We start from the raw sequence: 115,343 nt of genomic DNA on the forward strand, positions 1-115,343 counted from the left end.
TTATAGGAAGTCCGAAGCTAGTTAGACCTTGTCCATATGGGGTTGAAGTACCTTCGGAATCAGATCTAATAGCTGCGAATTTAAAGGATGAGGACATAGCAAAAGTTATAGGTGCAGACTCTATACATTGGCTTAGTATAGATGGTCTCTTTAGATCTATAGGGAATAAAGACCTTTGTTACGGTTGTATGGGAGGCATATATCCAGGGTGATATAGATGCAGAGAGTTCTTTTAATTGGTGATGGAGCAAGGGAAAACGCATTTGCCTCAGCCTTAAGTTATCTAAGATTATACGCGTTGTCCTCATTTATTAATCCAGGAATAAAGAAAATAGTTGACTCTTCTGGAGGAAAATATTACATTGGGGACATAAATTCACAAGAATTCGTAAAGAAAGTTAAGGACGATGTTAATCCAGACTTTGCTATTATAGGGCCTGAAGATCCACTATTTCACGGGATTTCTGATGTATTTTATCAAGAAGGAATTCCAGTTATAGGGGCAAGTAGTAAAAATTCAATGATAGAGAAGTCTAAGACCTGGATGAGGCAATTGATGTGGAAGTACGGAATTCCAGGTAGGCTTAGATTTAAGGCATTCTCTAGCATTGAAGATGCAGCGAAGTTTATTATGGAATATGGGGGTTCAGTTGCTGTAAAGCCCTCTGAACAAGTAGGAGGTAAAGGAGTAAAGGTTGTGGCTGATTTACAGGCTTATCTTTCTCAAGAAAAAAGGCTAGCGCTAAGTAAGAGCGTTGATAAAATAGGTGAATTAGTTTCAGATAAAGTAAAAGTAATAGTCGAGGAAAGAGTCGATGGCCCAGAATATACACAGCACGTGTTAACTGATGGGCAGTCTTATTTACCATTGCCTCTAGCTCAAGACTATAAGCACGCATATCAAGACGGTATTGGTCCAGAGACTGGAGGAATGGGTTCGATATCAGGTCCAAGTTCGCTATTACCTTTCATTACTGAAGAGGAATATGAGGATACATTTGATATAGTTAGACAGACAGCCAAAGCAGTAGAGAGAGAAACTGGTGAAAAATACAAAGGTTTCATTTCTGGACAAATGATGCTTACTGATCTATGGGGTCCAACAGTCATAGAGTACTATTCAAGGATGGGGGATCCAGAGACATCGGCTATAATACCTAGGATAAAAAATTTTGGCGAAGTTCTAATACGGGCAGCTGAAGGTCATTTAAACAAAGTTAAGCCAGAAGTGGTAGAGACATCATCAGTAGTCTGGGTTGTATCGCCTTTAGGTTATCCGCTAGATAGAACAATAGCTAGGGGAAAAAGAATTTTTGTAGACGTTAAAAAAATAGAAGATTTCGGTTGTCAAGTGTTCTTTGGTTCAACGTCTTTAGAAGGAGGGCAGATAATAACTCAGGGATCTAGGGCATTAGAACTAGTTGCCCTGGGAGATTATAATGAGGCAGTTAAGAAGCTGGAGCGATGTGTATCATTTGTAGGTTCTGAGACTAGGCTAATATATAGGACTGATATAGGTAAGTCAATTGATGACATGATAGAAAAAGCCGAAATAATAAGGTATTCATATAAGAAAAGGAAGTCTAAGGGAACTCTAGGCATCTCTGCCGATTGGTCGCCAAACGGTGGTATGTGGTGAGCGAATACTCAAGATCTGGTGTAGATCTAGATAAGGTTAAACGTATTCATGACGAGATATCTAAAACAATATCCTCAACCTATACCAGGACAGTTCTGGGAGCAGGTCATTACTCTGGAGTAATTGAGGTAAATGGCATTAAGTTGGCCCTTCATACGGACGGCGTTGGAACCAAGACTATATTAGCCTTAAGATCGGGTATTCTAGAACCTGTCGGTCAAGATTGTGTAGCTATGAATGTAAATGATTTGATATGTATTGGTTCAATTCCTTTAGCTTTAGTTGACTACATCGCGTTAGATAAGCCTTCAACTGATCTAGTATCAAAGGTAATGAGCGGTCTAATTAAAGCCTCAAAGGAGTCTGGCGTTGATATAGTGGGTGGGGAAACTGCTATAATGCCTGGTGTAATAAATGGGTTTGATCTATCTTGCACTGCATTAGGCATAGTTAACGAATTAAAAACTGGTAAAGATATAAGGCCGGGAGATGTAGTAATAGGTTTGAAAAGTAATGGAGTCCATTCAAATGGGTTTTCTCTCATTAGGAGGTTAATAGAGGAAGGCAAAATTGCCTTTGACTCTTGGAAAGACGAACTCATGAAACCCACAGCTCTATATGTGAAACCAATACTTGAAGTCCTTCCATACATAAAGGGCGCTGCACATATAACTGGAGGTTCATTCTCTAAAATACGAAGATTAACCGGGCTAAAGGTTGAACTTTTAGATATGCCTGAACCGCAAGAAGTTTTTAAGGAAATTGAAAAGTCCGGTGTTCCACACGAAGAAATGTACAAAGTGTTTAACATGGGTATTGGTATGACCCTTTTCCTTTCAAAAGAGAATGTCGATGAAGTAATGAAAACTGTTCAAAAATATGTTGACGCTTTTAAAATAGGAGAAGTTAAAGAAGGAGAAGGAATAATAATCAGGACATATAAAAATCAAGTTCTCTCAATATAGAATTTAATGAATATCTTTTAAACTCTAAATCATAAAGCTGATTCTAGTGGTTAATATGAAACCCGTAGATATGAACTCTTTAATAAATTACGTATCTCTAAAAATACTAGGAGGAAGCGATTATTTACTAGACGCTCTAGAGGAATATCTAGTGAATGGCGAAGGACCAGCTATTGTTGCTCATAAATATAACATATCAAAACATCAACTTAGAGGCTACGCACAAAGAATAATCGAAAAAAGTGGGAATGAGGTTAGAGCCAAGAAAGTTATTCCGATTCTTAAGGAGATGGCCTCAGGGATTAAACCGGTTGTGATTAGAGATGAGAACGGCGTATATCAATGCTCACTTTGTGAGACAGTTGTTGCTAGAGAGGATTCTGAGGAACACGTAAGAAAATATCATAAGGATGTCCTTACTTTGTCCATAAAAAATATGATGGAAAAATTGGAAGAGATAAGAGCTAAAAGATCTAAGCCCGTAATATTTACTTCAGCAAGTTAATATTTTTTAGGAGGAAAAAGGCTGTTTAAGCCTTATTATTGCTCTAAAATAGAAAAGGCTCTTTTATATTTGGTAATACGTATGATACCTATATGCGAAAGGTTATTAGCGTGAGGCTGAGAGAAGATATTGTAAAAGAAATTGACTCAAAATGCAAAGAGATGGGATTAAATAGAACTGAATTTATAAAGAAGGCATTAGAGTTTTACATCGATAATAAGAATAACGGTAAAAAGGCTAATTAGTTAAGGTAATCCTTCAGCTTTCTACTTATAGAGAACTACGTAAAAATGATTATTCTCTTAACTTTTAAATCTGTTTTTGTTGCGTTTTCTTGAACATGAAAATAATCCTTGCATATTCAGGTGGTTTAGATACTACTGTATCAATAAGATGGTTAAAGGAAAAGTATCAGGCCGACGTTATAACTGTCACTGTCGACGTAGGTCAAGTGGACGACTTCAAAAAGCTTGAAGAGAGAGCGTATTCAGCTGGGGCAAGCAAACACTATATGATAGACGCAAAGGAGGAGTTTGTAAAAGGTTTCGTAACATATGATATAATTATGAATGGCCTTTATGAGGATGTATACCCACTCTCAACAGCCTTAGCAAGGCCTTTAATAGCAGAAAAGATAGTTGAGGTAGCTAAAAAAGAAGGAACAGAATTCGTCGCCCACGGATCTACTTCAAAAGGTAATGATCAAGTAAGATTTGATCTTGCTGTAATGTCTAAAATGCCTAACGCCAAAATCATAGCCCCAGCAAGGATATGGGGAATGACTAGGCAGGATGAGGTAAAGTTTGCAGAAGAAAGGGGAATTCAAATTAAGTTGGAAAGTAGTAAGTACAGTATAGATGAAAATTTATGGGGAAGAAGTATTGAGGGAGATGTAATTTCTGATCCCTCCGTGGAGGTTCCAGAGGATGCGTTTGAACTTACAAAAAGGACTTCAGACAAATCCAGAATGGTCATAGAGTTCGACAAAGGGATTCCCGTATCCATAAATGGAAAGGATTTGGATTTAGTTACTTTAATTAAAGAAGTTAATAGGATTGCTGGTTCCACTGGCTTTGGTAGGGTAGACCATATAGAGAATAGGGTAGTTGGATTTAAATCAAGGGAAGTCTATGAAGTTCCAGCAGCTTTAGTCCTGATCGCAGCTCATAAGGACTTAGAAAAGATGATTTACACTCCTTTGGAGTTTAGGTTCAAGAAGTATGTGGATAGTCAATGGTCTGACTTGGTTTATCAAGGGTTATGGTATGAGCCATTGAGGGAAACCCTTCAAAGTACTGGTGAGGGAATGAACAAGTGGATCATGGGAAAGGTTGAGGTAGAAGTTCAAGGAGACGGTATGAGAATTATCGGAAGAGAATCGATAAATTCTCCGTACTCTGACAAGGTAGCCAGTTACAATAAGGGATGGTATCCCTCTGATGAGATGGCAAGAGGTTTTATAGAGATGTGGGGTATGCATTCGTTGTTAGCGAGAAAGGTGAGGTCAGATGCTTTATAGAAAATGGGGTTCTTCGGAGGATGAGGTAGTAAAGTATACTTCGTCTGTGCTTTCTGATAAAGAAATAATGGATGAAGTTAAGCTCACAATGAAAGTTCATGTGATAGAGCTTTACCTAGATAAGGTAATAAGTAAAGAGACATGTAAGAACGTAATTTCTGTAATAAATTCCTTTAAGGAGATAGGAGAAGAATATGAAGACGTTCATGAAGCTTTAGAGGATTACATAATAAAAAAAGTGGGGAAGGACGGTGACTGGATTGGTCTAGGGAGAAGTAGGAATGACCATGTAGCTACAGCTTTGAGGGTGAAGGCAAGAAACGAACTACTTGACCTTTTGGATGAAATAAATAAGGCGAGAGAAAAGATTCTCGAAGTAGCTGAGTCATCTACTGATATAATATTTCCGACTTTTACTCATCTACAACCTGCACAACCTTCCACTTTAGCTCACTATCTATTATATCTCGAGGAAGAGCTGAGCTCGAGGTGGAAGTCAATATTTAGTTCTTTGAAATTAGTCAATAGATCTCCATTAGGAAGTGGGGCAATTGTTGGAACGAACTTTAAGCTAAATAGGGAAAGAGAAGCGGAACTTTTAGGATTTGATGAGGTAATAGTTAACACAATATCAGCCACATCCTCAAGAGGAGATCTTATAAGCGCAGTTCTCGAAGTATGTAATCTTGATCTTGCTCTTAGTAGATTTGCTGAAGATATGGTTTTTCTTTCCTCCAAATTTGTCGACTTACTTGAGCTTCCAGATTCCCACGTTAGCACGAGTAGCCTAATGCCGCAGAAGAGAAATCCAGTTACTATGGAGATATTGAGGGCAAAGGCTGGCGAATGCTTAGGTAACGTTATATCCCTATCAACTATTTATAAGGGGTTGCCATCAGGTTATGATTTAGACATACAAGAGATGAATCCGCATTATTGGATTCCAATAATTGAAGCAAAAAGGAATATTGAAGTTATTCATTCCTTAATTCAAGGTCTTAAAGTAAAGAGCTCTATTAAGGATGAAACTGTATTAGCTACTGATGAAGCCGAGTTACTGTCGATGAAAGGAGTTCCCTATAGAGAGGCATACTTTGATATCTCTACTCGAGTAAGACAAGGTTCATTTAAACCTTCTGAGAACTTCGAAAGTTCTATACGAAACAAAGCTGTAATAGGTTCACCCAATCCAGAAATCCTTAAGCGAGACTTGAAAGATTATCGTGAGAGGTTAGAAAGGGACAAAAGAATATTAAAGGAATATAAAGACGAGATATTCTCGAAATTAGCTCAACTGAGGGCGTTAGAAGATGATATGCAAGAGGGATAAGAAAGGGTATATTTACTTAGAAGACGGTACGCTAATTGAGGGCTGTGGATTTGGAAAGTCTGGGATTAGGTCTGGTGAAGTAGTATTTACAACTTCTATGAATGGTTATCCAGAATCGTTAACCGATCCGTCATATAAGGGTCAAATTTTGGTAATTACTCATCCATTAGTAGGAAATTACGGAGTCCCAAAAAAACAGGACATATCAGGAATATTGAAGAACTTTGAGTCTGATAGGATACAGGTAGAGGGTTTAGTTGTAGTTGAAGAGACAGATCCACATAAGTGGAATTCTGATATGAGTCTAAATGAGTGGTTAACCTCTGAAGGTGTTCCTGGCGTTTCAGATGTCGATACTAGAATGATAGTAAAGAAAGTCAGAAGCTATGGAGTTATGATGGGAGTTATATCATCTGGAGTTAAGATTGACGAACCTGAGAAATATCTAGAGAGAAAATATGACGAAATAGATTTTACTGAATTTACTTCTCCTAAAGTTCCAATAATTCATCAAGGGAAAGGAAAGGACTTAATTGTTTTGGTTGACTGTGGTATAAAACACGGGATTCTACAAGAACTATACTTAAGAGGATTTACTATTGTTAGGGTTCCATGTAAGTTTTCAGCTGACAAAATTATGGATTATATGCCTAAAGGCGTTGTATTTGGTAATGGTCCAGGAAATCCAAATTTATTTTCATCTCTGGTCAAAAATTATAAAGATCTAGTGGAGTATGGTATACCAATAATGGGAATTTGTTTAGGTCACCAGATCACAACTTTAGCCTTTGGAGGAAAAGTTAAGAAAATGAAGTACGGTCATAGAGCCATAAATAAGCCTGTAATAGACGTTACTGACAATAAGTGTTATATAACAACTCATAATCACGGTTACGGAGTATTTAAGGAAGATGTTCCTCAAGACATGAAGGTTTGGTTCTATAATCCAGATGACATGATAGTTGAGGGTTTAGTTCACCAAAAGTTACCCATTATAACTGTTCAGTTTCATCCAGAGGCTAGACCAGGACCATGGGATGTAACTTGGATCTTCGATAAATTTAGGGTGATGTTAAATGGACATTAGGAAAGTAATTGTAGTAGGTTCAGGTCCCATAAAAGTAGCAGAGGCAGCTGAATTTGACTATAGTGGAAGTCAAGCGCTAAAGGCATTGAAGGAAGAAGGGATCTCAACTGTCCTTGTTAACTCTAATGTAGCTACTGTACAAACAAGCTATAGAATGGCTGATAAGATATACATGTTGCCTATAACTTGGTGGGCTGTAGAGAAGGTTATAGAACAAGAAAGACCAGATGGAATTCTGATAGGATTTGGAGGACAGTCTGCTCTTAATGTAGGTGTAGATTTATATAAAAATGGAATATTACAGAAATATGGAGTTAAGGTTCTTGGAACTCCAATAGAGGGCATAGAAAGAGCTTTGAGTAGGGAGAAATTTAGGGAAACAATGATTAACGTTAACATTCCAGTACCTCCTAGTTTGTCAGCTAAAAACGAAGAAGAAGCGTTAGAGAGGGCAAGAGAAATTGGATACCCCGTGATGGTTAGGGTTAGCTTTAACTTAGGGGGTAGAGGTTCTATAGTAGCTTGGAAGGAAAACGATCTGAAAAAGGAGATAGGTAGAGCATTTTCTCAAAGCTATATTCATGAGGTTCTAATAGAGAAATATTTACATCATTGGAAGGAACTAGAATATGAGGTAGTAAGGGATAATAAGGGAAACAGTGCGGTAATAGCTTGCATTGAAAACCTAGATCCAATGGGAGTTCATACAGGAGAATCTACAGTTATTGCTCCCTGTCAGACGCTTGACAATATGGAATATCAGGATATGAGAAGGTATTCTGAGATGGTAGCCAAGTCTATAGATTTAACTGGGGAATGTAACGTACAGTTCGCCATAAGTCCAAATAGTTATTCCTTTTATGTAATTGAGACCAATCCAAGGATGTCTAGATCTAGCGCTCTTGCAAGTAAGGCCACAGGATATCCTCTAGCTTATGTTTCTGCAAAGCTTGCGTTAGGCTATTCCCTCCATGAAATCATAAACAAAGTCTCTGGTTCAACATGTGCATGTTTTGAGCCAAGTCTTGATTACGTAGTGATAAAAATACCCAGATGGGATCTTCAAAAGTTTGAAAACGCTGATCAATCTCTAGCTACCGAGATGAAGAGCATTGGAGAAGTGATGAGTATAGGTAGGAACTTTGAGGAAGCTATACAAAAAGCTATCAGAATGTTAGATCTTGATGAACCAGGAATAGTCGGAGGAAAAACGTTCTTCTCGGCTATGAGTAAGGATGAAGCAATTTCTAAGCTTACATCAAGGAGTCCGTATTGGTTCCTTTACGCTGCTAAGGCATTTAAAGAAGGTGCAACGGTTGACGAAATATATGAAGCAACAGGCGTAGATAGGTTCTTTCTCAAAAAAATTAAGGATCTCGTTTACTTCTATAACGGTTTAAAGGAAAGGAAAAGCTTAACAAGGGAAACTATTGAATACGCAAAGAAATTAGGATTCAGTGATAAACAGCTTGCCTCAGCGTTAGGTTACGAAGAAGGAAGCGTAAGAAAAATGAGGAATGAAAACGGAATTAGCCCTGTAATAAAGCAAATAGATACTTTAGCAGGAGAATGGCCAGCAGTAACCAATTACCTTTACGTTACATACAACGGTAGAGAAGACGATATTGAGACTACAAGGGGTGGGAATAAACTGTTAATTCTAGGTTCTGGAGTTTTTAGAATTGGGGTATCTGTTGAATTTGATTGGGGTGTTATATCCTTACTCGATGCAGCCTCAAAGTACTTTGATGAGGTTGCGATTCTAAACTATAACCCAGAGACAGTTTCAACTGATTGGGACGTAGCAAGAAAATTGTACTTTGATGAAATTTCTACAGAGAGAATACTAGACATTGTAAGAAAGGATAACTTTAGATATGTTGCGACCTTTGTGGCTGGACAAATTGGCAATAATCTGGCTAAAGATCTTGAGGACAATGGCGTTAGGCTTTTTGGTACGTCTGGGCGCGCCGTTGATGTAGCTGAGGATAGGAATAAATTCTCTTCTCTCTTAGATAAACTGGGATTAAAGCAACCTGAATGGATATCAGCCATTAGCATAGAAGAGGTCAAGAAGTTCGTTGATAGAGTTGGTCTTCCAGTAATAGTAAGGCCTAGTTATGTCCTAAGTGGTTCCTCAATGAGGATAGTGAAAACTACAGAAGAGTTAATACGCACTATTGATGACATTAAGGTCTCATCTAAGTTCCCTGCAGTAATCTCTAAATTCCTGGATGGTGCAATTGAGGCTGAAATAGATGCTGTATCAGATGGAAAAGGCGTAGTTGGAGTTGTATTGGAACACGTAGAAGAGGCAGGTGTTCATAGCGGAGATGCAACAATAACTATCCCAGAAAGACAACTGAATTATGCGATAAAACAACAAATGAAAGAAGCTGGGCTTAGAATAGCTAGAGAAATAGAGATAAAAGGGCCTTTCAATTTACAGTTTATAGTTAAGGATGGTGAACCTTACATAATTGAACTTAACTTAAGGGCTAGTAGGTCTATGCCTTTTAGTAGTAAGGCTAAAGGGATAAATCTCATTCACCTCGGAGTAGACGGGATATTAAATGGGCTTAGGACTGATGAGTTTGAGGAACCTGAGTCGAGAAGTTGGGCAGTAAAGTCTCCTCAATTCTCATGGGCTCAAATAAAGGGGGCTTATCCATTCTTAGGACCTGAGATGAAGAGCACTGGTGAGGCTGCATCGTTTGGTGTAGACTTTTATGATGCACTGATAAAGAGTTGGCTTTCCTCTCCTCCTAATAGGATTCCAGAAAAGGGGAAGTATGCGATAATTTATGGAAAGAGCAATATAGAGTCCCTTAAAGAAGCTGCAGAAAACCTAAGTAAGTATGGAATGGAAGTTGTTTCGTTACAGGGGTCTAGCGTTTGGGAAGAAGAATTAGAAAGTAGCGCTGCCTTAGCCTTAATAGTTAATGGTAAAGTTGGACTTCTAATAACTGATGGTTATCTGAAGCCAATAGATTACGCTATTAGGAGAGAGGCAGTAGACTATAACGTGCCCGTTATTCTAAACGGCAGATTAGGAAAGGAGATAACTAAAGCACTATTTAAGACGAACATAACTTATTATGAAAAAAGTTATTACGGTGTCAAATCATGAGGATAGCACTAGTAGTTGATATAATAAGACAAGAAGAGAAATTAATAGTTAAGGCATTAAATGACCACGGTATAGATTACGACGTAATTAATGTAGCCCAAGAACCAATACCTTTTAACAAAGCCCTAGGCAGGTACGATGTTGGGATCATAAGGGCTATAAGCATGTATAGATCGCTTTACTCAGCTGCAGTTCTTGAAGGTGCAGGAGTTCACACAATAAATTCCAGTGATGTTATAACAGTGGCAGGGGATAAGATCCTCACATATTCGAAGCTCTTTAGAGCAGGTATTCCTATACCAGATTCTGTAATAGCTATGTCTCCAGATAGTGCGCTCAAGGCATATGAACAAGTCGGATTTCCACTAATAGACAAACCTCCAATAGGAAGCTGGGGTAGATTAGTGTCGCTTGTAAGAGATATATTTGAGGGTAAAACAATTACAGAGCATAGAGAAATGATAGGCAATTCGGCGCTTAAGATACACATCATCCAGGAGTATATTAAAGAAAAAAATAGAGATATTCGCTGCATTGTTCTTAGCAAGGATGAACTTCTTGGTTGTTACGCGAGAAATATACCTCCAAATGAATGGAGAGCTAATGTAGCTCTTGGAGGAAATCCAAGTTCCTTACAAATTGATGAAAAACTAAAGGAGATCGTGCTTAAGGCCTCTAACGTAATAAATGGCGAATTTGTCTCTGTTGATATACTTGAGCATCCATCTAAAGGATATGTAATAAATGAGTTTAATGATACACCTGAATTTAAGGGCTTCATGTTAGCTACGGGTATAAATGTTCCCGAGAAACTCATAAGCTATATTGAAAGGGGTTTTTCATGATATCTTCAGCCGTAGTTAGCAGTTTCGCTTAAATTATGACATCTTAGTATGTAGCGATTTTTCCTTCTTCCAAAAACTTATGTATCTTTAAATGAAGATTAATTTAAGTCCTAATTGAAGTGAGTATATCCGAAATTAGATCAAAGAAAGTCTTTGAATGCATATGCGCGTGTTAAAAATTGGCTGACTAATAAACGCTAGTGTAAATATCTTCCTAAAGATGTGCTGGTTTCCCACAATTCTGAGGCCTTTGACAAGGCTTTCAAGAATTTTGCAGATGGGGTTACCTCGTTAATAGGTGAATCGTTATGATGAATGTTTACCTAGAACGTGCTGAAATCCAAGGCTTTACGGATAAGGAAAAAATGTCCGTAAAACTAAACCCCTCAATGAGGTAAGAGTTAGCGTAGGTAAGGCATAAGGTGAGCTTGGACTTTGCTTTAAAGGATTCGTGTCTAGTGAATTTAGTATGATAAAAGGAAATTTGAAATCATACAGTTTTACTGTAGGGATCTTTATATTTATCTTCACTGAATTAAGGGGAGGGAAGATTACAGTGAGGGAGAGGGAAGATCACCTTATTCCCAAAAAATTATAAAGTTTATTGTAAATAGTAATCAGATGGTCAATAAACCTATTTGTTACAACTGAAAGCCTCGCTCTTCAGAGCGGGGAGGAGGTCAGATCTTGAAAGGATCTGAAAGTTATAGTATAGTGTTATTTGCGCTCTGTCTAAACTTAAATAGTTGCTAAGAATAGGTCATGTCTTGTCTCCTCTACTATTCTTCTTAAAGCGTCTATTTTTTGCCTCAAACCCGGAACAAGTGACTTTGGATACTCCAGTTTCCATATGGATTCGTATAGGATATCCATCTTTTCCATAGTCTTTTCTGCATCTTCTTTTTTATCCTTCCGTAAGAATTCTAAGATAGCCCTTCGCATTTCTCCTATAGCATCTGCAATTCCATCAATAAAGTATGTATCAGGAATTCCTAATTCGTTCGGTAACATTACGTCAAGGTTAAAGTAAAAGCTTAACACTATATCTGCTTCCGCGAGTTCCTGAAATGAAACTCCAACGTCTCCGTAAAGTAGTTCTGGATAGTCACTTACAATTTTTTGAATCTCTTTAGCTTTTTCTATCGCCTTATGGAACTTCTCTTTCGCCTCACTTTCCTTTCCTCTATGACATAGAGAAATTGTTTCTCCAGATACCCTAATGAGTTCCCTAGAAAGTAAGAGGAGTTTTTCTTTATTATCAAATCTATCCATTAGTTTTTTCTCAACATTCTCGAGATATTCTACGAGCTTATCCGTATTCATTTGGCTTTAATTGTTATCTTTAGCTTATAAGTTAGTCTCTATCTTTATGTATAGAAATATACTCTTATATTACTTATACATGTTTAAACTTATGATAAAACGCATAGCAGTGGTTGGAGCGGGACTAATAGGCTCTGGATGGGCTACCCTTTTTGCAACTAAGGGATATGATGTATCCATGTATAGCGAAAAGTCGGAAACTCTTGATAAAGGCATGCAAAAAGTGCGAGGATATCTAAACGTAATGAAGGAAGTCGGAATGATTTCTGAAAATCCGGAGAGTATATACTCTAGAGTTAAACCTACTACTAGCTTGGATGAAGTGATCACTGGTGCAGACTTCGTAATAGAGGCTGTAAAAGAGGACTACGACGTTAAAAAGAGGATCTTAGGTTATATAGATGACAAACTTGATAAAGGGATAGTAATTGCAAGTAGTACTTCTGGCTTACTTATGACAGAAATGCAGAAAGGCATGAAGAAATATCCTGAGAGAGGAGTCATTGCACATCCTTGGAATCCTCCTCATCTTCTGCCATTGGTCGAAATAGTTCCAGGCGAGAAAACCTCAAGGGAAACTCTAGACATTACCAAGGATCTTATGGAAAAAGTTGATAGGGTTGTAGTAATGCTCAAGAAAGAGGTACCTGGATTTATTGGTAATAGATTAGCGTTCGCATTATTTAGGGAGGCCGTTTACCTAGTAGATGAAGGCATAGCCACTGTTGAGGATATAGATAAAGCAATGACTGCTGCCATAGGCTTAAGGTGGGCTTTCATGGGACCTTTTCTAACATATCACTTAGGAGGAGGTGAAGGCGGACTAGAGTACTTCTTTAGTCAAGGATTTGGATATGGTGCAAATGAGTGGATGAACACGCTTGCAAAATATGATAAGTTTCCCTATACTGGTGTCGTTAAGGCTGTACAGCAAGTAAAGGATTATTCCTTCACTAAAGGTAAAACATTTCAAGACTTATCTAAGTGGAGAGATAAAAAACTCCTAGAAGTATATAAAGTCGTATATGAAAAAGATGGAAAATAGTTTTTTCCTATTCCTTAAATTCTAGAATACCCATATTTTCTAAAAGAGGCGAGTCAGTTACGTCAAATAAAACTGCTTCCTCACTCCCTGTGTTTATATGACTATGAACAGCGTTAGCGGGTATGACGAAAATATCTCCCTGTTCCCAGTAATATTTTTCTCCGTCAATTACTGAATATCCTATACCTTTTACCACGAGGTAAATAGACGCCATGTTATGAGAATGTGGTTTGGTTTCTGTTTTAGGTTCTATATATTGAAGTCCAGCCATCATAGTGGGCGTAAGTCCTTTAGATCTTCCCGTACTTGGAGAGTAAAACATAATCTTAGCAACTCCTTTCTGAACTTTTCCTTCTGCAGCTATCGCTTTTAGAAGGTGTAACGTTCTCTTAAATCTTATAACCTTCGGCTTCACATCTGCAGGTGGGGTAGTGTCTTCCATGAAAGCTATAACTTTTAGATCATCCTCTTCTATTTCTTTTATGAGTGATTTGATATCCTTCAAGTACTCTTCCTGCTTATCCTCTCTTTCTAAAGTTTTTGTCATTGGTTTAAATTGTTTAAATTGTTTAAAAAGGTGTCGATAAATGATGGAGTGTTACGTAAAGGAAGAGGATCAAGAACTGTGTGTTGTTATATGCGGTAAGGTTATATGTGATGAAGAAACCGTTAAAAGTTATGGCAAGTTATGTGAGAAATGCGAGAAAGGGGACAAGAAGGCTTGTGTAGAACTCCTCTCAAGATATGGTTGTTGGAGTTCAAGCGGTTGGTGGTTATAAGTTAAGGTATGTAGAAGAGAATCAAAGCTTATCCATTCTAATGGATGTAGAGAAAAATTATGTATTAAGAATTACAGTTATTACAGCGGTTATTACACCAGCTATTAAAATTAATAAACCTGATAGTACTTTTTCCTTAAAACTACCTTCATATGAAAGCCCAAGCAAGAAAAGAACTATCATTGAAATTCCAATAATTATCCCTAAATTCCTAGAATAGTCGTAACTCAAAAGAAGAATAATTCCTAAGAATGGAGAAGAACCGTGAGTGATTGTTGATAAGAATATAGTGGCTTTTGTACCATAATCATATATTGTCCCCTTTAAACTTCTCATCATTTGTCTTTGAAGCTCATTGTATTCCTCTATTTTCTCCTTAGCCTCTACAACAAGGGAATTCCACGCTGAGGATATTGCAACTGCGGTTATTCCGCTTATTGTAGCAAGATTAGTATCTCTTACACTGAGATTTGTAGCTAGCGCAGATACAACAATCCCCATGGTTAACAATATTCCATCAAAAGAGCCTAGGATAAGATACCTTCTCAAAATAGATTTCTCATATTTTAGCGAATACTTGAAAGCCTCCAATACTTTTTCCAACATATGTTGATTCAACTTAAATATCAGAGGTTATATTAGACTTTTATCATGAATAAGAGATTGCTCTTGGTTTTAGGGATAGTAATACTTGTAATAACAATCGCCGGTGTATTTTTGGCATCAAATTATAAAACGAGGGTTTACGTGAGTGCAGTTCCAGGAGTTTCAGTTAATGGAAAATATCCTCTCACAGTTAAAGTTATAATGAACTATGGACCTTTTGGAGGTCAATCTCCGCTTTCAGATGCTGTAGTCCAGATATATGCTGGTGGTCATTTCTTAGAGGAGAACTTTACTAACTCTAGCGGAGAAATAACATTTTATCTTCCTAAAGGAAGCTATGAAGTTATTGTAACGCAGCTACACTATAGCGTAAATGTAAATCTCAATACTGGAAAAGTGATAGAAGTTAACTACGCTTATCTAAAATCATGATCAGAGTTTTTATAAAAATAATATGAAGTTAGTGTTTTTAAAACTTGAACACAATTTATGATTTTCTTCTAAACTAATTTATTTTTTTTAAACATCATTAACAGTTACTAATGTTTCCCAACTTAAGAAGCACATATTAGTAACTTCTTAGCAAACTTACATGAATACCTATGCCTGAGGTAAAAATTGACGTGGTAACTATAGATATACCTGAAGGCACTAACGTAATCGTCGGTCAATCGCACTTTATAAAAACTGTTGAGGATATGTATGAAACTTTGGCTTCATCATCCCCCTCTTTAAAATTTGGTTTTGCGTTCTGTGAGGCTAGTGGAAAAAGATTAATTAGATATGATGGTAACGACCAGGATCTGGTCAAGATAGCGATTGAAAATGCAAAAAAGATTGGTTCCGGTCATTCATTTGTTCTATATTTAAAGAATGGTTTTCCAATAAACGTATTGAATAGGATTAAGAGTCTTGACGAGGTCATAACGATCTTTGCTGCAACAGCTAACCCACTGCAAGTAATAGTGGCTGAAACGAATCAGGGAAGGGGAATTCTTGGAGTAGTAGATGGATTTAGTCCGCTGGGTGTAGAAGGAGATGAGGATATAAAGGAAAGAAAAGAACTTCTTAGGAAGTTTGGTTATAAAAAATAAATTTTCTTTTTAATCTTTCTAATTTAAAGAATTGATATGTTAGGTTTATATTCTCTAAATCTGAGACTTCAGTAATGAAAGAGGCAGTACTTTACCATAAAGAAAGCAATAAGATCAGATGTACGGCATGTGCTAGGAAATGTTTGATAGGAGAAGGGCAAATAGGATTTTGTGGAGTTAGATACGTTAGTGACGGGAAACTTTATTTAGGAGTATATGGAAAAGTGGCAGCGGCACATGTAGATCCTATTGAGAAAAAACCTTTGGTTCACTTTTATCCAGGTTCAAGAGTTTTTTCATTTTCTACATATGGTTGTAATTGGATGTGTGCGTATTGTCAAAATTATGACTTAAGCCAAAGGAGAAGAATGGAGGGGACTGAATTATCTGTTAATGAGATAATTGAAATGGCAAGGTCTTATGAATCCGAGGGAATAACATACACCTATAATGAGCCATCAATTTTTATTGAGTTTGCTCATGATGTAGGGGTATTAGCGCATAAGTACGGATTATTCAATACAATGGTAACTAATGGTTACTGGACTGATGAAACGGTTGAATATTCGAAAAAATTTCTAGACGCTGTAACGGTAGACTTTAAGGGAAATGGCGAAGAGAAGTTCATGAAAAGATATATTAGTGCTTCTGGACCTGAACCAATATTAGAAACTATTGCTAGTTTAAACAAACTTGGAGTGCATGTTGAAGTAACTGACTTGATAATTCCAGAAATAGGAGATAATTTAGAAGTAGCTAAGAAACTTTTATCTAAAATCATGGATATTTTAGGTCCAGATGTTCCAATACACTTTCTCAGGTTTCATCCTGACTATAAACTTGATACCTTACCTTATACACCCGTAGAGATCCTGGAGAAACATTATAGGTTGGCAAAAGAAATGGGATTTAATTTTGCTTATGTTGGAAACGTTCCAGGCCATCCTCTAGAAAATACGTATTGTCCTTCATGCGGGAATCTAGTGATCGGCAGATATGGATTCAGGATAACTCAATGGAATTTAACTCAGGATATGAGATGTAAGTATTGTGGGCATAAGTTACCAATTAAAGGTAAATTATCAAAAAATGCATTTGAGGATAGATTTGAGCCAGTTTTCATTTAACTTCCCTTAAACTGTGGTTTTCTCTTTTGTAGGAATGCTGATACACCCTCATTTTTATCTTGGGTTGAGAATGCCGTAGACCATCCAAGACTTTCCATACTTAGGCCAGAAAGTATAGGTGAGTCATTTCCCCTTAAGACAACCTCCTTAAGTAATGCTAAAATAACAGGAGACTTCTCCGCTAACTTTAAGGCAAGGTTTCTAGTTTCCTCTTCCAAGGAAGAAAGAGGAACAACCTTATTTACTAACCCCATTTTCTCAGCGTCAGAAGCAGTTATTCTATCTCCTGTCATCATAATTTCTAAAGCCTTTGATTTTCCCACGAGTCTAGTCAATCTTTGAGTTCCTCCAAAACCAGGGTAAATTCCCAAGTTTATTTCTGGTAATCCTAGCTGAGCTTCTATTGCCGCTACTCTTAAATCGCAAGATAACGCAAGTTCAAGTCCTCCTCCTAGTGCGTAGCCATTTATCATTGCGATAGTCGGCTTACTCAAATTCTCTATTTTATCCATAAGCCCTCTACCTTTCTTTGCGAATTTCCATGCGTCAATGGGGCTTAATTTTGTGAACTCGGTAATATCAGCTCCTGCTGAAAAAGCTTTTCCTGAACCAGTAAAAATGAGTACTCTTGTCTCACTATCTTCTTCATATTGTTCAACACTTTCCCATATTTCTTCAATTAGTTTACTATCTAATGCGTTAAGTTTTTCGGCTTTATTTAATATTATCCAAGCTAAATTCCCTTCTTTTTTTGTTAAAACAAATTGCATGGTGTATCTCTTCATTAAAAATTATTAAACAATGCTTTAATCTTTGTTTTACATAAACTGAGTATATGAGACTAGACAAGCGAGAGCTATACTTTTTGCCGATTTCAGCTATACCATTTGCTGGGGGAGTAGTTTACCCTATTGTAGTTGTAAGAAGGCTTAGGGACTTTGTTGAAACATTGGTTTATGTCTCCATGGCCATACCACTATTTACTGCATCAGATGTTCTACTCTCCTTATTTTACTTTAGGAGTCTTATTTACGTTTTGATTGGATACTCGATCGCAGCTCCAATTGTTTCGTCCTATGCTCTTTATAGGTTATACGAGAATGTTAACGTTAGTGTAAACGAATACTATATAGAGGTTAATTTGAAAATACCAATTAATAATGCTGAACTTTACGACATGAATGCCCTGTTCGAGAAAGTGTTTAATAAGGCCCTTAAGAAGCTTAAGAACCCTTACTACTACTACAAGCTTAAGGCGTTATCTAACTGCTCTAATCTTAAGGTTACTTTATCTGAGAATAAGATAACATTGAGAAAAAGATGTGGAGATATAGTCGTAGAAGTTAATATAAGTAATAACACCGAGGCTCAGATGAAGGTATCTATCTCATATTAAAATTGGACTTGATCTTATTAAAATTGGACTTGATCTTACTCATTAAGGAGTGTTTATTAACAGTGAGCAGGTAATCTTTTTGAAAGATAGTTTTCAAATTAAATAATAGCAAAGAACTTTATTATTATAACTGTTATTAAAAGTATAGCTAGATATGGGGCAGATACTTTAAATGAAGTCCATGCTTCTTTTCCAGTAGGATTTCTTAATAATCTTATTGTAAAGTAAAACAAGATGGCAGACATAATTGTTGTAACTATAGCGTATGGTATTCCCACAAATGGAAATATAGATAAAGCAAAAGGTATCATAAGCGCGTTGGATATTGCTATATACCTCGCTGCGTCTCTCTCAGGAAGTAAAACAGGTAGCATTGGAATTCCTGCTTTATCGTAATCATCTTTATACCTTAATGCCAATGACCAGAAATGACCAGGCGTCCACATGAATATTAACATACCTAGTAAAAGAGAAGAAAGAGTGAAATTATCACTCATTGCTGCATATCCTGCCCAGGCGGCTGCACTTCCTGCAAAACCTCCTATTACAATGTTTAATGGACTTCTTGGTTTTAACCAAACAGTATATACAAAAATGTATATAAGTCCACCAAGCAGAATAAAGAAGGAAGTTAGAGGATTCGCAAATAATCCTATAGCCGTTCCAATTGCAAGTAATGCCGCTCCTACAGTTATAGCTTCCTTTTTTGATATATATCCCATAACTGTAGGTCTTTTAGACGTCCTTTTCATAACTTTATCCTTATCTATCTCAACCCCTTCATTTACTATCATTGAACCTCCTGAAGCTAATGTACCTCCTAAAAGAACAGCTATTAATGGTAATACACTTATTTTTCCAACAAGGAACGCACCAGCTAATGCTGCAAGGTCAAGTAACCAAATAATCCTAGGTTTACTCAGTTTAGCGTAGTATATTAGCCTTGTTTGAATTGAAGTAGACAATCTTAATGCACCTATTTAAACATCTATCCTTGGACTTAAAAGCTTAAATATTTACGGTTTTTTAATATTGTAAAATGTATTCAACAATATTTTTCTTTTAATGAATAGATTTTTACTTATATTCCAAGTATATTAGTAATTATAGTTACGTCTAGATTTTATTGTAGTTTGGATTTTACGGACATTTATTGCCAGTAAAATCCTTGGGCTTCACATCGTTCTGAACAAAGATCATCATTACTAACCATTAGCGGAAAACCCCACCTAGACCACGACTCGGAATGTGGGGGAAATCCGCACACTTTAGTTCCTCTTACCCTTAACCCATTTACAGTCCCTTCTTCGGATCTACACACCCGCATCTGGGACAAAATAAATATTGTTTTTAAAATATGACCATCTTGAAAAGGGAAAAATCATGAAATATGTGAAATTTCACAATTTAAGCGAAACTGTTTTTAACGGCTCAGTTTTTACTTTCTAGACCTAACAACTCTTTATCCTAAATAGTGTTAAACGAGCAGAAGAATTCATAAGGAGATTGTGAATAGCTAATCTCTTTGTAGAAAATATATAAACTATTTTATAGATATTCTAAGATATATTTATCTTTTCTAAAAAATTGCTATAACATCATTTTCCCTCTGAAAATATGCAGATCACTTAAAGCTCCATAAGCAGCATTCTTTGGTCCAGCTCCTGGTCCAATGATTGTTATGTTCTGAATTTCCGATATAATCTCCAATGCGTTTGTGACATAATCCACAGAGTAAAGAGGCTCATTTTCGTTAATCTCAGAGAGCGTTACACTTACGTCTTTTCCGTTTGACTTAGCAACAAGCTTCATTTTTATCCCTTTTTCTTTTTTCTCCTTTATGAGAGAAGAATTAATTCCTTTTATTCCTTCAAATTTAACGTCTTTAATCGTCTTACTTGTGTTGAAGAAAACGTTAGTAAGTATAGTGATCTTTGCTGCAGCGTCAAATCCATTAACGTCCAATTCCGGATCTCTTTCCGCATATCCTTTCTCTTGAGCCTCTCTTAGCGCATTGTCATAATCTAATCCCTCATACATTCTTGTAAGAATGTAATTCGTAGTCCCATTTAATATCCCTTTAATTTGGGAAATTTGTCCTGGCATAATTCTTCTCAAGTTTATTGATGGAGTACCACTCATTACTGTCCCTTGAAATCCTAAGAAAGCGTTATGCTTTTTTGAAGCGTTAACAATTTCTGAATAGTGAAGCGATAATGGTGCCTTATTTACTGTTATTACGGCAGTACCTTCATTGAGTGCTGAGAGATAAAGAGAATATGAGGGCTCTCCATCCTTATAGTTAGCTGACATTGTATCTACTATTATATCTGGCTTAATTTCATGGAAAGCTTCTAGGACTGAGACTTCTCTATGTGTTTTGAACTCTCTGTTTTTTCCCAACATCAGTCCCTTTCTAGTTACAACTCCAGAAAGGGTAATATCTGGGAAGCTCTCAATCATTTCTGCAAAAGCTCTCCCAACATTTCCAAACCCACAAAGCAAAGCTTTTATCATGAAATCACTATCTCATGTACTTGTTTTCCGCCTAATTTAAGTATTAACGACGTAGTAACTTCTACAGCGTTTTTAATTATTTCTTTATCTACTCCAGGTACACCTGCACCCACAATAAGGACATCCCTTGTACTTTCTTCTACGCTAGTTATCCTTGAATCCCTGTGAGGATATATATGCATCACTTTCTCCTCATCAATCATTATAGGTATTCCAGCTCTTAACGTCTCTGGTTTATCCTTACCTATTGGATAGAAGATCTCTCCTCCCTTAGATAGGACAATGGAAGGTTCACCCTTAACTTTGGCTATATCATAAATTCCAATAGGAATAAGGGTAGAGGAGCTCGCTATATTTCCAGCATCTACAATATCGTTTATTCGAGGTAATTTTCCATTTCTTTCTATCCTTCTCCTTAAGGCTTCACCCGCAGGCCTAGTCTTAGTGGGATCTATTCCAATCCTCCAGTAGAAATCCCTATACGCTCTGACTACAGGATTTTCCTTAAGTCTTTCTGGGTCTTCTGAAGAAAAACGTTCCTCAACTAGTCTTAAGTCATCTTCAAGCACGCCATGTCCATTATTTGTCCCAAGAACTTCAGTATGAGCTACAAAAATTCCTAGTTTAGCGCAACTATCGCATATAGTTATCTTCATTTTCGTTCAGGTAATATGTTGTAAGTCTTACCTTTTTAACTCCTCTAATTGAGGAAATATGAGAGGAAAGTTTTACAACTTCATCTTTTTTCCCTTTAACTGCTATTGCTTCCATACAGTCTTCTTCGTTAATGTGGATATGCATTGTTGAAATTACAGAAATTAAATCCTTATGCTGAGCTTCAGTAATATCTAAAGTTGCTTGAGCATTATATATAACGCTTAGAATACCTATTACTTCTCGATTCTCAACCGAATTCTCATCTAAGAAATTTCTAATAGCCATTTGAAATACTTTTGATCTGTCTCTAATCTGGCAGTTCTTCATGTAGTTTTCTAAGTCTTTTGAAAGCTCAATCGGTAAAGATACGCTAATCTTTTCAACATTCATATGGATATTTTGTAGAGGGGATTAATATTGCTGAACCTTCTTAGAAGAGCTGAGGAACTCGGTTCAGTGTTTGCTGACTTGAGATCCTTCTATGTTGATGATCTTTCGCTAAACGTAAGCGAATCCAGAGAATACGTTCAAACAAATGGCATTGAATCAGGTCACTCTCTTAGGGTTCTTTATAACGGTAATTGGGGATATTCTAGCTTTGTAAATCCTGGAAGCGAGGAAGTTAAGAGAGCAATTGATTCCGCTTATGGTGACGAAAAGGTTAACATAGTTTACCTTCCTCCTAAGCACGACGAAGTGAAAATACGCCCAAAAAAAGAAGTTAACAAGGGCATAGAGGAGATCAGAGACGATTTAAGAAAAATAAAGGAAAAAGTGATGCAAGACAGTAGAGTAAAGGCGATTAGTGTAAGGTACTTTAATCAGAAGGTAAGGAAAGAATATTATAGTACAGAGGATAGAGAAATCCTACAAGAATATTCTTTGAGTGGCGTGTACTTATCAGCAGTCGCTTTTGATTCTGGAGTTATGGCTTCTGCGTATTACGGGGTAGCTACTTATGAGGGATATCCATTGGAGGTATTTGATGAAAATTCTATGGTTGATATAATTTTAAAAAGAATTAATAATCAATTGAAGGGTAAAGTTCCAACAGCGGGTGAATCGGAGGTTATTTTATCCCCTGATGTCGTGGGAGTTTTCTCTCATGAAGCATTGGGACATTTAGCTGAGGCAGACCTAGCAGTAAATGGTATTCTTTATCCTCTAAGAGGAAAAAAGATCGCTCCAGATTTCGTTACGATAGTTGATTCCCCAAGACATGATCTTCCTATGAGCATAGGTATTACTCCGTATGACGATGAGGGTGTAGAAGGGAGGGAGATAAAGATACTGGATAACGGAATCGTTTCAGAGTTTTTAGTTGATAGGTACTTTGCGGTTTTTCTAGGTCAGAGACCTTCGGGTAATGCGAGAGCGGAGGACTTTAGAAGTCCAGTACTAATAAGGATGAGAAATACATATATGTATCCTGGAAAGTGGAGCGTGGAAGAGATGATAAGCGAGATAAAAGACGGATATTTGGTTGTCTCCCCATTGGGAGGCCAAACTAGTCCTGATGGCACTTTTCAGTTCGGCATTCAAGAGGGCTATAGAATAGAGAAGGGTGAGGTAAAGGAACCATTACGAAACTTTGGTATAGCAGGTTATACTCTCGAGACTTTGGGAAGAATTGAGGCAGTGTCGAAGAACTTCGATATGTGGCCTGGGTTCTGCGGAAAGGGAGGGCAATCCGTTCCAGTTGGTACTGGCGGTCCTCATGTAAAGGTTAAAGTAAAGGTGGGAGGAAATGCTTGACGTAACTTCAATCTTAGATAAGGCAAAGAATCTAGGACTATCTGCTGAAATCTACTATGTGGAAAGAAAGGAGTATGAGATAACTAGGGAGAAGCAAACTTTCTCAAAGAGTTTAAATGAAAGTGGTTATGGATTAAGGGTTTTTAAGGATGGAAGAGTTGGTTTTGCATATTCGACCAAACTTGAAGAATCCCTTCTACAAAGGTCAATGGATACAATGAAAGTTTCAGAGAAGGATGAAGCGAATTACCTTCCAGAAATTAAACCAGTAAATTCTCTTCCATTATTTTATAAAGTAGATCCATTTGAGATTTGTAAGACATATATAGAGGAATTAAGCGACTTAAGGGGAAAGATTAACGTAATCTCAATTACTTCCTCCGCATATGAAGTAAAAGTTGGTTTGGAAAACACAGAAGGTGAAAAAGTTGAGGAAACTAGATCTGGAATATATGCTGGAGTCATTGCTAATTATGTCGATGGATCTTATGTTGGTCCAGAAATTTATGAGTACTCGACATTTAGGTATCCAAAAAAAGATCTGACAACAATCAAAGATACAATAATATCCAAGGTACAGTCTACTGCTAAAAGAATAAAGCTCGACTTTGTTCCAAAATCAGTAATCTTTACACCAAAAGCTATGTCAGAGCTCTTTGTACCTTTATTTTCAAGAGCGATATCAGAGGAATATGCGTATAGAAGAAGGACACCTTTAAGGTCAAATGATATCATAAAGGAGGGTCTTAAGATAGTTGATGATCCTACAATAGGAGACTCAATATATAGCAGATCCTTTGATGGAGAAGGGATAGAATCAAAGTTAAACGTAATTTTAGATGGTCAAATTAAGACATATTTGTCTAATACTTATTGGGCGAGAAAAGCTCATGTAGAGAATACTGCTTCAGCATATAGAAACTATTCCTCACAGCCAGTTATCTCACCTACAAATCTTTTAGTTCGTTATGCAGAACACTCTGTAGAGGAAAACAGTAAAGTTGTAGTTGATAGTGTTCAAGGAGTTCATACCAGTAATTTCGACACAGGAGAATTTAGCGTAGTTTCCCCTGTAGCGTGGTTGATTAAAGATGGGAAAAGAATAGGTTTGAGGGAATTGACTGTTACTGGCGATCTGCTCCAATTAATTAGGGGAATTCTTGCTATATCTAAAGCCGAAGAAACTTACGGAAATTTGACAATAGGTAACGTTGAAGTAGAAGGTATATCGATAGCTTAATTCTTTATTTTTTTACTAACCTAAAAATGAAAAACGTTTAGTTCTTTTCAAAGAATTTTTATTAAGACGTTTAAGTTTAGTTTAATTATGAAAGTCGTTATAGCATATGATGGTTCAGATTACGCTAAAAAAGCTGTACTTTTTTCAATGAATATGCTAAAGAAGGACGATGAAATACATATAGTAACAGTTGTTAAAGAAGCACCAAAAAGTCCAGAACAAAAAATAATAGAAAGTGAAGATAAAGGTAAGAAAGTTTTAGACGAGATAGCATCTGAGACTACAGGACTCCCTGTTAAAACAAAAGTGCTTGAAAGCGTGGATGTTTCAGATGCGATTGTACAATATTGTAAAGAAATAGGTTGCGAGCTTATTATTACAGGAAGCAGAGGTTTAACAGGATTGAAGAAAATCGTTATGGGAAGTGTTTCAAGTAGTTTGGTTAGCAAATCTGATGTTCCAGTGCTAGTAGTAAAGTAATCTAAAATTCTTTCTCTAATAAGCTTTAACCTTTTTTAGCCTTTTTATATATTCATCTATTGTAATCAATTCGTTATTTTCATCTACAACTAGGCTACCAGGTTTACCCTTTCTTCCTTTGAACATGTATAAGGAAACCATTATTCCTGCGACCACTATAATTGTAAGTACTTGGCTTAACATAACTCCTTGTAGAGATGTAATAACTCCCCATATTTGTATTCCAGCAGTTATAATGGGTATTACCAATGAACTTAACGCTAGTTTTCCTACTAATCTGTATGTCATTACAGGCACTCCAAGGGCATCGACTATTCTACCTGTGAGCCAAAATATCCCCGTTATGAAGCTAGTGTAGACTAATGCGTTCTGAACTCCAACTAGTGTTACTGAAAGTCCTGTTACTACCGCAGTTATAAGCCCTATAGTAATAGTTGCAAGTATTGGTTCACCATCCTTGTTAACCTTTGATAGAAAGGCTGGGGCAGATTTTTCTCTCGATAAGTTAAACAATATTCTAGCTGAGCCCAATGTGGTTCCAACGTTAGACGAGTAAAGGCTATTTAAACTAAGGATTAATGCAATAGCCATTGCTGGGATACCAAATGAGAACATCTCTGACATTAAGGGCTGAGGGGAATTAGATAGCGCAGATAAAGGACCTGACCAAAGTGAGACTAAAGCATAAGTTCCTAAAAGCATCGAAAATCCTCCTATAGACAACGCCATCCACATTCCGTTTGTAACGTTTTTCGTAGGTTTCTTAGTCTCCTCGCCTAGATACGTTGAAGCTCCAGCTCCAGATATACTAACTACAGTAAGCACGAAGGCTGCAGCTAGGTTAGAAAACGAGATATGTCCAGGTGTAAGGTAACTTAAGTGAAAGCCTTTAGTTAGGGAAATTATGAAAAGAGAGACTAAGAGTACTGCTTCAGCTGTAGCGCTTACTACTATTACTTTACCTAATACAAACCTTATATGTGTAAGGGAGATGAGCGTAGGATAAAGGACTCCTAACACGACAATTAGTCCACCAATAATTGGATTAAGCGTTATATTAACCATCGAAAGACCTACCTGCAATATCAGATAGGCAGCAATTACATTAACAGAGTTTAGAAAGGAGTAGGCAAAGGCTTCCATTAAAGCCTCAAAGAACGCTACCTCCTTATTTCTCCACGCAGAAAAGCCAAATGTATAAAATCCACCAGCTGAAGCAATCCTTGATGTATATCTTGTTAGTGTATATATCCACAATGCGCTAGCTAAAAGGGCTAAAAAAGTAGCAAATACAACTGAATATCCGGCTAACGCAACTGCGGCTGTAGTAGTTGAAACTACGCTTCCTAAAGGTGCAGTTACTGCCATAGCTTGACCGTAGTTCTCCTTTAATGATATGACGCCCTTGCTGAGCCTCATAATCTCCCTTTAAGCTTTTCGATCTTAAGAAGTTAAAAAATTTCCCTAATCTGTTCCCCTTAGTTTCATAAAAGCTTAAAGGAATATTCCGTTGAAAATTATTAACCGAGCTTATAGGGAGACTAAAAACTTTTTATTAATTTTCATAAAAATAATTAAAGAAATAACGTTTTATGAGGATCCTTGATCTCTTTTTTCTAATACTTCTTTTATTGCTCTTTTAAGCTCCTCAAATCGTATTTTCATTTCCGGGGGGAAGGGCTTCTTTGGTTTTATTGACTCAAGAAGAGAGAGGGCCTCCTTAAGTTTTTCAATAATTTGATCTTCATTGCTTCTATTGAGGTAATAGGATTCACGCACTAGTGCCTTAGCTTTATTGAAATTTTCTATATCTTCTTGTGAGATATATCCTTCCTTCAGTAGATAAGTAGAGAAGTCTATTTCTACTAAAGGTAATTGAAGGTCGTAAATAGTCCATAATCCTGATTCTAGACTCATTGTAAGCAAGTTTAACTTTGTAAAATATAGGTTTAACGTATTAGGTTATTTTCTTATGGTTTAGGTTTTACGGACATTTATTGTCTTGTTCATAAACCCTTGGGTTCACCACGTTCTGAGCAGAGAACATCATCACGATCCATTAGCGGGCTAATCCAACCTACACTACCGAAGCGTGTGGGAAAATCCGCACATCTTAGTTTCTAATCTTCGCTCTTTTGTAATCCCTTCTTTGAGTCTATACACCCACATTTGGGGCAAGTTAATTTGTGTTTTTAAAAATAAGCATTTTAATAGAAAAAATCTTGAAATGTGTAAAAATGTCACGATTTAAGTGAAACTGCTTTCAATGGCGAGAAAGTCTTACTTTCTGTTATATTTTCTAGTACCTTTATGGACTCTTAATTTTCTTCTCTAATTAGAATCTTTTTCTGGTAAAAGTCGATATTAAAAAAAGATATATTGTTCTTTGCTGATGATACTATGAATGTATGAATCATTGTTTTTGACGTTACTTGTTACTATATCATTTATTTATTTCAGTGTGAACTCTTTTCTAGCGTTTCATGATAAACCTAAGCTTCAAGGTAATAGAAGTGGAAGTTTCACAATCTCTGATTTAACTGTAGTAATACCTGTATACAGGGAAGACGTTAATGTATTTGAAAGAGTTGTCAAATCTTTAAGCTCATATAAAATAAATTTTCTAGTCATTGGAGATGGACAAGATAAACCATATAGCGATATAGTAAAAAGATATGGAGGTCAGTTTATTCTGGTACCTCATGGCGGGAAGAGAAATGCTCTAGCTGAAGGAATTAGAAGAGTAAAAACAAAGCTAGTAATGTTTTTAGATAGCGACACAATTATCGAACTTAATGATATTAAGCATATGATCTCATTATTCGCTGATAAAGTAGGAGGGGTAAATGCAAACATAAAGATTTTTCCAGAAAATAGTATTAGATATTATTATGCCGAGTTTTTTGAAAGATTTAAGGAGTTAGTAAGTAGGGCTGTGTCCAGGAGTGAACGTACAATAGTTCTTAATGGGGAATGCGCTATGTATAGAACAGATATCATAAAGAGTTTCGTAATGTCAAAAGCTTACATAGAACCGAGATTATTCGGGAGAAAAATTGTAGTAGGTGATGATAGACAACTTACAAATTATATTATAAATATGGGTTATAAGGCTATATTCGATTTTAACGCGTTTGCTTATACGAAACCTCCTAAAGATATTAAGGAATTTGTTAAACAGATGATTAGATGGACAAGATCAAATTACCTTTTTTTCTTCAAAGAGCTGTTTGACGGCACATTATTTAGAAAGGGCGGAATATATACATTTAACTCTATTTACAATAATTTGCTTCCTATAATAGGTATAGTGACACTGTTTGGTATTTCCAACTTATCCTACACTAATCCATTAGTTTATATCTCGATTCTTCACGGTATAATACACCATGTATATTATGTTTTATTTATGCCAATACATAATTTTCACATTCCTTTTAGGCTAAGTCATTATGGTAGTAGTGATTATAGTTCGCTAAGAATACTGAAGCAGTTTTCCATTAGTATCTTTATGCCCGTTCGTTTCTTACAACACGAAGTTATCAGAGAACCTATATTAAAGATAGCCTTACTTCACTTAATGTATTATATGTCAGCTTCTCCATACGCTGTCGCTTTAGGTAAATTAATAGGGAAGGAGAGAGTAAAGACAATAGCTTACGGGTCTATAGGTCTCATATTCCAACTTTTTGTGGCATATTACGCCATACTGACGTTTTGGAAACAAGAGTGGATAACTCGTTGAACTATATCTAAATTGAATTTATAATCAATTATTTATTCCACTATTAGTTTTTAATTCTATATTATGTCCTCTACTTAGCTGAAAATTATTTAATATCTATTATTTTTCCATCTCTAATGAAAATTTTTCTTTGTGCGATATTAGCTACATCCATATCATGTGTAACAAGAATTACCGTAGTGCCAAAGTCCTTGTTTGCCTGTTTGAACGTTTCAAGAACAATCTCACCAGACTTTGAATCTAAGTTTGCTGTGGGCTCATCTGCAAGTATTATCTTTGGGTTTTGAGCTAAAGCTCTTGCAATAGCGACCCTTTGTTGCTGACCTCCAGATAGCTCGTTTGGTTTTCTGTAGATCAAATCTTTGAGTCCTAATTTTTCTAAAATTTCAATAGAAATTCTTTTTCTTTCACTCTCTCCAACGCCTCTGGCTATTAATGGAAGTTCTACGTTTTTTAGTACTGTCAGTCGTTCAATAAGATTATAGCTTTGGAATACAAATCCAATGTAATTGTTTCTTATCTTAGAAATCTCCTTTTGTGGTATAGATGTGACATCCTTACCATAAATGTATACCTTTCCCTTTGTTGGTAAAGCTAATGTACCCATAATTGTTAACAGAGTAGTTTTTCCTGAACCAGAGGGGCCTTGAATCGCAATTAGTTCTCCATCTTCAATCTCTAGGTTTATGTCCGATAGTGCTACAACGGGGATTTTGCCATTATAGATCTTCGTAACATGTTCTAACTTAAGTACATTCTCTTTTGGCATATCTGACTATGGGCATTAAACTAAATTATCTTTTTTATCTTAAGAGGGTAGGGGTAAACAGATACTTGGGTTGGAGGTTAACATACTCTTAAAGACGTGTAGTTTTCAGATATTCTATTGATCCTATACTGAAGGTAGCTGTACTACCAATGAATGTAAGGGAGAGGAAAAAGTCCTTAAAGGACTAAAACACACTAAAATGCCTAAAGCTGTTATCAGCAGTTTCGCTTAAATCGTGATATTTTTATACATTTCATGATTTTCCTTCTTAAAAATGTCTATATTTTAACAAAGAAACAATATTAATTTGTTCAAATCTGGGTAAGTAGATCCGAAGAAGGGACAAAAAAGGGTGAGGGAGGAACTAAGGATGTGTGGTTTTCCCTACACCCTAGTAGGTGAGATTATCCCGCTAATGGTTAGTAATGATGATCTTTGTTCAGAACGTAGTGAACCAAAGGGTTTCACGAACAAGACAATAAGTGTCAAAAAGCCTTTATCACTTTGTTAGTCTTTACTCACCATGACTATTCCGGTTGACCATAGAGGGGATTGGGGGTTTGGGTTTTACGGACATTTATTGTCATGTCCTTAAAGCCCTTGGGCTTCACCACGTTCTGAGCCGAAGCTCATCATCACGATCCGCCCCATTAGCGGGATAACCCCACCCACACCACCGAAGACCGGGTTGTGGGGAAACCCGCACATGCTTAGTTCATCCTTCTCCCTTTTTTTGTCCCTTCTTCGGGTCTACACACCCACATTTGGGACGATATAAGATTGATTTTAGAATATATATATATAAGTATTTTGGTTTGAAGTGAAAATCATGAAATGTATATAAATGTCACGATCTAAGCTAAACTGCTGACAACGGCTAGAACTATATATAGCAGTAATTATCTTAAAGCTTGAATCTATTTTAGTTTAATACTACTAGAAACTAATCTTTGAATATAAAAAATAAAAATTTAATAGTTAAAATATTAAGAGTGAAATTATATTTTCATTAAATAAAGTGAATAATAAAGAATAGCAGTATAAAAGACTGTTTTAGAAGAAAAATACTGTCTTTATCCATTCTCACTCCGATAATACTTAAATATCCGATATCGGAAACTGAGTTTCAGTGGAAATATGGTAATAAAAAACAATCGAACTTTCTTGTTCTCATTACTTTTCCTTCTTAGTCTCTTTATATCAATAATTGCGCCAGGTATGTTATCATTTTCTAAAAGTAATGTGGTATATCCTATCGTTTCTCTTCAATGGGGTACGTCAACTTCAGTTCAGCAGGCCTTTGTAGGTGAAGGACTAGTCCCTTTGACGTTAATAGCATATAATCCATCATCAAGTGAAATATTGAATACTACTTATAATGTATCTTTACCTAAAGGTGTCCTTTCACAGTCTGGAAAGACTAACGTTACCTTTATCATCCCTGGAATAGAGCCAGGTTCAGCAGAGACAAGTACTGAATACGTTAATATTCTACAAAACGCATCACCTGGTAGTTATACACTACCAGTAAACGTAACCGTATTTTACAACGGTAATTCCTACAAGACTCAAGAAAATGTAACCCTAGTAATATACAATTATAATTTTCTCAATATAACTACAAATAAAGCAGTAGGATCTGTTGGAGGCGAAGTTTCATTTCTCCTTAATTTCTCTGCCTCTCAACAAGTAGACTTAATCTCCATAACACCGCAAACTCAACTCTCTCTAGTTAGATCCAATTTCACTCCAACCTATTTCCACGGAAATAGAACGTATAATTTTACCTTTTACATTCAACCGAACACTCAACCTGGGATTTACCCAGTTACTTTTACTATAACCTATGAATCCTTAGGTCAGCAGTTCACCAGAATCCTTCAAAGTTTTGTTAACGTTTATATCAACGCTAGTCCCAGGATCGTTTCCCTTCAATGGGGTACGTCAACTTCAGTTCAGCAGGCCTTTGTAGGTGAAGGACTAGTCCCGTTAACTATCACCCTTTTTAATCCAACAGAGGTAACGATGAGCAATATTACCTTGCAACTATCTTTACCTAAAGGTGTCCTTTCACAGTCTGGAAAGACTAACGTTACCTTTATCATCCCTGGAATAGAGCCAGGTTCAGCAGAGACAAGTACTGAATACGTTAATATTCTACAAAACGCATCACCTGGTAGTTATACACTACCAGTAAACGTAACCGTATTTTACAACGGTAATTCCTACAAGACTCAAGAAAATGTAACCCTAGTAATATATCCCTCAACTATTCTCGACGTGACTGCAGATGATGTAAGTACAACTGTAAATCATCCAGCCTCTATTCTCCTTAATTTCTCTGCCTCTCAACAAGTAGACTTAATCTCCATAACACCGCAAACTCAACTCTCTCTAGTTAGATCCAATTTCACTCCAACCTATTTCCACGGAAATAGAACGTATAATTTTACCTTTTACATTCAACCAAACACTCAACCTGGGATTTACCCAGTTACTTTTACTATAACCTATGAATCCTTAGGTCAGCAGTTCACCAGAATTATAACAGTCTATATAGACGTTAGTTATTTTAATGTTAGTCCTGAAATAATTTCAGTTCAATGGGGTAATCCACAAGAAAGCGTAATAGCCTATCCTGGAGTTGGTTATGTTCCTTTAACGCTAACAATACTTAATCCATATCCATACGCTATTGAAAACGTGAAAATTTTTCTTACCCTTCCCACTGGAATTAATACTACCCAAAACGTCGAAGATTTTGCTCAAATACAACCGGAGTCATCCTTAACTTTCACTATAAATGTAGATGTAACGCCTTCTGTTAGTTCCGGATATCAAAACCTGAGTTTTTTCATAACGTATTTATCTGCATATGGGAAATTCAACAGTTCGGGAAGTTATGCCTTATACGTTTTTCCTCCAAAGCAGATTTTAGTTAGTTTTTCTAATCCTGAAGCTTTTCAAGGTCAAGAGTTTCCTCTTTACGTGAATGTGACAGATACTGGTGAATCGCCATTAACTGCGGTTTCAGCTACAGTTTCTTCTCAAGAGATCTCTCTAGTAGGTTCAAATAACCAGACAATAAACTACATTAAACCTCACTCTACAGTAACGTTCATCTTTAATCTTTACGTTCCAAGTAATTTACCCACTAATGTATATCCAGTTAATGTGGAGATATCATACGTATATGAAGGAGAACAAGGTAGCTACTCTTACACGCTACCAGTTCCGGTACATCAATCTAAGTCTCCAGTAAAGTTAAACCTCTCAACATTTACGATATACTATCAGACAATTAATTATGTTAACTTAACTATAGAAAATAATTTGACCTCGACCTTAAATAACGTTAAAGTCAACGTTTACGTACCTTCGACTGAAGTAAGTCTAACTCAAAGTACATTTAATCTCGGGAATATACCGAGCGGGTTAAAGAGGAGCATAGAGTTGCAACTCTTACCGCTAGAATCTCAAACTTTGAGTATACCAATAGGAATATCTATCACTTATGTAGGAGAAGACGGAGAGCAACTAACCTATGGCTTTAACTATACCTTATCAGCAATAGGACTTATACAGGTAGAGGTAACTCAACCATCAGTTTCTATCTCTAATGGTTCCATAACTCTAAGTGGGGTTTTACTAAACACTGGAAATCTAGAGGCCCAGAATCTTATAATCTATGGTCCTTATGGAGTTCAAGACTATATAGGCCAATTACCTACTGGCACTCCAACTCCTTTCTCTATTACTATACCTGAAAGTTCTAGTGTGGCGAAGTTAGTGAATACAACCTCAAATGACTCTCAAAGTTACACTATAACAATAAGCTATCAAAATTCCCTTTATCAATTTAAGAATATAACTTATACCTTTACTTTCTCACCTTCTAGTGTTGAAACAACTTCTGTTCCAATTCATACCTCTGAGTTCCATAGACCTAGCCCCTTATTACGCGCTATTCCTTACATAATTATCTTAGTTTTAATTATTCTAATTGCAATACTATTGATAAGAGGTAGGAAAAAATGAAGATCAAGGATTTACTAATTATGGCGTGGAGTTCGTTAGGAGATAGAAAGTTAAGGGCTATACTGACAATTGTGGGAATTTTAATAGGACCGGCAATAGTTGTTGGACTAACAGGGATGACGGAGGGTTTTGCTCACGGAATAACATCATCCCTTTATAGTTCTTTATCTCCTGAAGACCTATACGTAACTCCTGCACATGGTCATCCTCTTTCCCTCTATGAAATCCAGGAGTTATCAACCTTAAAAGGCGTAAGGACTGTAGTGCCATTTTATCTTATACCGGGAGAAATAGAAACTACTTCAGGTACTTTAGCGACTGAGATCTTATCGGTAAACATACCCTTGGCAGAAAAGGCCTTACCCGGTATAAGCTTAGAGTCAGGAGAGTACCCAACTCCTTCCTCGACTTATCAAGTTGCAGTAGGTTATTATATCTCACATCCAGAGTACCCTGGTCAACCTACTTTCACTGTAGGGCACACCTTAACTGTAAAGATCAGCGTTAATGGTCAGCAGGAGGTCAGATCGTTCATAGTCTCAGGTCAATTAAACGAATTCGCAGGGGTAGGTCTTGCAGACGTAGATCAGTCACTTATTATTCCGCTTTCCTTCGGTTCTTCATTAATGGGAGACAGTTATAGCGGAGCGATAGTTGTTGCGTCTAATGTGAACCAAGTAAGCCAAGTCGATAGCGAAATAAAGAACCTATTTGGAAATAGCGTTGAAGTAATTTCAGTCCAGGAATTTGCACAGCTTGTTAATTCAATAGTTGGTGATATAAATGGTCTCCTAGTAGTTGCTGGCGCTTCTGCTTTTGTTGTAGCCTTTGTTGGAATTCTCTCTACAATGTTTACTTCAGTTGTGGAGAGGACTAGAGAAATCGGACTTTTAGGAGCTCTTGGATTTGGGAGAGGGCAAATAATGTCCATGTTTTTAGGAGAAGCTGCGATTATGGGCATTATAGGGGGATTAGCCGGTATTGGTACTGGGATAGGAATGTCTTATCTTTTATTATCGGCTATTTCACTTAATGGAGGATCTGGTTCTTCGTCATCTAGTGGAGGTGGTGGGGGATCTTTTGGAGGTTCTACGTTCGGATATAATCTTCATGTTTCACCTGTATTTCCACCGCAGTTTATTGGGGAAGTTTTCCTAGCAGTGATATTAATCTCTTTATTTGCTGGAATAATACCCGCATATAGAGCTTCGAGAATAGAGCCAGCTAAAGCCTTAAGATACGAAGTATAAAATGAAGGGGAGTGGATTTTTTTTAAGTGGTTTACATTTTTATGCATTTCACGATTTTCACTTCCAACCAAAATACTTATATATATTCTAAAAAGCAATATTATTACGTCCCAGATGTGGGTAATGTAGACCTGAAAAAGGGACTTAAAAGAGTAAAGGATGGTGGAATTAAGGATGTGCGGTTTTCCCACAGCTTCGGTGGTGTAAGTTGGATTAACTCGCTAATGGATCGCGATGATCAGCCTCGTTCACAACGTAGTGAAGCCCAAGGGTTATAGGGAAATAAGTGTCCGTAAAACCCAAACCCCATGGTAAGATTTAACGCGGTTAATATAAGAAAAGAATAGTATTTAATCTCATAGTTTATTACTTATTGGATCAATATAATTCCTATGAGATATTCGTGGATGATAGGAGGAGCCCAAGGTCTTGGAGTTGACACATCTGCAGTAATTTTCGGTAACTCTATATCAAAGGCAGGGTACTATATTTTTGGGAATAGAGAATACTACTCTAACATAAAGGGAAGGCATAGTTACTTCCAGGTTGTATTTAGCGAGAAACCAGTTCATAGCATTTCGTCAAAAGTAGACGTGCTAGCTACATTTGACGCAGAAACCATTTTTCAACACTTCACTGAAGTTAAGGATGTCATGATATATGATGATTCATTAAAGAACGTTACTGTTGATATGGTAAGATCAATTGAACCGGAGATTGCGGAAGGAGTTAAAGAGGAACTAAAAAAGAATGCATTCGGTTTCAGCGTAGGTGATGTAGTTAAATATGTAGAGAGCAAGGGAGTGAAAACAATTCCTGTGGACTACTCTTCAATTCTTAAGAAAGTTGCAGATACTTATCATATTCCATTGTCTGTGGTGGAGAGAGCTAAGAACATAGTTGTAGTTGCAATATCTCTTTCTCTGTTCGGTATTAAAGAGGAACATTTGAGGAATGCGATTGCCTCTGAGTTCAAAAACGATCTCTTTGTAAAGTTTAACACCACGGCGGCCGAAATAGGCTACTCCTTGGTTCAAGCAAAGTATAATTTACCTGAACTAAACGTAGGTGAACCTAGAATACAAGTTGATGGTAACACAATTTCAGCTATAGGAAAGCTTTCCGCAGGACTTAGATTTCAGTCCTATTATCCTATCACTCCAGCGTCAGATGAAAGTACATACATAGAGGCTAACCAGAACTTAGACTTGATTGTTAATGGAGAGAGAAGAAAGGGAGGAGCTGTAGTAGTACAGGCTGAGGATGAGCTAGCTGCTATAAATATGGCGGTAGGATCTGCGTTGACTGGAACTAGATCTGCAACTGCAACGTCTGGGCCCGGTTTTTCCCTGATGGCTGAGGGAATCAGTTGGGCAGGAATGAATGAGGTACCCGTTGTTATAACGTATTATATGAGGGGGGCACCTTCAACTGGTTTGCCTACAAGGTCTGGACAAGGCGACTTAAAGTTTGCGCTTAATGTGGGTCATGGTGAATTTCCCAGGATAGTGATCGCATCAGGAGACCATAAGGAAATATATTGGGATGCGATTTGGGCATTTAACCTGGCTGAGAAATATCAGACGCCTGTAATTCACGTAATAGAGAAGACGTTGGCCAACGCTTATTCGTCCTTTGACGAGAAGGAATTAGATGGGAACGTAGAAGTGGAAAGAGGCAAAATAGTTAAACCTGAAGGAGGTTACTTTAACAGGTTTGAATTCAGCGAAGATGGAATTTCCCCTAGAGCATTTCTCGGAGACGCTGGGATCTTTCATGCAGGGGATGAACATAACGAAGAAGGTCATATAACTGAGGGGACGAAGAACAGAATATTAATGTATGAAAAAAGGATGAAAAAATTATATACAGCCGATAGGGAAATTCCTGAGGTTCAGCGGGTTAACGTCGTAGGTGATGGACAAGTTGTTCTTCTAACATGGGGTTCTCCTAAAGGTTCAATATTAGATGCTATGCCTTTGCTTCAAAACGAAGGAGTAAAAGTGCAAATGGTTCAAGTAAGAATGTTCAATCCATATCCTTCAGATCTTATGAAAAAATTACTTTCTGGGAAAAAAGTAATCGCCATTGAAAATAACTACTGTGCTCAAGGTGCTCAGGTCCTTTCGGAGAGGACAGGCATATTTCCAGACTCCTTTATTCTAAAGTGGACAGGTAGATCTATAACAATGGAAGAGATTATAGAAGGGGTTAAGAAAGTTATGCAAGGAGAAAAGAGGGTGGTTCTAAGTGACGGCGCGTAAACCCGTATTTGTGGACTGGTGTCCTGGTTGCGGAGATTACGGGATATTGAGGGCTGAGGAGGAAGCGATAAAAGAGCTAGGAATACAACACGAGAAAGTTACTATAGTTTCAGGTATAGGGTGTTCAGGGAAGATCCCCCATTTTATTGATTTACCGATATCTGGAGTTCACACACTTCATGGGAGATCATTAGCGTTTGCTACTGGGATAAAGTTGTCAAATCCCTCATTAGAGGTCATTGTTAACGTTGGTGATGGCGATAGTCTAGGTATAGGCATGGGTCACTTCGTAAATGCAGGGAGGAGGAACATTGATATGACGGTAATAATTCACGATAACGGCGTTTATGGCTTAACTAAGGGTCAAGCGTCTCCAACTCTGCATAGAGGAGAAAAGACGAAGTCGTTACCAAAACCTAACATAAATGATGCAGTTAATCCGTTGAACGTCGCCTTATCTTCCGGATATACTTTCATATCAAGGGGGTATGCGTATGACATTTCTTACTTAAAGGAATTAATAAAAGCCGGGATAAAACATAAGGGATTAGCTTTAATAGATATACTGCAACCGTGTCCTACCTACAACGACATAAACACCAAGGAATGGTATGATAAGAGGATTTACAAGCTGGAGACAATTGGGTGGGATCCATTAGTTAGATCAGAGAATGAAAGGGAAGAAAAAATGCAAAAAGCTATGATAAAGGCGATGGAATGGGGAGAGAAAATACCTGTAGGTATATTTTATGAAGATGAAAGTGTTCCAACATATGAGGATAGGTTAGTTCAAAACATACCAAACTACATTGACTATTACCCAGCAAAGCAGGACATCCAAGTGAATGGTAAAAGCGCAACCGACATTAAAGAATTAATAAAGGCTAAGAGAGTATGATTAAAAAGCCTTTTTCTCCGAAATACTCCCCTGACTTTGCGTTCTGAATTAGAGTTACTTCTTTTTAATTTAATTTCTGATTTTTCTATAGCTTAATTGGTTGTATACAGTTGTAGACAACTTATTTTTATATGGTCATTGATTACTCTTTCTTCAGTGAAAAGTAAATGGGTTCAAAGCCAAACTGGTTAAGGTATACATCCATTTTAGCTCTAGTTCTATTCTTAGCAGAAGTAGTACCTTTTATTCCAACTGCTCAAGTGGTAACTCAAAGCAGCAATAACATAACAATAGCTGCGAACGTTAATGAACTTGGACCAGGTCAGGTTGTTGTAGTAGCTATAAACGATCCATCCGAGCCTAACGATATAGGATTCATAGTACAGAACCTACGCGTATATGTAGGGACTACGTTAATTCCTGTCACCAATCAAACAGTATATGTCTTAGAGAAGGGCACAATTTACTACTTGTTCTTAACAGCTACACCTAACGTGAGTTATTCTACAATGAGTGCTAATAAGGTCGGGCTTGCTAATAGTATGTTTGTATATTCAGGATACAATAGTAACATGAAAGCCCAAGTTAATATGACTCTTAATCTAAATCTAACGTATAGCTCAACTTATATGACCTATCAATATCATCTACCTTCATCACTTAAAGGCTTGATATATAACAATGCAAGCAAGACAGTTTCAACAGTGAACACTCTGAACCTATGGCCAGATACTAACAGCACTTCAGCATCGGAAATAACAGTTAGCTTTACACAACCTGGAGTTACAACAGTACAAGTTCAACTACAGAATCTAGAGGATCAAGATAACTCATATTGTCCAACTTTAGTCTTAGCTCCAACCGCACAATCATTCCTTAGTCAAGTAGGTTTCCTACCATTTAATTCCTCTATCCCAGTAATGTATGAGGACGATTATCTACAAGCTGTTCCATTTAGCAATAATACGTTTGTGTATGTTAATAATGAAAAACCTGTATATGTTGCTCAAAATGTAACTTATCCTAGTATAGCTATAGGTCAAAACGTTAATACGACTATATTCGCTGATAATGTGTATCCTTCATCTATAACACAATTTGGTGTAGCTGTATATGATGGTAATTATACAATGTATACTACTACAGTAGTTACTAATAGTACGTATGGTACGTTAACTTCTGGACAAGTGACACCGGCATATGTTAACGGTGCATCATATTACAGAGACACAGTTAAGGACCATGTTCCAGGACTTAACACTCCTGTTCAAATGACCTTTACTGATTTTGTAGGATTCTCAAATGATATCTCATCAACTATTAGCTTCTCCCCTATCACGGTGAAGTCTTTCTCGTTCTCAGTAAGTTCACCCGGCACTCTAACGGTATATGCGCCAGATAATGTAACTAATATGTCTGAGACAATAAGCTTACCAGCAACTGCAGTTTTACAGTATGTATCTAATGGTAGTACAATTAACGCAACAACAATAATACTTTCAGAGGAGGCTCCAGGTAGCCCATATTTCACATTAACTTTCACTATTAGTTATGGAAAATATGGTTCTGTATCATCTAGTGGTGCCGTTACTGTTACACCAAGCGAATATTCAAAAACTAGACTAGTAATAAATGCAACAAATGATATAGGGGCATCTTATTATGTATTAGGCTATAAGCACAATGTAAACAGCAGTGGGATAGGGAGTATAACAGTTTATACACCTACCTTATCTATATTTAGTCCAACTACGCAATATGTTACGAATACTACTAGGACATTAACATTTGTGTTTAATGAGCCTAATTTGAAGTTTGGTGTACCAACAACTCTAAAGGTGAGTAATGAAGATTTAGTATATAATGGAACAACAGTAGCCACGGCTAAGATATCAATATTATATCCAAATGGTACAACCAAATCATATAATCTTACTCATTTTGGAATAACTACGTTAACATCACCTAGAGGTAATGGGACTTTCTTCATAACCATAGTGAGATCTGAACTTCCAACATCTTTACCTGCTGGAACACAATTAACACTACAGATTGACGATAAAATAGTCATACAAACGTTAACTGCATCCTACATATTCCAAGTTATAGTTCCCACAGTTCTGTTACAAGGACCAACAACTGGATATTCCTCTAGTATTGTAGTATACTTGCCAAATCTAGAAGGATCTGGGTATACACATACTGTGAATGTTTTAGTTGAAGACAACGCATATGCACAGACAAATCCAAAAGCTGTACTAATTGCAAGAGTTACTATATATCTAGATAATTCCTCACTTAGGTTAATACCTGATCAAAGCTACCCTATTACGGTTACTGAGACAGCAGCAGATTCAGGAAACTTCACTGGATCCTTTACATATTATGTAAATTCCACTGGATACTTATACATAAATAACATGTCAACAGGGCTAAAAGCTAGTAAAATAATAGGAGGAGCATTTAACGTATCATATACATCTTCTGCTACATCTCAAACTGCTACTGGAATGGCATCAGTAACAACAGCTGGTATAACATTAGCTACAAACGTTAGCACTTCTGAATCTGGAAAAGCAATAAACGTTAGTGTTGTTGCTCCTGGTTTAGTGAAATCTCATACCTCATCTATTGAGTTTCCTTTAGAAGTGCAAGCTCTGTTGTGGAACGGATATAGCTCAACATTAGTTCCAGTTCATGAAACTATGTACGTAAAAGAGATATCCAAAGGAAATGAGACATTCATGGGTATTCTATACTTAGGAAATCAGAGTATAGCCAACTCTACATCCTTAGCAATAAACAATTTAGCTGGAAATGGATACACAGTAGCTCCAAGTACTACAGTTTACGTCAACTTTACAAATGAGATAAGCAGGTTCTCTACTACAACTAGTCTAGTTCCATCTTACCATCAGGTGGCGGTGTCGGTAGTTGATACAGTTAGCGGGTTCAACCTAGGAATATATAATGTAAAGATTATAACTCCGTCTCCTGCAGCCTTCGATTCCAATATTGTTATAAATATATCATCTCCGCTGTTCTCTCTGTTTAAACATCCAATCCCAGGAAACTTCAGCTTAACCTCAATGTATGAATCAGTTGTTGGAGCTCCATTATCTACAATAGAGGCAAAAGTATCTGGTCAAGTATTAACTGAATCTGATATAATGAGTATAGCCTCAAGCCATACAGCCTACTTCAATACAAGTCCAGTTCCATACTATCTTATATATGTAAAAATGACATCATGGAACGGAGTTCCTAACAGTTTCATGTCTGGTGCTTTGAATGTTAACTTTACTGATCAAGTCTATCTAAGCGGTAATATGTATAGCTTCACGCAGATAACTGTACCTAATAGGTTTGGAATAGAGCAAGTTGTTGCAGGATACACTACATTAACAATAGCGTCAAATATTCAGTCCTTGCAAATAGGAGTAGTATCTCCTATTGTGTCAATCTACTATAACGGTGTTAACATAACTGCAAATCCATCATTGGCTTTATCCTTCCCCAATACATCAACTGGAATATTAGCAAACATTACAGTATATTCTCCATCATCTGCTACGAAATATTCATCAATTAACGTTACTGTTACTAATCCTGCTACTGGAGTAAAGACATACGTAACTCTACCTGAAAAAGGATTAACAGGATACTATGAAGGTAATCTAAGGATAGTATCTACATCATATTATAGCTTATATGCAGGACAGCCTGGAGTTATATCTGTGGCTCCCGGTAAAGTAAATAATATCTCTGTAATCTCCACCATAAATATAGGAAAGGCATATATTAAAGGAGTTAAGACTTTAGTAGATGTATCTGGATCCAATTACTTCTTCGTTGGTAAAATAATATTGAAACCTGAGGTAACTGCGTTAACAGTGATAAATGTATCTACTGGAAAGCCAGTGTCTTTATCCAATTTAATGACAGGGAAGACATATGAGTTGCTCTTTAACATGACGAATGTTGGTACTGTAACGAGTACAGTCTATGCAGTGGTAGAGGTAACTGTAAATACATCAGTTGTATTGCCACCAGAAGTATTCGTGGAGAGCATAGCACCCGGAACGACAGTAACTTTCGGACCAGAGTGGACTCCGACTATGGCCGGTAGCTATAATGTTACTATATTACTATTCAGCAATCCGTCATTAACTGTTCCATACGTTCCAGGTAAGTATGTCTATGCAGCAACAGTTTCAAGTTAATCAAAAACTTTTTTTATCTATTTTACTTGTAAAAGGTGAATTGTCATGAAGTTTATAAAATATTCCTTTCCAATACTCTTCCTAATAATGACAATGTTGGTTACATCAGTGATGGCATCTACAACTGTTATTACTGTAACAACAGCAGCAGTATATCATCCAGGGCAAACTGTAGTTGTTGAGGGTACTGCTCCACCCAATGTTGAAGTTGGAATCAGTGTTTTTAATCCAAATGATGTGTTAGTCTATAGTACTGTGGTAAACAGCACATCTTCGGGTACATATCAGGCAGTTCTCTTTACGTTTCCATCAGCTGCATCGTCTGAGTATCCATATGGTACGTATACAGTGAAAGTAGGAACAAGTACTGGCTTTACTAACTCTACTACATTCGAATTTGAGCCTCTTCAATCATTAATAACTGTTGAAGTATTTAATCCTTCTAACGTTGCTGTTCAAGGAGCAAATGTTTATGTAAATAGTACGTTAGTTGGAACGACTAATAGTTCAGGTGAACTATCGTTCTATGAGCCTAGTGGTACTTACGATATAATGGTAGTTCCTCCATCTCCGTATGTACCTGAGTCTAAAGTAGTTACAGTTGTAGCTCCTACACCAGTGACGGAAAAGTTTGTGGTACAACAAGAGCAGTTAACTATGGCTATAACTAAGGTGTTAGCATATAATTCATCAGATTATATGATTGTAGATTTAACTAATGTTAATATTCAAACAACGCCAATATATGTAGTGGGTAACTCAACACTGTGGATTTATGTAAATACGTTCTTTGAAGGGAAGCCCGTCACGAACGCTACTGTTTCCTTATTAGTCGATGGAATGACTTACTCAGGAGTATATAACACATCAGTTGGTGCTTACGTTATAAAAGTTCCGATACCAAATGTTCCCTTAGAGGAATCATACCAGATTGAAGCTATGTATAGCGGATATACGTCAAATGAAACTGGAACCTTAATAATGCAGTATAATCAGGCCTATATTATAGGGTCAATAGAGGCGAAGGTTAGTGAATTACAGAAAGAAGTAGCTTATATGACATCTCAAATAACTCTATTAAGATCAGAGTTAGTTGGTAACATTTCTCAATTAAACTCCAACATTACTTTGTTGAGAGATGAATTAAGTGGAAATGTTAGCGAATTAAAATCTGAGATAAGTTCCTTAGAATCAAATCTATCATTAGTTGAAAGCGAATTGCATGGTAATGTGACAGCCTTAAATTCTAAGATTACTTCCTTAGAGTCTACTATATCAACTCTGAATGCAACTATTAGTACGTTAAAAGGCGAAATAGGTAGTTTAACTATGAAGATAAATAATGTAAATACTAAGGTAAGTGGTCTTTCTACGTTAACATATGCTGGTCTTGGATTAGCAATAGTAGGCCTAATAATAGCAATAGTAGCTCTAGTTTTAGTATTTAGGAAAGTTAAGTAATTTTTTTTTTAAACATTCTTGTATTAACTTTTTTATATCAATAATCTTTTAGTATAAGAAAATGAGGTATAAAGTTATGAAAATGTATAATAAAATGTTTTATAGTGTTAGTGGTATTTATTTGACTTCCCTATCAGAAGAGTTTTCTCAGAGCGGTTTAAAGTTTGTTCTATATACTTCACCCTTATCTAATTAATGCTACTTGATGAGAAGCACTAATTCCGATCCTCTCGTCCATGTATCGACAAGTTGGGCGGTCTCACTCCAACTTATCCCTCTGGTTGGTCCCCCCAATTCCATTAGGATTCTGGATTATGGATATATTGAACGCACCAACTAAATCTTCGTTAAACAACTTGTTGAGAGTTGTGCACTTAAACAATTTTCTGTAGATTTATCTCTCTATCAAGTTTCTTATTTGCCTTTAAGCTAATGTGTGTACATCGGCAAATTGAGGAATGAACTGGTTCCGATTTTATAACATACTCTTTTGAGCTTGATGAGGCATAATGCTTCACCTACTTAACCGATACATGACAAGAGTTGTGGGAAATAGACGAATGAAAGAAAATAGATTTCAATATTCTAGTCTCAACAAATACCTGCATGTCATCAAACAAGTAGACGGCAAAGAGGTTGTTTATCCATAAATCTATCTAAGCCGTAGGGTTTCCCTTAGACGTTAGTGATTTCTCGTGCTACTTCATGAAACTGATAAGGATAAACAAAAGCTGTCATCCCTGATGACCAACCGTTTCCAGACGAAATAAGGAGGTTGTTCATTGGGGAGGGGAGTAAATCACTATAATAGATGCTGTTATGAGAGAAGTTGTTAAGTCCTTGTATAACAAGGGAGACTCATTTATTAGGTTGGTTATCCAGGGAACATAAGCCAAGAAAGTGTGGCTTCTTAGTTTCTAATGTATGGTCTTACAGGAGAATTATGGACAAAGAACATCGTTGTATATATTATTTCTAGCATCCCTTGTTCCACTCTATAGTATTTCTCCATTGTATTTTATCTTCAAGTCTTTAAATTGCCAAGTTGGATAGTTTGATCTCCTGGTTTTCCTCGTCTATCTTGTTGTATTGGTCTTTCCTTAACATGATTATTAACTTCCTCTTCATGTCTTTCCAATAACCCGGTGGACTAATTTTCTTGAAGAATGTGGTAGTCTACTCTCTTTCTTTAACAGGGAAAAGAACTACCTCTTTAATCCTTTAATACATAACCGTATTCTTTTATATACATTCCATCAATTACTTCTATCCATTCTGTAAAAGCATATATCCTTTTTTTATTCCTTTTCTCAACCTCTTTTATCAGGATAGCCTCTTCTATTGTAGAAAGAGGCCAAGAAAAAACTAATCCCAAGGCAGATGTGAGATTTATAGGAACAGGTAAGAGGAAAGCTAAAAATAAGGGTAAAAAAATGATAGTTGTAAAGAATATCAACCCATTTCTGGATTTTCTTATCTGAATACTCCTCTTAGGAGTGAATGATATTTTTCCTTCTGTTGATAGCTTATTTAAGTTTCTAATAAGTTCAGAATCTCTTATAAGTAGAAGGAGTAAACTAGAGCCAATCAAAACTGGAAAGTAAGAATAATACTGCACCAGAGAACCTAGGATTGTCCCCGTTATGAATATCGCGATGGAGAAGTAAAAAGAAAAATTGATTTTGACTGCTCTCTCCTCAGTATAGATGGCATGAGACATAGTGACCTGGTTCTACTTCTGTCATTTTAGGTTCATTATCTAAACATACATTTTTTCTAAATGGACATCTTGGGTAGAGAGGACATCCTTTAGGTGGAACTGGTTCATTTGTCTCAACTAATTTTATCTCTGTTTCGTGGTTTGGCTCAGGAATAGGAATTGCCGATATTAATGCCTGAGTATATGGGTGTAAAGGTTTTTCAATTATCTGTTGCGTAGTACCATACTCTACTACATGCCCTAAATACATGATATATATCTTGTCTACAACGTAAGCTAAAGTCGAGATGTCGTGGCTAATGATCAAGCTACTAGTGCCTTTTTCCTTCATATCCTGAAAAATTTGCAATATTCCTGATCTTATTGATACATCTAACATGGAAACTGGTTCATCGGCAACTATGAACTTAGGATTCAGTACAATCGATCTAGCTATTGCTACTCTTTGGAGCTGACCGCCAGAAAGTTGAGTAGGAAAAGCGTTAGAGTATGCCTCAGGAGGATTTAGGCCAACTGACTTTAGAGCAGAGTAAATTATTTCTCTTTGTTCTTGCTTTGAGAAACCTTGTACCGTAAGTCCCTCGGAAATTACGTCATATATTCTCATTCTAATGTCTATTGAGTCAAAGGGATCTTGATATATTATCTGATTTTCCCTTCTAAAATTTTTAAGGTCTTTCCCCTTAATTTTAAACACGTTTTTTCCATTCCACAACACTTTCCCTTCCTTTGGTTTAACAAGGGCTAGTAAGGATTTCCCTAAAGTAGTTTTTCCACTACCTGATTCTCCAGCTAAACCTATACTCTCTCCATCTCCTATTGTGATATTTGCCTCTTTTACTGCGTTTATCTTCCTATCTCCTGACTTAAATTCAACTGATATTTTCTCTGCCTCAATCATTTCTTTTCCCACCTCTAGCAAAGTAACAAGCTACTAGATGACCTTTGGAGACCTCTTCTAAGCCAGGTGAGGACTCTTTACATATTCCTCCTGCTAACGGACATCTAGGATTAAATATGCAACCTTTAGGGGGCGAAATAAGGTCTGGAAGTTCGCCTGGTATATAGTAAAGTTTTCTTTCCTTCCATTTCCTTATGTCCGGTATAGCCTTTAAGAACATCTGAGTATAGGGGTGCAGAGGATCCTTAAAAATATCCTCAGTAGTTCCTAACTCCACTAATTTACCACCGTATAGGATAGCTAAGTAGTTGCTAACGCCGGCAAGTAAAGAGAGGTCGTGAGTAACAAAAATCATTGAAAATCCCCTTTGTTTTTGAAGTTCCTTTATCAGCTTAACTATTTCAGCCTGAACTACTACGTCAAGTGCAGTAGTTGGTTCATCAGCTACAACTATCTCAGGGTCTAAAAGAAGGGCCGAGGCTATAACAATTCTTTGCTTTTGTCCTCCAGAAAGTTGATGAGGATATTTATTTAGCACATCGTCTGGTAAGTTTACCGCCTTAAGTGACTTGTAAATGATTTCCATAGCCTCCGCTCTACTAATGTCTTCATGAGCGTTTATTGTTTCGATCATCTGAGACTTGACTGTATAGACTGGATCAAGTATTGACATAGAGCCCTGGGGAATCCAAGAAATCTTTTTCCAACTGATCTCCTTTCTGAAAAAATTTAGGTTCATTTTAAGCAAATCCTCATTATTAAACATTATACTTCCTTCCTTAACAATGGCGTTTTTAGGCAACACTCTAAATATAGTGTTTACTATTGTTGACTTTCCACTACCAGATTCTCCTGCTAATCCTAGTACAGATCCCTTAGGCAGATTAAACGAAACTTTATCTACTGCCTTAAGATATCCCCTTTTCGTCGTGTAATATGTGCTGAGTGAAGAAATTTCTAGAGAATTCAGACTACTCACCTCTTACCTTATACGGGCTTAATACGTCCTGAAGAGTACTACCTATAAAGTATAGTGCAACGGATAGGAATATTATAGCAAAGCCTGGAGGAAGCACCCACCACCATACAAATCCGTTTGCTGGGGAAGTATAAGCGGAAGCGTAGCCTAGCATGTTTCCCCATGTGGGAAATTTTGTGATTCCTAATCCCAAAAAGTCAAGCCCTGATTCCGTTAATATAACTACGGGAACGTCATAAGCTATTTGGGCGAACACAACTCCTAGTATGTTAGGGAGAACGTGTTTTCTAATTATTCTAAATGGACCACTGCCCAAAGCTTTCGAAGCCTCAACAAAAGTTCTAGATCTTACAGAAAGAGTAACAGATCTAATTATTTTCATTGTCCCCATCCATGATAAACCCCCAATTATAGCAATGAGAAGAGGCACAATACCTATCTTTAATATAAGACCAGACACAACAAAAATTGTTTCCAAAGTTATAAGTAAAGGAAGACCTGGTATTGTAAGGAAAAAGTCTGTAAGGGCATTTAAGAATAAGTCTACCTTTCCTCCTACATAACCTGCAACAAGCCCAAAAATCAATCCAATTCCTACAATTATAAGAGTAGCTATAGCGGCAATCTCAAGATCGAACCTTGCACCTAAAACAAATTCAGCAAACACGCTGGCTCCATTATTATCTGTTCCAAGAATTCCGTATGCTCTTCCCACAGCTGAGAATTTAGGTTGATAAATGTAAACTTTTAATGGGCTGGTTCCTATATTCTCAATTGAGATAATAACGCTATATTTCCCTGGCTTAAAGATCAGTTGAGGTAATATAGCGCTAGCTATATATCGTTCATTTCCTGGCAGAGTACTTACATATGGGCTATTGGAAGAACTTAGGCTCTCACTACTAATAGTTATTGAATTAGTTTTTCCCATTGATAGAGGACATGTTGGATATGTATACAAAATCTGATCAGCCGATGGTACAAAGCTCTCTAAAAAATACGTTTTATTTTGTTGTTTTAATAAGACATTTATTTGAGCCGCTTGGCCATGAGGTATTGCGATAAACGATATAGAAAAAGAGTATGGATATTGATAATTCCAAGATAAAGGAAAAGAAAGGTTTTCATATTCACTAGGTTTCAGTTCAACCGTATATGCAGTTCCGTTAAATGATTCACTTCCATTCCCTAATATCAATGGCGATTTTAAATCCATGTTAGTGTTTGGCGGATACTTGCTGTACTGAGGAAAAATTCTAGCCCAAATAGGTATTGAATAAGGTGCAGCCAAGTGCTGCTCTGAGGTTATAGTATATGGATCCTTGTAAGGCGTTAAGTAGTTTGCAGCAGATGCTATAAATATGAAGAATAGAAGGATAACTAAGGAAATCAAAAAGGCCTTCCTGTGCAAAAGTTGATTTACTAACCTGTTCATTCATACTTCACCCTTGGGTCAATTAACGGGTAAATAAAATCCAATACTAGAAGAACAACTATTACATATAAGCTAAGAATGTAAAATGCGTCTCCTAATATCTGCACGTTAAAAGTTAAGGCTGATCTATATAATAATTCTCCCATTCCATAAAAGCCAAATATATCCTCTACGAATACTGATCCCGCTATTACAAAAGCGAAATCTATTCCCGTTCTAGTTATAGCAGGAATTATTGCATTTCTCATTACATGTTTATACACTACACTTCTTTCTGGAATCCCTTTAGCTCTCAGGTATGTTACATAAGAGCTACCCATGGACTCAACTCCATAAGATCTAGTTAAAGCCATCCTAACTCCATAAGCTAGTAAGGCTAAAATTATAATTGGTGCTATAGAGAACTTGATCAAACCTGCTATATATGCCCAGCCGTGAAGAGGAGCACCGCTAGGTGAGATTAATGCCTGGGCTATATTTGTAGGGAATAAACCAAGTTGGAAACCGAAAATCTGAAGAAAAATTATGAGAACCCAGAAACCAGGTATAAAGTAAGTTAAAATAGCAAAGAACGTGTTAATTGAGTCTGATAACCTTCCAAACCTTACAGCTGAAAAGAGACCTAATCCTATCGCAAAAACAGTACTCAGGATTAGGCTTGGAACAAGAATTATTAAATCTACAGGTAATGCCTGTAAAATTATCTTGGAAACTGGTTCATCATAAATTAGAGAATAGCCAAAGTGAAAGGTTAACATATTTTTAACGTAATCAATGTACTGCACAAAGATAGGTTGATTCAGTCCAAATTCTCTATCTATAGCCTCCACCTCAGTTGATCGACTTAACCCCTTATATGAAAGTGGAACGTAAAATTCTGCAGGATTTAAGTGAGCAACGTATATGGGGATGATGTAAATAATCAAAAAAAGGAAATTGATGATAACAATGAGAAGAATGATTCTCTCTATAATTCTCTTTACAAGATATCGCCATGGCACAGAAAATCTCATAATTTATCATTTTTACTTTCGGGCTAGAGAGTAAAAACTTTTCTCAGAATACATTATGTTAGCTTTCTAAACTTTAATGTACGGAACACATTTATTAGCTATTATAAATTTCAATCTTGTATGCATAAAAGGAGGATAATTTATATCTTAATTGGTTTACTGATTATTGCTGTAGGTTTATTTTCTTTCACTTATCTTGATTCTTTACCAAAATATTCTATAGAGTCAATAAACGGGATATCAAAAATTTATGCTGTCGACCCTCTAAATAATAATGAAGTTCTAGTCGGAGGAATTTACTTTAATTCGAGTTACGCTCATGGTATCATAGGAATATATTACCTAAATAACAATACTTTCATAAAAATTAATCTGGGAAATTATTTTAATAGTAGCGCCATTTATTCTCTCTCTTTTAACGGCTCAGCCATTCTTGCTGGTGGGGCGTCTTATATAGGAAATCAACTTCATACAACCCTTGTGATGATAAAAAATGGGAAAATATATAACTTAAGTCCGGATCTCTCTTCCTTTAATGCCTTGGGACAAGTTTTCTCCACTTTCTGGAACGGAAGATATTGGTTAGTTGGAGGAAACGGTTTTGTTCCGTTGGGCAATGGAAGAGGTGAGCTAGTACCGTTTTTAATAAAAATTTTTCCCAATGGTTCATACCACGAAATTGCACAATACTTACCACCAGACTTTAAAGTTTTACCGCAATCTACAGTCTACTCTATTTCTGGCAATTCAACGTTAACAGTTATTGCAGGATCAAATCCTGTTAATATGACTGTAGCAATATCTCAGGGCAACAGTAATTTTTCTGATGTGCGCTTTACCTATTCGCCTTTAGGTGTTCTACTCACCTCCTATGTAGGAAATAATTATGTACTTGTTGGGGGGGTGAACTTAACTGAACCTAATATTTCCTCAACTTTCCTAGGAGTTGTCAAAGGTAGTGTTGTTCAAGAAGTTCCGCTCAAGTACAAAGTTGGCGCTATAACATCCATTACATATAATAGCGGTAAATATTACATAGCAATAGCTGAAGTTCCTTTCCTAAACAGTACAGGACAGAGAATTCCAGGTTCAGTAATACTAGAGGGCCAAACTCCTTTCTCGTTAAAAACAGTTTTTAGTGAACCATATTATTCAGTTGAGAGTTTGACGTCAATCGGAGGTAAGGTTATAGCTGCAGGATATAAATATTCTGGATCAGGATTTGAAGGAATTTTAATTCTGATGGACTAGGTAATAAAATAATTTTAAAAAATTTTTATTAGATTCATATATGATTGAAAGTAGCTAAATGATGGGAAAAAATTTTTAAGGCTTTAAAACTCAAAAGCCATATGCAAAAAATTAAAAGTAAGCTATTCATTCTTCTTGTATCATCAATACTAATTTTGTCAATGACAATAGGAGAGGCAACAATAGCTGCTGGAGCTGTTTATATCACGAGTAATTTTAACACACCAATACTTAACTGGAATCAAGTAAGCTATTCATGCCCTTGGGTAGGAAACCTAGAGTTCCTCTATTCATATTCAAGCCACAGTAGTGAATATTCTGCTCTTTTGCAAGGAAAAGTTGATATGATACAAATGGATCACGCTTCTGAGATAGAACAAGCAATAACGAAATATAATAAAACAATTTATGTAGCGATCTCACCGCAAGAGAGTTTTGGTCAGCTAGTTTTTGCGTTTGGAAATAACTTAACTGCCAACGTTTACTTTAGATATGCAATCTCTAATTTAATCAATCTAACTTACGTAACCGATTACATTAATGATAACGGAATCCTTGGTAAGGATATACCGTATTATGTTGACCCACAAATAGCCGTATATAAGGCATGGTTTAATCCAGCGGTAGTAACTTACTATCAGAAATATGAGTCTTATAATCTAACTATGGCAGTTCAACACCTTATGATGGTTCCAGGAGTAACGCATACTTCAAGCGGTCAATGGTTATATAAAGGAAGTCCTCTAAAAATAACATTCTTATATCCAACTGACGATCTGCCAGGTCAAAAATTTGCGGAATATCTATCTTCGCAAGCAGCAGCTATTAACCTAACAATAGCTCCAGAAGCTGTATCCTTTGGCACATTAATAACTGATGCTACTACTCCTCCCTTTAACGACTTTAATATGACTACTTTTGGATGGATAAATCTAGGGCCTTGGGTCAACTCTTGGATGACTATATATACCGATCCGGCTGATGTTGCTGGGTTCTCTAACTCTACTATTGATACTCTAATAAACAATGCGCTGAACGCTGCTTCAGTTACCAGCGCTGAAAATTACATAAAACAGGCAGAATATGACCTCCAAGTAGAGGAGCCATACGTAATAAATGTATGGTCAAATGGAATTCAAGGGCTATACTTGCCTGGTTGGGCAAACTATGTGTACCTTAATTCCACTTCAGAATATCCGATAGTGTACGAAGATGTACATCCAACTGGAACTGCATTGCAGGGAACCTTCATATGGTCTTTTGTATCTGGAGATATGATGAGACATCTTAATCCTTACGCTAGCACATCAGTCTATGCGTTTAATGAGTTAGATGAACTATATCCGAGCCTTGCTATAACTAATGATTCAAATCAATATCAGCTACTTCCGTGGTTAGCAGAGAGTTGGAAAACTATTAGCTTACCTAATACTACTTTACCCAATGGAGATCACATAATAAATGGAACTGAACTTGTAGTAAACCTAGTCCACAATGCTACCTGGATAGATGGAGTACCGGTAACAGCCTATGACGTAAACTTCACTATATGGTGGTACGACTTAAATGGTATGATGGGAACCAATTCATTTGATGGACTTACAGTTAATTATACGTATTTAATTGACAACGGTTATTATAATTCTGACTTGCTAGATACTATTCCAGGTATTGTTTGGACAAATGTTACAAATCCATATCAGATAGAGATATTCCTGAACACAAGCTCTATAACGCAAATAGATCAAGCGTTAGATGAATATCCTGTAGTGCCTGCTCATGTGTTTGCAAAGTATAATCCTGCTACTGTATACGCAATGAAAGTGGCCCCGCTAATATCCTCAGCAGGATATATTTTCTCTTATTGGAGTACAACTAAGGAAGTTGCTCTATTAACTGCTAACTTACATTCCTTTAGAATTGATCCTCTATTAATATATCAAGGTAACTTCACCGCGGGCACTCCAGTTACATACGTTGCTAATTTTACTAGTTATACATGGGATAACTCTACTGTATCGCTTGTTCCACATCAGATCTCCAATGCGACTGTATACGTTTACCTAAAGTACTTAAACGTACCAGGAGAGAAGTATACAAATGTAACAGTAAATGGTAAACCGTTAGTGTTGACTGCAAAGAATATTGGAAATGGTCTATACAATGTGACAATTCCTACTAAGGACTTAGCAGGTGGACTATATGAAATAGTTGCCAAGGCAGTCTGGACAGTTAATGGTCAATCTAGAGAGGAATTTGATTATGCGTCTTTTGCAGTAAAGCCTGTTGTAGTAACTACAGTTCCACCAGTAACACATCCACCAACAACTACAGTTCCAGTAACTACTACACCTCCAATAAATGTCGGTTTAATAGCTGGAATAGTAATTGTGGTAATAGTAATAGTAGCTGTAGCTGTAGTTCTCTTGAGGAGAAGGTAACCTTTCGTTTTGTTTAATATATATAAACTTTTTTTATTTTGAAATGATGAACGCAAGAGAGTGAATTTAGATGTATAACGTTTTGGACAAAAAGCTTTTTTTCTTAGTTATTGAAGAGAAAGGCATCTCAAGGAGTTAAACTGTTGCTTACAGTCTTGAGAAAGTGCTACTAGATTTCTTTGAACCTTGATACTTCTAAAAAGATAAGGAAGAGAGAATCAAAGGTCTTTTTTACTTATGAACAAGAGGATCAACGATTGACCTTATGTATATGCCAGGGAGATCTTAACCTTGGTTGAGATCAACACTGCTCTTAATCTCTATGATAAGGCCTTAGAACTTTGCGTCAATCTATCCTCTGTAGGGAGTTCTCGACGCATACTCCTAAAATGCATAAAAACCTAAAGTCCATATCTATAAATGTGTGACTTTAACTTTTTATTTTAAGTCTGTACTTCAACTTCCTCAGTCCCTGAGAGGTTGAATTCTTTAAATATTGCCTTGGCTAATTCTTCTGACATTTCTCCATCTCCTTCAAGAATTCTTATTATCTCCATAGTTGGAACAACTATCTTTTTTATTCTTTTATCTAAATTGAGAGAATCGCTGTTAGTTATAACAAATCTTTGTCCAACTTGGAACTTTTTCCTTTCTAAATCGACTTCATTAACCTCTCCTAATAATTCCAAGTCCTTATCGACGTTTAACTCTCCATTAAACAATCTTACAACACCTAGGTAAGCTAATTCATTGCGGACTAACGCTATTCCGACAAGTGTTGTCCTGTCCTTTGCTTCAACTCTCTTACTTCTTGGATGTACATAGGTGATCCCAAGTTCCTTGGAAATTGACTGAAGTGTTTCCCTTAAAACCTTTTCTAGTTCTCTCGCTTGACTTTCAACGTCATTCAATGTAAATGAGGATTTTATTTTCATCTTTACGCAGTTTAAGTCTTCACATTCCTTCCCAGCTTTCTCAACTTCTCTTTTAACAAACTGCAAAACCGAGCTAACAGTATTGAGCTCTCTTCCTCTCCACATGCTTAAAACCAAGGGGTATATTTCCTCTGAGACTCCGTGGCAATACGCGTCCACTATTTCCTTTAAATCTTCCGGAGTTAGAGCGTTGTCTAATGATATTCTACTTTCGTCTAGCCTTCTCCTTATAGCTAAATCAGAAATTTTACTATATACGTCAGTAGGAATTGCCATTACAAGCGGTATCTCTAAACCAGCGTTGATCAACCTATGGATGGCAGGGATGTGGATTTCTCTGACTTCATCTATTAAAATTCCAACACTCCATAATTCCTTTATGTCAGACAGAAAGTGGATCATTCCTTCAAAATCCTGTTGATAATCAAGGCAATAAATTCTCATGTATTTATCATCAAACTTCCCGCACTGAGCGGAGATCCAAGCCTGTAACGGGACTCCTCTAATTTTCTTAAAAAACGAATATCCAAGGCGTTTAGCGTTTGCTTTTATGATAGGGAATACGTCCATCTTAGCCTTTTCCCTATCTATTTTGCTCCAGAATTCCTGTCCTATATCTTTCATGTTTGCCATGTCTAGGTAGATAAATCCTGCGTTCTCTTGCTCTAGCTTTCTAAGTATAGTTGTCTTACCCATGCCAGGTTGTCCAATAATTGATGCAACCTGATTTTGCTTAACTAGGTCAAGGGTTTTCTGGAGATATTTTTTGTAAGATGGACCTGCTAATACTACGTTTCTGGAACTCCACGTTGTTACAGTTACGTTAGGGATATTACAGATATCTTTTATCATTTCTCATCCCTCCTCTTTATAATACCGTAAAGAGATCCCCTTCTAACGTACCCTTCCTCCCCACCTGCTATTAGATCGTATCTCTCCTCAATATGTCTTCTAAACTTAGAGTAAAACTCCTCTTTAGTTAGCCCTACTTCTAACCTTATTTTCTCTAAGGGAGCATAACCCAGGCTATCCCTTATCCTTGCATAAGCATCATCAAATTCTCTCGTGCTTACTCTATCTGAAGAAAGAAATCTCTCTTCCAACTTCCTTACTCTATCCTGGAGGTCTTTTATTTCTTTACTATAAACTTCAAAATTTGGAGTATTTAATTTGTAGGCCTTTCCTCCTCCTAATTTTACAGCCTTTAATTTACCATTCTTTTCCATGGAGTCCAGTATAGGCTCTATGTCCTTTCTCTTTGCCTTAACTTTTTTTGCAATCTTCGTCAAAGAAATAGGTCTTTCGCTCTCATTAAGGATAGCAATTATATCCTTCTCATCAACCATGAACATAAGTTTGAGGTAGCTGACTTTAAACCGTTAAGACAGAGTAATACTCGTAACATTTCAACTCTCTTTTACCAAGTCTTAAATACTCAGCGAAGAAGTATTCCTTGAATGATATCAGCTCAAGGTATTACCAAGTCTTATAATAGTAAGACTGTGTTATCGTCGGTTTCAATTGTCGCGGAATCAAGGAAAATTACGGCTTTGTTAGGTCCTAATGGTGCGGGAAAAACAACTCTAATAAGGGTTATCATGGGTTTAATATTTCCTGAAGAGGGAAAAGTTGAGATTCTTGGAAAAGATCCCTTTAAGGATAAGAGCGTTTTCAAGAGAGTAGGTTATATACAAGAACTTCCAAATTTGCCCCCATTTTTTTCAGGTAGACAGCTCTTGGAATTCTCCGCTGATATAAAGGGAGTAGACAAGAAAGAAATTAAAAGGGTAATTGATTTAGTCGGTATGGAAGAACACGCTAACAAGAAAATAGCTAAGTACAGCAAAGGGATGATGCAGAGAATAGCTATAGCCGAAGCGTTGCTAGGAAGTCCAGAAATCCTTATAATGGATGAGCCCAACATGGGGACGGATCCAATATTAACACTTAACTTTAGGAAAATTGTTAAGGAAATTGCAGAAAGCGGAACAACAGTGTTAATGACATCTCATGAAATGGAAGACGTAAAAAGGATGGCAGATCAAGTCTATTTTTTATTTAGAGGAAAGATTTACTTTTCTGGGACAACAGAGGAATTAGTAAAGAGGTTTCTAGGGGTTAGGGTAATCATAGAGATAAGTAATTTAGAAGGTTTAGAAAAGGTTATTTCAGAAGTAGAGTTCGTTAAGTCATTTGAGATAGAAGGAAATAAGGTTATAGCTACTCTTACCGAGGATAAAAGGGAAGAACTTTTAAAAAGGCTAATTCTTTCTGGTTTCAAAGTTAAATCTTTCTACTTAAGCAACGAACTAGAAGAGGCCTATTTTAATGTGGTGAAGGAGGCGAGTTCCAGTGATTGAAAAGGTAATTCTTTACGAAATGAAAAGGGCTGTTGCAAGAAAGAAAGTATTGACGCTAATAATAATAACGCTAATATTTGAGATAGGCGTTTATGTCTCTATTGGCGAATTTAAAACCCCTAGGGTTGAGAGTTTAGTAAGGCCAATTCAAGATCTTCTTTGGTTAGCTGGAGTTTTATTACCCCAAAGCCTTCTGATTCACTTTATAGCTCTCTCAATTTCCTCAGGATCAATGTCAGAGGAGTATGAGCAGGGAACAGTTGATTTCTTCTTAACAAAACCTATTACTAGGATGCAGTTTGCTGTTGGAAAATATGTTGGTGGGTATATATTGGCTGTGTTAATCTATTCTTTTATGGTAATTCTTTCACTTATCTTGTCTTACTTGTTCTTTGGTAAGCAGGTTGACCTTTACTATCTTCCATCAATTTTTCTCTCAGTAATATTTTCCATTCTAACCTTCTTCTCAATTGGTTTTATGTTTGGCGAAGTTCTTAGGCGGAGTAGCATTGCGTTTCTGGTATCTAGCGTGGTGCTAATTGGATCAGTGATAATAGGGGCAGTACTTATCTTTGTAGATAGACTGACCAACGTATCAACATTTATAGCAATAGCTCAGGCTCTTCCAGCCTGGGGTGGAGACGAATTGCCTTTTATAGTAGCTCAAGGGGTCCCTGGATCCGGTCTTATTGTTGAGGCTTTAGAAATATTTCCTACCGCACAGGGGACAATTTCCATGTCAGTTGGCTACATCCTAGTGTACTCTGTTGTATCAACCTTATTGGGTTTCCTGAGCTTCGCTCATAGAGATATTCCGAAGAAAGTGAGTTAACTTTCCCTCCATTTCATAGCGTAAAACGGTAGCAATGAAAGGATAGCAGTTTCTACTAAGAATATCAAGATTGGACTTAAAGGCAAACTTTGCAATCCTGTAATTCCCTGCATTAAGACAGAACCAGCTGTTGAAGGGGAGATATATAAAATGTCTAATGCCCAACTTGGAAGAAGGGAGTACGGATAATATAAGGGGGGTAGGATTGTGAAAAGTAATGATACGATAGTGGAGATTCCCCATGAATGTCTAGTATGTTTTACGAAGCTGGCTAAAGTTATTGCAAGGGATGAACTTGATATTAACAGCAAAATGAGTATTCCTATAGAAATAATTGCAGTAAGAGGAGTAAAAATATTAAATATCCAACTCAGAATAGCGTAAACTACGATGCCCGGTATACTATTAATTAGGTTTCCTAGAGTTAAACCGGTAATGTAGTCTAAAGGTCCTATCTCTGTAGCTACTAGAAGATCTTGAAATCTTAGCTGAAGTCTCATGAATGCAAAATCGCCAATTATTGAAAGGGAATTGCTAACAACTATTGAAATTAGACCTCCTAGGACTCCAAACTTCACGAACTCTCCCCTAGATATGAGGAATATGAAGAGGAGAAGAGATAACGGTAAGGACAAGTATGAGAGAATATATATTGGAGCTCTCTTTATTCCAGTATATCCATACATCCACGCTAAAGCTAAAATAAACTTAATCCTCATACAATCCCCTCATGATAAAGACGTCCTCTAAACTAGTAGGCTTTATTACAACTCCCTTTCCGACCATTTTCTTTGCCCCATCTTCATCAACGTAAGATATCCTCATTGAACCGATTTTTATGTTACCTGTTCCCTCGACTCTAACTATGCCTTTTAATGAAGATAGGAGTTCTTCTGGAGAACCTTGGGCTATCAACTTTCCCTTATGCATCATAGCAATGTCTTGGCACAATTCCTCAGCTTCCTCCATGTAGTGAGTTGTGAGGACCATGTTTGAACTCATTTCCTTTATTACCGACCAAACCTCTAATCTAGAAACAGGATCAAGGCCAGTTGTCGGTTCGTCAAGAAATACAACTTCTGCGTTAGAGCTTAGAGCCATTGCAACAAAGATTTTTCTTTTCATTCCGCCGGATAACTCATCAGCTGGTTTATTCATTGCGTCTCCCAATCCGACTTCTTTTAAAGCTCTCCTAGCTGAAGAAAGTGCCTCAGAGAAAGAAAAACCTCTAGCGGTTAAGTAAACAATGACGTGTTCAAGGGGGCTAGCAATTCCAAAGGGAGAGGCTTCTTGAGGAATACTGCTAATTATTTTTCTAACCTTCTTCACTTCTCTTACCACGTCATAACCGTTTATCGTTGCTCTTCCCTTAGTTGGGAGTAATTGGGTAGACAGAATTCTTAAGAGAGTTGTCTTTCCTGCACCGTTTCTTCCTATGATGCATGAGAATCTAGAGGATAACTTGAAGCTTAAATCCTCTATTGCAACAGTGCCATCTCCATAGACCTTTCTTAAGTTCTCAGTCTCTATCATATTACAAAATAAGGGAATGCGATTAAAACGCTAACCTTTTGATGCTAAAATGATTTAATTATAAGGAAATTGAACATGATTAACGATGAACATCTAAGAAGTATAAGGGAAGGGACATTAATAGGAATAGTCTCTAGTTTATTATTAGGAATACCTCTCATAATATTTTCAATATTGGGTCTACCTCTTTTTGAAGCTATTTTCCTATTAATATATCTCATTATAAACATATTTGTAGGAGTAAAGTTTTACCAAGGATTCAACGGTATAGATCGCCTAGGAAAGATAGGGGGAATAATCTTTATGATACCATTTGTAGAGTTAATAGGGACTATACTTTTAGCAATTGCGTTTTTTAGGTTAGGTTCTAAATATGATAGTGTAAATCTTAAGTTAGGGAGTATTGTTCTCATTTTTTTACCGTTTTTAGGTTTCATCTTAATTTTCTTCGGATTAAACAAAGTCAATTTATTAACGTTTTCTCAACCCCCATTACAATCTACTCCTCAATACATTCCAGTCTATCAGGTGGGAGTAGGAAAGATAAATGGAAATGTTGTTACATTTCAGCTGTATGTTGGAACCCCTGTAGGTATTAGCTCTATTGTCGTTGAGGGAACAAATATATACTCTACGTCAATCCAGCCTAGCTTCTTGCAACAAGGAGTTAATACTATTGTTGTCACTCTCTCTGATATTCCTCAAGCTATCCAAAATAGACGATTACTAGTTTACTTGTCTAATGGAACAACAATTTTTGTTGTAATTTGATCCAAAAAGCCTTTGAATTGGAAAAATTATAGCACATATTTAGAATTAGAAGGAACAAAGAGATGCTATATATGATCCCTCCCTTTTTTTTAACTTAATACAGAATTTGTATATGCGTGTAGACTCGAAGAAGGGACTGTGAAAGGGTGAAAAGCAAGAGGAACAAGAATGTGCTGGTTTTTCCACACACCCAAGGTCTTTGATAAGACTTTCAAGGTGTAGGTAGGTTAGCCCGCTAATTGATCGTAATGATGAACTCTGTTCATAACGTGATGAAGTTCAATGGTTCCACTGAAAATAAATGTCCGTAAAACCCGAACTGCAGAAATCCCCCTATAAAAGTTTAGACATTCAATAGAGTCAACTCTGCCTAAGTGTGTTTGGAAGTTAGAATTCAAACATAAGACTTAATTCCCAAGAACAAGATATCATATCATGCGGAGAACAGACTTAGATCAAGTTATTCTTGGTAAAGGTAACTATGTAGACGATTTGGATTTTAAGGGATTTTATGGCGTATTTGTAAGAAGTCAATATCCTCATGCTAAGTTTAAATTGGATGTTTCTAGCGTTTTGGAGAAGGGCGCAAAGGTAATAACGGCTGCTGATTTTCCTCAAGTAAATGGTGAAAAAACAGAGAATGAGGGAACAATGCTAACTTTACCCTTGGCTTATAAGAAGGTGAGATACTTGGGAGAACCAATAGCGCTTGTAATATCTGAGGATCCCTATAAAGCTACTGACTTAGCTGAGCTAGTTTCAGTGGACTATGAGCAATTACCTCCTGTGACAAATATCGATTTTGCTATTAAGAACGAAGTACTAGTATTTGAGGAGGTAGGTTCTAACGAGGTATATCGTAAAACTTTTGAGTACGGTAAAATGCCTTCAGATAGACAACTAGACCTGGAATTATATTGGAGTAGATCCTCTGGAAATCCTATAGAGACTTTCGGAGTAATTGCATATCCAGACGGCACAATAATTTCTAACGTACAGGCTCCTCAATTTCAAGCAAAGGAGATTGAAAAAGTACTAGGCAAGTCTAGAGTAATTCCTGTGAGGCATGGAGGGAGTTTCGGCTCAAAATTTTCCGTAACTAAGTACGCACTAGCATTAGGTCTTGCATCAAAGAAGTTTGGTATACCAATAAAATGGTTAGAGACTAGGACTGAACATTTAGAGGCGTCTAATAGTTCTGGTCCGGAAAGAAAGTTTAATGTAAAAGCTCACTTTTTAAGTGATGGGACTGTAACTGGGCTAGAGTTCAAGATCTGGGAAGACGTCGGTTCAACGCTATTTAATGGCCAAGCCTTTAAGCCAACTGGAATTATAGCAGGACCTTATAAAATCACAAACCTGAAATATGACGTATCCTTAGTTGCAACAAATAAGAATCCACCAGGAGCTTTTAGGGGAGCAGGAACCCCTCCTCATACTTGGGCGCTCGAAAGAACTATGGACGCAATTGCCGACGACCTAGGAATAGATAGATCGGAGATTAGAAAGAAGAACCTTCTTTCTACTCTTCCTTACGAATCTCCTTACGCTTTTTATGACTCAGGTAACCCGAGACAATTACTTGAATTGGCGATCTCTAGAAGCGATGTATTCTCGCTGAGGAAAAAAGGGTTTGGAATTGGAATAGCTTGTTCAACAGATCCTAGTACTCCATCAGGTGAGGAAGGGGTTAGGTTAACTATTAAGAACGGAAAAGTAATTGTAGGAATAGGTTATGGACCTGAGGGACAAGGGAATGAACACTTAGCTAAGATATTAACGTCTAAGTTATTATCAATTCCAGTGGACTTAGTTGATGTAGAGATATTAGACAGCGAACACTCGCCAACAAGTTTTGGACCTGGGGGAAGCAGAATGGCAGTCTTTATGGCTGGAGCATTAAAGGGGGCAGCAGAGGAATTAATATCTAAATTAAGAAGAAGGACTGGTGGAGAGTATACTGAAGGATATTTTGTGACGCGAAAAGGCGAAAAGATTTCTTTACTCTCAATGGACGAGAAAGTGAGTTATGTCTTCTCTTTGCAAGGTAAAACTCGATTTAACGCATATCCATTTGCATGCGATATAGCAGTAGTGAGGAGTGACGAAAGTGGAATCATAAGGCCAGTGAAGCTAATTGTATACTTAGATCCTGGTACACCTCTAGACGAGGAGCTTGTAAAGGAACAGGTAATAGGAGGTTCTGCAATAGGTATATCTGTTGCGCTTTATGAGAAATATATCTACAATAGTGAAGGTCAACTGTTAACTACTAGCTTATCAGATTATGGTATGCCTACTGCTGTTGAGATTCCACAGATTGAAGTTAATTTAGTTCCAACTCCTTCACCATATACTCCAATGGGGGCTAAGGGAATAGGGGAAATACCTGTAGGAGTTGCAGCAGCTGCTGTAACTAGTGCAGTTGAGGATTTAATGAAGAGGAGAATTAGAGAAGTTCCAATAACTAGCGAGTAGTATATAATTCTTGATATATGTCGAAGCACGTCTATTTTTTCTCTTCCAAAAGTTTTTCTCCTTCTCTAGCAACTCGTTCATCAACATCCTTTATAATATACGTATTCTTTTCAGTTATTAAATACAGGGAAGCACACCCAAATTTCTTGGCTAAAAATCCCTGAGATACAAAGTTCTCTTTTATCTCGTTGCAACTTAACTTTATTGGTCTAGATAGGGGTGACTGTATAGTAAATTGGCAATCCTCAATTTTATACTTAAATGATCTCTTCCATATAATATAAATAAAAAGTAATAAATACCAAATACCTACAAATATTAGATAATTAAGGATCTTTTCTGGACTAATTTCCAAAAAAGCCGAGGTTATCCCTAAGATAATGGTCCCTTTTAAGATAGTCTTCTTAACCTTTGGACGAATATAGCCAGCACGCAATCTTGTGTCCTCCAAGGTCAGCTAGTTCAGGCTCTTTCTCCTTACATATTGGCATGACAAAAGGACATCTAGGATGAAACCTGCAGCCATTTGGTGGATTTATTAGACTTGGAACTTCTCCGGTCGGTGGTTTTAGATCCTTTTTCCCAATGATCGGGGCAGAGCTTATTAAAGCTTGGGAGTATGGATGAAGGGGCTTAGATAACACCTCGTCAGTTCTTCCAACTTCCATTAATTTTCCGGCATAGAGTATAGCTACCCTGTCAGAAATAAATTTGCTAACGAGCAAGTTATGCGTGATAAACATGAAGGTTAAGTTCATTTGATTTTGTAAGTCTAATAGGAGGTTTAGAATTTGAGCTTGTACTGATGCGTCTAGAGCTGAGGTTGGTTCGTCAAGGATAATGAGTTTAGGAGATTTAGCTAATGCTCTAGCTATGGCGACCCTCTGAACTTGTCCTCCCGAAAGCTCTTTAGGATATTTATCCTTGACGTAGGAGTAATCTAATCCGACAAGTTCTAAGTATTTTTTAATCTCCTCCTCATCACCTTTTTTCATAGGCTCCTTAATTAACTCCTTAACTCTCATCCTTGGATTGAGTGAGGTTGTAGGATTTTGAAATACCATTGAAATTTTCTCTCTAACCATTTCATAATTAGTATCTACTTCTTTGCCATCAAAGTAAAGGTATCCCCTACTAGGCTTTTCAATCGTTGCAAGAATTTTTCCCAAAGTTGTTTTTCCAGATCCACTTTCCCCAACTATTCCTAGGACTTCTCCTTGAGCGATATTTAATGATACGTTTTCGAGAGCCCTAACATATGATATTTGTCTTCTAGTAATTGACTCGATTATTCCCTTCTTTTCAGCAGGATACAACTTGTAAATTTCTCTTGCAGTATAAATTTCAACCATATAGCCAACACCTTACATTCCTTTCGTCTTTCTCAATGATTTTTGGTTCATCTTTTTTGCATATATCCATAACTTTTGGACATCTGGGGCTAAATTTACAACCAGCCGGAAGTGTAAAGAATGAAGGTGGATTGCCTGGAATAGTCAGGAGTTTTCCCTCATTCTTAGTCTTTGTGGGAATGCTGGAGATTAGCCCTGAAGTGTAGGGATGTAAAGGGCTCTTAATCACTTTCTCTACGTCTCCATCTTCCATTATTCTTCCTGCATACATAACTATTATTCTAGTTGAAATCACGTATGCCAAGGATATATCATGTGTTATGAACATAATTGTTGTTCCTAATTCCTCATTTATCCTTTTCAGTATATTGACCACTTGGGCTTGAATAGTGACGTCTAAAGCGGATGTCGGTTCATCAGCTATGATTAATTTTGGTTTTAAGAGAAGGGCCATAGCTATAACCATTCTCTGGACTTGACCTCCTGAGAGCTGATGAGGGTATCTATTAATTATCGTTTCTGGATCTGGTATCCTAAGATCTTTTAACACATCAATAACTTCCTTTTGGGCTTCTTTCGCACTTACTTTTTCCCCACCCTTTAAACTCCTTGTTATTACTGTCTCAACTAGCTGATCTTTTACGTTTCTAACGGGATCTAGGCTATTTAGAGGATTTTGAAATATCATAAAAACTTCTTTTCCCCTTATTTTCTCTAGGTCATTTTCCTTAAGCTCAGTTATATTTACGTTATCCAAGTATATTTCTCCCCTTACTATAGCATTAGGGGGGAGCACAGTTGCTAAAGTATGTCCTAATGTAGATTTTCCAGATCCTGATTCCCCTACAATTCCTATTACTTCTCCCTTATCAACACTAAGGTCAATATTGTCTAATATCCTAGTATAGCCTTGCAATGTCTTGTAATAAACTCTCAAGTTTTTTATATTCAAGAGCATCTTAGCACCTCAGTATGTTATCCTACCGCTTGTAATATCTTGTAGTCTATCTCCTACAAGGACAAAACCTACTACAATAATTAAAATCGTTAAACTTGGATATATAGCATACCACCACGCATAAGGGAGATTCGCAACTCCGTTAGACGCCATTTCTCCAAGCTCTGGAATTGGGGGTTGAATACCTATACCGAGGAACGCTAAAGTAGAATATGTTAGTATGACGTTACCGAAATCTAGCGCTGCATAGGCAAATACTGGATCTAGGGAATTCAAAAACAAATACCTAAAGAACAGCCTAACCTTACTTACATTATATAGTTTTGAAGCGGAAACGAAGTCCATATTTTTAAGCTTCAGTATTTGAGCTCTGAAAAACCTAGCATAGGTTGGCCACCATACCGCTATTAGGGCTATTAATGCCCCCTCATAATTTGCTCTCGTTAGTACTGCTATGGCTATTACAAGTATTAAAGCAGGTAATGAAAGGATAGCATCAGTTATTCTCATGAGTACCTCATCTATCATACCTCCAAGATATCCAGAAATTATTCCTATTATGCTACCTATTGTTATTCCAGCTAATACTACTGCAACTGAGGCTAATGCGTCTCTAGGTATAGCGTAAAGTATTCTAGAAAATATGCTCTCCCCTTCTACGTTAGTACCCATAATCATGGCAAAATTTGATATTATAGGAGGGTGAAGAACCAACGCATGGTTACCAGCAAATGGATTACTTGGTAGCAGAATATGTCCAAGTTGCTGATCTTTTATCAATGAGCCAATGATTTGCAACGAACCCTCTATCAGTCCCCACCCAAAAAACAGTATGACTATTATTAGTCCTATTAGGCCTTGAACGTCTTTGCTCAACATCTTTACATAGAATTTTAGTCCTCCAGTATCGCTCATTCCAACTTCACCCTTGGATCTATAACAGCGTAAAGAATATCTGCAATTAAGTTAGCTATAATTATTGAAAAACCGACGATGATTGTAGTATCTAGAACTGCAATATAGTCAAGTGAGATTATAGATTGAGCTATAAACCAGCCCATTCCCTTATAGTCAAACACATCCTCTATTACTACTGCTCCAGCGACGGAGTATCCAAAGAAAAGAGCTACCAATGTGATAATTGGTATAGACGCATTTCTTAAAGCCATTCCGTATACGACCTTTCTCCTTTTTAGTCCCTTCATAAATCCTAGTTTCACGAATTCAGATTCCATTACATCTAGCATTGTGGCTCTCGTCAGTCTGGTAACTATACCGAAGCTCACTAAAGAAAGAGCAAACATTGGTAGTATCATATGTCTTATCATGCTAGTGAAGTAAGGCCAGTCTCCTGCTATTAAAGAATTCAAGAGGGGAAAAGGAGTATAAGAAGGAGGAGCCTTAAGTAATGGGTTAACTATCCCCCCACTTGGCAACAGTCCTAAGTCGTAAGATACTACGATAAGAAGAATAACAGCTACGAAGAATGGAGGTGAGGCCCAAGTAGTCAGATAAACTCCCTTAATTAGATAGTCGCTCCACTTTTTTCTGTTTGCAGCAGCAATAGCACCTGAAATTATTCCTATTATGGTAGATAATATGACTGCAGGAATTACCAGTTCTAGAGTTATAGGAAGGAATTTTCCTATTAAATCGAGTTCTGGAACCTTATATACTACATCAGTTCCCCAATTTCCGTGCAATAAATTCCAAATATATGTAAAAATTTGTATGTAAAGTGGCTGGTTAAGACCGTATTGCCTTATTATCTCTTGTATTTCGCTCGGCGGGGCATGGGGATTTCCTGCAATTATTTCCGCTAATCCTTGAGGAGTTTTTACTATTGCATGAATTAGTATAAAGAGAATAACAATAAGAATAAATAATGTAATTACAGCGTTTATAAGTCGTCTTAGTATAAATGAGGCAAGTTTTGTATCAATCATTTCCTTCTAGTTTGGAGTAGTTTCATCTAAATAAAAATTTTCTTTAATACTTTCCTTTTTCTCTATTAATAATTCATTCCTATAAGGGAAAGTTATGGTCAATTATATAATATTGATATCATGGAACCTTGAAAACCTATACATATACAAAAGATTTAAAATTAAAAGAAGGCGGTTATAAAAATAATGGTAAAGCATAATAGGATCGGAAAAATTTTCTCATATATAGCAATATTTATAGTAGCAATGGAAATATTTATGGGAATTATGCCGATAATAGGGAATACCATAATAGGCAATGCAGCTACAACAATAACTATAACTCCTCCTAAATCTTCAGAGCTTATTGATGTGTCACAAACTGCTGCTCCAGATGCTTTAGACCCTGCTACCGGATTCTACGTACAGGATGGACCTTTATTTACTGCTGTTTATCAGGAGTTAGTGGAATTTAACGGATCTCATTTTACGCAAGTAGTTCCTGTTATCGCCCAAAACTACTCCACTTCAAATTACGAAAATTACACATTTTACATAAGACCTTATGTTCACTTCAGTGACGGAGTACAAGTAAATGCTTCAACAGTATGGTTTTCATTATATAGGACAATATTAATGGGACAAGGGCCAGGTGTATCAAATTATTTAGGCCTACTTTTTAGTTCGTCAGTATATGCATCTACTGGATATGCAATACCTTGGGGAGTTAATAATGCTATACAATACGCTACTGGTTTGAAGACTGCAGACAACTATACCTTAACTGCCATGGTACTAGCTAATGTCTTATCTCACTTTAACGCTAATAATGCCACTATTCAGAAAATAATGAGCTATCCTGGCCAAGCAATAGTTGTTAAGGGACCTTACGAGGTTCAGATAAACGTAATGGAACCATACAGGTTCTTCTTGGAGGATATTGCAGCGTGGTGGGGTGCAATAGTCGATCCAGTTTTCGTAGATCAGCATGGAGGAGTTCAACCAAATACGCCTAATTCGTATGCGAACGATCACGGAATGCCAGGGACAGGACCTTATGAGATATATTCAGTATCTCCAGGCTTGACTACTATAGTTTTAAAGGCTACTCCTAATTACTGGGCAACTGGCAAGAATGTTCCTTCTGTAGCTCAGCCAGCTCACATTCAAATCATTGAAATAGAGTACGGACTCTCTCATGAAGATAGAGTCGAAATGTTCGATAAGAACGAGGCTCAGATTTCTTACGTTAGCGTACCCTTCTTTAACGAGATGTACTCTGGCTATGCGTATAAGATACCATTTAGCGATATTTTCGCTAACTTAGGTTCTCAACCATCAACGTTTTATGTTTCCATGAATAATGAGATCTTTCCCACTAACATTACTGCTTTTAGATTAGGCTTAGAGTATGCAATAAATTATACCGAACTAGCGGATGTATTCTCCTTCAACCATACAGTTTTAGCCTTGTATAATTACTTAGGCCCAATAACTCCACAATTTAAGGAATATTATAATCCCGGTAATTTGAAGCCATTCTACTATGACCCGTCGCTTGCCATTCATTACCTTAACGAGGCAGCATGGGAAGGTCACTTTTCCTTAGTTTTACCTAATGGCGTTGTACTAGGAAATTCCTCTAGTCCACAATTAAAAACATTAGATATATATGCAATAGCTCCAGTTACTTCGCTAGAGCAAGAGGAACTTGACATAATAACTCAGAATTTAGGGGCTGTTGGAATATCTGCCTCTCCAGAGTATGTTACTCCTTCAGTTACAGATACCTGGACTACACCATCCGGAACTCCGGCTCTAATTTTCCTAGGTTGGTTCCCAGATTGGCCAGATCCCATATATCAGCAATTAATTGCTCAAACCGATGTTAGTGATGGAGGAATATCAGGAAATTTCGCATGGGTAAACATTTCCACGTTAAATACTATGTATCAAACTCTACCATTCCTAACTAGTCAAACTCAGCAAATAAACGAGGTTAAAGAGGCTTACCAGTTACTTTACAATGATGCGCCTTATATTTGGTTACCTTCTCCATATACATACTACTTTGTCCAGCCATATCTCAAAGGATTTACCTACGATCAATTTACCGGATACTTCTATAATATGATGTACTATCAAAACTTCAGTTATACTCCTCCATCATACACAACGACTACTCCGTCATCCTTCCCTACTCTTGCAGTAGTTGGTATAGTCGTAGTAGTTATCGTAATTATTGCGGTATTGGCCTTAGTGTTAATGAGAGGTAGAGGAACTCCAAAGGGATTATGATTTTTTTTATTTTTATAGAGATATGAATTATTAATATCAATCTTTTTTTGTTTTTGACTAGATTAATATTTCCAGAATAACTTGTCCTAGGATTTGAGCTCAACGGACACTTATTACCTTCTCCGTAAAGCCCTTGAGCTTTATCACGTTCTGGGCTAATACCATCATGACGATCCATTAGCTGTACCACATTCAAATACTTTCTTTGAACCTATTCGATCTGCGCATCAGTATCTTGGACTTAAATCTTTCAAAAAACATAAGCGTTTTAGAAGGAGAAAAAATCGCTACACACATAAAAATGCCATAATTTAAGCAAAATTGCTAACTAAGGCTTTTCTTCGATTTTTTGAACTCTATTAAGTAAGTTCTTTAATTTGTCAAGCAAATCTTTTATCTCATCTTCAGTCATACAATCAAGGATATCAGCAGTCATTTTGCTATAAACTTCCATTCCCTTTTTGAACATGTCTTTTCCTTCATCAGTAATTGTAACGAAAATTACTCTTCTATCGGATTGGTCTCTAATCCTCTTCACTAAGCCTCTTTCCTCAAGTCTATCTATTGCTAGAGTTATTGATGCTTGGGTCACAAAATACCTTTTAGCTAGGTATACCATGCTTTTCTGTCCTTCATCGAGAGCTCTTAAGATTAGGAAGTCAAGGTAGGTTATTCCTAAACTTTCTAACCTTTTGTTTAGCTCTCTCTGAATAGCTCTATGTATTTTTGCGATGTTGCTAAAGATCTGAATTTTTTGTTCATTTATTTCTTGCATTAATGTTCACCTATTCCTCCTCCTCCGCAATCTTAACTTTTCCTCTCAGTGCTGATACGACCGCTGCTACAAACGTCATTCCACCACTGATGTAAAAAGCGTCTCTTAAAGCAGATATAAAGGCAGGAGCAATGGCAGTGGAGAACCAAGTTCTCTGCTCCATGACATGTATAGCTGACGTTGGAATCTGCGCAGCAATAGAAGGTGGAATTGTAGAAAGGATTGCCTTCACTGGATCATATCCTAAAAATGCTGCAAATAGTGCTCCAGTAACAGGAACTTTATTAACATATTGGGAAAGTACCGGTGCACCAGCTTGTGTAACGGCTGTTGAGAGGGCAGTAGGCAAATAATAAGAGAGCGCTATAATAACTATAGTAAAGAAAAGCGCTAAGGACGCTGTCTGACCTGAGTTCTGTAAAGTGGCTCTCATCCCTGAAGCAGATCCTCTGTATTTTCTAGGAACGCTATTCATTATTGATGCGGTATTAGGAGAAGCAAACATACCGTTTCCTAATCCCATAAAGAATATAATTGTAGCAAATTCAGGGTAAGCAAAGTCATAAGGAATAGTCGTAAGTGCTATAAAACCTAGTCCAACTATAACCATTCCTAGAGTTGCTAGAAATCTAGATCCATACCTATCAGAAAGCCATCCGCTTATTGGGCCCATAGCTACAAAACCAATCATCAATGGTATCATATATATACCAGCCCAAAACGGTGTTTCGCTAAATGAGTAACCGTGTATAGGGAGCCATATACCTTGTAGAAATATTATCAACATAATCATGAGGCCTCCATAAGCGAATGATCTTAGCATTGAAGCTATATTACCTGCAGCAAACATCCTAATCTTAAAGAGTTCAAGCCTAAACATTGGGTACTTAACTTTTCTCTCTATAAATATAAAGGAAGTTAAAAGACCTGTACCAATAACCATAGAGGATATTACCCACGGATTATTCCAACCCAATTGCGAACTACCATATGGCATAATACCATAAGTTACTCCAAGGAGTATTAGGATAAGTCCAATACCGAACGTCGAATTACCTGCCCAATCTATCTTCTGTGTTCTATCTGGTTGCGTTAGTTCCTTTAGCTTAATATAACTCCATACTGTGCCTAAAAGACCCACAGGAACACTTACTAGAAATATATATCTCCAGTTGATTGTGGATAGTATTCCACCCAATATCAGTCCTACTAGAGAACCAGCTAATGCTGCAATCTGGTTAATTCCTAGGGCCTTTCCCCTTTCAGTATGAGGAAAGGCATCTGTTATTATAGCGGCGCTATTTGCGAAGAGAAATGCCCCTCCAATACCTTGAACGATCCTAAAAAGTATGAGTTCGATCGCACCTAACGATCCAGTATTTGGAGTTATAAAGAGAAGTATTGACCCTATAGTAAATATTGCAAAACCGAGATTATATAGTCTAACTCTGCCAAACATATCAGAGAGCCTACCAAAAGTTACTAGAAGAGTTGCAGTTACAACATTATATCCCATTAGGATCCATAGAAGATACTGGAATGAAGAAGGAGCAAGAGGATTAATATTTATTCCTCTAAATATGGCAGGTAAAGAAATAATTATTATTGTTCCATTTATTGAAGCCATCAAAACTCCTATTGTAGTATTGCTTAAAGCTACCCACTTATACTGCATAGTTAGAATGTTGATTTTTAAGTATTTAATATTTTATATCCGTACGTCTAGCGTAACAAGTATTTATATAAAAACAGAAATAATTTATATTCGTGTATTTAAATATTAATTCCCTACATTATAAGAACAAATTAATATTCTAAGTAACTTTGTCATAAAGCCTCAATACATTCTGAGTTAACATTCTTCACTACGCTTCGCCCCATTAACAGGGTAGGAAGAAGTCAGGAATTGATCCATATACCTCCTACAACGAGAGGAAAGTTAAGAAACCATCCATATAGGGATTTTAAAAATATGAGAAAGATAATAAAGGATAAAAAATTGGATGAAATACACTATTAAACTTTAAAAACATATTATTTTATGTCTCTTTTCAAAACTTTGATGTCCACAGGTTTTGAGAAAATTGGTCCTAGATTAGTTAGAATGCTATCTTTATCAAAAGAAGATTTAGAAGCTTTGCTATCTTTAGGTATAAATTACGCTAAAGGAGAGATAAAAAATTACGAAAAAACTCTAGAAAGAGTAAAAAGAGAATTTGTTCTCCAAAAAATTTTTCCTATTTTGGAAAAAAAGTCTTGCTAGATAATAACGGAAGATGTCCAATAGATCTTTCTCTGATTTGAATTCTTTTTATCAATACTTAAATAATACCAAAGGTCATTCGGATTTCTTTAAAAATATTTTAAAAGAAATAACAGTATAAATTCCATAAATCCTAAAGAGTTAAGGTTTAAACTGAAAACCTTTCCCTCAAGGCGGGCAGGAAGTTGTGAAGAAGGTATTACTATTTAATCTATTTGCCGTATTAGCTAACTATTTGCTGCAAAATTACTTTCGGTGAAGAGAGGGCATATAAAAGATGCTATCTTTTAGAATTTCTTAAATGATCCTACTCGGATCTAATTTTATGAACGAGAATTACCTAGGAAAGATTATCCTAAAACTCTCAGCTATAAGCGGTAGGAAAAGAGGAGATTATATTGACGAAATTGTTAGAGCGATTAGACTTTTCTCTAAAGAAAGGAAAAATACATGGAAAATCAGACCAGACAAATACGAGACGGTAGGAACAATCGTTCTTGAGATCGGTAAGATCATTCCTTTAAACATGAAGTTTTACGTTGAACCAAACTTTCTCGAAAATATCTTTAAAGACGACGTAAAGCTAAGAAGAGTAGACAGAGAAATCTTAAAAGTTAAAGTTGATAAAGATGTGCATCTAGTTGCTAAGGCTAAAGCTGGAGATACCACTGTTGTTAGGTCAGAATTAATTGGAGGTAAAGTATCTGATCAGATAATGAATATACCTATTGAGTCTACAAAAATTTTTGATATAATAGTCTCATCATTGGGATCGAATATACTTTACTATACACGTAAAAATTGAGTTATTATTCCCAGATTAACTTAATTTTTATCTCTCCTTCAACCTTCTTCCTTAACGCTTGAATTACCTCTTTCTCATCCTCGAGTTTTATACTTTTAGTTATTAGTTTGGAAGTAGCATTAGGCCATAAAGTTTTCCAACTAGCTAAGTGAATCATAGCTAGTTGAAAGTGAGGTTTCTGTCCATTGACTAAACCAACAATTACTTTATTTCCCATAATCATATCAACAGTAGCGCTCTTATCCACTGAAAAACTTCCAGAAATTGGAAAACCGAAAAGCCCTAATACTCCGTTTCTCTTTAAAAGTGTTAACAGACTAGAATTAGTTTCCGCAGAAGCTCCAGTGGCATTAATAATTAAGTCAAATTTTAGTTGTTCCCTGAGTTTATCATATCCTGAGGAAGAATTATAATAATTTATACCTACATTAGCGAATATTTCTTCCTCGCTTGGCAAAGGATCTCTTATATTGGTAATCCATGTTTCTAATCCGTAGGTCTTTAAGATCAGTGAAAAGAGAATACCAATAGGGCCTGTTCCCACGACAAGGGCATTCCTACAATTCAATGTCCCGTCACTACAACTCCAATTTAGTCTACTCTGTACCTTAAGTATTTCTTCCATCGATTTCTCTATATCCGCCAACGGTTGAGCTAAGATCGCAATATCTCTTATTGACTTAGGAACCTTTACCAAATATACTGGTTCATCGTACCAATACTCCCTCATAAAGCCGTCTAGACCACTTATTCCTGCCTCAACGAACTCACCCGTCTCACAGTAATCCGGTCTACCTAAAATGCAGTTTAGACATTTCCCGCAACCTCTTCTATTAACTGGCATTACTAGATCTCCCTCTTTAAAACCATAACCTCCTTGTTCTACTAGACCTATAGCTTCATGCCCAAGAATCAAGTAATCCTTTCCTTCTTGGGTTGAGGCCGTGGACATTTGACCGTTAACTATCTCTCGATCTGTTCCGCAGATTCCACTCTCCAACGTTCTTATCTTTATCTTTCCAGAATTTGAGACGTTTACATCGCTTATCTGTACACCGGTTGCCGGAGGCCTTACTATTATAGCCTTCATGATCACATATTCTAAACTGAGATTTTAAGCTAAGTTGCTGAGATATAGATAATTACAACTAGCGTTTATACATTTTATAATGGATCAATAAACTTCTTCTATGAATTCTTTAGCTTGTTCCTCTGTTATTTTAATTGGATTTCCACTGCTATTTACGACTTCAGTAAATTTTCCCGTGAGCTTTAGTGCATCCTTAAGATCCGCGTAATCTCTAAGTCTCTTCCTAATTCCAAGAGTTTTCAGCATAACGTCCAGAAAGTCATAAAGAGGTATCCTTCTTTCTAAAGGCTTAATACTATCCTTAATTTTCCAGTAATTGAACTTAACAGCGTTTGGAAGAGAGATACACGATGTTATGCCATGAGGTATTCCAAAACTAGGACCAAATACGTATCCAAAGGCATGGCTAATTCCCATTCTAACGTAACGCAGTGTAAGTGAGGATAACCATACACCAATTTGACATTGGATCCTTGAATTTACATCTCCCAAATCTTGGAGACATCCTATCATCCTGCTAAATCCCTCAGTTCCAAGGGAAGAGATCATTGGAGTAGAGTCAACAGAATAAATAGATTCTACAGCATGATCAATACTCCTTATACCCGATGTTTTAAGTAGGTCAATGGGAGTTTCTAAGGTTGCCTCTGGGTCCAGAATAACTATGTCTGGTTCCTTTGCACTTGAGGAAATTTTTATTCCAGATGAAGTATAGCCAGCAAATGCTGTATGCTCAGATCCAGAAAAAGTTGTGGGTATTGCTATATGAAATTTTGGAAAAGTCAATTTCACTCCATCAATTATACTGCCTCCTCCAAGGGAGATAACCACATCATAAGTAGAGATTTCTTGCTTAAGTTTTTCAACAGAGCTTTCAGGTGTATGTTGAGGTGGACCTTGAATAAGGTCTCCATTAACCAGATCGACCACCTTTTTGACTAATTTCCCTTGCATAAGGCTCTTAGTCGTAACTATAACGATTTTCCTGCCTTTTAATGAAGACATCCAATAAAGCGACTTCTCACCATAAATAACTTTCGTCCTTGGATACTCAAAGATCATAAACCAAAATTGTGCAAAACAAGATATAAAATATCCTGTGTCTTCATTTTACGATTAGAATAGGCTTTTTTACTGTCTCAATTACTTTTGTCGATACGCTTTCTACGAAGATCTTCTTCAATCCTTTAATTCCCCTAGTACCCACAACTACTAAATCAACATTCTCCTTATCTGCATACTTTGCTATGACGTGAGGAGGATATCCTCTATCGATCTTAAAGTATATTGGAACGTCATGTTCAACAGAAAGCCTCTTCATTAACTCTTCATGAATGACGACTTTCTCTCTTATCCTATGATCCTCCAATTGATAATTCTCTAAACCGTATCTAATAGGAGATTCGATCACCTCTAAGACTAACACATCTCCATTCCGATTCTTTGCAATCTTTATTCCAAAGAGTAGAGCTTTCATTGAGACGTTAGATCCATCAAATCCTACTAGAATCCTCTTAACCATACGTTTACACTAAAACAATGATCGATTTTAAAGATTTAAACTTTACTATAAACTACTACTCTATTGGATTAAAATAGCAAGATTCCGTGAGTAATTAATTTTTAAAATATCTCTTTAATTTAATTTTGATTAATTTTATTAGTTATATAGTAAATAAAATCTTGATTCCATGATAAAAAAGGAAAATAATTTGTAAATTTTAAAAATCAAATTAGCTTAAAGATTTAGGGATAAAAGTACACTGATCTTGAATCTTTCCTGCCATTGCATCTTCTAATAGGACATATGGATTCTTTACCTCTCTTAGTTCCTTTCCAGAACCGTTCCTCATGTACTTTATAACCTCTGCCAGAACGCTTAAGGCTATCTCCTCTGCAGTTTTAGATCCTATATCAATGCCTATAGGCGTATGTAGCCTCTCTTTTACATCATTTAGATCTATACCTTTCTTCAGGAGCTGAGAGATCATGAGAGCTGCTCTCCTTTGGCTTGCTAATAAACCAATAAAAGCTGCTTTTCTCCTCAATGAAATAAATAGAGCATCTAAATCATAAGCCCTTCCTCCTTCGTTAGCAACTATAACGTAGGAGTCCTCCTGAACAATTTCGTCCATGACTTGTACGTTGTTAGAAATCATCCTTGCTCCGCTGAATTCCTCTTCCCTTATTCCCTCTCCTATCACAGCAGTATTGTAACCCATGGTCACAGCTAACCTATTTATTGCTTTAGCTATTACCCCTTCCCCAACTAAAACTATAGACGGTCTAGGTTCTATAGGTTCAGCTATTACTCTTTTACCTTTCAAGTTCATTTCTAACACTTTATTCTCTTTAATTGATCTATCAGCCAAATCAAGGATATCTTTACTTACAAAACCTAAGAGGGATTTTCCTTTTACAATTATTGTTCTTTCAATTACGTTTTCTTGCAGAATAGTAACGATTACAAATGGTTCATTTTCTTTACTAACCTTTGATAAAGCGGAGAAGAATTCACAAGAACTCATAAGTGTAAGTTTGTTTGGCAATTAAATTGATTTCCCATTCCTCCTTGAATTTACCTAATTAAACTTTTAATTTGGCCCCCGAACTATCTTTATGTCTTGGTTTAACGTAGAAGAATTAAAAAAGTTAGTAAAGAAAAATAACTCTGTCCTAGTTGTTTGGGATGTACATGAGGCCTTAGTTAGCTCTATATTTAATAAAGATGAGTTCTTGTCAAGTCTTAAGGAACTAATTAGCGAGGCTAGAAGTCTAAACATACCGATTGTATATACAAAGATAACTCCGTATCCGGAGAAGTTTCAGCCCCCTATAAGAAGATCGTTTAACCCAGGAGACATAATAAAGGATGTATACCCACAGGATGGAGATGTTGTACTTCTCAAGAATACACCTAGTATATTTGTTGGAACAAACTTTGAATTAATGTTAAGGAATGTCGGTATAAATACGATAGTTTTCACAGGAATAGCTACAGATATAGGGGTGGAAACATCGGTAAGACATGCCCAGGCCTTAGGTTTCTTACCAGTAGTAGCTAAGCAGGCTGTTTCATCTGGTGATAAAGCGGCTCATGAAAGATCTCTAGAGAACCTTAAGAGACTAATGCTAGTATTGGATAATAAGGAAATAATAAGCCTCTGGAGAACAGGATAACGTAGCTTCCCCATCTACTGAAACAGTGCGCGCCAAATAAAAAGCGTTTGAGAAGGGGAAATACATAAACTAGGCTCTACTACACCACTTATATCGTCAAAGACTGCTTATGTAGGAAGAAAAGTAAATCTCCAAAATCTACGCTAAAAATATCCCTTCTCTAGTTAACTCAATAACGTTAAGTTCTGTATAGTACTGAACCAGTTGTGATGATGGAAAAAACAGGGCTCGTAGACATTACCTACTAACCCTACTCTTTTTGGGGTTTGGGTTTTACGGACATTTATTGTCATGTCCTTAAAGCCCTTGGGCTTCACCACGTTCTGAGCTGAAGCTCATCATCACGATCCGCCCCATTAGCGGGATAACCCCACCCACACCACCGAAGACCGGGTTGTGGGGAAACCCGCACATCCTTAATTCCTCCTTCTCCCTTTTTTTGTCCCTTCTTCGGGTCTACACACCCACATTTGGGACGATATAATATTGATTTTAAAATATATATAAGTATTTTGGTTTGAAGTGAAAATAATGAAATATATAAATGTCACGATCTAAGCTAAACTGCTGACAACGGCTTTCTCGATCTAGAATGCTAAGAATGTTTTAACTGCACTTCCTTTATGAGTTTTTTAATCTTACCAAATTTTAATCGATCTTATCAAACTACTTGAGGTTTATCTCAAGATCTCGTTGTTACGATAACTTTTTTTTGTTTGATGCTAAGGCTTGATGCTATCGATAACTGTTTAGCTTAAATTATGATATTTTATGTGTATCATGATTTTTCCACTTCAAAAATGGTTTATGTTTTTTAAAAGATCAATTTAAGTTCCAGATGCGCATATGCAGACCCGAATTAGGGATTATACGAGAACTGGAGAAGCCTTATAAAGCTTAAGGGTGAGAGACCATCATTTGCGTAAGAAGATAGCTACTTCTAAAAAAAGTCTATTTCGCACAATTTCTTTGTACTCACGAGAGATCAGTTGTAATGGGTTTAGTTAATTTATTCTCTACGTTAGAAACTGAGGAAAAGTTTTTATTTACTTCAGGACTTCCGCAATGTCTATAGTGACCAAGGCTAATAAAACGGATCCGTAAAGGAAATCTCTACTGAGTGATCTGATGATCGAGTCTAGAATATGAAGTAGCAAGATCGACCAAAAGATCAATGTCTTTAACGAGGAAATTAATTGTGTCTATAAAATCTAGAATTCTTATTATTTTAACATAAAGACATTCAGTATATCATAATCAAAAGGTGATTACGTTAATCTTTATTCTACAATATCTACGTAAAAGGTTAATAATAGTTCATATATTTTGTTCTTGATTTAATTATTGAATCTACAAGACTATCTAACCCAAACAATGTTTAGATAAAAAAACATTACATTAACTTTAAAAACTATAATGTCTTATTTCTTTTGTTCTCCCTGTCCCTTACCCTGCTCTCCTTTCTTCCCTTTCTTTGCCATTTGTTATCTAAATAAAGGTTAGAACAATAATAATTTATAAAAATTTTCTTCTTCAAATGCCCTAAACACTTATGCTAAATTCCTCCATGGAACATAAAATAATTTCATAGTTCAAGCTTATTTTTATTATAATTTGAAAGGACTGAAGCTATATATATTAAAAAACACTTATTTGTCTCTACATAAAGAACGTCAATTTTTTACGATTTATTTAAGGCGTTTACGTTAATCTCTATATATAGAAGAGAATTTAATTCAATAAAATTAAATAAAGTCGTTTCCTCTCTATATATGAGAGAATAATATCCTTAAGAAGATAACGTATTATTTTAAGATGGAGAATACTTCGTTAAGAACTATTACTTCCTAGCTATGAATAATGTTCAAGAGAAGAAATTAATATTATGTTGATCTATATCTTCTCTAGGTAACTTATTTTTCATAGGCGGTCGGAATTCTCGAGAAACATTGATGGACAACTCTACTGCGATTAGGATTATATGCAATGAAAATCTAGTCGTTGACCTCAGGAAGATCGTTTAATATAATGTTAAGCAGAAGGGATGCTCATAGTTGTTGATGAGAATGCATCTCAAGTCCATGTTCTGACCTCCTCCCCGCCCTGAAGGGTTCCCCTCAGAGCGGTTCATAGGTTTTGATCCATACGTTTCACCCTCATAGAATCATATCTAGCTGGTACTACCAGCCCCGATCCTCTCGTCCACGTATAGACCAGTGGGGTGGTCTTGCCCCAACTTATCCCTATCCCTCTGGTGATCCCACCATCATTAGGACTCGGGATTATGGATATGTTAAACGCACCAACTAGGTCTGCGTTAAATACTTTGTTAGATGTTGTACACTTAAATAAACCCCTTGAAACTCTTTCGCCACAACCCTTACCATGTATTGGGCAAGTAGTTGAAGTGTATGCCTCGTTAACAAACTCAACAGTTATTCCGTGTTCTTCGGCAACATCCCTCAACTTTTCCATAACTTGTTTATAAGACCAGACGTTAGCAACTAGAAAGTTACCCTTTTTCTGACTTATGTTCTTTGGATAACCAACCTTAATTAGAGAAACACCTTTGTTGTATAAGAATTCAACAACTTTCCTTACGGTAGCGTCTATTATAGCGTTTAACTTCCTCTTCCACTTAATGTACAACCTCCTTATCTTATTTGAGAACGGTTGTTTGAACAAGGATAATAACTTCTGTTTCATACTTATCAGTTTCATGAAGTAGTACGAGATTGATTTTAACACTCTAGTCTTGATTAACACTTGTGTACCGTCAGAGACATAGACAGCAAAGAGGTTGTTTATCCCTATATCTATCCCACCTACTAAATTACCTTTAGGTGTTAGCGGTACTTTCACCCATTCATCATTCTTTCTGTCAAGTCTTTCATTTGCCTTTATGGTAATGTGTGCATACCACTTATGCAACACGGGGTTGTATATTATTTCTAACCTCCCTTGTTTCCCTCTATAGTAAATTTCTCCCTTGTATCTTATTGCCAAGTCCTCGAATTTTCCTAAATGATGAAGTTCTATCTCTTGTTTCTCTTCATCTATCTTGTATTGGTCTTTTCTTAACACTATTATCAACTTTCTCTTCTTCCTGTCTTTCCAGTAACCTGGTGGGTTTACGTTCTTGATAAATGGTAGTAATTTTTCCTCTTTCTTTGCTCTCAATAGAGAGAAGAATGAACTCCACGCCTCATTATTTTTGTTTAAAACTTGTTGTGCTGTTATTGTACCTATCATGTTCTTATACTCATTATACCACTTTGTATAGGTACCCTTGATATCAACACTACGTTCACCGTTAAAGAACTGTCTTCTCCTCTCATAGTTTACTTGGTTCCATAGTTTTGAACACAAGTTTCCTAGTTCTTTTAATTCCTCCTCTTGTTCTTTTGTCGGTACTAGATCTACAGTTATGGTGCGTCTTAGGACTGATACGGTAGGCATAGGGACTGATCCCTTACTACTCTTCTTAGGTTTACCCACCGTACCGTCCTCATTAGGAATTACTATCTACCTTTTATAAACTTTTTTTGATATCATCCCCGCTCTGAAGAGCGAGGCTTTCGGTTGTAAACGCTTCTGAGAATATAATGAAGAGAGGAATAGAGGAAATCAAAGGACATACAAATAACGAATAATGTTAATTGTTGGAAAAATTCTTTCAAAATACTAATGGAAAGGAATTAAATCTACTTGGTTGATGATTACTATATGGTAGTATTTACAGTTAGGGAAAAGCTTGTCACTAATCGCGAAGATGTATTAAATAGATTGATGGATGTTAATTCCTTACCTCTATATTGGAAAGGGACAAAAAGCATTCAAGTTATAGATAAGGATAATAATAAGGTAGATGTAAAAATAAGATTTGCCTTTCCTTCAACTGCATTAGCAACTATTACCATTATAGGGGATGGAATTAGAATAGATTATAAAAAAGGTCCTTTTACAGGCTACCAGATAACAAGAGTTAAGGAGGGATATATAGAGTCTATGTGGGATATCCAATTTACTGGTTTTTTTAAATTTCTTGCGCGGAAAAGTGTGGAACACTTTAAGAAAGGAACTCAGCATGCTTTACAGAGGTTACAAGGGATCGAGCCAAAAGAAACTCAATAGGTATTTTTTTTTTAAAAAAAACTTAGCAGATAAGTAATCGATGTTAAATAGGTCGAACCATACATGTCCTTAAGTTTGAAGTCTCCAACGCATATTAAATATCGTACAATAAACTTACGTTTATATTTGAAAATCTTCAATTACTTAATAAAATATTAAAAAAATTAAGTAGTCGGTTTTCTTCTAGATTTTATGAAACCTAAAACTAAAATCACAATTCCGATAATAATTAAGGGTATCGAGGCTAATATTCCTACAGTTAAAAGAGGTGACGGGGCAGGCAATACCTTGTATGAATGGAAGAGGTTCACGTTATTAGTGTTGTTATTGTAAAATGAAACATCAACTGTTTCACTCTTAGATAAAACTGCTAACTCTAACCAAGAATTATTTGTAATTTTTGTAGGTGATGTAGGGAAACCTGTTACTTGTATAGGTAAAGAGGAATTATAATACATCGCAAGAACGTGGTTAGACGGAACGAGGACTGAAATATTGTAGAATTCTTTTGGTTTTAATGAAAGTGACTCACCATGGACTAGAATTGATGAAAGAGATGAGTCAATTGAATATATTTCTGCTATAGAGGCAAGAAGTAGCACTACTCCAACTATTGCTATTATTATCCCAGCTTTCTGGAACGTATTCATAGATAATTTGGAGAGCGATATATAATAAATTTGATCAAAACAACGCTTTGTGAGTAAATCCAAAGTCTTCTAGATAAATTATGATTAGATTGGAAGTCCTCTATTTCACATATTTCAAATTCTATGAGGAGTACTTCACATCAATAGCATAGGAGGTGTTTGGGTTTTACGGATATTTATTACCCGCGAAACCCTTGGGCTTCACCACATTCTAAACAAAGCTCATCATCGCGATCTGCCCCATTAGCTGGATAACCACACCCATAACCCTGAAAATCTCGTCAAAGACCCCAGAGTTTTGGGTAAATCACCACATCCTTAATTCCTCCTTCTCCCTTTTTTGTCCCTTCTTCGGGTCTACACACCCACGTTTGGAACAAATTAATATTGTTTTTTTAAAACATATAAGTATTTTGTTGGAAAGATAAAATCATGAAATGCATAAAAATGTCACGGTTTAAGCGAAACTGCTGACAACGGCCATCTTCTGTCCACTTGACCCTTTGACAAGAAGGTTTAATATATTGTAATAAGAAGAAAATAAATTATGACTATTGTAAGGCCCTTTATTATTGGCAACTTTAAGAGACTAGTAATGGGGAGGGGGGTTAAGAAACTCCCATTAATTGCTGGACATAAGCTCCTTTATACTTGCAATTTAAGATGTAAAATGTGCCCATTTTGGAGAAGAAAAGATGAAAACTTGCTTTCTGTAGACAAGGAAGTAGAGATGATGAAATCCCTACAGAGAGTTGGAGTTTTATTTATGGGCTTTGAGGGAGGAGAACCTTTGCTTAGACGTGATTTACCACAGATCCTTGAAGAATCTCATAGAAGATTCTATACTTCCATTGTAACAAATGGCTGGCTATTAAAGGATAGATTTCGCGAAATAAGGGATTACGTTGATTACATGTTTGTATCTATTGATGGTATAGGAGAGGTTCACGATAAAATAAGGGGAATACCAGGTTCTTTTGAGAAAGCAATATCTGGAATAAAAGAGGCTAAGAGGATATCAGATATGCCAATTGCCTTGAGCTTTACTTTAACATCGGAAAATATAGATCAAGCAATACCTGTAGTAGATCTAGCAAGAAATTTGGGAGTTAAGGTTAGCGTTCAAATTGCCTATAATTACTCTACCGCTGAAAAAATATCCCCGGAGAAGGAGAAACTTAAAATAGCATTAAAGGAACTCCTTGAACTAAAGAAGAAGGATTATCCAATAATAGAATCTGCTCAGTTTTTTGAAGCTATTCTAAACTCTTGGTACAGAGGAATAGGGTGGAAATGCAAACCATGGATAACAATAAATATCGATCCTCAGGGGAGGATAGTGTTACCTTGTTATGTACTTAATGAGTATTATGGAGAAAAGAAGGTGTGGGAGGTTAATCTCATAGATCTTTGGAACAGTTATCCTTGGGAAAAATATGAGTCTTGCAATAGTTGCGGGTTAGCATGTTACTTGGAACCTTCGCTTTTTTCAATGAAGAACCCATCGATGTTCAAGGAAAAAATATTGAACAATTTAGTGTCATATATAACTAGCTAATAATGTTCCCTGTATCGTTAATATGAACTTATGAATGTCTACCTCAAATTGAAATAGTCTTTATGAGATAGCTTTCTATTTCCTAAATGATGAAATTTTTACAACTGAAAGTCTCGCTATTTAGAGCGAGAAGGAGGTCACTATATATAAACCTTTTCTTCTACCCCTTCACAGTAAACAGAAGGGATCGTGAAACTGTTTCTGATTCTAGGGTAACAAATGGTTTCTAAATGTGTTTTTAGGGAAAGTTTTATGATGAACCTCATACTGATGCTGTGCACTGCACAAAGGTGTGGGGTGATGTCTAGAGGGATCCGTGCCGTTGATTCCAATGCCTTGTGATCTCACACTGGAGGTAGCTGTGCTATTGATGAAGGTGTGGGTGAGGAGTAAGTCCCTAGAGGATACCTTGAAATGCGCTAAACTATCTAGGAGTACCCTCTAGGGACAAACGGTAGCCCTACTCGCATTACCGAAGACTTGTCCAGACATCCAAGATGTGGGGAAACCCGCACATCCTTTAGTTACTTCCCCTTTCATAGTCCCTTCTTCGGGTCTACAATACTTATCTTTAGGACAAGTTATTTTTGTTTTTAAAATATAGGCATTTTGAAAAGGAAAAATCATAAAATCTGTAAAAATACCACGATTTAAGTGAAACTACTTTCAACTGCTTTACCCTCTACCCGGAGGAAACAAGCAAGGATTAACTATGAAGCACGACCAAAAGGTGATAGTAGTTCAATAGTGGGTTTCTGGTCTAAGATTTAGTGATGAAATATGTGTTACCTTGGTTTGTTACTCTATTCCTTTTTGTTTAGACGACTGAGAAATAAGAAACTAGCACATTAAAAAGTTTTTATTTTTTGACACTACTTATCTCTTTTCCTGATAAACTAATTATTTTTTAATCCAGTAAGTCATATATATTCATGTGAAAATAAAAAAACTCTTGACGTAGAAACCTTTAATGAATACTTAAACTCCCCAGTTTATTCTACATTATTACAAAAGATTACTGAACTTGGGGATAAAGTATTCCACGCTAATAGGCTAGCAAACTTACAGGCTTATTTTGAGGGGTTCACCTTTTACACTTCTTCTAAGTATAGGCCTACGCCGTTGTCAGCAGTTTAGCTTAGATCGTGACATTTATATACATTTCATGATTTTCACTTCAAACCAAAATACTTAATATATATATATATTCTAAAATCAATATTATATCGTCCCAAATGTGGGTGTGTAGACCCGAAGAAGGGACAAAAAAAGAGTGAAGGAGGAACTAAGGATGTGCGGGTTTCCCCACACCCCGGTCTTCGGTGGTGTGGGTGGGGTTAGCCCGCTAATGGGGCGGAGCGTGATGATGAGCTTCGGCTCATAACGTGGTGAAGCCCAAGGGTTTCATGGACATGACAATAAATGTCCGTAAAACCCAAACCCCTAGATCAAGTTGCTAAGGAACTTTATTTAAGTGGAGAGAAGGAGTTAGTTAGTTACCTTCTATCTTCGCTTACTTTGCTGAGAGAGGATCTTAGACAGTTAGGAGACGAGGCAATAATTTCGGCATTAGCTGTAATGGAATCTAGACTTAATATGAAACAGCGGGGCATTAAGTATTTTGAGGACGTATTAAATAGCGCAATATTTCTAGGAGACTCTATTGAAAAGTACTTTTCAGCCGGCGAGATGTTTAGTACTCAGAGACAGGATGAAGTAGAACCTAAATAATTTCTTATATCTGACCTCCTCTCCTCAAAGGTGAGGCTTTCGGCTGTAAAAGTCTAACTCCTTGTGACGATTAATCTTTGTATCTTGTATGAGATTATCTTTCCTAGGATAAGGGTTAGAAAGATCCAACATAAGGTAAGGATGGATAACCGTGTTATATCAAAATCTTCTCGTCTCCCTACCTTCATTTGCATGACGTAGGTTTCTACGAAATGAGACAAAAAGTGACAGATGGAGAAATATCAAAGGAGTTCAAACTAGTCAACCCAGCCTACACCTCAAGGACTTGTCCTCGTTGCATTTACGTCAAGAAGAAATGCCCTTTCACACAGAGGACTTTCTTCTATGAAAGTTGTGGATACATCGCAGACCGCGATTTAGTCGGTTACCTTAACGTTTTGTCTCGTGCAGGCTCGGAGTCATCTTAGATCCTGTGGAGTTGACCCCTCTACCTTCTTAAAGCTAAGGAAAGAGTTAACGATGAAGCAGGAACCTTTGCACTTCAGTTATAGATCACCGCTGAAAGATCTATCGTAGTAGGCTTAGTGAAGTAGTATTGTACCCGTGAATGGAGGAACTTAAGTTTATGGACTATTCAATAACTTACACATTGGATTTTAAGAACTATAGCATAAAGCAGTATCGTGATAGACCAATCAGATGATGAATCAAGAAGATAAAGAGATCGGATAGATCATTTTCTCCTTATGAAGCTAGAGCTATAGCTCGATAGGGGATATGGGGATATTTGTTCTGACAAAAGGTATACATCATAATCCTTTTCCTTAGCTAAGTATTCTACTGAGAAATCCTTAGTAAACGCTAACTGAAATCCTCGCCTACTTATAAGTATAATTTCACTATCCTCTAATGCATTAGTAATAACTGGATTTCCTACTTGCTTAACTAAATCCAATTCATATGTTCCAGTTTTGTCTAATATTCTAAAGAGCTTAGAGTAAATGGTTGGAGATAAGAAAACAGTAACGTCTTTTCCGAATCCCTCTCTTGTCATAAGGCTATAAGCTTTAAGTATATCATTAGCTACATTTCCAGGTTGATCCCAATCATTTCCATCAATCTTAATTCCATAATTTGACGGCGATAATGGATGATACTTAAGAATGGTTTCACTTTCCATCTTAACGAATTTATACGCCGAAGATATAGCTACTGGTTTAGCTTGATCGGGATTAGCATTTGCTAGTAGTATCTTAACTTCTAGAGATAAGTAAGGTATCTCTGATATTCTCTTTGCGCTTTCTTGAATTACTGAACCATCTGAATATTTGCTTTCGCTTAACGTGATTATATTTGAGTCAAATTTGACTTTACTAAAGTTAGATACTATGGATGAATCCTTTACAGCATCCTTTATCCATGACTCTAATTCATTTTCTCTATTTGGTACTATTTTTTCTTCCTTATTTCCTTGGATGGGAAAAGTCTCTTGCTTTCCTATTATTTTTGAAGCCTCTTCCCATCCTTTCTTAATATAATTAAACTCATCAGGAGAAACCTCATAAAGCATTCTCAAAAACTCACCAAAGTGCGTCATCTCTTCCGAGGCTATATCTTCATGAGCAGCCTTTAGCCTAGGATCTGCGATTAAATTGCCTTGTTGAAAATAGTAATTTATTGCGTCAATTTCAGCAGCTAATGAACCTCTAATAGCCCTTTGCATTTCTTCTTTATTGAATTTCTCTTTTCTATTTAACGTAGACGGATCATTTGAGAACATAAATTATATAGTAAAGGAAGAATAAAATGTTTTTGGCAGAGAAACAAATATCGTTTTAAACAAGGTTTATATGTTTATTTTCAAGAAATAGTTCCGCTGTTTTGCGCTCGTTGAGAAATGTTGATATATTTTTAAATCCCTTTTTACACTAAGGTGCTGGTTTGAGAGGTCTTTTCCCAGGAAGATTTCAGCCATTTCATTTTGGCCATCTTTCAGTTGTAAAATGGGCTCTGGAAAGGGTAGACGAATTAGTGATTCTTATAGGCAGTGTTAATGATAGCCATACTCTTCTCAATCCATTTACTGCTGGAGAAAGAATTGAAATGATAAGGAATTCGTTGGTAGAAAATGAAATAGATCTAAGAAAAATATTTATAATTCCAGTATCAGAGATTCTTATAAGTTCTATGTGGGCTAGACAAGTGATGTCTTTAGCGCCTAAATTTGACGTTGTATTTACAAGAAATCCCTTGGTAATTACGGCATTCAAGGAATGTGGAATTAAGGTTATTGTTCCACCCTCTTTTAACAGAGAAAAGTTTAGCTCTACCAAAATTAGAAAGAGTATGCTTTCTGATGATAAAACATGGGAAGAGCTCTTACCTGACTCTGTTCGAAAATTCATTATAGAGAGAGATCTAGTTTCAAGGATAAGGGAAATTGCTAAATCTGATAAGCAATGAACTAGGAAAGGTTTGAGGAAGTTGTTAGGATGAACAACACGTAACACACTGAAAATAAGGGTATACGTTTATTACTGCCTTATTCAAGGATTAAATATGTCGTCTATTTTTGACAGTATTCATTCATGGAACTTTAAGCCATATAGAAGAATGGGAGTTACAATTGATGAGGAGATCTTTTACGCAAAGATGTTATCTAAGTACGTTGAATCATTAAGTCCTTCTAAAATCCTTGAAATAGGGTGCGGAAACGGAATATTTAGTCTTACTCTTAAAAAAACGTTCCCTAAATTAGATCTTTTATCTTTAGATCTATGGAATGACGAAATGAGGATACCGGAAGTAAAGGGATACTTAAGTGAGGTCGACTCCAACATGGTTCAAAATCTTTTTCCATTGCCTACTCGCGATTCGTACTTTGACGTAGTTTATGCTCCTCTTTACTTTTATAACTTACCTAGAAGCAGAAGAGATGAGGCAGCTTCAGAAGTAGTTAGGGTGATAAAGCCTGGCGGATACTTAATTCTTATAGATTTAGAAATAGTAAGAAATATGAGAAATTCCTTCCAGAAAGTGGGTTTAATCGAGAAAGATTATCACGTTGCTCAGGGGGTTTTCTTTTCCCTTTTACAAAAAGGAGAAAAATATTGAGTCTATCTAGGAAAACATGTCAACATTCTCTCCTTTCAACAAGAAGATATATTAGCAACTGGAATATCAAAGGGTTTTAAGGGAAAGCTTAATAATAGTATACGAGATATAGTATACATATGAGCGAAGTAGTATCAGTAAGGTTAAAGAGGGATATAGTAAAGGAAGTAGACGATTTAGTGAAACTAGGGCTCTTTAGTTCAAGGAATGAGGCTTTGAACTTCTTGATCTCGCAGGGACTAAAGGAAGTAGACTACCTCAAAGAAGAGCTTGAAAAGGCTAAGAAAGTGTCAATACCAAAAATAGATAAGACCCTTGAAGACTTCTTGGGAGAAAGGGAAAGGTTTTGAAATACTTTGATACCAGCGTGCTCATACTCCCCCTATTAAACGATCATAGAAGAAAGAAAGCGATAGAAGAGTTAGAAAGTGGTGGGATAACCTCTGAACTAGGTTTAATTGAACTCGTAAGCTACCTTTCGAGGAACTTAAATAATGACATTATACCTTATGCTATGAGACTATTAAAGGACTATAACATTAATGTTAAGACAATTAAAGACACAAGACAGAGTTTCATCGGTGAGCTTAGCAATGTGGTATACGTAGCGCTCCGCGTTGCTAAAGATGTAAGGCTTAAAACTTTAGATTTACTTCATATCTCCTATGTAATACTTTTTCAGGTAGACGAACTAGTTACTGCAGATAGAGAGTTTGAAAAAGCGTCAGATTTCCTTTCAAGGAAGGGAGTTACGCTAAAAGTAATTATCTAGGATTGCTGCATTGATTATTTTCTGTTTAAAAAGTTGTGTGTATTAGTGTTGTCTTATTATAATTACTACGAGAAAAATCCGCTGAGGAAATTAAAAAGTAGTGTAAGAGTTCAAATTAGTTAATCCTACACCTCAAGGTCTTGCCCACGTTACTGATATATGAAAGAGATATCCATTTCAGAAAGCACCTTCGTTTATCCGCATTGTGCTTATAAAGCTTACCGTGACTCTATGGATCTCTCAATATTTTGTCTCGTTTTAGTTTGAACCAACCCTTCGATCCTGTAAAGGATCTTCCGCCTTGTCTAAAGCAAAGGTTAACAAGGAGGCAAGATCAACCGAAAGGTTAGGGTATTTCACTTATCATATTTTGTTCTCTTAGAGACGGGAGGAAATCCGTTTTTAACGCCAAAGTCTTCTAACGCTTTGATTTCCTCCTTATGAAAACCTAGGAATAAGCCTTTTCCTTTTCCCCCAACGTAAAGATTACCCTTCATATGTATTAGTGAACCTAGAGTTTGACTAATGACTTCAATTGTATGACCTTTAACCTCAATCTTAACGTTATTTCCTTCCCAGTTTACGTAAGGGTAATCGCTATGCCTAGGTCTTAAAACTTTCTTAAGTTCATCATGTTCTAAGTCTACGTGAGTAACTCTAGCCCTACTATAGCCCTTTATGTGAACATAGACACGAGCTCCCTCTAAAAGTTTACCATCCAATTTAACCTGAGCCTCGATCTGGATTTTTCCTTCAGCCATAAATGTGTTAGTTTAGAAAAACTAAAAGTTTGTAAGTTTTTGTCCTTCTAGTACATTACGCCTTTTCCTTATCTTTACCCGTTTTGGAGTAAGTGGTCGTGAAACTGTTTTTAATTCTAAGGTAACAAGAGGTTTTTAGATGTGTTTTAGGAAATTTTTACGATAAATCTCACATCGATGATGTGTACTGCACAAGGGTGTGATACCTAGAGGGATCCGTGCAGTTTTTCCCGATTCCTTGATCTTACATTGGAGTTAGATGTGCTATCAAGAAAGGTGCGGGTGAGGAGAAAGTCCTTAGAGGAGTAAAATACACTAAACGACCTAACCCTCTAGGGAAAAACGGTATTCAGACGAAGTTTAAGCAAATTAAAGAGATCACACAACCTAAGCATATACCGACTATACCTATAAGGAAGCTATGAGATTCATATAACAGAAAACCTACTAAGGTTGGTGCTATCATTGTTCCAATCTGAGAAATTGAATTTGCGTAGCCAATTGAAGTTCCTGCACTTAAACTACCAGCCATTTTCATTATCATTGAGTCAGTAGGAGGCCTATAAGCGAAAGAGAATATTCCTAGAGTAAAAGCCTCCACTGGAAGGATAAAACCTTGAGAAAACACGGTTGAAATAGCTATTATAATAAATCCTAAGAGATCCAATGCTATAAACCTCTTCTCTCCTATAATTCTAGACGTTGTTGCAAGTAATGTACCTACTAGTTGTCCTATTGAAAGCAGTAAGAGAAATAAGGCTGAGAACTCTACGCCAAGATGCCTATACAATATTAGAAGAGGGAAAATCCATGTTACAGCTCCCCATGTAGCCCAGAGCTCACCCATCCTTACGAGTGTTGCGGTAAATATTTTCTTATCCAATAGCACTCTTAGGGATTTTTTTACGTTAGAATGCATGACTTGAATTCTCGTTCTTGAAGAAACTAGTGAAATTATAGAAAAGGATATAGCAAGTAAAACAAAAAAATATCTCCATTCTGAAACCAATAGGGATGCAGTTACACTAAGAAGTATAAGAGTTATTGGGGCCGCAGATTCAAGTAAGGCAACCCTAGCAGTTAATGTATTCTCTTGGTTCTTAATTGCAACTATTTTCATTGCAGAGGGAAATATACCCGATGCTATAAGGCCAGCAAATAAGTAGATCAATAAAAGGGTAATGAAATTGTTTACAAAATATGCTAGCGCCATAAGAGGAATTAATACAAGAGAAGATATTGTTAAACTTCTACTTGGACCTTCTCTATCTATAACAAAACCCCAAGGTATAGAAGATGTTGTGTAACCTAGATAGAAAAACGTGGCAACTAATCCTATTTGGATTGCGTCAAGATGAAATAAACCTGAAATCGGTACGGAGATGATTCCCCAGCTTAACCTCAAAGACAGTTGAAGTAGAGTCCCTATCCAACCAATAACGAAGGATCTTTCCACACGTAAAGATATATGCATATAATTTAATTATTTATGTTTTGCAAGGGAACTAACTACCAAAGACATGCAGTCCACATAAAAAATCAGGTAAAAATTATATCTTATTTTTAAGGATCTTAATAAGTAAGTTCCTCCATCATCATTACGGATAACGCGTCGGATATATCCCTTTGCGATAAGACTCCTATTAGTTTTTCTCCATCCAAAACAAGAAGATGCCTAATTCCATGCGTTTTCATTAGAACCGCAGCGTCTAATACGTTTTTTGAGGAATCAATAGAAATTACATTTTTGGAAGCTATACTCTCTACTGGTTTGTTCAAGTCGATTCCGTCAGCAACTGCACGTGTTATATCTCTCTCGGTAACTATACCAACAGGATATTTGCCATTAAATAAGACAAGCGAACTCACATTATTTTTCCTCATAATAGATGCTGCTTCTTTTATGGAATTACTTGGTTCACAAGTAATAGGAGTTTTTGAGATGAATTGTTTTAATGACATATAAGTATATGTTTGTTTACTCTATATATTAACTTTTGATAATTGCACTAGATTCTATGCTGTCAGATTCGATTTTTAGATTTCCTTAGTGTTAATATTATACCTAAGACTATAAATAGAAAACCCAATATGATTGGTTTTACTCCGTAGAATAACCTAAATCCCTTTATAACTATGTTACCCCCATTATTTACAAATATAATGTAATATTTCCCAGGTTTAGTTAAAGTGATATTATTGCCTATTATTACTACATTTTTACTAGTTGCGAGGATCTGGCCTTGTGATGTTAATTCTACTTTTGAATACCAAGGCTTAAAATAAAAGAACGTTCTTCCCCCATTGCCAATCTGGTTTGGTAATGTATAGCTCACTGGAAACACAATAATGGTTAATGCAAGTAGAGTAAGGCCTATGCTTAGAAAAATGTAACCTTCCCTCATAGGGATAACACCCTTGTAAAAACTAGATATGAAATGAATAAAAGGAATAGAGATGAAAAAAGTAAAATTTCACTTATTTGTAAAAAACTAATTTCAACAAATAGAGCGTTAAAGTGATTGAGTAGAACGAAAAATGAGAACGCAAAAAGAAGGAAAACCCCGAGAGATCTCAGGGGTTTTTTTAGCGTAATAGTAAAGAAAAATGACGCTGTTGAAAGAAACAAATAAAGACCTATGTAAGGTGCTATCTGAAAGGAGAGTGAAAATCCTGATAAGTACAGTACGAAGTATAGAGATGCTAAGAAAAGCACTGCAGGAAACAATATGTCAACTAAGAACTCTTCAAAGAACACTCTTCTCCTAGATCCCATTTGAAATAGAGAGATAATTGTTAGATCAGCTATGTCTTGGCCAAGACCAAAGATACTGTTTCTTAGAGTAAGGATTAAAACTATAAGAACATCTGTAAATATTACTATGTCAAAAATTGTAGAATAGTTTGAAGGATTTCGAGTTACTGGATTGAACAGTGACAGAGCTATTGGTACAGATACAGCGATATCAAATATTACCTCAGCATAAGTTATAATCCCCCATTTTCCGTACCTATTTTTTGCAATGAAGTTAATCAAGCTCATATCCTAGCACATCCTGTAGGCTTTTATCCAGGATACTGCTTCTGATGAAATACACCTTAACATCATTATTCATAAGAATTCTTATAATCTCTCTGAGATCTCCTTTAACCTTAATTTGATTTCCCACTACTTCAGGAGAAAATTCTGAGAGTAGCTTTACAGATTTTTCTATATCCTTAACCATTATGTAGAAGTTTTCAGAGAATCCTATCCTAATAAAGTCGTTAACCATACCGCTGAATCTCAAGATCCCATTGTATAGGACAAGAACATGAGTGGCAATGAGAGTGAGTTCAGAAGTGGAGTGAGAAGAGATAACGACTGTTGTACCTAACTTCCTATTTATCTTAGATATCATTTCATAAAATGAAAATCTAGAGGGAGGATCTAGGTTTGCAGTAGGCTCATCTGCTAGTATGATCTCTGGATTCTTAGATAAAGCAAAGACAAGTTGTACCTTTTGTCTAGTCCCAGCGGAGAGTTCCCCGACCTTCCTATCCTTAAAATTAAGGAGATTAAAATCTTCTAACCAATACATTATTTCTCTCTTATCTGTCTTAAAAACGCTTATGGCGCTTTCCAAGAGTTCAGATACGGGTACTGAGCTAGGGATAAATGGTTTCTCTAAAATTAGCGAGACTTTTTTACTTAGCCTTGCGTTATTCCACGGATCTTCTCCTAGAACGAAAATTTTCCCTGAGCTTCTTTTGGTTATCCCTGCCATAATCTTTATTAATGTACTTTTACCTGCGCCATTAGGTCCTATTAAGGCGGTAATTGTACCTTTCGTTATTTCGAAACTAATTGAGTGGAGAACCTCAAAGTCGTTATATTTCTTTGTGAGGTTAGTAGCGGTAATCATTGTACTTCACTTTGTCCTCAAAGTAATTAAGTTATGCAAGAGTTTTTATTTTTCTAATCGAAATGGCTAACGTGTTAGAGGCTCTTGAAGTTACGAAGATAATTAACAACGTTACAGTTATAAAGGGTATATCATTAAATGTAGGTAGAGGAGAAGTATTAGGCTTAGTAGGTCTTTCAGGTAGCGGTAAAACTGTCTTTTCTAAGGTATTGTCCTATGTATGGAAGCCCTCTTCAGGGAAAGTTTTAGCTGATGGAAAAGAGGATAAGTTTGCCGTTGGACTGGTCTGGCAAACTCCAATCTTTGATAAGTACAAAGTTATAGATTACGTAGAATTTTTTGGGATTAAAGGTAGTGAGGCAAAGGAATTGCTCTCTGATGTTAACTTAGAAGCCAAAAGAAGAGCGGATTCTCTTTCCTTTTTTGAGAGGAAAAGACTATCCTTAGCCATTGCCTTAGCAAAAGATCCTTCATATGTAGTCTTTGACGATATAAGTGGTGTAGGAGAGTCCGGTTTATCTTTCTTTAAGGAGTTTATACTAAAGCTTAGAAACAAGGGAAAAGGGGTTATCGTAACTTTCCACAACATTTCAGAGATAGATGATATTGTAGATAGGATAGCCATAATTCATAGAGGAAAAATTGAAGGAGTGTATAAAATTTCTGAATTTAAGAATATTAGTTATCTCATCTTAGCCTTTGATAAAGTAGATGAAAAACTTATGGAGAGGCTTAAGCAATTCGGCGTACGTTATCGTGACGGAAACGTTGTAGAATTATCCTATCCTGGAGATCCTTTAGATATTTCGAAAGCTATAGGATGTGAATACAAAATAATAGAGATAAAGCGAATAAATAAACTAAGTGATGAGATATTCTTTGACAAGGTGAAGAGGTTAAATGTTGAGAACTGACTTAAAGTCCATATCCACTGTTTTCATTTTGTCTTTAGTTATAATTTCATCTATTATAATAATAAATTTTTACACTCATCAATACAGTCCCTTATTGAGCGTTATAGGATTAGTTAAGGTTTCTGGACATAAGTTACAAATTTATGGTTTAATTCTTGAACCCAACGGGGAAGGATTTGCAGGGGCTAAGATAAATGTGAGTGTACAATATCCTGAACGTCCTTTTAGTATGATCACTGGTCAAAGTGGCGGAGTATTTTTCCGCAATATTATAACGTCAACAATGAGCAGATCTAACGGTTCTTTTTATATATCTATTGATCTTAACTCAAGTATACGAAATAATCCCGTTGCAGTCAAGTTACATATAAACGCTAAAGGGGAAAAGTTTTCCTTTCTAGCTCCTCCGCTAAGCTGTAATGTTATCAGTAATATTTCCAGTCACTCTTTTTCATCTGCTTTTAATTCCACCTTCGAAGGAGATTCTAATATTTCTACATCTTACTATGTCCCCTTTTCCTATTCCTATATCTCTAGCTATAATTACAATATTATTACTTATTTACAGACAAAGGCTAATAGTTCGTTAATACCTATACTCCATGAATATACATCAAAAAACTCGTCATTAACCGAGACTCTTTGGCCTTATGATACAATTCAGATTTCTTTACTTATTGTAGGACATAGAGTGTTGATTTCGTCCCCATATTTTATTCTGGAAAAGGTGGTATTTATTAATAATAATAAAAATCAAAGCATAATACCTAGATCCTTTATTACATCGACAGTTCTAAACTTTATTCCTAAAGACATCAAGATCTACTATTATCCATTTAAATTCGGTGTGCTTCCAAACCCTATTTCCTTTCCAGTTTCTCCAATTATTTATGGGAAAAATTTTATTAAATTAAGTTCTCAAATCGTAATACTTAATCTAACGGAAATTACAGAGCCAATCAGTTACTTTCCATACGGCTATCAACTTATTACACACTTAAATATTACTCCGAGTAGCTCCACGAACTATCCTAGAGTAGTATCAAATCTTAGTCCACATAAAAGTCCTGCTGAGGAATTCATTACTAAGCACGATGAAATTTTTCCCTTCTTATTACTTCTACTAATTATTCCTCTAATTCTTATTTATATTGTTATAGAAAGATTTAGTTCTCCTCTAAAGAAGGGAACAATAGAGATAATTAAGAAATCGTTTTTGAAGTTTTACATTCAAAAAATTATTCTGTTTTACCTTATAGCTATTGCTCTTTCTGTTATTCCAATATTTATACTTCAACTTCTTTTAGATACTTATGAGTTAAATTACAGCATTTTTCCAAATTTTATACCATTTCTGGAGGAAATCTTAGTCTTTGTTTCTTTAGTTATAGGTTATTCATCATTTTTCTCTACGAAAGGATCTATATACTTAAGTATATCTACTTATGGTGAGATAATATTTCAGATTATCACTAATTCCTATTATCTAGTTGGTTGGTATGCACTTATCATCTCAAGCGCTATAATTATAGCTGGATACATAAAGATAGTTAAGGACGAATTAAACAAATCGGTTTTTTAGGAGGACGGGTTATGAATCTCTCCTCCTATAGAGATAAATTGGTCTAAATCAACTAACTGTATAAGGAAAGATACGTAATAACTGTTTGTCCCTAGAGGATACCTTTAGGTTGTTAAGTGCATTTCAAGGTATTCTCTATGGACTTACTCCTCACCCACACCTTCATCAATAGCACAGCTACCTCCAGTGTGAGATCACAAGGCATCGGACTCAACGGCACGGATCCCTCTAGACATCGCCCCATACCTTTGTGCAGTGCACGGCATCAGTATGGAGTTCATCACAAAAATTTACAACTGAAAGCCTCGCTCTTTAGAGCGGGGAGGAGGTCAGTCCTGTTCTCTGCTCTCAATTTTCCAGATTTTTATACTATATCATCTATAATAATTAAAAGAACTTTTCAGTATGATGTATAGAATATAATCATGATATATCTAGAGCTTTAATGTATAATTATATTTTATTCCATAATATTTAATTTCGAATGAACACGTCTAAACTATACTACACCAAATTAATTTTTTATATAGCTTAAGTATAAGATAATACGGGTATTCAAAATGGGTAAAAAGAATACTAAAGCTATAGGCAAGGGAATAGCTATAGTATCAATAATTGTCATAGCTGCAATTGTGGCAGGTCTTGGATACTATTTCGTTACATATCATCCTACGAAGAAGATAACCATAAATTATTATGACGATCTGGCCCCAAGCGAGGCAAAAGCATTTGATGACGTAATAATACCTCAATTTGAAAAGGAATATCCCAATATCTCCGTTCACTTAACAGTGGAGTCAGCTGGAACTATGGTTTCAACTATAGAATCCCTAGAAAAGGGAAATGATGTAGGTTCAACGGTAATAGCGGAGGACAACATGATTATAGGCGAACTATTATACGCAGGAGATCTGATGAATTTATCTTCCTATTATTCCTCTATTGCCCCGTCAAGTATGATTCCTTCCATGATTCACTTAATGAATTATGAGGAAAGTGTGTATCACGGAATATACTTCATACCATTTAGAGGTAACATACCCTTAGTCTGGTACAATAAGACAACCTTCTCTCAATTAGGAATAACTCCACCTCAGAATTGGTCGCAACTACTACAAGATGCGAAGATAATTTATCAGAAGACAGGAGTTAAGCCAGTAATGTTCCAAGGTCATGGAGGAGCGAGTACTTCTACGGAGCTATATCAATGGATGGTCAAGCTGGAGGAAATCCCTTTGTTTTTAATGATAGTGGAGATATCGAAGCCTTTGCATATTTGGATAACTTATCAACATATATGAACCCTAACTATGTACATGGATATTGGGGAAGCTATAAGGGACTAGCTAGCGGTGAATATTATATACTAGACTATCAATGGCCTTATATCTATTCTACGATGAAGAGTGAAGGATTGAACGTTACTAATATTGGCTTCTATCCAGGACCTGCTGGTCCAGTTAATAGCGATCATCTCGTAGGTGGAGACGTATTAGCTATACCAAAAGGAGCTACTCATATACACGCCTTACTCACATTCGTAAGATATTTGTTATCCTATCAAGTACAAAGGGATATAATAACAATCTTAGGAGAACCTGCAGTTAACAGCAAAGCTTATCAAAACTTGCCTTCTAATATTTCAGCCCTGTTTAAAGCAGAGGAACAAGCTTTCAGTTCAGCATTCTTTAGAGAACCAGTGCCTTGGATAAGCGAGTGGAATACTATAGCGGACCACGTATTTGTCCAGATCGTCGAAGATCATGCACCAATGTCTGAAATACCCAGCATATTGAGTAGTGCCAATCAAGAGATGTATAATTACTTAGCGACAAACTACAACGCTACAGTTGCTCATGAATATGAGCAAGGGATGTTCAAGCCACTATATGGGTGAACTATTTTTGAATCAAAATCTAAAATATTTTCTTTTTGTAATTCCAGCTATCGCTTATATTGGTGTTTTTGCCTTTTTCCCCTCTGGAGAAGCAGTTTATTACAGTTTCCTAAACTCTCAAGGGCAGTTTACTCTATCAAATTATAAAGAACTATTTTATTTCAATATTGGAGGGACAATAATAAACACCATAATCGTAGTTAGCCTCGCCCTATTTTTGGAATTATTATTAGGCTTAGGAATAGCTGCTGTGCTAACCTGGGAGTTTAGAGGGAAGAAGGCTTTCTCAACTTTAGTTATAGTTCCTATGGGTGTAGCGACAGTAGTTGCTGCGATCGCTTTCTCCTTTATATTTCAGACTTCGGGCGGTTACGCTAATAGTTTCCTTAAATTGATTGATCTTCCAACCTTCAATTGGTACGCGAATAAATATATTTCTCTCCTAACAGTAGCAATTTCAGATAGCTGGAAAAATACTCCAATAGTAGCGTTAATACTTCTTTCAGGCATGTTATCAATTCCAAGGGATTTATATAACGCTGCCGCGTTAGATGGAGCAGGTCCGATTAGGAGATTTTTCTATATAACGTTACCAAATCTCAAGAAGTTCATAGCTATAGCCCTTATCATAAGGGGGGTAAGCGAATTTAACATATTTGCCCTACCCCTTATACTCATAGGTTATCATCCTTCTATTCTAACGACTTTAGCTTACGATCTATATTCGACTTCAACAATTTATCTATCCTCTGCGGCTGCTGTCATTCTATTAGCTTTTATCTCAGTATTTATAGCAATCAATATAAAACTGGGAGGTGGTAATAAGTGAATAAAATAAAGTACATTATACCTATAATCTTAGCTCTCTATTTTGTTTTCCCTCTATACATCATAGTACTCATAGCCTTCAGTCCAGCTAAGTACACAATAGAAACCTTATATCAGCCTTTAATTTTCAAGGGATTTACTTTGAATAATCTGATATTTGCGTTTACCCAGTACGATTTTATAGGTCCATTCTTTAAGAGTCTAGCTGTTGCCACGTTAGTAGGAGTTCTAGCTGTAATAATAGGTATACCTGCCGGTTATGGTTTGAGTAGGCTTCCAGATAGAGTAGCTTATCCCGCCCTAGTCCTCTTATTGATAACAAATATGGTCCCCGGTTTAATTGTTGCGATTCCTATAAGCGCTGAATTCATCAGATTAGGTCTCTTTGACAGTATCCCCGGACTTGCCTTTGTTCAAGAGCTAATCACATTACCTTTAGCAACGTTTATACTTAGGGGAACCTTCTCAGCTGTACCTAGAGAGGTAGAGTACCAAGCTAAAATTGATGGCGCATCCTCATTGAAATACTTCATGGATATCTTAATTCCAGTAGCGTCGGCCGGAATTGCTGCAGCATTCCTAATATCTTGGATGTTTTCTTGGGACGAATTTACCTACGCCATTATACTGTCTCCAATACATCCTACCCTTCCTATAGAAATTTATGTTAATATTACTAGGGGAAACTTATTAGCTGCTGTTGCTTTTGCCCTGGTGTTCACTTTGCCTGTAATAGTTTTAACTTTATTTCTACAAAAATATTTAAGAGGAGAATATTTAACAGGAGGCGTTAAGGCATGATTCAACTTGATGATATCACAAAAAGATATGGAAGTAAGGTGATACTTAACGGAGTAACAGAGAAAATAGAAACTGGAGAGTTCTTTGTGATCTTAGGACCTAGTGGGGCCGGGAAGAGTACATTATTAAAGGTATTTGCAGGTATAGAAAAGTTAGATAAGGGAAAAATCATTGTTGATGGGAAAGATATAACCAACCTTCCTCCAGAGAAAAGAAACGTTGCAATGGTGTTTCAGAATTACGCTCTATACCCCAATATGTCCGTTTATGATAATATCGCTTTCCCGCTGAAGGTAAGACGTTTAAGCAAAAACAAAATAGATGAAAAAGTAAGAAATGTAGCAAAACTTCTAGGCATATCGGATATACTTAACATGAATGTAACGAAAATAAGTGGTGGTCAACAGCAAAGGGTTGCAATAGCTAGAGCCATTGTTAGAGAACCTTCCTTTTACCTATTAGATGAGCCTCTATCAAATCTTGATGCAAGAGTAAGGTTCGTAGCTAGGGGGGAGCTTAAGAGAATACAAAAGGAACTAAATGGAACTTTCATATACGTCACCCACGATCAAAAGGAAGCGATGAGTTTAGCTGATAGAGTTGCAGTTTTGCATAATGGTAACTTTGAACAAGTTGGTAAGCCAATGGATCTTTACGAGTTCCCTAAAACAAGGTGGATTGGAGAGTTCATAGGTGATTTTCCAATGAACTTTCTCCCAGGTAAAGAATTAGGTCTAGAGGAAGGCATAGAGATAGGCTTTAGACCAGAATGGATAAAGGAAGGCGGAGAACTTAAGGGTACTGTTGAGTCCGTTGAAGTATTAGGAGAAAATGTATACGCTTTTTGCACCGTTAAAGATTACAGGATCACAATCCTAGTAAGGAAGACCGTTGATGTTGGAGACGAAATTACTTTTGGGGTTACTAAGTTCAGAAAATTTAGGGACGGTAAGCTATTGGAGTAAATCCTGCAAATATCTCTAATTTTTTTTTTCTTTACGCTTTTCTATCTAAGCTATCTAGTTCAAGTTTAAAATTGAGTAAGAATATCAAATCATTAGTAACGAACTTTAAATACAAAGAAAACATAATCTATAATGAGGAATATGCCAAGGATTATTGTATCCATAAAGCAGGTTCCCGATGCTGATGATCTGAGAATTGACCCGGTAACAAATAACTTGGTGAGAGAAGGAGTACCAGCTGTGACTAATCCTCCCGATCTCCACGCTATAGAGCAGGCAGTAGAACTTAAGGAAAGGTACGGAGGTAAAGTAGATGTAATAACCATGGGGCCGAGCCAAGCTGAAATCTCACTGAGAGAGGCTATTGCCATGGGGGCTGACAATGCTTACCTTATAACGGATAGGGCAATGGCTGGAGCAGATACGTGGGCAACATCCTATGCTATTTTCAAGGCAATAAAGAAGATAGGAGGTGCAGATATTTACATATTCGGTAGGAGGGCTGTTGATGGTGAAACTGAACAAGTTGGACCACAAACTGCAAAGTGGCTAGGGATTCCAGTCATAGGCTATGTGACAAAAGTAGAGATAGAAGGTGATACGGTAATAGCTACTAGAAAGACCGAAAATGAGGAGGAAGTTATTGAGGCAAAAATGCCAGTTGTACTTACAGTTATGGAGACGGCAAACAAGCCTAGACAACCGTCAATAGAAAGCCTGATATTAGCTAAAAGGGCAAAAATTTCCAGGCTCACAAAGGATGACATTTCTGCAGAACCTGAAAAATTAGGTTTAGCAGGCTCTCCAACTAAAATAATTAAAGTATCTCCCCCACCTAAGACTAGGAACCCAGAGATATTTCAAGAAAAAGACTCCGAAAAAGCAGGTAAATGGTTAGCTGATAAGATTAGATCCTCCCTAAAGGAGGAGATTAAGGGATCCAAAAGCTACGTGAAACCAGAACCTAAAATAAAGGCTAAGGGAGAAGTTTGGGTTTACGTAGATCACTTTTCCGAAAGAGTGAACAGATCTTCTTGGGAGATAATGTCAGAAGGGCGCAGACTTGCAGATTTAATGTCAGTTGATCTAGGAGCAGTAATAGTAGGTGATTCGGTTGACTCCATTATTGAGGAGGCGTCAAATTATGGTGCAGACAAGGTTTATTACGCTAGAACAAAAGGATTCGAACGTTATGATAATGAGGTCTATACGAGGGCTCTCTCTAAGCTAATTAGGGAGAATAAGCCTGAAGTTGTCCTTTTCCCTGGAACAAAGAACTCCAGGGAACTCGCATCTACAACTGCAATAGAAGTTGATACGGGTTTAGCTGCTGACTGCGTAATGTTTGACGTTGATGATAAGGGGAACTTGTTATCGATTAGGCCAGACTTTGGAGGTAAGGAAATGTCTACTATTGTTTTTCCTAGACATAGACCAATAATGGTTACAGTAAGACCTGGAGTTTTCTCTCCTGTAAACATGAAAAGTAAAGGCGAGGTAAAAATGGAGGAAATTGATGACTTGTTTACTAGACTTAGCGTCAAAGACTATAAGTATATAGAAACGAAAAACGCATTAACTGAGGCTGATGTTGTTGTTGGAGTTGGAAGAGGGATAAAAAGTCCTGAAAACATAAAGCTCGCTGAGGAGTTAGCCTCTCAACTGAACGGCGTAGTTGGAGTTAGTAAGCCTCTAGCAGATATGGGTTGGTATCCTAAGGATAAGCAGGTAGGGCAAACTGGAAACACTATAAGGCCTAAGGTGTACATAGCCCTAGGAATATCTGGCGCGGTTCAACATTTAGTTGGAATTTCGGGATCAAGGAAGATCGTAGCAATTAACTTGGATCCTGAAGCCCCAATATTCAGCAATTGCGACTATGGTGTAGTAGGAGATTTATTTGAAGTAGTTCCAGCCCTTCTGAAGTATTTGAGGGGTGAATGAATTGGAGTTTGATGTTGTTGTTGTTGGTGCAGGCCCTTCTGGATCAGTGGCAGCTATGACTGCATCTAAAGCTGGTTTGAAAGTCCTTCTTTTAGAGAGAGGTCCAGAACCTGGATCAAAGAACGTTTCAGGGGCTATGATAAGACCCACCTCGATCCAAAACTACGTGGATTTATCCTCTGCTCCAGTAGACAGGGATGTAAAAAGGGTGGATATAGGCCTCTTTTCCTCTCAAGGAGACTTGAAAGTGTCTTTTAGACCAAGTTCAAGGCTAGTTACGCTAAGCAGGCTTAAGTTTGACAAATGGCTGGCTCAACAAGCTGAGAACTCAGGGGCTACGCTTATCACTAAGACAACTGTCACTGGTATTGAGCCTTCAGACGGGAAAAAGAAAGTCTTAACAGATAGAGGTATTGTTGAAGCAAAGTCAGTAATTCTTTCGGAAGGTGCAAATGCCCTAATCTCCATGGCTTTAAAAATAAGGCCAGAGTTCTCTCCTAAGGAAGCAGTACAAGCTGTAAAAGAGGTCTATAGTTCAACCAAGGACGACATTACCAGGAGGTTTGGGTTGTCTGGAGACGAAGGTGTAGCGTTTAGATTCTTCATTGACTATCCATTACCTTCTGCAGGATTTCTCTACACTTACAAGGATTCCATTTCTATTGGTGTAGGTGCGCCTATTAACTTCTTACTAGAAAAGAAGGTAAGACCCTCCGATCTGCTGGAAATATTTAAGGATAGAACAGGATTAAATGAAATTGTTAAGGGCATGTCTTTAAGGGAATACAGCGCAAAAATAATACCAGAACAAGGATTCCCTTCATGGAAAGCGTGTAGTGAAGGAATTTACTTGACAGGAGACACCATAGGGCTTATTAATCCTCTGGAGTTTAACGGTATTGGACCAGCAATAGCCTCAGGATTTTTAGCTGGAAAGTCTGTTGCTAACAGTTCTTCGTGCTATGAGTACGAGAAATCCCTCTATCAGGATAAAGAAATTTCGGAAGTTATTAGGGCTAGACCCCTAGTCAGGGAGCTACTCAAGCCAGAAAAGATGTCAACCTACATTAACTTGTTCCCTCGACTCATGAATTCGTGGATCTCTGGAAATCTTACAGACTCAGGCGTAAGGCAGTTTTTGCCTAAGATAGCTAAGGATCTTATATTGAGTTTTGGGGTGATTGGATGAAGCTTGAAGAGAAACTCTATACCTTAAGGTATAAGAGGGATGAAAACCCTCACCTTCAGATAAAGGATAGGGAAAAGTGTCTAGACTGTACTATTAAGAACGGAGAACCTCAGCCGTGTATTTTGGTTTGTCCTGCTAACGTATATTCCTGGATAGATAAGAGGATAGTTATTTCCTATGAGAACTGCGTCGAATGCGGTGCGTGTAAGATCGCATGTCCTTACGAAAATATTTTGTGGAATTTTCCAAGGTATGGTCTAGGCATAGCGTTAAGGTATGGATAAATTTTTTTCCTTCAAATAAAACGTAAGTTATTAAACTAGTTTAATGAATTAGATAAATGTCCATAATTATCAACTTCTGTATGGGAGCAAGTCAAGAAGAGAAGGCAGGTGAAATTGTAGCAAGAATGGATAGACTGCCCACTTGGGCGTTTGATTATATTTTTTTATGGATTGTTGGAATTGGAGAGCTCTTCACATTCTTCGATATTTTTAACATAAATGTTAGTTTTATTCAGACAGCTGTTACATTATTTCATGTCCCACCATCTAAAGCAGCTCCACTGCTTGGGCCAGTGGTTCTAGGGAACTTGATTGGATACGTTGTTGGATCTCTAGCTTTATCCCCATTGTCTGACAGGATAGGTAGAAGAAATATGCTAATGATCACAATGATCATTACAGCTCTAGGTTCCGCGTTTAATGCTGTATCTTTCAACTATGCTACCTTCTTTTTGGCCAGGTTCATAACAGGTATAGGTATAGGAGCAGATCTTGCAGTGGTAAATACATACATAGGAGAGGTAGCTCCCACTAAGTATAGGGCTAGATATGTTTCGTTGGTTTTTACTTTCTCCACGTTAGGTGCATTCTTAGGAATATGGATTGGTTTACTGTTAACAACTCCACCAGCACCTTTTCCTAACGGCCTCCCCTTTGCTCTAGGTGGATTAGGAATTTTTGCAACTGACGGATGGAGAATAATGTACGCCATAGGTGCGCTGTTAGCAATTATTGGGATACTTCTTAGGGTTAGATTACCTGAATCTCCAAGATGGCTAATTTCTAAAGGTAGAATGATAGAGGCAGAAAACATAGTTTCAGCAATGGAGAGGAAGGTCTCCAAAAAAGGTTTACAGCTACCTCCAATACCTTCCATTGTTAGGCCAGTTATGAAAGCGAGTAATATGCCCTATACTGAAGTCCTTAGGAATAAGCTTTACTTAAAGAGGTTAGCTTTCCTTTTACCTATGTGGTTTTTGGCTTACACAACAGTCTATAGTATAGCCTCTGGTCTTACATCGCTTCTTACAGCTGTTGGATATAGTACGCCAGAGGCAGGAATAATCTCAGCTATAGGCGTTTTTGGATTTGTTCTAGTCGGACCCATAGCGTTCCTTTACGGTGATAAAATAGAGAGAAAGTTCTGGCTTGGGATCGGGGCTGCCCTTACAGTTGTTGGTGGACTTATTGTAGGAATAACGTCGAATATACTTATAGACCTCTTAGGTTCAATAATATTATTCTTTGGTTTTAACATCTGGGTTCCTATAGCATATACTTGGACAGCCGAAAGCTTTCCAACTAGGGCTAGAACAAGTGGGTTTGCCCTTAACGATGGTATTGGTCACTTAGGAGGTGGAATAGGAGTGGTTGCTGTCACAGCTCTGGCAGTCGTACTTCCAGCTATTCAACTCTTTGGAGTTATAGTTACTTTTATGGTAATAGCTGCAATCATAGCTCTGGTATTAGGTCATTACACTCTAAATAAAAGGTTAGACGAGATTTCTCCATAAAATATATAATTATTTTTTAAAAGATATAGTTAAAAATAAATACTTTTAAAGTGTTAAAACGAGATATATATGTATGAATTCTTTAACTACCGTTAAGGTGTCTTTAACTCATGAAGATTGTTGGACTTCCCAGCTTAATTTTGTCGATACTTTTACAGTAAATTACTTTGTATATCCTGAAAGGGGTTATCTAAGATCAACAATTTCAGTGCCAAAGGAATTAAGGGTAGAAGTAATGAAGATGAAGAATTCAGAAGGAGTTAAGTCCGTATTACACGTTCACGATATGGGCCAAAGGTTATTAGTGGACTTCATAAACAGGTATAAGGATTCTATAGCTGGTTTCTTATATGATCAGCAGGTCTTATTTCTTAAGAACACTATTGAGAACGGAGTTGAAAACTGGGAGTTTGTAACTCCAAGAAGTAAGGCAAGGGAGATAATTAAGGGATTGGAAAGCTTTGGGGATGTGAGGAAAGTAATTAAGAGCGATAACAGTATCAATTTTTTGCCAGAACTTTCAGATGCACAAATAAAGGCTTTGGTATATGCGTTCAAGTACGGGTACCTTAACTATCCAAGAAATGTAAAAGCAGAAGAAGTAGCTAGAAAAATGGGAATAAGTAAAATCACGTTTTTATATCATTTAAGGTCATCTGAGAAGAGGTTAATAGAGTTCTTCTTGAGGTCTAGTTACCCAGCCTTTTCAGAAGATGATAATTAGACAGACCACTGATTTTTTGATCTTCTTTAACTGGTTTCATAAACTCCTTTTCTTCTCTAATTACAATATTTGTGATGAACGGCATGAATGTGTTAAGACTATCACATGTCTGTATAAGATCAACTGACCTGGAAAAAGCCAGGTATTTTTACGAAGATCTACTTGGATTTCAAGAAACTGAGAAAAAAGGCGATATGATTTACCTAAGGGGAATAGAGGAGGGCCAACATCATAGCTTAGGAATAAAGCTTGCGGATTCACCAGGTCTCTCTTACATAGCTTATAGAGTAAGCGACCTTGACAAGGCAAGAGAAGAGTTGGAAGATTTGAAGATACAGACTAGGAAATTTAAAGAGGATGGAGTAGATGACGCTTTTCTCTTTATTGACCCGCAGGGATTTCCAACTCTTTTCTATAATGACATGGAATACGTAGGCGATCTAAGGTTAGATTTTCACATTCATAAAGGTGTTTCTCCAGTGAGGCTCGCCCACGTTAACTTGATGGTAAAGGATTTACAGGAGGAAGTTAACTTTTACAAAAGAATGGGATTTTACGAGACTGAAGAGTTCCTGGATAAGGAAGGAAATCCCAATATAGTTTGGATGACCAGGTTAGGACAATCACATGACATCGCTATGGCACGGTCTAGCTCAAAAGTACCCGGTTTTCATCACTCAACTTACTATGTTCACGACGTAAAGGATATAATTAGGGCGGCTGACATTTTAGCCTCAGCCAAGTTGTGGGACTCAATAGAAAGAGGTCCAGGAAGACACGGAGTAACCCAGGGACTTTATATTTACCTAAGAGATATGGATAAAAATAGAGTTGAGTTCTTTACTTCAGATTACACGGTATTAGACCCGGATAAGTGGAAGGTAAAAGTCTGGACTTACGATCAATCCAGGTATAGGAGTGACTTTTGGGGTAGACCAATTCCAGAGTCATGGTTAAAGGAATGGGTTCCTGTGGAGGACTTAACGGGTAAATTAAGGGGATGGAATTCATGATAAGGAGAGGGTTAGATTACGTAAAAAGCCTTGAGGAAGGAAACCACGGTGAGGTATATTACAATGGAGAAAAAGTTACTAACATAGTAGATCATCCAGCTTTTCGCATACCTATAAAAACAATCTCTGACTATTACGATTTACATTTTAAGGATCCATCTCTTAGGGTTTACAATCGTGATGTAGGTGAGGAAACTAGTATATCCTTTTTAAGGCCAAAGTCAAAGGACGACTTAAGGAAAATTAGGGAAGGGTTAACGAGGATATATGACTTCTATCATGGCTATTTTGGTAGAAGTCCAGATTACCTAAACTTATGGTCAGCAGTATTCTATGCTCACTCGGAGGATTACTTTGCTAAATCTTTCGGTAATAATATCATGGAGAACGTAATAAATATCTATAGGGAAGCGAGCAAGAAGGACTTGTTTTACACTCACGCGATAGTTGCTCCAATGTACGATAGATCAAGACCCCCATCTCAGTGGGAAGACCCTTACATCCAAGTTGGCGTTGTTAAAGAAACAGAGGAAGGAGTTGTTGTTAGAGGGGCATCGTTACTATCCACTGCAGGTCCATATGCTGAGATGCTTTGGTATATGCCAAACATAAGGAGGGATACTGATCCGAGGTACGCTATATTCTTTTCTATACCTACTAATACAAAAGGTGTAAAATTCCTAGCGAGAAGAGGATTTCAGCCAAAGGGATTCAATGAATTTGAATATCCTTTAAGTTCTAAGTTTGAGGAATCTGACGCTATCTTAGTTTTCGACGATGTACTAGTTCCCTGGGATAGAATAATATTTTACAAGAAGTCTGAAGAAATAGAAGGATTTATGTGGCACACAGTTCAGCTGAGGACGTGGTTTAACTGGCACTTCGTTATTCAGCACTATTCTAGGTTAAAGTTCTACGCAGGATTAGCTATTGCTATTGCTGAAGCGGTAGGAATAAACAACTTTGTAAACGTCCAGGAGAAATTAGGGGAAATCTTAATATACCTTTCGTTAAATGAGGCAGCTATAATAGCGTCAGAAGAAGCTGGAGTGCAACTTCCAAACATTTATAGACCTAATGCGCAGATAGCCATTTCAGCAAGTCATTTTAACATGCATGTCTTGCCAAGAGTGCACGAACTTCTTCGGCTTATTCCGGGAGGTTCATCTATTCCAGTACCAGCGGGAATGAAAGACTTTGAAAACGCTGAGGAGGCAAAGCTTGTAGAGAAATATCTTTCCTCTAAGGGTTTATCAGCTTTAGAAAGAGTTAAACTGTTTAACATTTTGTGGGATGTTATAGGATCCGAGAGCGGAATTAGATATGAACAATACGATAGGTTTAGTAGAGGAGATCCTACTTTAAGATGGGCTCAGACTTATACTGAAGTGTTTAGGGATAAAAAGCGGGATTATGTAAAGATAGTTAGGGATATAATGGATCAGATGCCAAATCCAAAGCAATAGCTATTTCTTCTTCTGGAGGAAAGAGGAAAAACATTTTTATTACCTTGTTTTTTACCTTGCCGATCGCGACTTCTATGTTCTCATAGCGTTTCATCTTGTGTTAATTGGGAACTACACTAGATCCTGTGGATTTTTCGTATCACTCTTAGCTGAGGAAACAGAGAAGCAGAAAGCTTGACTTAACGATTAGCACATTCCTTCTAGCTAAATAGAACTTAACAAAGATTTTATCTGTTTCCTTCAGTTACAAAAATACTCTTTTTATAAGAAAGAGATTTTGCTTTAATATAAACTAATTTAGAAATCTATAGTAAATTAGGCGGTTGTTTTAAATACTTGATTTTCACATTATAGATTGAGAACATGAAGATCAGTTGGATGATAGGGGGCGCCCAAGGTACGGGTGTCGATACCTCTGCTAATATTTTCGGAAATGCGTTAGCAGAAGCTGGATATTACATTTATGGTAATAGGGAATATTACTCTAACATTAAGGGTAGACATAGTTACTTTAACCTAACAATAAGCGATAAGAGAACTCATAGCATAAGACAGAAAGTCGAAATTTTAGCGTCGTTCGACGCAGAGACAGTTTTCCAACACTTCGATGATGTGACTAAGGTAATAATATACAACACAGGAGTTAAAGATACTTCTATTGATAGAGTGCAAAGCATGGAGCCTGAGGTGGCAGAGAGAGTTAAGGCAAAGCTGAAGTCAGCGGGGTTCGATACTACTGTAGGGGGAGCCTTAAAGTACGCTGAGAACAAGGGAGTAAAGACAATCGAAGTGAATTATGATGAGATTCTTAAGAAAGTAGCTTCAGCCATGTCCGTCCCACTTTCTGTTGCAGAGAGAGGTAAGAATACCGCTGCTATTGCAGCCTCTTATTCTCTATTGGGATTAAATAGGTCTCATCTTTTCAACGCTATAAAGAGGACGTTTAGGCAAGAGACCTTCGTTAAGCTCAATTCATTGGTTGTTGAGCAAACTAGTGTCCCATCTATGTTCAATTTAAATGAGATACCTAGAGAGGGAAGAAGGGTGCAGTTAGATGGGAATACTGCTGTCGCAATGGGAAAAATATATGGTGGAATTGGATTCCAATCCTATTACCCTATCACACCTGCTTCTGACGAGAGCTTTTACATAGAGGAACACCAAGAAGTACTTTACGAAGATCCAGAAACTGGAGATAAAAGAAAGAGGACTATCGTTGTAGTTCAGGCAGAGGACGAACTGGCTGCAGTGAATATGGCTATAGGCGCGTCTTTAACGGGAGTTAGGGCAGCAACCGCAACGTCTGGTCCTGGATTTTCCTTAATGGCTGAGGGAATAGGTTGGGCAGGAATGAATGAGGCTCCGGTGGTTGTCACATTTTACATGAGGGGAGGTCCATCAACTGGTCTACCTACCAGGACGTCTCAGTCAGATCTATTATTTGCCATGCATGCAGGTCACGGGGAGTTTCCAAGAATAGTAATAGCGTCTGGGGATCACGCCGAATCATTTGCAGATGCCGTATTAGCCTTTAATCTAGCTGAAAGGTATCAAACTCCAGTTATACACTTAGTTGAGAAAGCATTGGCAAACGCATACAGCATAATGGACGTTGACGAGCTTGGACTTGATAAGATTAGAGCGGAACGCGGAAAAATACTAAAAGTTGATAAGAGATTCATGGTAACTGATGACGGTATATCTCCAAGGATTTTACTAGGCGAACATCCAATTTTCTATACTGGAGATGAACATAATGAAGAGGGGCACATTTCAGAAGATGTTGAAAATAGGACTACTATGTACGCAAAAAGAATGAGAAAGCTAGAAACAGCAGATAGGGAAATACCAGAAGAGGAAAGAATAAAGGTGTTTGGGAATCCCAACAGTAAGATAGCTATAATCACCTGGGGGTCTCCCAAGGGATCAGTATTAGATGCTGTTGAAGATTTAGGTGAGGACATAGAGGTTATCCAGTTAAGGATATTTAGCCCATTTCCAAGAAAGTTAATTCCTAATTTACTTAAGGGCAAAGAGGCTATAATTGACGTGGAAGGAAATTACGAGGCACAAGCTGCTCAGGTTATGAAGGAATATACTGGAATAGAGCCGACGCATTACGTCTTAAAGTGGAACGGAAGGCCTATGGGATCAGACGAAGTAACGGAAGGAATAAGAAGGGCATTAAGCGGAGAAAGAAAGGTGGTGCTAAATGGCGGTGCCTAAACCTCAGTGGAACGATTGGTGCCCCGGATGTGGGGACTTTGGTATACTTAACGCAGAACAAATGGCGTTAAACGAACTGGGGCTAAATCCTAATAAGGTAGTAATTGTATCTGGAATAGGATGTTCAGGGAAATTACCTCACTTCATGAGGAATCCAATATCAGGAGTTCACACTCTTCATGGCAGGGCTGTAGCTTTCGCTCTAGGGATAAAGGAGTCTAATCCAGATTTAGAAGTGATAGTGAATGCAGGAGACGGAGATCAGCTCGGAATAGGAGTAGGTCACTTTGTAAGCATTGGGAGAAGAAATCCCGACATAACTTTAATACTTCATGACAACGGAGTTTACGGTTTAACTAAAGGTCAAGCAGCTCCTACCTTAAGGAAAGGTGTCAAGACAAAATCCTTGCCTAGACCTAACATTAACGATAATATAAATCCGTTGGCGCTAGCTATAACATCAGGTTACACTTTTGTGGCTAGAAGCTACGCATATGACGTCAAACATTTAAAAGATATTATAAAAGCTGCAGTACAACACAAAGGGCTTTCCTTAATAGACGTTCTTCAGCCATGTCCTACCTACAATGATATAAACACAAAGGAATGGTATGATAAGAGGATATATAAGTTGGATTCAGAGCCGGGTTGGGATCCAATAGTTAAAAGATTGGAAGAGAAAGATGAGAAAATGGCCAAAGGCCTACTGAGAGCTATGGAATGGGGTGATAGAATACCTATAGGTATATTCTATGAATACAATACATCAACTCTAGAAGAGAGGATAGCTGAGGTATCTCCTAGCTATAAGACGATGGGTCCAGCAAATGTGAAAATAGAGAAAGAGGGTAAGCTTCTAACGGATATTGAGGATCTTATTAAGGAGAAAGAAGTATAGCCTTTTTTAAGTCTTCTTGTCTTAATCTTATATAATTTAATTTTTACTGAATTTATAATATTAATCAATAATATGATGAGTATCATATTCAATAAATTTAAATTTATCTCTACTAGATAACATAGTTACGTTTTTTAATCGATTAATAAATACACATAATCTGATAGAAATGAAGCTAAAGTTAATTGCTGCTATAATTGTCTCTATCATTCTTGTAGGTTTTTTCCTAAACCTAACATTTCTCGCCCAACCCCAAGTTCAGCCTAACGTACAAGCTCTCTCTCCAATTACAACTAGTTATTATCAGTATAATGGGACATATTTTCCATACATAATTAAGGTCACGTATTACCCCGGTAATGCTAGTTCTAATATGGGATTTCCTGATAACTGGCCTGTGACTAACTATAACCAGGAGTTTGAATCAGTGGTGAATACTAGTTGTTTAGATCTTCAAAGAGGAGTTTCATGGGAATTACCAGCCGATATGCTTGGCGGAGGAGTACCAATACCTCTTTCTACTCCAGCCTCACAGTTACCAGCATCCTCAGTAATAGGTCAAAAAGCTGCATTGGTCTTTCTGACTCAAGATGTAGGTCAACCTCTAGGAGTAAGTCTAGCTGATAACTTACTTTTTGTAGAAGAGGATAGTGGACCAGGCACAGTTGTAGCTGTTAATCCGGTAACTGGAAACGTTGTATGGTACGCTACAGGATTAGCTAGTATGGCTATGCAAGATCCAGTTGTGGATAATGGAATAGTTTATGTTCCAGTTGGAGACATAGGATTCACTTTTACTGCAGTAGAACATGCATTAAAGAATATAACTACTGGAGTTTATAGAGGATCTACCTATGGAGCGATTTACGCATTTAACGCCTCCGATGGGCAACTACTATGGATGAGATTTACGTTTGGAGAGAACATGCCTGATCCAGCAGTTTACGGAGGAATCTTAGCTTATGCGACTGGTGGAGGTTGTTTTATTGGATTAAACGCAACAACTGGTCAGGTCTTGTGGATTACAAAACTTCCAGGATATATTGACAGTATGAGCAGCGTTAATTACTATGTTTTGCCTAATGGTACTCCTATCTTCATAGCAGGTTTTACTTTAACGTCTTATCCTTACGGTGAATTAGTAGCGGTCAATGGAGAGAACGGGAATGTATTGTGGAAATCTCAATTACCTAGTGATTATATCCCATATAATACAGGAATGGGTGATTCTCCTGCAACTGTTTTACAGAGCATGGGTATTATACTTAAGGATACTATAGCTAATTTTAGAAATGGAACAGTAGACACGGTGATTTTTGCAGTAAATGCAACTAACGGAGACGTTCTATGGGTGAAGAACCTCGGCAGAGGAGCAGTTCCTCCAGCATTTAAGGCATCAATGATATCAGCTAACGGCAATGTAGCTTACGTAGGAGTTCCTTCGTTAGGAGAAATAGATGCGATTTCGGTTAGCAACGGTAACATAATTTGGAGCACTAGGTTGCCAGATCTAGGAATTCCTCCAACAGAGCCTGGTGGTCCTAGAGGTGCACCTGTGATCTATCATGGATATCTGATATCAGCTGCAGGCAGTTCTGTCTATGTAATTAGCCCAGAAGATGGAAAAGTTATCTCGATGTACAATATAGGAGGAAGGTTTGGGATAGTTTATCCAGTAATAGCTGGAAATACCATATTCCTAACGAATAGTTACGGTTGGGTAATGGCTTTACCTTTAACTGAGATATACGCAGGATTATAAGTTAGTTTTTTTTTTTAAAAAAAGATCTTTATTGTTTTTTCCTCATTGTACTTTTTGGTAAATGGAAAAATCCAAAACATTAAACAAATGTGAAGTTAAGAGCCGCCCGTCTCCTTGCTCTTTACCTTAGATCCAATTGGTTTTTAGGGATGTTAAGTATTTTCTCTTGATTACTACTAAGTGGGTTTTTAGGTTCTTTGCCTTTTCTTGCATCCTCATCTACATGTTGTTTAGTTTAGAGAAACCTATGTCAAGTGTTTTGTTTTCTTCTTTTTTGCCTAAGCGTTTTAGGTTGTATCCTGAGGGACTTATTGATGTTTTATGGAGGAGTAGGGCATGGTTAGTGTCATTTTAATAATTCTTGAGTACGCGCTTGTCTAGTTGTCTTGGTAATAGGTGTGTTTTGTTTTTCTCATGTTTTATTTTCATTATTTTTGTTTTCATTCTTGTAAATATAGTGTTTTATATTCTCATATTGTTTTATTTAACAAAATTTTCATGCAATCACATAAAAGTTGTTGTACTCAATATTTTTTACTATATTGAGTTTAGATCTTAGGTAAAAGGCGAGGCTTTCAGTTGTAAGTTTTCCGGTAGAGAATTATAGTGAGATTAACAAGAGACAGAATCCTAGTTAACAAGATAAGCTTAAATCAGTTTAGGACAATATTAGTACAAATATGGAGCTAATAAGTAAGGGAGAAGAGTCTTTTGAACTTGCAAAGATGTCGATGGAAAAAGGAGTTTATTGGCTTGTCTGCTTCCTCTCACACCAATCAGTAGAACTTGTAGCTAAGGGTAAGCTTTACATCAAGGCCGGTTCTTTTCCTTTTACTCATAATATTTGCACTTTGATACGTCTTTTAGGGAACCCTTCTCAAGAGGTCTTAGACGCATGTGAATTTCTAAACCCACATTATACCGCTTCAAGATACTCTCAAATGGACTATTATAGTAAGAACACAGCGGAATTATGCATGAGAAACGCAGAAGTGATCTTGTCATGGCTGAAGACCTTATAAGGAGACTTGAGGAGTTAGTCTCAAAGTATGACTTTATGTTTAGTGATTTTGTTGAGAAGTACAAGACTGAGTTTCCTAAGAGCACTTTAATATTATTTGGGAGTAGAGGTAGAGGGACTAATAGACCTTCCAGTGACTTTGACTTACTATCTATTTTCGAAAGAGTTGAAGATAGGTTTTTATTAGCATCAAAAATACTTTCATTATCACCGTTTCTACCTATAGATATAATTGTTATTACAAAGGATGAACTGAAAGAACGTATAATAATGCAAATGCTAAAAGAAGGTTGTAAGAGTGTATATGATGGTCTTTCCCTGAATCTATGTAAATAAAAAGTGTATCACTTTACTAATTTTTTCCCAAAGCTTTACGTAGCTACACAAGAATTGTAACAGAAACCTTAGCTGTGAGAATGTCACTTGTTAATCAGTAATTGAAGACCTACTTTCTTTTAACGTAAGAAATTAATTAGTGGTAATGTGTAGTGCGGCGTGTATTCAACAGTTTCACCCCTCTGAGAGAAATTGTATAAATTCATTGTAGATTGTGAAGAATATTTTCATCCAACCTTATTATTGTTTCTTTTGTTGATCTTGCTGGGAAAAGTTTATCCATGCTTGCTAGCCTGTATTTTACAATCCTAAACACTTGTTCTACCACGTTTCCTACTCCGAACTTCTCGTTTTTGTTTGGTAAAGGTAGTGTGCTGCAAGAGATTTAGCTATTTCCTCAAGACTGTAAAA

At 36.8% G+C, this 115,343-nt stretch carries 104 protein-coding genes (1 of these 104 only partly in view); 63 read left to right on the forward strand and 41 right to left on the reverse strand.

Going from position 1 to position 115,343, the window contains the following annotated elements; all coding sequences use genetic code 11:
* The 10 genes from CM19_RS07160 to lysX all read left to right on the forward strand — a co-directional run.
* Nucleotides 1-212, forward strand: the final stretch of a protein-coding gene (locus CM19_RS07160) for an amidophosphoribosyltransferase (protein WP_048099769.1). The gene continues 994 nt to the left of window position 1, outside the view; the window shows 212 of its 1,206 coding nt (coding positions 995-1,206); the start codon falls outside the window, past its left edge; its stop codon occupies nucleotides 210-212.
* 5 nt (nucleotides 213-217) lie between these two features.
* Nucleotides 218-1,639: a phosphoribosylamine--glycine ligase gene (gene purD, locus CM19_RS07165; protein WP_048099770.1), complete on the forward strand. Its 1,422-nt coding sequence runs from the start codon at nucleotides 218-220 to the stop codon at nucleotides 1,637-1,639.
* Entirely contained in the window at nucleotides 1,633-2,604 is a 972-nt protein-coding gene (gene purM, locus CM19_RS07170; protein ID WP_048099771.1) for a phosphoribosylformylglycinamidine cyclo-ligase, read from the forward strand. Before purD ends, purM begins: the two co-directional genes overlap by 7 nt.
* Nucleotides 2,605-2,659: 55 nt before the next feature.
* A complete protein-coding gene (locus CM19_RS07175) occupies nucleotides 2,660-3,109 on the forward strand; it encodes a hypothetical protein (RefSeq protein WP_048099772.1) in 450 nt (149 codons plus the stop codon).
* Nucleotides 3,110-3,219: 110 nt separating this feature from the next.
* A complete protein-coding gene (locus CM19_RS07180; protein WP_235185647.1) occupies nucleotides 3,220-3,354 on the forward strand; it encodes a ribbon-helix-helix domain-containing protein in 135 nt (44 codons plus the stop codon).
* A gap of 95 nt (nucleotides 3,355-3,449) precedes the next feature.
* On the forward strand, nucleotides 3,450-4,628 hold the full coding sequence (locus tag CM19_RS07185) for an argininosuccinate synthase (protein WP_048099774.1): 1,179 nt from the start codon (nucleotides 3,450-3,452) through the stop codon (nucleotides 4,626-4,628).
* The gene (argH, locus tag CM19_RS07190; RefSeq protein WP_048099775.1) at nucleotides 4,618-5,958 is read left to right on the forward strand and encodes an argininosuccinate lyase; all 1,341 of its coding nucleotides are present in this window, start codon (nucleotides 4,618-4,620) and stop codon (nucleotides 5,956-5,958) included. The genes CM19_RS07185 and argH overlap by 11 nt, the downstream gene beginning before the upstream one ends.
* Nucleotides 5,939-7,045, forward strand: a complete 1,107-nt coding sequence (gene carA, locus CM19_RS07195) for a glutamine-hydrolyzing carbamoyl-phosphate synthase small subunit (RefSeq protein WP_048099776.1) — start codon at nucleotides 5,939-5,941, stop codon at nucleotides 7,043-7,045. The genes argH and carA overlap by 20 nt, the downstream gene beginning before the upstream one ends.
* Entirely contained in the window at nucleotides 7,035-10,175 is a 3,141-nt protein-coding gene (gene carB / locus CM19_RS07200; RefSeq protein ID WP_048099777.1) for a carbamoyl-phosphate synthase (glutamine-hydrolyzing) large subunit, read from the forward strand. The genes carA and carB overlap by 11 nt, the downstream gene beginning before the upstream one ends.
* Entirely contained in the window at nucleotides 10,172-11,020 is an 849-nt protein-coding gene (gene lysX, locus CM19_RS07205; RefSeq protein WP_048099778.1) for a lysine biosynthesis protein LysX, read from the forward strand. The genes carB and lysX overlap by 4 nt, the downstream gene beginning before the upstream one ends.
* 738 nt (nucleotides 11,021-11,758) lie before the next feature.
* Here the strand turns inward: lysX and CM19_RS07210 are convergent.
* Entirely contained in the window at nucleotides 11,759-12,343 is a 585-nt protein-coding gene (locus tag CM19_RS07210; protein ID WP_048099779.1) for a translin family protein, read from the reverse strand.
* Between the two features lie 91 nt (nucleotides 12,344-12,434).
* Here CM19_RS07210 and CM19_RS07215 point away from each other — a divergent pair, with 91 nt between their 5' ends.
* The gene (locus tag CM19_RS07215) at nucleotides 12,435-13,388 is read left to right on the forward strand and encodes a 3-hydroxyacyl-CoA dehydrogenase family protein (protein WP_081801245.1); all 954 of its coding nucleotides are present in this window, start codon (nucleotides 12,435-12,437) and stop codon (nucleotides 13,386-13,388) included.
* 7 nt (nucleotides 13,389-13,395) lie between these two features.
* Here the strand turns inward: CM19_RS07215 and CM19_RS07220 are convergent, their stop codons facing one another.
* Nucleotides 13,396-13,935, reverse strand: coding sequence for a cupin domain-containing protein (locus tag CM19_RS07220; RefSeq protein ID WP_048099781.1), 540 nt, complete (start codon nucleotides 13,933-13,935; stop codon nucleotides 13,396-13,398).
* 40 nt (nucleotides 13,936-13,975) lie between these two features.
* Between CM19_RS07220 and CM19_RS07225 the strand changes: the two genes are divergently transcribed.
* A complete protein-coding gene (locus tag CM19_RS07225; RefSeq protein WP_235185648.1) occupies nucleotides 13,976-14,167 on the forward strand; it encodes a hypothetical protein in 192 nt (63 codons plus the stop codon).
* 57 nt (nucleotides 14,168-14,224) lie between these two features.
* On the opposite strand, the gene CM19_RS07230 is transcribed toward CM19_RS07225, so the two are convergent.
* The gene (locus CM19_RS07230) at nucleotides 14,225-14,773 is read right to left on the reverse strand and encodes a VIT1/CCC1 transporter family protein (RefSeq protein WP_048099782.1); all 549 of its coding nucleotides are present in this window, start codon (nucleotides 14,771-14,773) and stop codon (nucleotides 14,225-14,227) included.
* Between the two features lie 45 nt (nucleotides 14,774-14,818).
* On the opposite strand from CM19_RS07230, the gene CM19_RS07235 reads away from it, so the two are divergent.
* The 3 genes from CM19_RS07235 (at nucleotide 14,819) to amrS (ending at nucleotide 16,994) form a co-directional block, all read left to right on the forward strand.
* The gene (locus CM19_RS07235) at nucleotides 14,819-15,205 is read left to right on the forward strand and encodes a hypothetical protein (protein WP_048099783.1); all 387 of its coding nucleotides are present in this window, start codon (nucleotides 14,819-14,821) and stop codon (nucleotides 15,203-15,205) included.
* Nucleotides 15,206-15,375: 170 nt separating this feature from the next.
* Nucleotides 15,376-15,867: an adenosine-specific kinase gene (locus CM19_RS07240; protein ID WP_048099784.1), complete on the forward strand. Its 492-nt coding sequence runs from the start codon at nucleotides 15,376-15,378 to the stop codon at nucleotides 15,865-15,867.
* Nucleotides 15,868-15,941: 74 nt separating this feature from the next.
* Nucleotides 15,942-16,994 (forward strand): AmmeMemoRadiSam system radical SAM enzyme, encoded by a 1,053-nt coding sequence (gene amrS / locus CM19_RS07245; RefSeq protein ID WP_048099785.1) that lies wholly within the window; start codon nucleotides 15,942-15,944, stop codon nucleotides 16,992-16,994.
* Here amrS and CM19_RS07250 read toward each other — a convergent pair.
* Entirely contained in the window at nucleotides 16,991-17,764 is a 774-nt protein-coding gene (locus CM19_RS07250) for an enoyl-CoA hydratase/isomerase family protein (protein WP_048099786.1), read from the reverse strand. The genes amrS and CM19_RS07250 overlap by 4 nt on opposite strands.
* A 65-nt stretch (nucleotides 17,765-17,829) precedes the next feature.
* Between CM19_RS07250 and CM19_RS07255 the strand changes: the two genes are divergently transcribed.
* Entirely contained in the window at nucleotides 17,830-18,390 is a 561-nt protein-coding gene (locus CM19_RS07255; RefSeq protein ID WP_048099787.1) for a hypothetical protein, read from the forward strand.
* A 98-nt stretch (nucleotides 18,391-18,488) separates the two neighbouring features.
* Here CM19_RS07255 and cyoE read toward each other — a convergent pair whose 3' ends face one another.
* The 4 genes from cyoE to CM19_RS07275 form a co-directional block, all read right to left on the reverse strand.
* On the reverse strand, nucleotides 18,489-19,355 hold the full coding sequence (cyoE, locus tag CM19_RS07260; RefSeq protein WP_048099788.1) for a heme o synthase: 867 nt from the start codon (nucleotides 19,353-19,355) through the stop codon (nucleotides 18,489-18,491).
* Nucleotides 19,356-19,980: 625 nt separating this feature from the next.
* Nucleotides 19,981-20,904 carry a homoserine dehydrogenase gene (locus tag CM19_RS07265; protein ID WP_048099876.1) on the reverse strand — a complete coding sequence of 308 codons (924 nt, stop codon included), beginning with the start codon at nucleotides 20,902-20,904 and terminating at the stop codon, nucleotides 19,981-19,983.
* Complete coding sequence (locus CM19_RS07270) at nucleotides 20,904-21,563, reverse strand: B3/B4 domain-containing protein (RefSeq protein ID WP_048099789.1); 660 nt, start codon at nucleotides 21,561-21,563, stop codon at nucleotides 20,904-20,906. The genes CM19_RS07265 and CM19_RS07270 overlap by 1 nt, the downstream gene beginning before the upstream one ends.
* Nucleotides 21,541-21,954, reverse strand: coding sequence for a CopG family ribbon-helix-helix protein (locus CM19_RS07275; RefSeq protein WP_048099790.1), 414 nt, complete (start codon nucleotides 21,952-21,954; stop codon nucleotides 21,541-21,543). Before CM19_RS07275 ends, CM19_RS07270 begins: the two co-directional genes overlap by 23 nt.
* Nucleotides 21,955-21,981: 27 nt before the next feature.
* Between CM19_RS07275 and tldD the strand changes: the two genes are divergently transcribed.
* The 3 genes from tldD to CM19_RS07290 all read left to right on the forward strand — a co-directional run bounded on the left by tldD (nucleotide 21,982) and on the right by CM19_RS07290 (nucleotide 25,039).
* Nucleotides 21,982-23,319, forward strand: coding sequence for a zinc metalloprotease TldD (gene tldD, locus CM19_RS07280; RefSeq protein WP_171714505.1), 1,338 nt, complete (start codon nucleotides 21,982-21,984; stop codon nucleotides 23,317-23,319).
* Nucleotides 23,312-24,559, forward strand: a complete 1,248-nt coding sequence (locus tag CM19_RS07285) for a TldD/PmbA family protein (RefSeq protein WP_048099791.1) — start codon at nucleotides 23,312-23,314, stop codon at nucleotides 24,557-24,559. The genes tldD and CM19_RS07285 overlap by 8 nt, the downstream gene beginning before the upstream one ends.
* Before the next feature lie 87 nt (nucleotides 24,560-24,646).
* Nucleotides 24,647-25,039: a universal stress protein gene (locus tag CM19_RS07290; RefSeq protein WP_048099792.1), complete on the forward strand. Its 393-nt coding sequence runs from the start codon at nucleotides 24,647-24,649 to the stop codon at nucleotides 25,037-25,039.
* 15 nt (nucleotides 25,040-25,054) lie between these two features.
* Here CM19_RS07290 and CM19_RS07295 read toward each other — a convergent pair whose 3' ends face one another.
* Both CM19_RS07295 and CM19_RS07300 read right to left on the reverse strand, forming a co-directional pair.
* Nucleotides 25,055-26,458, reverse strand: coding sequence for an APC family permease (locus CM19_RS07295; RefSeq protein WP_048099793.1), 1,404 nt, complete (start codon nucleotides 26,456-26,458; stop codon nucleotides 25,055-25,057).
* Nucleotides 26,459-26,629: 171 nt separating this feature from the next.
* A complete protein-coding gene (locus tag CM19_RS07300; protein WP_048099794.1) occupies nucleotides 26,630-26,956 on the reverse strand; it encodes a hypothetical protein in 327 nt (108 codons plus the stop codon).
* Nucleotides 26,957-27,500: 544 nt separating this feature from the next.
* Between CM19_RS07300 and CM19_RS07305 the strand changes: the two genes are divergently transcribed.
* Nucleotides 27,501-28,784, forward strand: a complete 1,284-nt coding sequence (locus tag CM19_RS07305) for a glycosyltransferase (RefSeq protein ID WP_160164875.1) — start codon at nucleotides 27,501-27,503, stop codon at nucleotides 28,782-28,784.
* An 85-nt stretch (nucleotides 28,785-28,869) separates the two neighbouring features.
* Here the strand turns inward: CM19_RS07305 and CM19_RS07310 are convergent, their stop codons facing one another.
* Nucleotides 28,870-29,553, reverse strand: a complete 684-nt coding sequence (locus CM19_RS07310) for an ABC transporter ATP-binding protein (RefSeq protein ID WP_048099795.1) — start codon at nucleotides 29,551-29,553, stop codon at nucleotides 28,870-28,872.
* A gap of 1,137 nt (nucleotides 29,554-30,690) precedes the next feature.
* Here CM19_RS07310 and CM19_RS07315 point away from each other — a divergent pair.
* The 6 genes from CM19_RS07315 to CM19_RS07345 all read left to right on the forward strand — a co-directional run bounded on the left by CM19_RS07315 (nucleotide 30,691) and on the right by CM19_RS07345 (nucleotide 43,687).
* Nucleotides 30,691-33,591, forward strand: coding sequence for a COG1361 S-layer family protein (locus CM19_RS07315; protein ID WP_048099796.1), 2,901 nt, complete (start codon nucleotides 30,691-30,693; stop codon nucleotides 33,589-33,591).
* On the forward strand, nucleotides 33,588-34,841 hold the full coding sequence (locus tag CM19_RS07320) for an ABC transporter permease (protein WP_048099797.1): 1,254 nt from the start codon (nucleotides 33,588-33,590) through the stop codon (nucleotides 34,839-34,841). The genes CM19_RS07315 and CM19_RS07320 overlap by 4 nt, the downstream gene beginning before the upstream one ends.
* Nucleotides 34,842-35,233: 392 nt before the next feature.
* Entirely contained in the window at nucleotides 35,234-37,105 is a 1,872-nt protein-coding gene (locus CM19_RS07330) for a 2-oxoacid:ferredoxin oxidoreductase subunit alpha (protein WP_048099799.1), read from the forward strand.
* Nucleotides 37,092-38,003, forward strand: coding sequence for a 2-oxoacid:ferredoxin oxidoreductase subunit beta (locus CM19_RS07335; RefSeq protein WP_048099800.1), 912 nt, complete (start codon nucleotides 37,092-37,094; stop codon nucleotides 38,001-38,003). Before CM19_RS07330 ends, CM19_RS07335 begins: the two co-directional genes overlap by 14 nt.
* 167 nt (nucleotides 38,004-38,170) lie before the next feature.
* Nucleotides 38,171-42,226 carry an S-layer protein SlaA gene (gene slaA, locus CM19_RS07340; RefSeq protein ID WP_048099801.1) on the forward strand — a complete coding sequence of 1,352 codons (4,056 nt, stop codon included), beginning with the start codon at nucleotides 38,171-38,173 and terminating at the stop codon, nucleotides 42,224-42,226.
* 45 nt (nucleotides 42,227-42,271) lie between these two features.
* Complete coding sequence (locus CM19_RS07345) at nucleotides 42,272-43,687, forward strand: hypothetical protein (RefSeq protein WP_048099802.1); 1,416 nt, start codon at nucleotides 42,272-42,274, stop codon at nucleotides 43,685-43,687.
* A 1,213-nt stretch (nucleotides 43,688-44,900) separates the two neighbouring features.
* Here the strand turns inward: CM19_RS07345 and CM19_RS07350 are convergent.
* The 5 genes from CM19_RS07350 to CM19_RS07370 are packed head-to-tail and all read right to left on the reverse strand — an operon-like array spanning nucleotide 44,901 to nucleotide 49,735.
* Nucleotides 44,901-45,407: a hypothetical protein gene (locus CM19_RS07350; RefSeq protein WP_048099803.1), complete on the reverse strand. Its 507-nt coding sequence runs from the start codon at nucleotides 45,405-45,407 to the stop codon at nucleotides 44,901-44,903.
* Nucleotides 45,385-46,308 (reverse strand): ABC transporter ATP-binding protein, encoded by a 924-nt coding sequence (locus CM19_RS07355; protein ID WP_048099879.1) that lies wholly within the window; start codon nucleotides 46,306-46,308, stop codon nucleotides 45,385-45,387. Before CM19_RS07355 ends, CM19_RS07350 begins: the two co-directional genes overlap by 23 nt.
* Nucleotides 46,301-47,287 carry an ABC transporter ATP-binding protein gene (locus CM19_RS07360; protein WP_048099804.1) on the reverse strand — a complete coding sequence of 329 codons (987 nt, stop codon included), beginning with the start codon at nucleotides 47,285-47,287 and terminating at the stop codon, nucleotides 46,301-46,303. The genes CM19_RS07355 and CM19_RS07360 overlap by 8 nt, the downstream gene beginning before the upstream one ends.
* Nucleotides 47,280-48,722, reverse strand: coding sequence for an ABC transporter permease (locus CM19_RS07365; RefSeq protein WP_048099805.1), 1,443 nt, complete (start codon nucleotides 48,720-48,722; stop codon nucleotides 47,280-47,282). Before CM19_RS07365 ends, CM19_RS07360 begins: the two co-directional genes overlap by 8 nt.
* Nucleotides 48,719-49,735, reverse strand: coding sequence for an ABC transporter permease (locus tag CM19_RS07370; protein WP_048099806.1), 1,017 nt, complete (start codon nucleotides 49,733-49,735; stop codon nucleotides 48,719-48,721). The genes CM19_RS07365 and CM19_RS07370 overlap by 4 nt, the downstream gene beginning before the upstream one ends.
* A 120-nt stretch (nucleotides 49,736-49,855) precedes the next feature.
* Between CM19_RS07370 and CM19_RS07375 the strand changes: the two genes are divergently transcribed.
* Both CM19_RS07375 and CM19_RS07380 read left to right on the forward strand, forming a co-directional pair.
* Nucleotides 49,856-50,986 (forward strand): hypothetical protein, encoded by a 1,131-nt coding sequence (locus CM19_RS07375; protein ID WP_048099807.1) that lies wholly within the window; start codon nucleotides 49,856-49,858, stop codon nucleotides 50,984-50,986.
* Nucleotides 50,987-51,087: 101 nt separating this feature from the next.
* Nucleotides 51,088-53,427, forward strand: a complete 2,340-nt coding sequence (locus CM19_RS07380; protein ID WP_048099808.1) for an ABC transporter substrate-binding protein — start codon at nucleotides 51,088-51,090, stop codon at nucleotides 53,425-53,427.
* 443 nt (nucleotides 53,428-53,870) lie between these two features.
* On the opposite strand, the gene CM19_RS07385 is transcribed toward CM19_RS07380, so the two are convergent.
* Both CM19_RS07385 and CM19_RS07390 read right to left on the reverse strand, forming a co-directional pair.
* Nucleotides 53,871-55,214: an ATPase AAA gene (locus CM19_RS07385; protein WP_048099809.1), complete on the reverse strand. Its 1,344-nt coding sequence runs from the start codon at nucleotides 55,212-55,214 to the stop codon at nucleotides 53,871-53,873.
* A complete protein-coding gene (locus tag CM19_RS07390) occupies nucleotides 55,211-55,708 on the reverse strand; it encodes a hypothetical protein (protein ID WP_048099810.1) in 498 nt (165 codons plus the stop codon). Before CM19_RS07390 ends, CM19_RS07385 begins: the two co-directional genes overlap by 4 nt.
* A gap of 111 nt (nucleotides 55,709-55,819) precedes the next feature.
* Between CM19_RS07390 and CM19_RS07395 the strand changes: the two genes are divergently transcribed.
* The gene (locus tag CM19_RS07395) at nucleotides 55,820-56,722 is read left to right on the forward strand and encodes an ABC transporter ATP-binding protein (protein WP_048099811.1); all 903 of its coding nucleotides are present in this window, start codon (nucleotides 55,820-55,822) and stop codon (nucleotides 56,720-56,722) included.
* On the forward strand, nucleotides 56,715-57,554 hold the full coding sequence (locus CM19_RS07400) for an ABC transporter permease (protein WP_052349485.1): 840 nt from the start codon (nucleotides 56,715-56,717) through the stop codon (nucleotides 57,552-57,554). The genes CM19_RS07395 and CM19_RS07400 overlap by 8 nt, the downstream gene beginning before the upstream one ends.
* Here the strand turns inward: CM19_RS07400 and CM19_RS07405 are convergent.
* Both CM19_RS07405 and CM19_RS07410 read right to left on the reverse strand, forming a co-directional pair.
* Nucleotides 57,551-58,273 carry an ABC transporter permease gene (locus CM19_RS07405; protein WP_048099812.1) on the reverse strand — a complete coding sequence of 241 codons (723 nt, stop codon included), beginning with the start codon at nucleotides 58,271-58,273 and terminating at the stop codon, nucleotides 57,551-57,553. The genes CM19_RS07400 and CM19_RS07405 overlap by 4 nt on opposite strands.
* On the reverse strand, nucleotides 58,263-59,087 hold the full coding sequence (locus tag CM19_RS07410) for an ABC transporter ATP-binding protein (RefSeq protein ID WP_048099813.1): 825 nt from the start codon (nucleotides 59,085-59,087) through the stop codon (nucleotides 58,263-58,265). The genes CM19_RS07405 and CM19_RS07410 overlap by 11 nt, the downstream gene beginning before the upstream one ends.
* Nucleotides 59,088-59,162: 75 nt before the next feature.
* Here CM19_RS07410 and CM19_RS07415 point away from each other — a divergent pair, with 75 nt between their 5' ends.
* Nucleotides 59,163-59,858, forward strand: a complete 696-nt coding sequence (locus tag CM19_RS07415; RefSeq protein WP_048099814.1) for a DUF973 family protein — start codon at nucleotides 59,163-59,165, stop codon at nucleotides 59,856-59,858.
* A 435-nt stretch (nucleotides 59,859-60,293) separates the two neighbouring features.
* Nucleotides 60,294-62,336, forward strand: coding sequence for a xanthine dehydrogenase family protein molybdopterin-binding subunit (locus CM19_RS07420; RefSeq protein ID WP_048099815.1), 2,043 nt, complete (start codon nucleotides 60,294-60,296; stop codon nucleotides 62,334-62,336).
* A gap of 31 nt (nucleotides 62,337-62,367) precedes the next feature.
* Here the strand turns inward: CM19_RS07420 and CM19_RS07425 are convergent, their stop codons facing one another.
* The 5 genes from CM19_RS07425 to CM19_RS07445 are packed head-to-tail and all read right to left on the reverse strand — an operon-like array spanning nucleotide 62,368 to nucleotide 66,592.
* Nucleotides 62,368-62,691, reverse strand: a complete 324-nt coding sequence (locus CM19_RS07425) for a hypothetical protein (protein ID WP_052349486.1) — start codon at nucleotides 62,689-62,691, stop codon at nucleotides 62,368-62,370.
* 49 nt (nucleotides 62,692-62,740) lie between these two features.
* Entirely contained in the window at nucleotides 62,741-63,688 is a 948-nt protein-coding gene (locus CM19_RS07430; protein ID WP_048099817.1) for an oligopeptide/dipeptide ABC transporter ATP-binding protein, read from the reverse strand.
* Nucleotides 63,681-64,646 (reverse strand): ABC transporter ATP-binding protein, encoded by a 966-nt coding sequence (locus CM19_RS07435; RefSeq protein WP_048099818.1) that lies wholly within the window; start codon nucleotides 64,644-64,646, stop codon nucleotides 63,681-63,683. Before CM19_RS07435 ends, CM19_RS07430 begins: the two co-directional genes overlap by 8 nt.
* A 9-nt stretch (nucleotides 64,647-64,655) precedes the next feature.
* A complete protein-coding gene (locus tag CM19_RS07440) occupies nucleotides 64,656-65,561 on the reverse strand; it encodes an ABC transporter permease (protein ID WP_048099819.1) in 906 nt (301 codons plus the stop codon).
* Entirely contained in the window at nucleotides 65,558-66,592 is a 1,035-nt protein-coding gene (locus CM19_RS07445) for an ABC transporter permease (RefSeq protein WP_048099820.1), read from the reverse strand. The genes CM19_RS07440 and CM19_RS07445 overlap by 4 nt, the downstream gene beginning before the upstream one ends.
* A gap of 246 nt (nucleotides 66,593-66,838) precedes the next feature.
* Here CM19_RS07445 and CM19_RS07450 point away from each other — a divergent pair, with 246 nt between their 5' ends.
* A complete protein-coding gene (locus CM19_RS07450) occupies nucleotides 66,839-68,869 on the forward strand; it encodes an ABC transporter substrate-binding protein (RefSeq protein WP_235185652.1) in 2,031 nt (676 codons plus the stop codon).
* Nucleotides 68,870-69,197: 328 nt separating this feature from the next.
* Here the strand turns inward: CM19_RS07450 and CM19_RS07455 are convergent, their stop codons facing one another.
* Nucleotides 69,198-69,644 (reverse strand): MarR family winged helix-turn-helix transcriptional regulator, encoded by a 447-nt coding sequence (locus CM19_RS07455; protein WP_048099822.1) that lies wholly within the window; start codon nucleotides 69,642-69,644, stop codon nucleotides 69,198-69,200.
* A gap of 10 nt (nucleotides 69,645-69,654) precedes the next feature.
* A complete protein-coding gene (locus CM19_RS07460; protein ID WP_048099823.1) occupies nucleotides 69,655-71,319 on the reverse strand; it encodes an MFS transporter in 1,665 nt (554 codons plus the stop codon).
* 387 nt (nucleotides 71,320-71,706) lie between these two features.
* Here CM19_RS07460 and CM19_RS07465 point away from each other — a divergent pair, with 387 nt between their 5' ends.
* Together CM19_RS07465 and CM19_RS07470 are read left to right on the forward strand one after the other, a co-directional pair.
* Nucleotides 71,707-71,907, forward strand: a complete 201-nt coding sequence (locus CM19_RS07465) for a hypothetical protein (protein ID WP_048099824.1) — start codon at nucleotides 71,707-71,709, stop codon at nucleotides 71,905-71,907.
* 325 nt (nucleotides 71,908-72,232) lie between these two features.
* Nucleotides 72,233-72,712, forward strand: a complete 480-nt coding sequence (locus CM19_RS07470; protein WP_150111405.1) for a hypothetical protein — start codon at nucleotides 72,233-72,235, stop codon at nucleotides 72,710-72,712.
* A 4-nt stretch (nucleotides 72,713-72,716) separates the two neighbouring features.
* Here the strand turns inward: CM19_RS07470 and CM19_RS07475 are convergent, their stop codons facing one another.
* The 4 genes from CM19_RS07475 to CM19_RS07490 all read right to left on the reverse strand — a co-directional run bounded on the left by CM19_RS07475 (nucleotide 72,717) and on the right by CM19_RS07490 (nucleotide 76,330).
* Nucleotides 72,717-73,802 carry a glucose 1-dehydrogenase gene (locus CM19_RS07475; RefSeq protein ID WP_048099826.1) on the reverse strand — a complete coding sequence of 362 codons (1,086 nt, stop codon included), beginning with the start codon at nucleotides 73,800-73,802 and terminating at the stop codon, nucleotides 72,717-72,719.
* Nucleotides 73,803-73,886: 84 nt separating this feature from the next.
* Complete coding sequence (locus CM19_RS07480) at nucleotides 73,887-74,864, reverse strand: iron-containing alcohol dehydrogenase (protein ID WP_048099827.1); 978 nt, start codon at nucleotides 74,862-74,864, stop codon at nucleotides 73,887-73,889.
* Nucleotides 74,865-74,907: 43 nt separating this feature from the next.
* Nucleotides 74,908-75,324 carry a universal stress protein gene (locus tag CM19_RS07485; protein ID WP_048099828.1) on the reverse strand — a complete coding sequence of 139 codons (417 nt, stop codon included), beginning with the start codon at nucleotides 75,322-75,324 and terminating at the stop codon, nucleotides 74,908-74,910.
* Between the two features lie 211 nt (nucleotides 75,325-75,535).
* The gene (locus CM19_RS07490) at nucleotides 75,536-76,330 is read right to left on the reverse strand and encodes an XdhC family protein (RefSeq protein ID WP_048099829.1); all 795 of its coding nucleotides are present in this window, start codon (nucleotides 76,328-76,330) and stop codon (nucleotides 75,536-75,538) included.
* 91 nt (nucleotides 76,331-76,421) lie between these two features.
* Between CM19_RS07490 and CM19_RS07495 the strand changes: the two genes are divergently transcribed.
* A complete protein-coding gene (locus CM19_RS07495; RefSeq protein ID WP_048099830.1) occupies nucleotides 76,422-76,982 on the forward strand; it encodes a cysteine hydrolase family protein in 561 nt (186 codons plus the stop codon).
* A 2,127-nt stretch (nucleotides 76,983-79,109) separates the two neighbouring features.
* Here CM19_RS07495 and CM19_RS07500 read toward each other — a convergent pair.
* On the reverse strand, nucleotides 79,110-80,480 hold the full coding sequence (locus CM19_RS07500; RefSeq protein ID WP_052349487.1) for an RNA-guided endonuclease InsQ/TnpB family protein: 1,371 nt from the start codon (nucleotides 80,478-80,480) through the stop codon (nucleotides 79,110-79,112).
* Nucleotides 80,481-80,708: 228 nt separating this feature from the next.
* Between CM19_RS07500 and CM19_RS07505 the strand changes: the two genes are divergently transcribed.
* Nucleotides 80,709-81,116, forward strand: coding sequence for a hypothetical protein (locus CM19_RS07505; RefSeq protein WP_048099831.1), 408 nt, complete (start codon nucleotides 80,709-80,711; stop codon nucleotides 81,114-81,116).
* 164 nt (nucleotides 81,117-81,280) lie between these two features.
* On the opposite strand, the gene CM19_RS07510 is transcribed toward CM19_RS07505, so the two are convergent.
* Nucleotides 81,281-81,766 carry a hypothetical protein gene (locus CM19_RS07510; protein ID WP_048099832.1) on the reverse strand — a complete coding sequence of 162 codons (486 nt, stop codon included), beginning with the start codon at nucleotides 81,764-81,766 and terminating at the stop codon, nucleotides 81,281-81,283.
* A 547-nt stretch (nucleotides 81,767-82,313) separates the two neighbouring features.
* Between CM19_RS07510 and CM19_RS07515 the strand changes: the two genes are divergently transcribed.
* A complete protein-coding gene (locus CM19_RS07515) occupies nucleotides 82,314-83,324 on the forward strand; it encodes a PTO1314 family radical SAM protein (protein WP_048099833.1) in 1,011 nt (336 codons plus the stop codon).
* Nucleotides 83,325-83,765: 441 nt separating this feature from the next.
* Here CM19_RS07515 and CM19_RS07520 read toward each other — a convergent pair whose 3' ends face one another.
* Nucleotides 83,766-83,951, reverse strand: a complete 186-nt coding sequence (locus tag CM19_RS07520) for a hypothetical protein (protein ID WP_048099834.1) — start codon at nucleotides 83,949-83,951, stop codon at nucleotides 83,766-83,768.
* Nucleotides 83,952-84,746: 795 nt separating this feature from the next.
* Between CM19_RS07520 and CM19_RS07525 the strand changes: the two genes are divergently transcribed.
* Nucleotides 84,747-85,055 (forward strand): hypothetical protein, encoded by a 309-nt coding sequence (locus CM19_RS07525; protein WP_052349488.1) that lies wholly within the window; start codon nucleotides 84,747-84,749, stop codon nucleotides 85,053-85,055.
* A gap of 188 nt (nucleotides 85,056-85,243) precedes the next feature.
* Nucleotides 85,244-85,483 (forward strand): zinc ribbon domain-containing protein, encoded by a 240-nt coding sequence (locus CM19_RS12780; protein WP_150111406.1) that lies wholly within the window; start codon nucleotides 85,244-85,246, stop codon nucleotides 85,481-85,483.
* 266 nt (nucleotides 85,484-85,749) lie between these two features.
* Here CM19_RS12780 and CM19_RS07530 read toward each other — a convergent pair whose 3' ends face one another.
* Nucleotides 85,750-86,796, reverse strand: a complete 1,047-nt coding sequence (locus tag CM19_RS07530; protein WP_048099835.1) for an encapsulin — start codon at nucleotides 86,794-86,796, stop codon at nucleotides 85,750-85,752.
* Nucleotides 86,797-86,957: 161 nt separating this feature from the next.
* Between CM19_RS07530 and CM19_RS07535 the strand changes: the two genes are divergently transcribed.
* The 4 genes from CM19_RS07535 to CM19_RS07550 all read left to right on the forward strand — a co-directional run bounded on the left by CM19_RS07535 (nucleotide 86,958) and on the right by CM19_RS07550 (nucleotide 88,902).
* Nucleotides 86,958-87,479 (forward strand): nicotinamide-nucleotide adenylyltransferase, encoded by a 522-nt coding sequence (locus CM19_RS07535; protein WP_048099836.1) that lies wholly within the window; start codon nucleotides 86,958-86,960, stop codon nucleotides 87,477-87,479.
* Between the two features lie 96 nt (nucleotides 87,480-87,575).
* Nucleotides 87,576-88,130, forward strand: coding sequence for a class I SAM-dependent methyltransferase (locus CM19_RS07540; RefSeq protein WP_048099837.1), 555 nt, complete (start codon nucleotides 87,576-87,578; stop codon nucleotides 88,128-88,130).
* Between the two features lie 119 nt (nucleotides 88,131-88,249).
* Nucleotides 88,250-88,480 (forward strand): ribbon-helix-helix domain-containing protein, encoded by a 231-nt coding sequence (locus CM19_RS07545; RefSeq protein WP_048099838.1) that lies wholly within the window; start codon nucleotides 88,250-88,252, stop codon nucleotides 88,478-88,480.
* A complete protein-coding gene (locus tag CM19_RS07550; RefSeq protein WP_081801241.1) occupies nucleotides 88,477-88,902 on the forward strand; it encodes a type II toxin-antitoxin system VapC family toxin in 426 nt (141 codons plus the stop codon). The genes CM19_RS07545 and CM19_RS07550 overlap by 4 nt, the downstream gene beginning before the upstream one ends.
* Nucleotides 88,903-89,258: 356 nt before the next feature.
* Here the strand turns inward: CM19_RS07550 and CM19_RS07555 are convergent, their stop codons facing one another.
* The 6 genes from CM19_RS07555 to CM19_RS07580 form a co-directional block, all read right to left on the reverse strand.
* Nucleotides 89,259-89,663, reverse strand: coding sequence for a hypothetical protein (locus CM19_RS07555; RefSeq protein WP_048099839.1), 405 nt, complete (start codon nucleotides 89,661-89,663; stop codon nucleotides 89,259-89,261).
* A gap of 349 nt (nucleotides 89,664-90,012) precedes the next feature.
* Entirely contained in the window at nucleotides 90,013-91,119 is a 1,107-nt protein-coding gene (locus CM19_RS07560) for an MFS transporter (RefSeq protein ID WP_048099840.1), read from the reverse strand.
* A gap of 116 nt (nucleotides 91,120-91,235) precedes the next feature.
* The gene (locus CM19_RS07565; protein ID WP_048099841.1) at nucleotides 91,236-91,625 is read right to left on the reverse strand and encodes a CBS domain-containing protein; all 390 of its coding nucleotides are present in this window, start codon (nucleotides 91,623-91,625) and stop codon (nucleotides 91,236-91,238) included.
* A 62-nt stretch (nucleotides 91,626-91,687) separates the two neighbouring features.
* Nucleotides 91,688-92,068 (reverse strand): hypothetical protein, encoded by a 381-nt coding sequence (locus CM19_RS07570; protein ID WP_048099842.1) that lies wholly within the window; start codon nucleotides 92,066-92,068, stop codon nucleotides 91,688-91,690.
* Entirely contained in the window at nucleotides 92,065-92,706 is a 642-nt protein-coding gene (locus tag CM19_RS07575) for a hypothetical protein (protein ID WP_048099843.1), read from the reverse strand. Before CM19_RS07575 ends, CM19_RS07570 begins: the two co-directional genes overlap by 4 nt.
* Nucleotides 92,693-93,568: an ABC transporter ATP-binding protein gene (locus CM19_RS07580; RefSeq protein WP_048099844.1), complete on the reverse strand. Its 876-nt coding sequence runs from the start codon at nucleotides 93,566-93,568 to the stop codon at nucleotides 92,693-92,695. The genes CM19_RS07575 and CM19_RS07580 overlap by 14 nt, the downstream gene beginning before the upstream one ends.
* A 71-nt stretch (nucleotides 93,569-93,639) precedes the next feature.
* On the opposite strand from CM19_RS07580, the gene CM19_RS07585 reads away from it, so the two are divergent.
* The 19 genes from CM19_RS07585 (at nucleotide 93,640) to CM19_RS07670 (ending at nucleotide 114,932) form a co-directional block, all read left to right on the forward strand.
* Nucleotides 93,640-94,482, forward strand: a complete 843-nt coding sequence (locus CM19_RS07585; protein ID WP_160164876.1) for an ATP-binding cassette domain-containing protein — start codon at nucleotides 93,640-93,642, stop codon at nucleotides 94,480-94,482.
* On the forward strand, nucleotides 94,469-96,064 hold the full coding sequence (locus CM19_RS07590; protein WP_048099846.1) for a hypothetical protein: 1,596 nt from the start codon (nucleotides 94,469-94,471) through the stop codon (nucleotides 96,062-96,064). Before CM19_RS07585 ends, CM19_RS07590 begins: the two co-directional genes overlap by 14 nt.
* 560 nt (nucleotides 96,065-96,624) lie before the next feature.
* Complete coding sequence (locus CM19_RS13315; RefSeq protein ID WP_052349490.1) at nucleotides 96,625-97,365, forward strand: ABC transporter substrate-binding protein; 741 nt, start codon at nucleotides 96,625-96,627, stop codon at nucleotides 97,363-97,365.
* Nucleotides 97,362-97,961: a type 2 periplasmic-binding domain-containing protein gene (locus CM19_RS13320; protein ID WP_052349491.1), complete on the forward strand. Its 600-nt coding sequence runs from the start codon at nucleotides 97,362-97,364 to the stop codon at nucleotides 97,959-97,961. The genes CM19_RS13315 and CM19_RS13320 overlap by 4 nt, the downstream gene beginning before the upstream one ends.
* Before the next feature lie 7 nt (nucleotides 97,962-97,968).
* Nucleotides 97,969-98,790, forward strand: a complete 822-nt coding sequence (locus CM19_RS07600; RefSeq protein WP_235185650.1) for a carbohydrate ABC transporter permease — start codon at nucleotides 97,969-97,971, stop codon at nucleotides 98,788-98,790.
* The gene (locus tag CM19_RS07605; RefSeq protein ID WP_048099848.1) at nucleotides 98,787-99,590 is read left to right on the forward strand and encodes a carbohydrate ABC transporter permease; all 804 of its coding nucleotides are present in this window, start codon (nucleotides 98,787-98,789) and stop codon (nucleotides 99,588-99,590) included. Before CM19_RS07600 ends, CM19_RS07605 begins: the two co-directional genes overlap by 4 nt.
* Nucleotides 99,587-100,555, forward strand: coding sequence for an ABC transporter ATP-binding protein (locus tag CM19_RS07610; RefSeq protein WP_048099849.1), 969 nt, complete (start codon nucleotides 99,587-99,589; stop codon nucleotides 100,553-100,555). Before CM19_RS07605 ends, CM19_RS07610 begins: the two co-directional genes overlap by 4 nt.
* 141 nt (nucleotides 100,556-100,696) lie before the next feature.
* Entirely contained in the window at nucleotides 100,697-102,499 is a 1,803-nt protein-coding gene (locus CM19_RS07615) for an FAD-binding protein (RefSeq protein ID WP_048099850.1), read from the forward strand.
* Nucleotide 102,500: 1 nt separating this feature from the next.
* Complete coding sequence (locus CM19_RS07620; RefSeq protein ID WP_048099884.1) at nucleotides 102,501-103,688, forward strand: NAD(P)/FAD-dependent oxidoreductase; 1,188 nt, start codon at nucleotides 102,501-102,503, stop codon at nucleotides 103,686-103,688.
* Nucleotides 103,685-103,972, forward strand: coding sequence for a ferredoxin family protein (locus CM19_RS07625; RefSeq protein WP_048099851.1), 288 nt, complete (start codon nucleotides 103,685-103,687; stop codon nucleotides 103,970-103,972). The genes CM19_RS07620 and CM19_RS07625 overlap by 4 nt, the downstream gene beginning before the upstream one ends.
* An 80-nt stretch (nucleotides 103,973-104,052) precedes the next feature.
* Nucleotides 104,053-105,486, forward strand: coding sequence for an MFS transporter (locus CM19_RS07630; protein WP_048099852.1), 1,434 nt, complete (start codon nucleotides 104,053-104,055; stop codon nucleotides 105,484-105,486).
* A gap of 73 nt (nucleotides 105,487-105,559) precedes the next feature.
* Entirely contained in the window at nucleotides 105,560-106,210 is a 651-nt protein-coding gene (locus CM19_RS07635; RefSeq protein WP_048099853.1) for a helix-turn-helix domain-containing protein, read from the forward strand.
* A 74-nt stretch (nucleotides 106,211-106,284) separates the two neighbouring features.
* A complete protein-coding gene (hpaD, locus tag CM19_RS07640; RefSeq protein ID WP_081801242.1) occupies nucleotides 106,285-107,223 on the forward strand; it encodes a 3,4-dihydroxyphenylacetate 2,3-dioxygenase in 939 nt (312 codons plus the stop codon).
* Nucleotides 107,220-108,689 carry a 4-hydroxyphenylacetate 3-hydroxylase family protein gene (locus tag CM19_RS07645; RefSeq protein ID WP_048099886.1) on the forward strand — a complete coding sequence of 490 codons (1,470 nt, stop codon included), beginning with the start codon at nucleotides 107,220-107,222 and terminating at the stop codon, nucleotides 108,687-108,689. The genes hpaD and CM19_RS07645 overlap by 4 nt, the downstream gene beginning before the upstream one ends.
* A gap of 363 nt (nucleotides 108,690-109,052) precedes the next feature.
* On the forward strand, nucleotides 109,053-110,915 hold the full coding sequence (locus CM19_RS07650; RefSeq protein ID WP_048099854.1) for a 2-oxoacid:ferredoxin oxidoreductase subunit alpha: 1,863 nt from the start codon (nucleotides 109,053-109,055) through the stop codon (nucleotides 110,913-110,915).
* Complete coding sequence (locus tag CM19_RS07655; RefSeq protein ID WP_048099855.1) at nucleotides 110,902-111,813, forward strand: 2-oxoacid:ferredoxin oxidoreductase subunit beta; 912 nt, start codon at nucleotides 110,902-110,904, stop codon at nucleotides 111,811-111,813. The genes CM19_RS07650 and CM19_RS07655 overlap by 14 nt, the downstream gene beginning before the upstream one ends.
* A gap of 169 nt (nucleotides 111,814-111,982) precedes the next feature.
* Entirely contained in the window at nucleotides 111,983-113,575 is a 1,593-nt protein-coding gene (locus tag CM19_RS07660) for a PQQ-like beta-propeller repeat protein (RefSeq protein ID WP_048099856.1), read from the forward strand.
* Nucleotides 113,576-114,255: 680 nt separating this feature from the next.
* Nucleotides 114,256-114,597 carry a HEPN domain-containing protein gene (locus CM19_RS07665; RefSeq protein ID WP_048099857.1) on the forward strand — a complete coding sequence of 114 codons (342 nt, stop codon included), beginning with the start codon at nucleotides 114,256-114,258 and terminating at the stop codon, nucleotides 114,595-114,597.
* Nucleotides 114,579-114,932 carry a nucleotidyltransferase domain-containing protein gene (locus CM19_RS07670; RefSeq protein ID WP_052349492.1) on the forward strand — a complete coding sequence of 118 codons (354 nt, stop codon included), beginning with the start codon at nucleotides 114,579-114,581 and terminating at the stop codon, nucleotides 114,930-114,932. Before CM19_RS07665 ends, CM19_RS07670 begins: the two co-directional genes overlap by 19 nt.
* Nucleotides 114,933-115,343 lie beyond the last annotated feature (411 nt).

The organism is Candidatus Acidianus copahuensis (assembly GCF_000632495.1).
GTDB lineage: Archaea > Thermoproteota > Thermoprotei_A > Sulfolobales > Sulfolobaceae > Acidianus > Acidianus copahuensis.

Excerpts from the sequence above, each read along its gene's own strand:
- purD (WP_048099770.1), top strand. The coding sequence starts at position 218 with ATGCAGAGAGTTCTTTTAATTGGTGATGGAGCAAGGGAAAACGCATTT.
- CM19_RS07175 (WP_048099772.1), top strand. The coding sequence starts at position 2,660 with ATGAAACCCGTAGATATGAACTCTTTAATAAATTACGTATCTCTAAAA.
- CM19_RS07185 (WP_048099774.1), top strand. The coding sequence starts at position 3,450 with ATGAAAATAATCCTTGCATATTCAGGTGGTTTAGATACTACTGTATCA.
- argH (WP_048099775.1), top strand. The coding sequence starts at position 4,618 with ATGCTTTATAGAAAATGGGGTTCTTCGGAGGATGAGGTAGTAAAGTAT.
- carA (WP_048099776.1), top strand. The coding sequence starts at position 5,939 with ATGATATGCAAGAGGGATAAGAAAGGGTATATTTACTTAGAAGACGGT.
- carB (WP_048099777.1), top strand. The coding sequence starts at position 7,035 with ATGGACATTAGGAAAGTAATTGTAGTAGGTTCAGGTCCCATAAAAGTA.
- lysX (WP_048099778.1), top strand. The coding sequence starts at position 10,172 with ATGAGGATAGCACTAGTAGTTGATATAATAAGACAAGAAGAGAAATTA.
- CM19_RS07210 (WP_048099779.1), bottom strand. The coding sequence starts at position 12,343 with ATGAATACGGATAAGCTCGTAGAATATCTCGAGAATGTTGAGAAAAAA.
- CM19_RS07215 (WP_081801245.1), top strand. The coding sequence starts at position 12,435 with ATGATAAAACGCATAGCAGTGGTTGGAGCGGGACTAATAGGCTCTGGA.
- CM19_RS07220 (WP_048099781.1), bottom strand. The coding sequence starts at position 13,935 with ATGACAAAAACTTTAGAAAGAGAGGATAAGCAGGAAGAGTACTTGAAG.
- CM19_RS07225 (WP_235185648.1), top strand. The coding sequence starts at position 13,976 with ATGATGGAGTGTTACGTAAAGGAAGAGGATCAAGAACTGTGTGTTGTT.
- CM19_RS07230 (WP_048099782.1), bottom strand. The coding sequence starts at position 14,773 with ATGTTGGAAAAAGTATTGGAGGCTTTCAAGTATTCGCTAAAATATGAG.
- CM19_RS07235 (WP_048099783.1), top strand. The coding sequence starts at position 14,819 with ATGAATAAGAGATTGCTCTTGGTTTTAGGGATAGTAATACTTGTAATA.
- CM19_RS07240 (WP_048099784.1), top strand. The coding sequence starts at position 15,376 with ATGCCTGAGGTAAAAATTGACGTGGTAACTATAGATATACCTGAAGGC.
- amrS (WP_048099785.1), top strand. The coding sequence starts at position 15,942 with ATGAAAGAGGCAGTACTTTACCATAAAGAAAGCAATAAGATCAGATGT.
- CM19_RS07250 (WP_048099786.1), bottom strand. The coding sequence starts at position 17,764 with ATGCAATTTGTTTTAACAAAAAAAGAAGGGAATTTAGCTTGGATAATA.
- CM19_RS07255 (WP_048099787.1), top strand. The coding sequence starts at position 17,830 with ATGAGACTAGACAAGCGAGAGCTATACTTTTTGCCGATTTCAGCTATA.
- CM19_RS07270 (WP_048099789.1), bottom strand. The coding sequence starts at position 21,563 with ATGAAGATAACTATATGCGATAGTTGCGCTAAACTAGGAATTTTTGTA.
- CM19_RS07275 (WP_048099790.1), bottom strand. The coding sequence starts at position 21,954 with ATGAATGTTGAAAAGATTAGCGTATCTTTACCGATTGAGCTTTCAAAA.
- CM19_RS07285 (WP_048099791.1), top strand. The coding sequence starts at position 23,312 with ATGCTTGACGTAACTTCAATCTTAGATAAGGCAAAGAATCTAGGACTA.
- CM19_RS07290 (WP_048099792.1), top strand. The coding sequence starts at position 24,647 with ATGAAAGTCGTTATAGCATATGATGGTTCAGATTACGCTAAAAAAGCT.
- CM19_RS07295 (WP_048099793.1), bottom strand. The coding sequence starts at position 26,458 with ATGAGGCTCAGCAAGGGCGTCATATCATTAAAGGAGAACTACGGTCAA.
- CM19_RS07300 (WP_048099794.1), bottom strand. The coding sequence starts at position 26,956 with ATGAGTCTAGAATCAGGATTATGGACTATTTACGACCTTCAATTACCT.
- CM19_RS07310 (WP_048099795.1), bottom strand. The coding sequence starts at position 29,553 with ATGCCAAAAGAGAATGTACTTAAGTTAGAACATGTTACGAAGATCTAT.
- CM19_RS07315 (WP_048099796.1), top strand. The coding sequence starts at position 30,691 with ATGGTAATAAAAAACAATCGAACTTTCTTGTTCTCATTACTTTTCCTT.
- CM19_RS07320 (WP_048099797.1), top strand. The coding sequence starts at position 33,588 with ATGAAGATCAAGGATTTACTAATTATGGCGTGGAGTTCGTTAGGAGAT.
- CM19_RS07330 (WP_048099799.1), top strand. The coding sequence starts at position 35,234 with ATGAGATATTCGTGGATGATAGGAGGAGCCCAAGGTCTTGGAGTTGAC.
- slaA (WP_048099801.1), top strand. The coding sequence starts at position 38,171 with ATGGGTTCAAAGCCAAACTGGTTAAGGTATACATCCATTTTAGCTCTA.
- CM19_RS07345 (WP_048099802.1), top strand. The coding sequence starts at position 42,272 with ATGAAGTTTATAAAATATTCCTTTCCAATACTCTTCCTAATAATGACA.
- CM19_RS07350 (WP_048099803.1), bottom strand. The coding sequence starts at position 45,407 with ATGTCTCATGCCATCTATACTGAGGAGAGAGCAGTCAAAATCAATTTT.
- CM19_RS07355 (WP_048099879.1), bottom strand. The coding sequence starts at position 46,308 with ATGATTGAGGCAGAGAAAATATCAGTTGAATTTAAGTCAGGAGATAGG.
- CM19_RS07365 (WP_048099805.1), bottom strand. The coding sequence starts at position 48,722 with ATGAACAGGTTAGTAAATCAACTTTTGCACAGGAAGGCCTTTTTGATT.
- CM19_RS07370 (WP_048099806.1), bottom strand. The coding sequence starts at position 49,735 with ATGAGATTTTCTGTGCCATGGCGATATCTTGTAAAGAGAATTATAGAG.
- CM19_RS07375 (WP_048099807.1), top strand. The coding sequence starts at position 49,856 with ATGCATAAAAGGAGGATAATTTATATCTTAATTGGTTTACTGATTATT.
- CM19_RS07380 (WP_048099808.1), top strand. The coding sequence starts at position 51,088 with ATGCAAAAAATTAAAAGTAAGCTATTCATTCTTCTTGTATCATCAATA.
- CM19_RS07385 (WP_048099809.1), bottom strand. The coding sequence starts at position 55,214 with ATGATAAAAGATATCTGTAATATCCCTAACGTAACTGTAACAACGTGG.
- CM19_RS07390 (WP_048099810.1), bottom strand. The coding sequence starts at position 55,708 with ATGGTTGATGAGAAGGATATAATTGCTATCCTTAATGAGAGCGAAAGA.
- CM19_RS07395 (WP_048099811.1), top strand. The coding sequence starts at position 55,820 with ATGATATCAGCTCAAGGTATTACCAAGTCTTATAATAGTAAGACTGTG.
- CM19_RS07405 (WP_048099812.1), bottom strand. The coding sequence starts at position 58,273 with ATGAGGATTAAGTTTATTTTAGCTTTAGCGTGGATGTATGGATATACT.
- CM19_RS07410 (WP_048099813.1), bottom strand. The coding sequence starts at position 59,087 with ATGATAGAGACTGAGAACTTAAGAAAGGTCTATGGAGATGGCACTGTT.
- CM19_RS07415 (WP_048099814.1), top strand. The coding sequence starts at position 59,163 with ATGATTAACGATGAACATCTAAGAAGTATAAGGGAAGGGACATTAATA.
- CM19_RS07420 (WP_048099815.1), top strand. The coding sequence starts at position 60,294 with ATGCGGAGAACAGACTTAGATCAAGTTATTCTTGGTAAAGGTAACTAT.
- CM19_RS07430 (WP_048099817.1), bottom strand. The coding sequence starts at position 63,688 with ATGGTTGAAATTTATACTGCAAGAGAAATTTACAAGTTGTATCCTGCT.
- CM19_RS07435 (WP_048099818.1), bottom strand. The coding sequence starts at position 64,646 with ATGCTCTTGAATATAAAAAACTTGAGAGTTTATTACAAGACATTGCAA.
- CM19_RS07440 (WP_048099819.1), bottom strand. The coding sequence starts at position 65,561 with ATGAGCGATACTGGAGGACTAAAATTCTATGTAAAGATGTTGAGCAAA.
- CM19_RS07445 (WP_048099820.1), bottom strand. The coding sequence starts at position 66,592 with ATGATTGATACAAAACTTGCCTCATTTATACTAAGACGACTTATAAAC.
- CM19_RS07450 (WP_235185652.1), top strand. The coding sequence starts at position 66,839 with ATGGAAATATTTATGGGAATTATGCCGATAATAGGGAATACCATAATA.
- CM19_RS07455 (WP_048099822.1), bottom strand. The coding sequence starts at position 69,644 with ATGCAAGAAATAAATGAACAAAAAATTCAGATCTTTAGCAACATCGCA.
- CM19_RS07460 (WP_048099823.1), bottom strand. The coding sequence starts at position 71,319 with ATGCAGTATAAGTGGGTAGCTTTAAGCAATACTACAATAGGAGTTTTG.
- CM19_RS07465 (WP_048099824.1), top strand. The coding sequence starts at position 71,707 with ATGTCCACAGGTTTTGAGAAAATTGGTCCTAGATTAGTTAGAATGCTA.
- CM19_RS07470 (WP_150111405.1), top strand. The coding sequence starts at position 72,233 with ATGAACGAGAATTACCTAGGAAAGATTATCCTAAAACTCTCAGCTATA.
- CM19_RS07475 (WP_048099826.1), bottom strand. The coding sequence starts at position 73,802 with ATGAAGGCTATAATAGTAAGGCCTCCGGCAACCGGTGTACAGATAAGC.
- CM19_RS07480 (WP_048099827.1), bottom strand. The coding sequence starts at position 74,864 with ATGATCTTTGAGTATCCAAGGACGAAAGTTATTTATGGTGAGAAGTCG.
- CM19_RS07485 (WP_048099828.1), bottom strand. The coding sequence starts at position 75,324 with ATGGTTAAGAGGATTCTAGTAGGATTTGATGGATCTAACGTCTCAATG.
- CM19_RS07490 (WP_048099829.1), bottom strand. The coding sequence starts at position 76,330 with ATGAGTTCTTGTGAATTCTTCTCCGCTTTATCAAAGGTTAGTAAAGAA.
- CM19_RS07495 (WP_048099830.1), top strand. The coding sequence starts at position 76,422 with ATGTCTTGGTTTAACGTAGAAGAATTAAAAAAGTTAGTAAAGAAAAAT.
- CM19_RS07505 (WP_048099831.1), top strand. The coding sequence starts at position 80,709 with ATGGTAGTATTTACAGTTAGGGAAAAGCTTGTCACTAATCGCGAAGAT.
- CM19_RS07510 (WP_048099832.1), bottom strand. The coding sequence starts at position 81,766 with ATGAATACGTTCCAGAAAGCTGGGATAATAATAGCAATAGTTGGAGTA.
- CM19_RS07515 (WP_048099833.1), top strand. The coding sequence starts at position 82,314 with ATGACTATTGTAAGGCCCTTTATTATTGGCAACTTTAAGAGACTAGTA.
- CM19_RS07520 (WP_048099834.1), bottom strand. The coding sequence starts at position 83,951 with ATGATTTTTCCTTTTCAAAATGCCTATATTTTAAAAACAAAAATAACT.
- CM19_RS07525 (WP_052349488.1), top strand. The coding sequence starts at position 84,747 with ATGTCCGTAAAACCCAAACCCCTAGATCAAGTTGCTAAGGAACTTTAT.
- CM19_RS07530 (WP_048099835.1), bottom strand. The coding sequence starts at position 86,796 with ATGTTCTCAAATGATCCGTCTACGTTAAATAGAAAAGAGAAATTCAAT.
- CM19_RS07540 (WP_048099837.1), top strand. The coding sequence starts at position 87,576 with ATGTCGTCTATTTTTGACAGTATTCATTCATGGAACTTTAAGCCATAT.
- CM19_RS07545 (WP_048099838.1), top strand. The coding sequence starts at position 88,250 with ATGAGCGAAGTAGTATCAGTAAGGTTAAAGAGGGATATAGTAAAGGAA.
- CM19_RS07555 (WP_048099839.1), bottom strand. The coding sequence starts at position 89,663 with ATGGCTGAAGGAAAAATCCAGATCGAGGCTCAGGTTAAATTGGATGGT.
- CM19_RS07565 (WP_048099841.1), bottom strand. The coding sequence starts at position 91,625 with ATGTCATTAAAACAATTCATCTCAAAAACTCCTATTACTTGTGAACCA.
- CM19_RS07570 (WP_048099842.1), bottom strand. The coding sequence starts at position 92,068 with ATGAGGGAAGGTTACATTTTTCTAAGCATAGGCCTTACTCTACTTGCA.
- CM19_RS07575 (WP_048099843.1), bottom strand. The coding sequence starts at position 92,706 with ATGAGCTTGATTAACTTCATTGCAAAAAATAGGTACGGAAAATGGGGG.
- CM19_RS07580 (WP_048099844.1), bottom strand. The coding sequence starts at position 93,568 with ATGATTACCGCTACTAACCTCACAAAGAAATATAACGACTTTGAGGTT.
- CM19_RS07590 (WP_048099846.1), top strand. The coding sequence starts at position 94,469 with ATGTTGAGAACTGACTTAAAGTCCATATCCACTGTTTTCATTTTGTCT.
- CM19_RS13315 (WP_052349490.1), top strand. The coding sequence starts at position 96,625 with ATGGGTAAAAAGAATACTAAAGCTATAGGCAAGGGAATAGCTATAGTA.
- CM19_RS13320 (WP_052349491.1), top strand. The coding sequence starts at position 97,362 with ATGAACCCTAACTATGTACATGGATATTGGGGAAGCTATAAGGGACTA.
- CM19_RS07610 (WP_048099849.1), top strand. The coding sequence starts at position 99,587 with ATGATTCAACTTGATGATATCACAAAAAGATATGGAAGTAAGGTGATA.
- CM19_RS07615 (WP_048099850.1), top strand. The coding sequence starts at position 100,697 with ATGCCAAGGATTATTGTATCCATAAAGCAGGTTCCCGATGCTGATGAT.
- CM19_RS07625 (WP_048099851.1), top strand. The coding sequence starts at position 103,685 with ATGAAGCTTGAAGAGAAACTCTATACCTTAAGGTATAAGAGGGATGAA.
- CM19_RS07630 (WP_048099852.1), top strand. The coding sequence starts at position 104,053 with ATGGGAGCAAGTCAAGAAGAGAAGGCAGGTGAAATTGTAGCAAGAATG.
- CM19_RS07635 (WP_048099853.1), top strand. The coding sequence starts at position 105,560 with ATGAATTCTTTAACTACCGTTAAGGTGTCTTTAACTCATGAAGATTGT.
- hpaD (WP_081801242.1), top strand. The coding sequence starts at position 106,285 with ATGAACGGCATGAATGTGTTAAGACTATCACATGTCTGTATAAGATCA.
- CM19_RS07645 (WP_048099886.1), top strand. The coding sequence starts at position 107,220 with ATGATAAGGAGAGGGTTAGATTACGTAAAAAGCCTTGAGGAAGGAAAC.
- CM19_RS07650 (WP_048099854.1), top strand. The coding sequence starts at position 109,053 with ATGAAGATCAGTTGGATGATAGGGGGCGCCCAAGGTACGGGTGTCGAT.
- CM19_RS07655 (WP_048099855.1), top strand. The coding sequence starts at position 110,902 with ATGGCGGTGCCTAAACCTCAGTGGAACGATTGGTGCCCCGGATGTGGG.
- CM19_RS07660 (WP_048099856.1), top strand. The coding sequence starts at position 111,983 with ATGAAGCTAAAGTTAATTGCTGCTATAATTGTCTCTATCATTCTTGTA.
- CM19_RS07665 (WP_048099857.1), top strand. The coding sequence starts at position 114,256 with ATGGAGCTAATAAGTAAGGGAGAAGAGTCTTTTGAACTTGCAAAGATG.
- CM19_RS07670 (WP_052349492.1), top strand. The coding sequence starts at position 114,579 with ATGGCTGAAGACCTTATAAGGAGACTTGAGGAGTTAGTCTCAAAGTAT.